This is a genomic window from Streptomyces sp. WM6386, assembly GCF_000972385.1.
GTDB lineage: Bacteria > Actinomycetota > Actinomycetes > Streptomycetales > Streptomycetaceae > Streptomyces.
This window is the reverse complement of the sequence record NZ_JXTE01000016.1, coordinates 1-113,623: the sequence shown is the minus strand read 5'-3', so window position 1 is coordinate 113,623 and position 113,623 is coordinate 1. Positions and strand designations below refer to the sequence as shown.

The window sequence follows — 113,623 nt, the reverse complement described above, 5'->3', positions numbered from 1 at the left end:
GTGAATATCTGACGGCGCCAGGGTAGAAACCCGATCGGTCAGAAAAAAGTATTTTCGGGTGCGCCGACAGTTTTTCCGCCGACTGCCCGCCTATTCTTGCCGTCGATTTCGTCCGTGCTAGGCTGAATATCAGTTGCAGTTGTGGTTGCCATTCTTGCCATTCTTGCCGGTTTTCCGGGGCAGGTGATCATCACAGCGATGAGGGAGCTCGCGAGGTGCGGGTTCCAGCACTGCCTAAGTAGGAGAAAACACATGGCCACCGGCACTGTGAAGTGGTTCAACGCGGAAAAGGGCTTCGGCTTCATCGAGCAGGAGGGTGGAGGCCCCGACGTCTTCGCTCACTACTCGAACATCGCCACTCAGGGCTTCCGCGAGCTTCAGGAAGGCCAGAAGGTGACTTTCGACGTCACGCAGGGCCAGAAGGGCCCGCAGGCGGAGAACATCGTCCCCGCCTGACACACGGCTGAGCAGGGGCCCGCACCTTGGGTGCGGGCCCCTGTCCGTTTCTCCGGCCCCGTTCGCACGCCGGATCCGCCCTGACCCTGGTGAGGCACCATGCGCTGTGTGATCGCCCGTTACCCCTTCGACCTGTCCAAGGCCGAGGTGGAGAAGTCGATGGAGAAGGTCCGGCCCGAACCGGTGACTGACGCCTCCGTCGCCTCGGTCACCATCGGAGGCCGGGCGTACCCCGTCAAGCAGGTGGGAGCGGTGATCACGGGTCAGGACCCCCGCGACTTCACCGCCGCGGAAGTGGTCCGCGCCCTGGTTCGTCTCGGCTTCACCTGCGAGAACGCGCCCCCCAAGGCGGCCCCGGCCGCCGACCTGTCCTACGGCTCGGTCGACCGCCTTCTCGGCTGACCCGCCCCTGCCCCCTCCTTCAGGCGTCCGTGACCGACGGCCGCCAAGGTGTGCGGTCGGTTAATTTTGGTGAAACCTGTGAGCGGCTCCGCTAACATGTTCGAGCTCGCGACGAACACCCCCATCGGGCGCGATACATAGCCACTTCACCTCACACTCACAAAATCGGTCAAAGTTGATAAAAATATCACCACGGGTGCTTTCGCGAGTGAAGGGTCAGTCGCGAGCGGTGCTGTGGGTCGCCGCGGGCGTGGTGACCCTCGCGTTCCTCCTCATGCTGGAGATCGCCGCGCGTCGCTACGATCTGCCGGGACCGCTCACCTCCCAGCTGCGAGAACTGATATCCGCCCCCAAGTCGGGTGGACTGCTGTACGCCGGCCTGGCGTTGACGCTGGTCGTGCTTCCCTGGCGGCAGCGACTCCTCGCGCTCGGCACCGCGATCGGCATCGACGTCACCATCGCGCTCGTCCGATGGGCGGCCGGCATCAAGATGACGGAGGGTCATCCCTTCGGCATCGGCGCACTGTGGGTGATCCTGGGCTGTGCGGTCTTCGCGCTCACCCGTCGCACCGGCCCGGAACGCGTTCTGCTGCTGAAGGGCGCGGGCCTCGGACTGCTGCTGGGAGCCGGCCGCAAGGCCGGAGACACCTGGCTGCTCCTCACCTCCAAGACCCGTCCGACGGTGCTCGACCCGTACGTCGCGACCGCCGACCACGCTCTGGGCGACCCGTCATGGGTGGTGGGCCGGATCGTCGAGGTCACCGGCAAGTTCGGCTTCAACCTCCTCGACTTCGTCTACGGCAACCTCGCGGTCGCCGCGGTCCTCGTCGCCCTGTACCAACTGCGCAACGTGGCCGCCGACCGCCGCTTCCCGCGCCACCATCTGGTGCGCACCTTCCTGGTGATCGGCCTCCTCGGGCCGGGCATCTACATGATCTACCCGGTGGTCGGACCGATCTTCGCCTACGGCAACGGCACCGAGCACTGGGCCGACGTCGCCATCTGGGCGGAGACGCACTCCACCGGGCAGTGGGCGGTGGCCCAGCTCTGGCCGGACACGGTGGCGCCGATCACCACCCCGCACTCCATACCGTTCGACGACATCACGCCCCGCAACTGCATGCCGAGCCTGCACACGGCATGGGCCGTCTCGATCTTCATCCATTCCCGCAAGGGCCCGAGGGCGCTGCGCTGGGCAGGCACGTTCTGGCTGGTGGCCACACTCGCCGCGACGCTGGGCTTCGGCTACCACTACGGCGTCGACCTCGTCGCCGGCGTGGTGTTCGTGCTCACCATCGAGGCGGCCCTGCGCACCTACGACCGCGGCTGGGACCGGTCGGGGCTCCAACTGGTCGCCCACGGCGCCGCGGTCTTCGCCGGGCTCCTGCTGGCGTACCGCTTTCTGCCGGTGGAGATGGCCGGCCAGCCGTGGCTCTACGGTCCGCTGCTCCTGCTGGCGATGGCCTCGGTGATCTACGGCTACGTACGGACCACCCGACAGTGGGAGACGGCACCCGTTCCGGTGGAGCAGCCGGAACGGCAGTCCGAACCCGTCTGACCCCCGCCGCCCGCTGCCCGCCGCCCGCCGGACGCTCAGCCGGGGATGTCCGGCTCGTACTCGTTGCGCCCCCACTCGGAGGCGCCGAGCGGATAGTCGTAGGCGGGTCGTCCCACGTTTCCGCTGGTCCGGAAGGGCTGCCCCTTGTCGTCGATGCGTACGGTGCCCTTCCGGTCGCCGCTGGACCAGTCCAGCTCCAGGTACCAACTGACGTTGTGGGCCCGCGCGTCCGCGAAGAGGTAGAAGACCTCGGGATCGGACTCGCTCACCTTGTACGGGAAATCACGCTGATCGGCCCTGGGGGTGACCGCGGGCCGCCCGGTGTCGAGGTCCACCTCGAAGGCCGTCGTGTCCACGCCGCCACCGCAGCCGACGCCCATCGAGAAGTCGTTCCAGTCGAGCGGCGCGCTCTTCTCCACCACCCGCACATGCAGGTCGTCCAGGACGACGGTGGCCTTCCCGGTGCCCTGCACGGTCAGCGCGAGCATCTGCTGCCCGGCGGAGACCGCGCCGAGCGCGCCGACCCACCCGCGCGCGTCCTGCTCACCCGGCGGCGGAGGCACCTGCTCGGGCTTGCGGTCCACCAGGAAGTGCGGGCCGCACGGGGTTTCCCACTTGTACGGATTGACGGCGACGGCGGGCGCGGTGGCCTTCTCCTCGACACCGCTGTCGCCTCGGGCGGCCCCGGTCCCACCGCTGCCGGAGGCGGAGGCGGAAGCCGTGGGACTGCCACTGGCGGAGCCGGACGGCGAGGCCGACCCGCCCTTGGCGTCGGCCGACCCCGAGACGCGGGGGCTCTCGTCGACGGGCGGGGCGGCAGCCCCCACGGACTGCTTCCCGCCCTGTTCGTCACCGCCGTCGCCGGGCACGAGATTCGCCACGAGCGCGGCCGACACGAGGACGGCGGCCACGGCGGACCCGGCGAGGACGACCGTGCGTCGGCGAGTGGGCCCGGCCGCCGCGGCCGTCCGTGCCTGCGGTTCCTCCTCGGCAGGGGTGTCAGGTGCCTCAGCCGCGTCAGGAGTCTCCGTGGCTACGGGTGCCGTACCCGCCTTCTGCCCCCGGCGGGCATCCGCGAGAAGCCACCGCCGATGCAGTTCCACCAGTTCCTCGGGCGTCGCCCCGCACACCCGCGCGAACCGTTCCGCGGGTGCGTAGTCCGTCGGTACGGCGTCCCCGTTCACGTACCGGTGGAGTGTGGACGTACTGGTGTGCAACCGCTTCCCGAGTACCCCGTAACTGAGCCCGGACCGGTCCTTCAACTGGCCCAACAGCTCCGAGAATTCGTCGCCCGCCACGCTTCCGCTCTCTCCCCACGTCCCGGATCACCATTCCAGGGGGAGGTCATTCCCCCAGGTCAGAGCTGTTCCAGGCGTTCCAGTGTCCCGGATACCCCAGCAATCGTGGCGGTCGGGACGGATCACCGTACAAGCTGTTGCCATCCAAGCACGCCGCTCCCGGCACCCGGTCGAGCGGCCCATGCCAACACCCGTACCGCACAGGGGGATTCACATGTTCACTCGCACCCACCGCACCCGTATGCTCGCCGCCGCCGCACTCGCGGCCGCCACGCTGACACTGACGGCGTGCAACAACGGAGAGGGCGTCAACGACGAGGGTGCGTCGGCGGACACCGCGGCCACGGCGTCGGCCGCCACCCCGTCCCCGTCCTCGCCCGAGGCGAGCGGCGCTTCCAAGGGCTCGACGGGCGGCGCGGCAGGTTCGAGCGGCGGGACGGGTTCGTCGGGCTCCTCGGGTTCGTCGGGTTCCTCCGGCTCGACGGGCGGCTCGGGCTCGACGCCCCCGGCGTCGGACTCCTCGGGCACCACCGTCGCCTGCGCCAACACCTCCACCCGGACGACCGCCACGGAGGTCTCCCGGCCCCTGAACCACCTTCTCCTCACCGTCACCAACACCGGCTCGAAGAACTGCACCCTCATCGACTACCCGGCCGTCCGGCTCGGCGAGGCCCAGACCGTCCCGCCGGTCATCGAGGACTCCATGCCGCAGGCCGTGGTCACGCTGGCCCCGGGCGAGTCGGGCTACGCGAGCGTCCTGCTGTCGGCCGCGGACGGCAGCGGCTCCAACGGCTACACGGCCAAGTCCATCGAGGTCTATTTCAACGAGGCCGCGAAGACCGCGGCCCGACCGTCGCTCCCTGCGAAGGGCGTGTACATCGACTCCTCGATCCAGGTCTCGTACTGGCAGTCGACGATGGCCGACGCCCTGACCTGGTGACCCGGCAGCCCCGTTGTGACGAACCTGTTGAATTAACAACGTGCTGAACCGTTGGCCATCGCCTTAGGCTCCCTCTGATCACCAAAACTTCATGGGGGGACATCCATGCGCGCAACCACGCGCCTCGCCCTGCTCGGCACCAGCCTCGCGCTGGTCGCCGGTGTCACCGGCGCCACCGCCGCACAGGCGGAGGACGGCAGTGCGGGCGACATCACGATCGACAAGGTCGTCATCAACGGCGGCAAGCCGGTCGTGGTCGGCACCACCAACGCGGTGTCCGCCAAGGTCTCCGTGACCGCGACGGACAACTCGGGCATCGCCAAGACCACGTACATCAGCGGGTGGGGTCCGAGTCCGAACTTCGTGGACATCTGGTTCGACGACGGCGACGTCACCTGCACCGAGGTCAGCGACACCACGTCGACCTGCACGGGCACGCTGACGTTCGACCCCCAGTGGGGGAACGGTGTCGTCAACAACGCCGCGGCGGCCACCTGGGACCTCGCCGTCTCGGTCAAGGCCAACGACCTCGACTACATCCACCGGGACGCGGCCACCACCTTCAAGGTGCAGCGCGCCTCGAAGCTGACGGTCAACGCCTCGCCGGAGCCGGTGACGAAGGGCAAGACCGTCACGGTCACCGGCAAGCTCTCCCGCGCCAACTGGGAGACCGACAAGTACGCGGGGTACGCGACCCAGTCGGTGAAGCTGCAGTTCCGCAAGAAGGGCAGCACCACCTACACCACGGTCAAGACCATCAAGACCAACTCGACGGGCAACCTGAGCACCACCGTCAAGGCCTCGGTCGACGGCTACTACCGCTACAGCTTCGCGGGCACCGCCACGACCCCGGCGGTCAGCGCGGCCGGCGACTACGTGGACGTCAAGTAGCCACGTACCAAGAGCGTTTCAGCAGACGTACGACGAGGGCGCCGTCCACACCGGGACGGCGCCCTCGGCGTACCCCGGGGCTGGACGCACGGACGGCGGCCGTCAGCCGAGCTGTTCCCCGCAGCCGTCCGGCACCGGCGCCGGGATGGCCGAGGTGTCGAAGCCGCCCGAGATGATCTGGGTGGCGAGATCCGACAGACGCAGGTGGCGGGCGCGGGCGTACGACCGGACGCGGCGAAGGCGTCGTCGACGGAGGTGTCCCAGCGCTCCGCCGGCACGCCCTTGACCCGCTCTATCAGCACGCGGCTCGTGAGCGCGGTCTGCAGCCGGCTGTTCTCGACGTGCGACCGCTCCAGGGTGCGCTGCTGCAGGATCGCGATGGTGGCCACGTCGGCGAGGGCCCGGGCCAGGGCGATGTCGTCGTCGCCCAGGCGGTGCGGGGTGGGCTGGAAGAGGTCGAGGGCGCCGACGATCCGGTGGCGCAGGCGCAGCGGGATGGCTGGGTGGCCGTGTACCCCGTCTCGCGGGCCCGTGCGGTGAAGTCCGGCCAGCCGGTGGTGGTCTCCGGGCGGGTCAGGTCGATGTCGGTGCGGGGGCTGCCCGTGCGGTGGCACTCGACGCAGGGTCCCTGGTCGTGCTGGAGCGCGAAGAGTTCCAGGAGACGGGTGTGCTCGTCGGAGGCGGCGATGATCTGGAGTTCACCGTGCGCGTCCGCGAGCGGGATCCCGGCGGCCGACACGTCGAGGAGCTCGACGCAGCGGGTGGACAGCCGCTGCAGCAGGTCGATGACGTCGAAATCCTCGACGAGGGAGTCAGCGACTTCCACGAAGATCTCGGCCAGACGTCGTTCGTGGGCCGTGCCGATCATCCGTCTCCACCGTCGGGCGAGTGCGGTCCGCTCTTGTCGTCGTCGAATCGGAGCCGTCGGGCCACCACGTCCTGCGCCACTTCGCCGAGGGGGCGGTCGCCGGCGTAGGCGTGGGCCCGCAGTCGCAGGAGGGCGATCTCCATGGACACGTCCAGCTGGACGCTGACCATGCCGGTGGCCTGGTGCACGGCCGCGCGGTGCAGGAAGGACGTCTGCAGCTCGTTCAGGCCGGGCGCCTCGTCGTTGCGCCGGTCCGGTTGTTCCCCGTCCAGACAGGCCATGGTGAGTGCGGCGGCCAGGGCGGTGGCGTCGGCGTACTGCTGATCGTCGGGCAGCCGGTCCGGGTGGCACAGCATGGTCAGAACGCCGACACGGATGGCCCCGATGCCCAGCGGGAAGCAGCACACACCGTGGACGCCCATCTTCCGTGCGGCCGGCAGCAGCGCGGGCCACCGCTCGGGGCGGACCCGGGCCAGGTCCGGTTCCAGCACGGGTGAGCCGGTGCGGATCGCGTCGTGAGCCGGGCCCTCGCCCAGCGTGAACTGCAGTTCCTCGAACCGCGCGCTCAGCTCCGGATGGCACCACAGCGGTTCGGCCGGCCGGTCCGCGCCCAGCAGCACCGACAGCGCGACGCCCTCGGCACCCAGGGCCCGCGCGGATGCCTGCGCGGCACCGTGCACCCCGCTCAGTCGCAGTGAGCGCAGGACCTCGGCCATGCCCTCGCTGATCACGGTGCCGCCCGGCCACCGCAGTCACGCCGGACCGGGCGGCAGTCCTCGAACAGCTCTGGATGCGGGCTCATAGGGCCCCATCTCTTCCGTCATGGAATGGCTTGCGCCTTGCTCAGGGCCTCTGTTGCGCGGGACGGACCTTCACGGAGAGGGCCGGGGTCACGGGCTGCCGTACGGCCAGCCTACTGCCGTACGGCGTGTCGAGAGGCCCTTGCTCTGTCAGCGGCCGTTTCCCCTGGCGGGGGAGGAACGGCGGCGGTTCTGGCCAGGACGGCCCCCGCGTCGGCTGCGCCGGGCGGCCCCCGTGGGCTCGGGGCGCGTCTCGGTGACCGGCGGAGCGATGACGACGGGTACGCCCGAAGGGGCCTGGGCGCCGGTGATGCGGCTGAGTTCGTCGCCGCCCGAGCGGACCCTGGTGGTCGTCGGGGTGATGCCGGCGTCGGTCATCAGACGGGTCATGTCGCGGCGCTGGTGGGGCAGGACCAGGGTGACGACGGTGCCGGACTCGCCGGCGCGGGCGGTACGGCCGCCGCGGTGCAGATAGTCCTTGTGGTCGACGGGCGGGTCGACGTTGACGACGAGGTCGAGGTCGTCGACGTGGATGCCGCGGGCGGCGACGTTGGTGGCGACCAGGGCCGTGATGTGTCCGTCCTTGAACTGGGCCAGGGCCCGGTTGCGCTGGGACTGCGACTTGCCGCCGTGCAGGGCGGCGGCGCGCACCCCGACGGCCAGGAGCTTCTTGGCCAGCCGGTCCGCGCCGTGCTTGCTGTCGATGAACATGATCACCCGTCCGTCGCGGGCGGCGATCTCGGTCGTGGTGGCGTGCTTGTCGTCGTCCTCGACATGCAGCACGTGGTGGTCCATCGTCACCACGGCGCCCGCGGACGGGTCGACCGAGTGGACGACCGGGTCGTCGAGGTAGTTGCGCACCAGCTTGTCGATGTTGCGGTCCAGGGTGGCCGAGAACAGCAGCCGCTGGCCGCCGGGACGCACCTGGTCGAGCAGCGCGGTCACCTGCGGCATGAAGCCCATGTCGGCCATCTGGTCGGCCTCGTCCAGGACGGTGATCTCGACCCGGTCCAGGCGGCAGTCGTCCCGCTCGATGAGGTCCTTGAGCCGGCCGGGCGTCGCCACGACGACCTCGGCCCCGCCGCGCAGCGCACTCGCCTGCTTGCCGATCGACAGCCCGCCCACCACGGTGGCGAGCCGCAGACGCAGCGCGCGGGCGTAGGGGGTCAGGGCGTCGGTGACCTGCTGGGCGAGTTCCCGGGTGGGTACGAGGACGAGGGCCAGCGGCTGTCGGGGCTCGGCGCGCTGTCCCGCCGTCCGGGCCAGCAGGGCGAGGCCGAAGGCGAGCGTCTTGCCCGATCCGGTGCGGCCACGGCCCAGGACGTCACGGCCGGCCAGCGAGTTCGGAAGGGTCGCGCCCTGGATGGGGAACGGGGTGGTCACCCCTTCCGCGGCGAGGGTGGCCAACATCTGCTTGGGCAGGTCGAGTTCGGTGAACGCCTCGACCGGCGGCAGCGCCGGCGTGACGGTGACCGGCAGCGCGAACTCCCCGCCGGGTGCGGGGGCGCGGCCTCCGCGGCCGGCCTTGGAGGTGCCGTTCTTGGCCGCTGTGTTCTTGGCCGTGCGCGAGGGGGCGCTCTGGCGGCCCGTTCCCTGCGCGCGGGTGCGGGAGGAGGAGCTGGGGTTTCTACGGGCGGGGCGGTTCAATGGGGGACCTTCCTCTATACGGCGGTTCACGCGTACGCGACCAGCGTCAGGCGGGGCGATGTTCTCGGCCTGGGGCCCTTCTGGCCCGGCGTGACCCCACGGGAAGATCTGCAATGCCCCGGAAGGTCCCGAAACGAAAAGAGTGCCCGTCGACGAAGGTCGAAGAGCACTCGAAGCCTCTGGTAACCAAAACTGCCACTTTACATCAAGGTAGCACAGGACCAGGCGGGACGCGGCGACGGCCAGGATCAGCAGGGCGCTGACGGTCAGTGCAGCGCGCTCTTCTGCTGCCACTCGGTCCAGGAGAGGTTCCACGCGCCGAAGCCGTTGCCGGGTGCGACCACGCCCTTGGTCTCCTTGCCGGTGATCTCGAACGGGTCGCCCGGCCGCACCTGGTCGTAGAACCAGGCCGCGTCCGCGTCGCTCATCCCTATGCAGCCGGAACTGTGGTTGGCCCTGCCGAAGTAGGCGGCGTTCCACGGGGCCGCGTGTGCGTACATGCCCGACCAGGTCAGCCGCATCGAGTGCTCGACCATCTTGTCGTAGGCGTCGCCGAGGCCCACCGTCTCGGAGTTCATGTTGATCGTGCCCTCCTTGGCCATGAGCACGGCGGTCCCGCGCCAGGAACGCTTGTCACCGCCGGGTGTGCCGCCGGAGACCGCTATGCGGCGGACCGTCCTGCCGTCGCGGACGAGGGTGAGCCGGTGGCTGTCGAGGTCGACCTGGGCGATCTGCCGGGCGCCGATGGTGAAGGTGGTCGTGTAGTCGCGTACGAACCAGCCGCCGTCCGTGCCCGAGTCGGTGCCGTTCAGCTCGGCGTTCAGTGTGATCTTGGTGCCGGGCTTCCAGTACGACTTGGGCCGCCAGTCCACCCGGTCCCGGCCCGACCAGTCGGTCAGCCAGCCCCAGGAGCCCTCGGTGTCGTTCGAGGTGGTGATCCTGAGCTGCTTCTCGACCTCGGCCCGGTTCTTGACCGGGTTGTCGAAGACCAGGGAGATCGGCTGGGCGACGCCGACGGTGGTGCCGGTGCCCGGCCGCCAGTCGACCTTGTTGACCTTGTCCGCCGGAGCCGTGGTGAAGGAGGACCTGGTGTTCTTGACGGTTCCGGCCGCGGTCCGGGTCGCCGCCGTCACGGTGTACGACGTGCCGGGTACGGCCTTGCGGCCGGAGACCCACGAGCGGCCGTCGTCGGCGACCTGACCGCCGAGCCTGCGGCCTTCGGCGTCGGTGACGGTCACCGAGGTGAGCCTGCCGCCCGAGGCGGTGATCCGCACGGAGTCGCCCGCCCGGACCTGGTCTCCCGTGGGTGTGACAGTGACTTCGACCGGGCGGTCGTCGGCCTTGGGCGCCACCTCGGTGTCCGGGGCGCCGCCGGAGGAGGTCGACGAGCAGGCGGCGAGCGGCGCCAGCAGGGTGGCCACGACGGCGGCGCGGACGCGGGTATGGGCGAGTGCACGAGTGCGCGACAACAGGACCTCCGGAAAGGACGGAAGGGACGGAAAGGGGGTGGACGAGTCGGCGATGTCGTGACTGTAGAGCCGGAAAACCCGAGGTCAGCCGCTATGGGGCAATGTGACGGCGACTGGTGAGGAACGGTCATGGTCCGGTCACATTCGCCGCGCGGAGCGGTCATGGACCGCTGTGAGCATCCTTTGCGTCCCCGCGACCGGGCCGGGGAGAAGGAGAGGCTCAGACTGTGTCAGCGCTGCTCGTTCCGCCCAGCCGCGTGGCCCAAGCACGGAACCAGGGCACGGCCCTGCGGACCATCACCGCGGAGACCTACCGCGCCTTCCTGGCCTCCCCCGACGGCGCCGCTCTCGGCGCCGGTTTCCTCCAGTGCCCGTCCTGGGCCGATGTCAAGGAGGGCTGGCGCGCCCAACTGCTCGGCTGGGGGCCGGATCCGGAGGCAGGCGCGCTGACGGGTGTGGCCCTGGTGCTGCTGCGGCAGTTCCCCGGCACCCGCAAGTACTTCGCCTACCTTCCCGAAGGGCCGGTCGCCGACTGGAACGACCCCGACGTGGACGGCTGGCTAGGCCCGCTCCTCGAACACCTGCGCAGCGCGGGCGCCTTCGCCGTGCGCATCGGTCCCTCGCCCGCCTACCGGCGCTGGGACGCCGCCCGGCTCAAGCCGCTCACCGGCCCGGGCCGGCGCCTCGGCGACGTCCTCGCCAGCGAGGTCGACCCGCTCGGCACCGCCGTCGCCGAGCGGCTGCGTGCCCGCGGCTGGCGCCGCTGCGGCGGTGACGGGACGGGAGGGGAGGGGGCCGGAGGGGACGGGGACGCCCAGCCCCGGCACGTCTTCCACGTACCGCTCGCCGGACGCACCACCGAGGACCTGTGGTCCGGGCTCAACCAGGAGTGGCGCCGCAATGTGCGCCGAGCCCGGAAGGAGGGCGTGGAGGTGGTGGTGGGCACTACGGCCGAACTCCCCGAGTTCTACCGGCTCCTCGGCATCACCGAGCGACGCGACGGGTTCCGGCTCGGCCGCTCGCTCGCCTACTACGAGCGTCAGTACGCGGCGCTCAACGCCGAGGAACCGGGCCGGATGAAGCTGTACCTCGCCCGGCACCGAGGAGAGATCCTGGCCGCCCACACGATGATCACGGTGGGCCGCCGGGCCTGGTACCAGACCGGCGCCTCGGCCGACCACCGTCGCGAGGTCCGGCCCTCCAACGCCCTGCAGTGGCGGATGCTGCAGGACGCCCACGCCCAGGGCGCGGACGTCTACGACATGCGCGGGGTACCCTCCACTCTCGATCCTGAGGAACGTGCGTACGGATTGCTGCGGTGGAAGCTCGGCACCGGGGGACAGGTCGTCGAGACGCTGGGGGAATGGGAGAAACCATTGGGCGGCAGCGCCAACCACGCGCTCTACCGCGCCTTCCAGGCGTATCTGAACCGCCGATGACGCAGACGACGCCGACGACGCCGGCCACCACCGCACCGACGGACACGGCGGCACGCAGCAGTGCCGTCATGGCCGCCGGATCCATCGTGTCCCGAGCCACCGGCTTCGCCCGCTCCGCCGTGGTCGCGGCAGCGCTGGGCACCATCGGGCCGACCGCCGACGGCTACGCGGTCGGCAACGCCCTGCCCACCATCGTCTACATGCTGCTCCTCGGCGGCGCGCTGAACGCCGTCTTCGTCCCCGAACTGGTCAGGGCCGCCAAGGAGCACGACGACGGGGGCACCGCGTACACCGACCGGCTCGTCACCGTGTGCGTCGTCGCCCTGCTGGCGATCACCGCGACCGCCGTATGGGCGGCACCCGCGATCGTCGACGCGTACACCGACTACACCGGCCCACAGGCGGCCATGACCATCGCGCTCGCCCGCTACTGCCTGCCCCAGATCTTCTTCCTGGGACTGTTCACGCTGCTCGGACAAGTCCTCAACGCACGGGGCCGGTTCGGCGCGATGATGTGGGCGCCGGTCCTCAACAACGTCGTCGTCATGACCGTGTTCGGCCTGTACCTGGCGCTGGCCTTGGGCGACGGGGACAGGCTCACCGCGACCGGGACCGCCGTGCTCGGCTGGGGCACGACCGCCGGTATCGCCGTCCAGGCACTCGCCCTCGTCCCCGCCCTGCGCGCCGCCCGCTTCCGCTGGCGGCCCCGCTTCGACTGGCGCGGCAGCGGACTGACCCGCCCCCTGCGCGCGGCCGGCTGGCTGGTGCTGCTGGTCCTGGCCAACCAGGCCGCCTACTGGGTCACCACCCGGCTGGCCACCACCGCGGGCCTCGACGGCGGCCCCGGGTACGGCGCGTACAACAACGCCTATGCCCTGTGGGTCGTACCGCACGGCATCATCACGGTATCCCTGGTGACCGCGCTGATGCCCCGGATGAGCGCGGCCGCCGCCGACGGGGACACCGTGGCCCTGCGGCGTGACGTCTCCCACGCCCTGCGCGTCAGCGCCTCGGCCGTCGTCCCCGCCGCCTGCGCCCTGTTCGCCCTCGCCCAGCCGGTGATGGCCCTCGTCTTCGGGTACGGCAGGACCGGCGCCGACGACACGGCCGCCATGGCCGGGATCCTGATGGCCTTCGCGCCGGGACTGATCGCCCTGTCCGGCCAGTACGTCCTGTCCCGCACCTTCTACGCCCTGTCCGACACACGTACGCCGTTCCTGCTCAACCTGCTGATCGTCGCGCTCAACGCGGGACTGTCCCTGGCCGCCGCCCACCTGCTGCCGGCCCGCTGGGCCGTGACCGGCATGGCGGCGGCCTACTCCCTGGCGCTGTGCGCGGGCTGGGCGGTGACCGGCCTGGTGCTGAGCCGCCGGCTCGCCGTCGCCCGCCCCCTGCGCTCCTCAGCCGTCGGTGCCCACGCGCGCCTGCTGCTCGCCGCCGTCCCCGCCACCGCGCTGGGCCACCTCGCGGTCCTGGGCGCGGCACGGGCGGGCGCCCTGGTCGCCGCAACTGCCGGGGCGGTCGCCGTCGTCCTCATCTTCGCCCTGCTCACCCGTCCGCTGCGACTCGCCGAACTCGACGCACTGCTCTCGCGCGTACGCCTCGGACGGACCCGGACCTGACCATCACCGAGGGAGAACTGCCGATGCCCCGCGTGCTCCTCATCGAGGACGACCCCTCCGTACGCGAGGGGGTCGAACTCGGTCTGCGCCGCCGCGGCCACGAGGTACGGGTGGCGGCGACCGGCGAGTCCGGCCTCGCCGCGCTGGCCGAGTTCCGCCCCGATCTGCTGCTGCTCGACCTGATGCTGCCCGGAATGAACGGCGTACAGGTCTGCCGGCAGGTCCGCGAGCAGAGCCAGCTGCCGATCATCATGCTCACCGCGCGCGGCGACGACTTCGACGTGGTCATCGGCCTGGAGGCCGGTGCCGACGACTACATCGTCAAGCCCGCCCGCCCCGAGGTGATCGAGGCCCGGATCCGTGCCGTACTGCGCCGCCTCGACGACAGCGGCCCGGGCCGCCCGGCCATCGAGGTCTACGGCGACCTCACCGTCGACCGCGGCGGACTGACCGTCACCAAGGCCGGCCGCCCGCTCGCACTCGCTCCCTCGGAGCTCAAGCTCCTGCTGCACCTCTGCGCCGCCCCCGAGCAGGTGTTCAGCAGGCAGCAGTTGCTGGAGCACGTCTGGGACCACAGCTACCACGCCGACGCCCGCCTGGTCGACGCGTGCGTCCGCAGGCTGCGCGGCAAGATCGAGGACGAGGCAGGCAGCCCCCGCTACGTCCAGACACTGCGCGGTTTCGGCTACCGCTTCGGGCCGCTGTGAGCGGCGGCGAGCAGCGCTCGCGGGTCAGGGCGTTCGGGCTGCGCGCGCGGTTGTTGCTCGCCTTCCTGCTGGTCGCCGCCGTCAGCGCCGGTACGACGGCCGCGCTGACCTACCGTGAGGCCCGCAACTCGCTGCTGGAGACCGCCCAGGACACGGCGGTCACATCCTTCCGCGACCACGTCCAGCAGACGGCCTTCGCCCTGCCCGTACAGGACGAGGGCATGGAGGACGTCCTGCGGGACATCGCCCGCAAGGGCAAGCCCCACCCCTGGGTGGTCTTCGCCGAGTACGGCTCGCTCCGCGCCTCCTCGGGCGAGAACCCCGTCTCCACCGTCATCACCCCCGAACTGCGCCGCGCCGCACGGGCCAACCCCCACGGCAGCTTCGAACGGGTCGTCAAGGACGGCGTCCCCTATCTGACCATCGCCATGCCCACCGTCTTCAAGACCGGCCCGGACAGCGTGCTGCCCACCCGGCTTGTTCTGTACGCCGTCATGCGGATGACCGACGAGCAGATCAACGTCGACGCGCTGCTCATAGCCGCCCGGGACGGCGCCCTGCCCGGCCTCGCCATCGCGCTGATACCCGCCCTGATCGCCGCGCGCAGCGTGCTGCGTCCGGTGCGGGAACTGCGCCAGGCGGCCCGGAACATGGGCAGCGGTAGACTCGACACCCGGATCCGGGTCCGCGGCAGCGACGAACTGGCCGACCTGGCCCGCACGTTCAACGAGTCGACGGGCCAACTGGAGCGGTCCGTGCGGGAACTGCGCGAGGCCGAGGAACGCGCCCGCCGCTTCGCCTCCGACGTCTCGCACGAACTGCGCACCCCGCTCGCCGGAATGCTCGCCGTCACCGAGGTCCTCGACGAGGACGCGGCCGGCCTGGACCCCGACACCGCCCGGGCGGTCCGGCTGGTCAGCGCGGAGACCGGAAAGCTGGCCGTGCTCGTCGAGGACCTGATGGAGATCTCCCGCTTCGACGCCCGCGCGGCCGAGCTGAACGCCGACGAGGTCGACGTGGCCGTGGCCATCCGCAAGACCCTGCAGAACCGGCACTGGACCGACGACCGGGTCCGCACCGAGCTCCCCGACGGCATCCGGGCGCGGCTGGACCCGCGCCGCTTCGACGTCGTGATCGCCAACCTCGTGGGCAACGCCCTGCGGCACGGCGGTACGCCCGTCACGGTACGGCTGCGCACCGAGGAACGCCTTCCGGGCCCGCCCGTGCTGATCACCGACGTCGTGGACAGCGGGCCCGGCATCCGCCCGGAATCGCTCCCGCACATCTTCGACCGCTTCTACAAGGCCGACGCGGCCCGTACCCGTTCGGCGGGCAGCGGGCTGGGACTGGCGATCACGCTGGAGAACGTGAAGCTGCACGGCGGCACGATCCACGCCGGGAACCGGCCCGGGGGCGGTGCCGTCTTCGCCGTCGAGATACCGCTTCACTCGGAGGGGGCCGGCGGATGAGGCGACGTGTGTCGGCCGTGGTCTTCGCCGTCGTGGCCGGCGTAGCGCTGCTCGGTGGCTGCGGTATCCAGGAGACCGACGTCATCGAGGCGGGCGGTCCCGCCAGCGTCCAGGCCTTCCTCAATCGCGAAACCGGCATGCTGCTCTTCTTCCGCTCCCCTGACGGAGGGCTGAGCCCCGTGATCCGGTCGGGAGGGTCGGAGACCGGGTTCGGCGACGGATCCGTCCATACGACGACCGCCGGAGACCAGGACACGAATCGGCCCGTGCCGACGGAGAAGGTCGTCTCGGCGCTCCTCGCCGGCCCGGGGGACGAAGACCGAGCCGCGGGCCTGACCACCGCTCTCCCCGCCGCCCGCCCCGGCGGAACCGTCAAGGTCGACACCTCTTTGAGCGGAAGGGTCACGACCCGCCTCCCGCTCGCCCTGGAGGGGCTGGACAGCACCGCCCTACGCCAGCTCACCTGCACGATCGCCTACAGCCAGGACGCCGACGGCCAGATCGTCGTGGAGCTGAGAGGACAGGACGGGGCATCGAGGTCGGGCACCTGCGGACTCGCCCCCGGCATGGGAAACGTACCCACGGTCACCGAGACCCGGGGACGGGGCCCGTCGTCCGGCGCGGGCGGCTGAGGGGACGAGGCGTAAAGGGGGCGGCCAGGCGTCGGCGGAAGCGAGGCCGAGATCATCCGGCAGGGGGTTCACCTCGCGGCGACGGCGAACCGGGTCCGGGACGAGCCACTGCTCTCGCGGACCTTCGAGGGGCCGGGTCGTCACGTGATCAGCTGGAACCGGGGACGGACCCGTTGTGCGCCTCGTGTCCGGCACGGCGGCGGTACTCGGCGTTGATGCGCTGAGCCTCCTCGAGCTGGTCCTCGAGGATGACGATGCGGCAAGCGGCCTCGATCGGGGTGCCCTTGTCGACGAGCTCGCGGGCGCGCGCGGCGATCCGCAGCTGGTAGCGGGAGTACCGGCGGTGTCCGCCCTCCGAACGCAGCGGAGTGATCAGACGAGCCTCGCCGAGGGCTCGCAGGAAGGCCGGGGTGGTGCCGAGCATCTCGGCGGCCCGCCCCATCGTGTATGCGGGGTAGTCGTCGTCGTCCAGACGATTACCGAGGGGGGTATCTGCTGTCATGTCACCTCGTAGTGCAACGCGTCGAGGGGCCCTGGTGCCGTACGGCACCAGGGCCCCGAAGGAAATTCAACACCATCTGTCGGCTCTCGTGCTGTGCCGACCTTCTGTTTCCGCTACCAGCCCTCCAGGAGGGGGCGCGGGGATCGCGGCTGCGTGACCGGGGACCACCTTCCAATCCGGGGTCTTGCGGTACCCGGCCGAATGCTCCTCTGGCCGGGCGATCCTGATGGCGTCCGTCCTCCGTTCTTTCTCCGTACCAACCACTTGGCCTGCGAACTTCAGGTACTGCAATCCCGCCAGTTCGTGTCTGTCGGGCGTCACTGGACTGTGCTCGATGAGAAAAGGCTAACCGTGTCGGAGCTCAATGTCTACTCTGACAAGAACAGATTTCGGCTTCCTGGGGGAACAGATAGCTTCGATCTGTCACTAAGGGTGATGTGTCCCTCCCCAGAGCGGCGGAGAACGGACGGTGAGACAGCAGTGAGGGCCCTGCCGACGTGTGTCGGCAGGGCCCTCACCGGGATCCTGAAGGTGGTGCTAGCCGAGGCGAGCCATGGCCCGGCCGTGCTCCGCGACGACGGAGCGCCGAGGGACGGGCAAGGTGAACGCTCCGCCGAGGATGTCCCGCAGACGGGTCCGGTCCGTGTACGTGGAACTGTCGCGGTGAACGGCGAGTTCGGCCCGGGTGACCGAGCCCGTGCACTGGTCGTCCCCGTCGCACAGGAGGAGGTACTCGACACGGGCACCGGCCATGACGGACAGCGCGACCTCGACGGTCATGTCGTCCCGGACCCGGGGCCCGGACGTGTCCATGGCGTCGACCACGGCCACTGGGGCCAGGTCCGCGTGCTGTCGCTGTGTCCGAACCGGTGTCAAAGGTGCCTCCTCGGAGATGGGGAGCTGCTGGACGATGCTTCGAGCCCCGGGGTCAGGCCGCGGCGTCGAGGGCGGGCCGCTGCGCACGGCGTCGCCCCGCTCCTGCGCCGGCGCGTCCCCGACCGGAGCGGTCCTGACCGGAGCGGTCCTGACGGCCTCGGGACGAGGGGGCCCCGGAGGACCCGGCGCGGCGGGGACGGTCCACGACCGGTGCCTTGATGACGACCGGGACACCGGAAGGGGCCTGGGCGCCGGTGATCCGCGTCAGTTCCGCCTCACCGGACCGTACGGAGGCGATCTGCGGGGTGATGCCGGCCGAGGCCATCAACCGGGTCATGCCACGGCGCTGGCCGGGTGTCACGAGGGTGACGACGCTGCCGGACTCGCCGGCACGGGCGGTACGGCCGCCGCGGTGCAGGTAGTCCTTGGGGTCGGTGGGCGGATCCACGTTGACGACCAGGTCGAGGTTGTCGACGTGGATGCCGCGGGCCGCGACGTTGGTCGCCACCAGTACGGTCACGTGCCCGGTCTTGAACTGGGCGAGGGTCCGGGTGCGCTGGGGCTGGGACTTGCCACCGTGCAGAGCCGCGGCGCGGACACCGCTGTTCAGCAGGTGCTGGGTCAGCCGGTCCACGGCGTGCTTGGTGTCCAGGAACATGAGCACCCGGCCGTCGCGCGCCGCGATCTCGGTGGTCGTGCGGTGCTTGTCCGCTTCGGGCACGTGGAGCACGTGGTGCTCCATCGTGGTGACCGCACCCGCGGACGGGTCGACGGAATGGACCACCGGGTCGGACAGGTACTGGCGGACCAGCCGGTCGACGTTGCGGTCCAGGGTGGCCGAGAAGAGCATCCGCTGCCCCTCGGGGCGCACCTGGTCGAGCAGGGCGGTGACCTGGGGCATGAAGCCCATGTCGGCCATCTGGTCGGCCTCGTCGAGGACGGTGATGTCGACGTCGTCCAGTCGGCAGTCGCCACGGTCGATGAGGTCCTTGAGCCGTCCCGGGGTCGCGACGACGATCTCCACCCCGGCCCGCAGCGCGCGCGTCTGCCTGCTCATCGGCAGGCCGCCGACCACGGTGGTCAGCCGGAGCTTCACGGACCGGGCGTACGGGGTGAGCGCGTCGGTCACCTGCTGGGCGAGCTCGCGGGTGGGGACGAGGACCAGGGCGAGCGGCTGCCGCGGTTCCGCGCGCCGTCCCGTCGTACGGGCCAGCACCGCGAGGCCGAAGGCGAGGGTCTTGCCCGACCCGGTACGGCCGCGGCCGAGCACGTCACGTCCGGCGAGGGAGTTCGGCAGCGTCGCGCCCTGGATGGGGAACGGCACGGTCATGCCCTCGCGTCCGAGCGCGGCCAGCAAGGGCGTCGGCAGGGCGAGGTCGGAGAACGACTCGACCGCGGGCAGCGCGGGCGTGATCGTCACCGGGAGCGCGAACTCGCCCTGGAGTGCTGCCGGTCGGCGCCCGTTGCCGTTGGAACGCCGCGGAGCACCCGAGCGCTGGGCGGCAGAGCTCCAAGAGGTGCGGGTCGGGCGGTCGGTGCGGGAGGTGCGGGCAGTGCGGGCGGTGCGTGCGCGGTTCAAGCGGAACCTTTCCTCGATGTGAGCACGTAGGCACGTAGCAAGGAGTTTCCGCAGCAAAAGGAACGGCGCAGATAATCACGAGAACGGCCCGGTGATGATGAGCGCCGAATCGGATCGACGGGGGAATGCGTCACCGTTCGGTGATGCGATGGAGCCTTCCCGTCACGCGCTCTGAAATGCAGCGAGCTGGGGCCCGCACCCCAAGGTGCGGGCCCCAGCTGCGAAAGATGCGTTGCTGCCGGTGTCAGGCGGGAACGATGTTCTCGGCCGTCGGGCCCTTCTGGCCCTGCGCGATGTCGAACGACACCTTCTGACCTTCCAGCAGCTCGCGGAAGCCCTGGGCGGCAATGTTGGAGTAGTGGGCGAAGACGTCGGCGCCGCCGCCGTCCTGCTCGATGAAGCCGAAGCCCTTTTCCGCGTTGAACCACTTCACGGTGCCAGTAGCCATGTCATTTCTCCTTCGGAGACGATTTCCGGAATTCACCCTGTGTGGATTCCGCGTCGCCCGTGCTGATTAGCCCGTCGGAAAATGAACCCTCTGGCAACCACACCTGCAACTGGCACCGACATTAGCATGCCGCGATCGTCCCTGTGCGGTCCGTAATTCCGCCGAGGTTGACGGTCGAGGAATACTCGCAGTGCACCGCAGTCATTTCTTACTTCACGGATACAGATATTGACCCGCGCGGATGGGCTGTTTTCTGGCGAACGTTTCCGGCCGCAGCGCCATGACCTCCGCCGATGCCCCGTGCACCGCTGCCGACGCCCGCGCCGCACGGGGACACCGGCGAACGTGCCGAGACCCCGGGGACGCAATGAATGTCACATCCGCCCGGGAGTGGCGACGACGGCCGGCGTCCTAGTCGGCGTGTGCCGCGGTCCAGGTGATCCGCGGCGGCTCGACCCGTGCGCACAGCGGCCCGCCCTGCGCGTCGGTCAGCCCGAGCCGCCCGACCAGCAGCCCGTCGCGAGCTGCGGCGGCGAGCGTGTCGGCGGGGATGACGTCCAGCATGAGCTTGGCGCGGCGGAACATCGTGAACATGCCCGACTCGTCGACCGTGCCCCACGACAGATAGATGAACCGCCGCCCCAGACGGTTCTGCACGTAGGGACCCTTGACCTCGGTACCGGCCGGCGAGGCGCTCGTGGCGCACTCCAGGGTCCACGTCGCGGACGGGGCGTCCCCGGGCTGCGGCTCGAGGAGCTCGGCCGGACGGTCGCGGCGTTGCACGGCGACATGGACGTTGTCGTAGGTGGTCACTGTGCCGTCGACCTGGGCGGAGTGAGTGAGACCGGGCAGGTCGACGGCGTCGATGCGGATGCGCATGGCCGTCATCATCCTGCATCATCGGAGATGACCGCCTGCCCCCGTACACCTCGACCGTGAGGTGCCGGCCGTGGGAGGTCAGCCGGTGGCGGGGCGGGTGAAGTCGATCTCCTTCGCCGTGGTGATCAGGGCGCCCATGTTGCGCTCCATCATCTCCAGGGCGGCGGAACTCAGACGGGGGTGGATGGAGGCGACGGCGTCCTTGGGCACCGTGACCCGCAGATGGCGGATGTGCGCGTCGAGAGCGGAGTAGAGGACGCACTGCTCGGTGACCTGGCCGCTCAGCACCACGTTCCCGACGCCCAACCGCTGCAGGAGGTAGGACAGGGGCGTCTCGTAGAAGACGGAGTGGCGGGCCTTCACCACGAAGAGCGATTCGTCGTCGGGCCTGATCGGCTCGATCAGGTCGGCGTGCGGCCGTGCCAGTGCGGTCTCCACGAGTTCTCCGTGGTGGGAGCGCCACAGCCCGAAGTTGTCGTTCGCGTAGATCACCGGCACGTCCGCCCCGCGGGCCCGGCCGATCAGCTCCGCCAGGACGGGCACGACCCTTCGGACGGACGGCACGAGCAGCTCCGCGTCCTCGTGGTCGTAGGTGTTGATCATGTCGATCACGACGAGAGCGACCCCTGTCGTGTCCGCGGGCTGGTCCATGGCTTCCGCCACCCGTCCAGTGCTGTGCCGGCGCTGTCAGTCGCGCACTGCGCGCTTTCGGGTACCCGCGGGCCCAGGTGGCTAACGAGGACGTGAGTGGTCGTGGGGGTGGGGGAGGAGGTACTGGGAGGCGGAGAGCGGGTCGCGCGGCTCGGGCAGCGGCGGGGGCGGAGTCGGAGCTGTTGCTGGGAGCGGGAGCCGGTCATCGGGGTCTCACCGCCCTGTGCGCGGCGAGGCGGGTGGGCGGTGCTCGGGGCAGGGTCGTGGTGGCGGGTCGGCCCGGCGCTGGTCCGGTTCGGCCGACGTGGCGGGGAGCGGCCCCGCCGGGATCACGCGAGGCTGCCCTCTTCACACACCCGGCGGGCGACCTCGCGGAGCTTGATGTTGTTCGCCTGTGAGTAGCGGCGCAGCACGTTGAACGCCTCCTCCTCGGTGAGGCGGTGGCTGCCCATGAGGATGCCCATGGCCTCGCCGATGACGTGCCGGGTGGCGACGGCGTGCTCCATCTGGGCGTGGGTGCGGGCGCTGGAGAAGGCGACCGCCGCGTGGGAGGCCAGCAGCCAGCCGGCCAGTTCGCTGGTCTCGGTGAACGCACCGACCTTGCGCGAGTAGAAGTTCAGCGCGCCGAAGTCCCCCTCTTCGGTGAAGAGCAGGAAGCCCATCATGCTGCCCACGCCGAGGGCCTGGGCCTGTGGGGCGAAGGCGGGCCAGCGCTGGTGTTCGACGGTGAGGTCGGCGACGCGGAAGACCCACTCCTCCCGTGAACTGGGTGCCGCGTCGAAGCACGGTCCCTCCCCCAACTGCTGTTGCAACAGGTCACTCTCGGTGACCAGTGCGTGGGTGGGGGCGAGCGTCTCCACCTTCTTGTCGTGCAGTACGAGAATGCCCGCCGCGTCGCAGCCCTCCACCAGTTCGGTGGCCGATGCGGTGATCCGCTCGAGGGTGGCATCGACCGATTCCTGCGCCAGGAGATCGCGTGCCATGGAAGCCATCTGTTGCGCGAACCGTCCCCAGTCCACTTCGTCCTCCGCCTTCTCAGGTGCGTGGGCACACCTCATACCCAGCTTTCCACGCGAGCCACACAGCGGCGTACCGGGCGAACGCCGGCGGCGAGCTGCGGGTGTACCGGACCATGCGCGGGCACACCTCGCTCGGCAAGGGCTGGAACCAGTACGACATGGTGACCTCGCCGGGTGACGTGTCCGGCGACGGCCGCCCGGACCTGATCGCCCGCAACTCCTCCACGGGAGCCGTCTACCTCTGCAAGGGGACGAGTTCCGGCAAGTTGTCGTCCCGCGTGAAGCTCTACGACAACTGGAAGACGTACAAGAAGATCGTGGGCGTCGGCGACCTCAACGGCGACGGCAAGGCGGCGTCATCTCCCGCGACACCTCCGGCAACGTGTGGCGCAACAACGGCAACGGCAAGGGCTCGTTCGGCTCACGCGCGAAGATCGCCACGGGGTGGCAGGCGTACAAGGGCGTGTGTTCTGAGGCTCCGACGCAACACTCGCGGGAACCTGTCCATACGTTCGTAAAATCTCGTCTCACATCTCGAACGTGGATCGCTCTTCGCGAGATTCGAAGATGTCCGAAGCGTTAAGACGGAGGTTCACAGTATCGGCAGTCAAAAGTCTTCGAAAAAAGTCCGTAAAAGTGGACTATTCGCTGGACGTCGCGATCGGTGTCTGTTGCACCCATGCAATGAATGAAAGATGTAGGATCGGCGTGGCCCATTGTGATCCGATGGGGTAAATGATGCTGATGGGGAGCGCATTATGGCAATCACCGAACAGCAAAGAAAAGAGCTCGCCGCCTTCCTCCGCAACCGACGCGAACGGGTTGCACCGGAAGCTGTCGGTATCAAGAACTCGTACGGGCGTCGCCGTACGCCGGGCCTGCGCAGGGAGGAGCTCGCCCAGCTCGCAGGGGTGAGTGTGACGTGGTACACGTGGCTCGAACAGGCCCGCAGGATCAGGGTGTCGAGCCAGGTGCTCAACGGTCTCGCGCGGGCCTTGCGGCTCGATGCGACGGAGACCGGGCATCTGTTCCGGCTGGCCGGTGAGTTACCGCCGGCGGGGCGGGCGCCCTGCTCTCGGGAGCATATTCCGGAGCAGTATCTGACCTTCCTTGAATTCCAGGATCCGCTGCCTGCGTTCATTGTGAATCACCGCTTCGATGTGCTGGCGTGGAATCAGGGATTCTGTGCACTGTTTCCCTATTTCGAATCCTTGGGGCACAGTCGCCGCAACACCCTCATGATGATGTTCGACGAGCGTGCCCGGGAAATGTACCCGAACTGGGAGCAGGACGCCCTCGAGGCGGCAGCGCTTTTCCGTGCGCAGGCCGCCGACCAGCTCGCCCATCCCGCATATGCGAAGATGATCGAGGACCTGCGCGTCGAACACCCGGAATTCCAGGAACTGTGGGAGCGGCTCGACCTCGCTCCGTCCGTGCCGTCCGTACGCTGCTTCGACCACCCGACGCTGGGGCGGATCGAACTCGGTTATGTGAAGCTGCGGCTCGCGGGCGTGGACGCCACCCTCGTCGTCTACCAGCCCGTTCTGGACAGCCGGTTGGTCGCCCGCTTCCGCGATCTGGTCGAGGAGCGGATCAAGGTGCGGCTCCGCTCGGTCGGAGGATCGGTCGGAAGCTCAATCGGACGCCCGTACCGACAGAGCGTGCCGGAAGACATCCCGCGGATCCCAGACGGCCTTGACCCGCTGGAGTCGGGGGTAATTCCCTTTGAAGTACAGCGTGTGCCAGGGAACGCCTGAGGTGTTCCAGCCCGGATCGGCCAGATCCACGTCCGGATAGTTGATGTACGAGCCGTCGGTACGTGCGTCGGAGACGGGCACTCCGCCTGTCTCCGCGTACAAGTCCCGGTAGAGCTCCCGGAGTCTGCGGAGGTGTCGCTCGTCGTCGGCGGGATCGGTCCAGTACGTGCCGAGATAGCTCTTGAGCACCGAATCCCGTTGGGCGACAGCGGTCGCCGCGGGATCCACCGTGTTGACCTTCCGGCCGTAGGAGAACAGCACCACCGTCGTATGACCGTCGTAGTCCGGGTCGGAGAGGCGCCGGAAGAGCAGCGCGGTCTCCGCGGCGGAATACGGCCGGCGCAGATAGGCGCCCTTGCTCTTGGAGCGGGTCAGCTCTCCCCTGTTCTCCACGTCCCGCTGGGTGGCCCTCAGCCAGGGCATGCCCGTGTAGGTGATCCGGCACGGGGTCCGTACCCCGCTGCCCACGGCGGCGACGTACTCCTCGAGCCGGTTGCGGGCGTCGGGAGCCGAGCCGTCCAGCTGCGCGCTGAGGGTGATCCGGCCGACCGCGTGCTGGTTGAGGTACAACGCGCTGTACAGACTCTCGTACGTCGGGTCCGTGCCGTCCTCCGTGCTGTGCCAGTCGCCATGGTTGCGGACGAGCCTGGCGAAGTCCCGCTCGCTCAGCGACTCCCAGGGCCACTCCGCGGAAGCGAGGAGAACCGTCTTCGGAGGCCGGGGCAGCACATCCCGCGGGGCGTTGGAGTCTGCTTCGGGGGAGCGGAACCAATAGCGCGTGACCACTCCGAAGTTGCCGCCGCCCGCGCCGGTGTGCGCCCACCACAGATCGTGGTGCGGGTCGGAGGGATCCCGGGAGGCGACCACGGTCCGGGCCTCACCCGTGTCGTCGGCGACGACGACCTCCACCGCCTCCAGATGGTCGACGATCAGCCCGTGCCGTCGGCACAGCGCGCCGAAGCCGCCGCCCTGGACATAGCCGCCGAGCCCGACCGAGGGGCAGGTGCCGCCGGGCACGGCCACGCCCCAGTTCAGGTACAGGGAGCGGTAGACGGAGCCGAGCAGCGCGCCCGCGCCGATGCCGAAAGCCGCCCGGCCTTCGTCGTACGTGACGTCGTCGAGTTCGGACAGGTCGACGAGGGTGCGCACCGCCGCGTCGTCCACCAGGCCCTCCAGGCCGTGGCCGCCACCGCGTACCGCCAGCCGCGACCCTTGCTGGACGGCGGCGGTGACAGCCCGGCGTACCTCTTCGGCGGTACGCGGCACATGGACCCGGTCCGGCCGGCCGGTGAAGCGTGTGTTGCGTGACCGCGTGGTGAGGGAGAGGTAGCGGGGGTCGGCGGGGGTGATCGCCGGTACGCCCTGGGCCGGGATGCCGGGCACGGCAAGGACGGGATCGGATATGTCAGTCATCGGTGGCGGCCGTCGCCTTTCGTGAGGTCACTGCGCGGCGCACCGCCGCGTGGCCGAGGAGCAGAAGCAGGCCGCAGGTGCCCGCGGCACAGCCGAGCAGGGCGGTGGCCGGCCAGCCGCCGTGCGCCCAGAGAGGGCCCGTCAGCGCGGAGCCCGCCGCACCGCCGAGGAAGTAGCAGGTCATGTAGACGGTCGTGACGCGGCTGCGCATCTCGTCGCCGACCTGGGCGAAGACCGTCGTCTGGTTGGAGATGTGCGCGGCCTGGACCGCGAAGTCGATCAGGAGAATCGCCGTGCCGAGCATGAGCAGTGAGGACGACAGGACCGACACCACGGCGAACGACACGGCGATGAGGGCGAACGCGGCGGCACTGACCGCCCGTTGGCGTCCCCGGTCGGCGAACCGGCCCGCCAGGTTGGCGCCGAGAGCGCCACCCGCGCCGAGCAGCCCCATCGCGCCGATCGCGGCGGAGCCGTAGTGGTAGGGCCCCTGGATCAGGCGGAGCGGCACGGCGGTCCACAGCACGGTGAAGGCGGCGAACCCCAGGGCGCCGTACAGGCAGCGCTCCACGATCACCGGCCGTGCCCGGACCAGGGAGAACAGCGAGCCGATGAGCCGGGCGTACCCGCGCACGGTCAGGGGCGTTCCGGCGGGTTGCGGGGGCAGGATGCGGCGCAGCATCACGCCCACCCCGAGCATCAGGGCCGACGCGCCCCAGAACACGGCCCGCCAGTCGACGAGTTCGGCCACCACTCCGGCGAAGGTCCGGCACAGCAGCGCGCCGAGGATGACGCCGGTCATCACGGTGCCGACCACCTGCCCGCGCCGCTCGGGCGGTGCCATGCCCGCGGCCTGCGGCACGATCACCATGGCGGCGACGCTCACCAGACCGAGCAGGAAGAACAGGCCGACGAGGAGCCCGCCGTCGGCCCAGGGAATCACCGCGAGCACCGCGGCCGCCGTGGTCACCAGGACGGTGAGCAGCCGTCTGCGGTCGACGGCGTCGCCCAGCGGTACCAGCGCGAACAGGCCGAGGGCGTAACCGAACTGGGTGGCCGAGACGGACGAGGTGAGCGAGCCGGGCGTGCGGTGCAGCGAGGCCGCGAGCTCGGGCAGGATCGGCTGGAGGTAGTACAGGTTGGCCACGCACAGACCGCAGGCGGCCGCGAGCAGCAGCACGGTGATCCGGCCGACCCGCGGCCGCGGCGGCGCGGCGGGCCCCGCCAGGCCCGTCGCGCCGCCGTGCGCCGCCTCGCTCACAGCGTGCCGCCGCCATCGACGTGCAGCACCGCGCCGGTCACGAAGGTGTTCTCCAGCAGGTGGAGCACTGTCGCCGCGACGTCGTCGGGCTGTCCGACGCGGCCCACCGGGGTGCTCTGCGCGGTCTGCTCGAAGAGACCCGCGCGGGCGTCCTCGGGCAGGAAGGACCAGAGCGGGGTGTCGATCAGACCGCCGACGACGACGTTGACGCGCACCGGGGCGAGCTCGACGGCGAGCGAGCGGCCCATGCCGCCGATGCCCGCGTTGGCGGCGGCTGTCGCGCTCATGTCGGCGTACGACTTGAAGCCGGCCGCACCGGCGATCAGCACGATCGAGCCCTGGCCCGAGATCTTCCTGCCGGCGTGCCGGACACTCAGCAGCTGGCCGACGATCTTGGTGTCGAGGGCGGCGCGCACCGAGTCGAGGGACACGTCGTAGACGGAGCCGACGGCCATGTCGCCGGGGCAGACGACGAGGTGGTCGAGGGAGTCGATGCCCGCGAAGAAGGCGGCGACGCTCTCCTCGTCGGTCACGTCCACGACACCGGTGGTGATGCCGTCGATCTCCTTGGCGGTCTGCTCCAGCTTGTCCTGGGAGCGGGAGCCGACGACGACCTGGGCGCCCGCGGCGGCGGCCTGCCGGGCCACCGCCTTGCCGATGCCGGACGAGCCGCCGATCACCACGACACGGGCGCCGGAGAGGGAAGAGGGGGTAGCGGACATGGCTGTCTCCTGGTGACGAGCGAACGGGATGCGGGTCGGCCGGCCCGGAGAGGACCGCCCGGCCGCAATCGACGCTGTCAGCTCGCGCCAGGGGCAGGGAGACGGCGTTTCATGCTAGTTGGAACACCACCTGGTTAGGCCTTGGCGGGCGGGCCACCATGGGTTGTTGTCGGGGGCATCGACCTGTCCGGCGCAATGGCGGTTGTTCCGATATTCCGAGGCGGTTCTCTGTGCGTACGGAAAGTCCCCTCCCACACGATCCGACACCGCACGACCCGGTGCCGACGGCGCGCGGCCCGGTCGCCGCGGCGGACCTGGGTGTCACGCTCGCGCACGAGCATCTCTTCGTGCTGAGTGCCGAATTCCAGTCGAATTTCCCCCACTTGTGGGACCGCGAGGCCGGAGTGCGCGAGGCCGTACGCCAGTTGGAGCAGGCGTACGCGGCCGGAGTGCGGACCCTGGTGGACATGACGGTGCTCGGACAGGGTCGCGACATCGGCCTGGTCCGTGCCGTCGCCGAGCGCACCCCGGTGAACATCGTGCTCGCCACCGGCGTCTACAGCGTCGACGGCATACCGCTCTTCGCCCGCTTCCGGGGCCCCGGCGCCGCCATCGAGGCGGACGACCCGCTGATCGAGCTGCTCCTGCGCGACGTCTCCACCGGCATCGCGGACAGCGGAGTCCGGGCGGGCCTGGTGAAGTTCGCCTGCGAGCGCACCCCGCCGGACGCGGCCGCGCACCGGATGGCCGCTGTCGTCGCCGAGGTGCACCGGCACACCGGCGTACCGGTGGTGGTGCACTGCGACCCGTTCGAGGGCAACGGCGTCCACCTGGTGCGGCTCCTGGAGAAGGAGGGCGTCGCGGCGGGCTCCGTGGTCGTCGCGCACGCCGGGGACTCGGCCGACCTGAACGGCCTGCGCGCCCTCGCGGACACCGGCTGCGTCCTGGGCTACGACCGCTACGGCATGACGCCCTTCGCCCCCGACGAACAGCGCAACGCCACCCTCGCCGCGCTCGTCCGGGCGGGCCACACGGCCCAGTTGCTCGTCTCGCAGGACCACCCGGTGCACATCGACTACCTGACGGCCGAGCAGCGGGAACGCACTTACCCGGGCTGGAGCTACGTCCATCTCTTCGAGCGCGTCCTGCCGCTTCTCCTGAAGGAGCCGGGCGTCGACGAGGAGACGGTGCGCACCCTCCTGGTCGACAACCCCCGGCGGCTGCTGTCCCGGATCGCCGCACCCCGCCCCTCGGGCGAGCGCACGGAGGTGCGGGATGCCGCCTGAGCCCTGGGAGGAGTTGGGGGCCGAGCTGCTCATCGACGAGGACCACGTCAAGTGCTGGGTGGAGACCGTGCCCCCCGGCGAGCATCGGCCCGCCCACACCCACCGCCACCCCTGGGTGACCGTCGTGCTCTCCGGGGCGCACGGTGAATCCCGGGACGAGAACGGCGAGTTGATCAAAGCGGTGTCGCTGGAGACGGGACAGGTCGTGCACAACCGCGGCGAGGCCCTGCCCATGCGGCACTACGTCCACAACCTCTCCGACCGGACTCTTGTCATGGTCGCCATCGAACTCCGCACGCCCGGCGCGCCGGAGGAAGGACCCCACTCATGAGCCGACACGAGCGCCCAGCAGGACAGCAGCCGCCGAGCGCCCCCGCCCTGGTCACCGGAGCCACCTCCGGTCTCGGCCGGAGCCTCGCGCGGGCCCTCGCCGACCGGGGCTGGACCGTCCTGGTGCACGGCAGGGACGGGAACAGGTGCGCCGCCGTCGTCGACGAGCTGCGCGCGGCGGGTGGTACGGCCTACCCGTACGTCGCGGACCTCGCCTCTCTGGAGGAGACCGCCGAGCTGGGCCGGCGGGTGGCCGCGGAGCACCCCTCGCTGGGGCTGCTCGTGAACAACGCGGGAGTGGGCGCGGGGCGTGACGCACGCCGCCGCGAACTGAGCCGGGACGGCTACGAGCTGAGGTTCGCCGTCAACTATTTGGCGCCGGTGCTCCTCACCCGTGTGCTGCGCTCACCTCTGCGTGCGGCGGGTACGGCACAGGTGCTCAACATCGGGTCGATCGGGCAGAGCCCCTTCGACGCGGACGACGTCCAGTTCACCCGGCGCTACGACGGCATGGAGGCGTACACCCGCAGCAAGTTCGCGCTGGCCGCCTTCACGTTCACCATCGCGGAGGAGTACGCCCGCGAGGGCATCGGGGTCAACTGTGTGCACCCCGCGAACTACATGGACACCACGATGGTCATCGAGGCGGGGGTGCGTCCCTGGTCCTCGGTGGCCGAGGGGACGGCCGCCGTGCTGCACGCCCTCGACGAGGGCGCACGAGGCGCGAGCGGCGAGTACTACAACGAGAGCCGCCGGGCCAAGGCGCACCGCCTCGCCTACAGCGCCGACACCCAGCAGCGGCTCACCTCCCTCACCGACCAGCTCATCGCTCCCGCGGAGCGGGCGGGCGGCACGTCCTGGTGACAGCGGACGGACACCGGACGGGCCCGGGTGCGCTCTCAGCGCACCCGGGCCCGTCCGGTTCTCTCAGTCCTCCTGGACCATGGCGAGCAGATGCTCGGGGAAGCGCTCACCCGCGAAGGCACCGGGCGGCGCGATCTCGTCGACCTCCCGCAGCACCTCGGGGGTCGGGGTGACGGCTCCGGCGGAGGCGTTCTCGTTCATGTGCGTACGCTGCTGAGCCCCCGGGATCGGTACGACACCCTGGGCGACCAGCCACGCGAGCGCGAACTGCGCCGGTGAGCAGTCCAGCCGGGACGCCAGCTCGCCGATCCTGGCGACCAGGCGCTGGTTGACGTCGAGGTTGTCCTCGGAGAACCGGGGCAGACCGCGCCGCATGTCGTCAGGGGCCAGCTCGGTCCCGGAGAGCTCGCCGGACAGCAGCCCGCGGCTGAAGGGGCTGTAGGCGACGAAGCCGATGCCGAGTTCCCGCACCGTGGGCAGCACCGAGCGCTCCGGATTGCGGCTGGCGAGGGAGTACTCGGTCTGCACCGCCGTGATGGGGTGCACGGCGTGCGCCGCACGGATCGTCCTCGAACCGGCCTCGGAGAGCCCCAGGTGCCGTACCTTTCCGGCGGCGACGAGCTCCGCCATGGCGCCGACCGACTCCTCGACGGGCACCTGGGGGTCGACCCGGTGCAGGTAGTACAGGTCGATGTGGTCGGTGCCCAGGCGTTCGAGGCTGGCGTCGACGGCCTCGGCGATGTGCCGGGGGCTCCCGTCGACCCGTACGCCGTCCGGGGTCCGGATCAGCCCGCACTTGGTGGCGAGCGTCACCCGGTCGCGGTGTCCGCCGGCCAGCGCGCGGCCGACGATCTCCTCGCTCAGGCCGGCGCCGTACATGTCCGCGGTGTCGAGGAAGTCCATGCCCCGGTCCAGGGCCGCGTGGATGGTGCGGATCGACTCGGCCTCGTCGCGGTCGCCGTAGAACTCGGCCATGCCCATGCAGCCGAGGCCGATCGCGGACACCTCCAGCCGGCCGCCGAGCAGGACGCGGTCCAGGGTGTGCGGTGTGGTGGTGGTCATGCCTTCTCCTCATGGGCTACGGACGGTGGGGCGTGGTGGTCCCGGGGTCGCCCTGGCGGGCGGGCAGGAGCTGTTCGAGACGGCGCAGGGCGGCGGTGTCGGCGAGGGCGGCGGCCGCGGCGACGACGCCGTCGGGACGTACGAGCACGGCTCCCGGGCGACGTACGCCCAGGGCACGCGCGGTCCGCGCGTCCAGGTGCGTGCAGACGGGCACGTCCCGCTCGGCGAAGGGGGTACGACCCGCGAGGACGAGCAGCGCGTGGCGCCCGTCGCGCAGCAGGTCGTGGGTGCGGCCGCCGGACGGAAGGGGGATGTCCGGCAGCCGTGTGCCGGGGCCGAGCGGCCCGAGTGCGGGGCCCTCGGCGGGATAGCGCAGGTCCATCTGCGCGAAGCGGGACGGCAGGACGCGGTCGAGGACACCGCTGCGCTCGGCGGCCGACGCCGCGAGGTCGCGGGCCCGCTCGCGCCAGCCGCCCCAGGTCCACAGCCGGGTCTGCCGGTCGGTGTCGGTGACCACGGCGCGCGCGACATGCATACGTTCCCGCTCCCACGCCCCGAGCGCGGTCTCCGGCAGCCGGCCACGCATCACGTCGGCGAGACGCCAGGCCGCTTCGTGAGCATCCTGGATGCTGGTGTTCAGGCCCTGCCCGCCGGCCGGGCTGTGCACATGCGCGGCGTCGCCCGCGAGCAGCACCCGGCCCTCGCGGAACCGGTCCGCCATCTTGCGGTGAACCCGGAAGTGGCCCGAACCGGTGACGGAGGCCAGCTCAAGGGGAACCGGGCTGCGCTCGGCGGCGATCGCCCGCACGGTCTCCTCGACGTTCTCCTCGGTGGCGCCTTCGGGGGCGCTGCCGAAGACACGTATGAGGCCACCGGGGAGACCGACGACGACCAGCACGCCGGTGGGGCCCATGAAGTAGTGCGCCTCGGCAGGTGCGAGCGGGGTCTCCCACTCCCCGTCGACGAGGACGAACGACTGGGGGTAGGTCGGCCCGGTGAAGGCGACACCGAGCTGCTCGCGGACCGCGCTGTGCGCGCCGTCGCAGCCGAGCAGCCGGCCCGTGCGGTGGACGGCCCCCGACAGGCCGGCCTCCACCCCGTCGGCGTCCTGCGCGAGGGCCGTCAGCCGATGGCCGTACTCGACTTGCCCACCCGCCTCGTGCAGCGCTTCGAGCAGCAGCCCCTCGGTCTCGTTCTGCGGGAGGGAGAGCGGGGTTCCGAAGCGACTGCCCTTCAGACCGCGGAAGTTGATACGGGCGACGCGGCGGCCGCGGGTGTAGTAGTTGGCGGCGACGACCGGCAGGGCCGCGTCACGGATGCGTTCTTCCAGGCCGAGGCGGGCCATGACCTCCAGCGCGCGCGGCTGGAGGATGATCGCCTTTGCATGGGGGTTCCTTCGGGCCGCGCGATCGACGATCCTGGTGTCGATCCCGCGGCGGAGCAGCTCGGTGGCCATCATCAGGCCGGTCGGCCCTGCGCCGACGACCAGTGCTTCGCTGTCCACGGTGAGCGTCACACCTCCTGCGTTCGGGAACGGGCGTGTGTGGGTGAGGGGTGGGGGAGAAGACGGCGCCACGTCGGCTCGTGCGGCCGGTGCGCGCCGGATGACCATCGTGCACGAAGTCAAAGGGCGGGACGTGGTGTGCGTGATACCCCTGAGTCCTGCACCACCCTGAAGGATTCCGGTGGCGGTTCCGCTCGCCGGCAGCCGTCCGGCCCCGCCGCTGAAGCGTCGTCGACAAGACGCGAGGGTCTGTCAACGGGCGTAAAGCAGGGCAGAGCGGGTGTTTGAACCCCGGGTAACTGGTACCGATTTCAAGGGTATGAGGCGCACAGGTGGCAGAAGGCTCTGGCTGACGGCTGTTCGGCGTTCGAAGAATGTGAGCCACGAGCCCGGCCACTGCCCAAGGAGCAGCACACGATGCCCCTCCCTCAGAGCGCCCTCGCCCCGGACGCGGTCACATCCGCGCCGACCCTCTCCTACCAACGTACGGTCGACCGCGGCGACGTCCACCGCTGGGCGGTCAGCGAGGTCTTCCTCACCGACTACGCCGACCTGTCGGCGGACACCTACCTCGCCGCGGCCCAACTGCCGACCGCACACTACTACTTCGGCGACCACACAGGGCCGGCGGCCGACGGCCCCGACAGCATGCTCCTCCTGGAGTGCTGCCGGCAGTTCGCCACCTGCATCGCCCACCGCGGCCTCGGCGTCGCCAGGGACAGCGCCTTCCACGTCACCGAATGGACGCTCGCCCTCACCGGCGACACCCCGCTCCCGCCTCACGACCGGCCCCGCGAGCTGAACATCGAGGCCGCTGTCACCCGCAGCCAGGTCCGCTCCGGGACGGTACGGGCCGCGCGGTACGTCCTGGAACTCTCGCTCGGTGGCGCGGTCCTCGGCCGCTGCGACATCTCCGCCCGCTACTCGCCCGCGGAGGAGGCGGAGATCGTCCGCCGCTACCACCGGAAGTCGGCGCCGCCGCTGTCCGGTTCACTGCCGGCCGTACCACCCGGCACGCCCGTGGCGCCCGCCGACGTGGCCCGGCGCGATCCCGCCAACGTGGCGCTCGCCGACGCCCGCCACGTGGCCGGCGGGGTGTCCGCCGTGGTGGCAGTGGAGCCCGGGCACCGTACACACTTCGACCACCCGCAGGACCATTACACGGCGATGATCCTCATGGAGGCCGCCCGGCAGGCCGCGCTCCTGGCGGTGGGCACCGGCGTGCGGATCACCGGCTACCGGTCGAGGTTCGCCCGGTTCGCCGAACTCGACGCCCCGGTCCGGGTCGCCGCCGTGCGCCGCACCTGCGACGAGGTCGCCGTGCGCTTCCGGCAGGACGGCACCGTCGTCAGCGAGATAGCCGTCGGCGTCGCGGAGGAGCTCTGATGGCGCCCGCGACCGGGCCCGTGCGCGCGGTCTGGACCGACTACGGCGGCGTGCTGACCCCGCCGGTGGCCGAGACGTTGGAGCCCTTCTGCGCCCGGCTCGGGGTGCCCTCGGCCACGCTCCTCGCCGCCATGCGGCAGGTGGCCCGCGACTGCGGGGCCGGTGACGACGCCATGGCACCGCTCGACACCCCGCTGCTCACCCAGGAGACCTGGGAGCGCCGGATGGAGGAGGTCCTCGCGACGCACAGCGGCATCCACGTCGACCTCAGCGACTACCCCGCGCGCTGGTTCGCCGACCGCGCGGTCAACCAGCCCTGGCTGGACACCCTGCACCGGCTGCGCCGACAGGGAGTGTTCGTCGGGCTGCTGTCCAACATGCCGCCCGCCTGGGACCGGCACTGGCGACTGTCCGTGCCGCCCGAGGGACTCTTCGACGCGGTGGTGCTGTCGTACGAGTCCGGCTGCCGCAAGCCCGAGCGGGAGATCTTCCGCATGGCCGCCGAGCGGGCCGGGGTGCCCGGCGAGCAGTGCGTGCTCGTCGACGATCTCGCGGTCAACTGCACGGGCGCCGAGCAAGCCGGCTGGTTCGCAGTGGAATTCACCGACACCGCGGAGGTCACGGGCAGGGTTGAGGCGTTGGTTTCCGCGGAGGCCAGGGGCGGGGTGGAGGCGCGGGTCTCCGCGGATGCCGCGGCTGGGGTGGAGACGCCGGTTTCCGAGGGTGCTTCGGGCGGGGTTGAGGCGTTGGTTTCCGTGGAGGCCAGGGGCGGGGTGGAGGCGCGGGTCTCTGCGGATGCCGCGGCCGAGATGGAGGCGCCGGTCACCGCGGCCGTCCTCGCCAGGGGAGGCCGCGCGTGAGGGCCGCCGTCATCAGTGGCATCGGCGCGTGGCTGCCGCCCGACATGGTCGGCAACGACGACCTCGCCGCCCGCATGGACACCTCGGACGAGTGGATTCGCACCCGCACCGGCATCCGCACCCGGCACTTCGTCTCCGCCGGCATGCCCACCTCCCTCCTCGCCGCCGAGGCCGGGGCGCGGGCCCTGCAGTCGGCGGGCACGGCGGACGTCGACGTGGTGGTGCTCGCCACCACCACACCCGACCGCCCCTGTCCGGCCACCGCCCCCGAGGTGGCCCGCCGCCTCGGCCTCACCGGACGCCCGGCCTTCGACGTCTCCGCCGTCTGCACGGGATTCCTGTACGCGCTCACCACCGCCGCCGGAATGATCGCGTCCGAGGCCGCCGAACAGGTCCTCGTCATCGGCGCCGAGGCCTTCAGCACCCTCATCGACCCGCAGGACCGGTCCAGCGCCGTCGTGTTCGGCGACGGCGCGGGCGCCGTGGTGCTGCGCGCCGGTGAGCCCGGTGAGCCCGGCGCCCTGGGCCGGATCGTGCTCGGCAGCGACGGCTCGCTCGCCGACCTGATCACGGTGCGGGCCGGCGGCTCGGAGCAGCCCCGCCCCCATCCCGACGCCGATCCGGCCGACCGCTACTTCTCCATGCGCGGCCGGGAGGTGTTCGGGCACGCGGTGACCCGTATGACCGAATCGGCACGCGCCGCCCTCGCCCACATCGGATGGCAGCCGGACGACGTCGACCGGCTGGTCGGCCACCAGGCCAACCTGCGCATCCTGCACGCCGTCGCGGAGCAACTGGACGTCCCCGTGGAGCGGCTCGTGATCCACCTGGACCGGGTCGGCAACACGGCGGCGGCCTCCATCCCGCTCGCCCTGGCACACGCACACGGCACGGGGGACCTCGTCCCCGGCGCCCGCGTCGTCCTGGCCGCCTTCGGAGGCGGCGCCACCTGGGGGGCCACGGCGCTGACCTGGCCCGCACTGAAGTCCGTGTAACCACCGGCACGTTGTGCCCAGCGCGACTCAAGTCCGCGTTGCCACAAGCACGTTCACGCCACGCACCCCGGACGCGCCCGCGCCCGGTCCCCACACCCGAAAGGCATCATCGCGATGAGCACCTTCACTCCCCCCACCTTCGAGATCCTCTCCCAGGTCCTGGAAGAGAAGTTCGGCGTTCTGCGCGAGGACATCCAGCCCGACACCGTGCTGGAGGACATCGAACTGGACTCGCTCGCGCTCATCGAGGTCGCGCTGACCCTGCAGAAGCAGCTCGGCGTGGTGATACCCACCGAGGACCTCAACAGCAGCGGCACCGTCTCGGACCTCTTCGAACTGGTGAACACGGCGGCGGGGACCGCCTGATGGCCGAGGACGCGGGACACGACGCACGCGTCGCGATCACGGGCATCGGCCTCGTCACCCCGGCCGGCATCGGGGTGGCGGCGAACTGGGAGCGGCTGCTGTCGGGCCGCCCCACCGCGCAGCGCGACCCGGCCCTCGCCGGGCTCCCGGTGGACATCTCCTGCCGGGTCCCCGGCTTCGACGCCAACGCCCTGCTCGGCCGCTCCACGGCCTGGCGCCTGGACCGGGTCAGCCAACTCGCCCTGGTGGCCGCCAAGGAGGCGCTGTCCGACGCGGGCCTCGACCCGGACCGGTGGGACGGAGCCCGGGTCGGCGTGGTCATGGGCAACGCGCTGGGCGGCACCGCCTCCTACGAGGACGCCCACACCGCGTACCACCAGGAGGGCGCCGACCAGGTCTCACCGCTGGTGATGGTGAACTGGCCGGTCAACATGATCTCCGGATACCTCGCCATGCACTGCCGGGCGCTCGGCCCGAACCTCGTGGTCGCCACGGCCTGCGCCTCCGGTGTCACGGCGATCGGCACCGCACGGCAGATGCTTCAGTCCGGCCTGTGCGACATCGTGCTCGCCGGCGCCTCCGAGGCACCGCTCAGCCCGACCCCGATGGCCGCCTACCACCGCATGGGCGCACTCTCCCGGCGCACCGAGGACCCGGCGGGGGCATCACGCCCCTTCGACGCGGACCGCGGCGGCTTCGTGGCCGCGGAGGCGGCGGCCGTGCTGGTCCTTGAGCGTGAGCGGGACGCGACAGCGCGAGGCGGCGCGGTCCGCGCGCTGGTCGCGGGCTACGGGGCCAGCGCCGACGGGCACCATGCCTCCGCGCCGGACCCGGCGGGCGCGGGCGTGGAACGCGCCCTGCGCGCGGCGCTCACCGACGCGGATGTCGCCCCCGAGGCCGTCGACCACGTCAACGCCCATGGCACATCGACCAAGTTGAACGACCTGATGGAGTCCCGGCTGATCAACCGGGTCCTGGTCGGCCGGCCGTCGGTGACCTCCACCAAGGGCGTCACGGGACACGCGCTCGGCGCCGCGGGTGCCATCGAGGTGGCGTACACGGCCCTGACCGTCGAGCACGGTCTCGTGCCGCCCACCGCCAACCTCGACAAGCTCGACCCCGAGATCGACATCGACGTCGTCAGCGGTGCGCCGCGCGAGCAGCGCGTCGAGACCGCGACCAGCCACTCCTTCGGGTTCGGCGGGCAGAACGCCGTCCTGGTCCTCCAGAAAGCAGGCACACGATGACCGAAGGCCGGTCCGTCTTCGTCACCGGAGCCAACCGCGGCATCGGTCTGGCCATCGCCCGCACCTTCGCCGCACAGGGCGACCGGGTCGCCGTCGGGCACCGGTCGGGGGAGCCTCCCGAGGGCTTCTTCGGCGTACGCTGCGACGTCACCGATCCCGGATCGCTGGACATCGCGTACGAGAAGATCGAGGCCGAGCACGGCCCCGTGCAGGTCCTGGTGGCGAACGCCGGGATCATGCGCGACAAGCTGGCCCTCCAGACCACCGACGAGGACTTCCTGGAACTCCTCGACACCAATCTGGTGGGCGCCTTCCGTTCGGCACGGCGGGCCATCCCCGGCATGCTGGAAGGCCGGTGGGGCCGGCTCGTCTTCATCTCGTCCTTCTCCGGGATGCTCGGCTCGCCGGGGCAGGCCAACTACGCGGCCTCCAAGACGGGCCTCACCGGCCTGGCCCGCTCGCTCGCCCGGGAGCTGGGGCGGCGCGGCATCACGGCCAATGTGGTGGCTCCCGGCTTCATCGACACCGACATGGTGGCCGGCGTCAGCCCGAAGAGGCGTGCCGAGTACCTCTCCATGACGGCGCTCGGCCGCCCCGGCACACCCGAGGAGGTGGCGAACGTGGTGCGCTTCCTCGCCGGTGCGGACGCGTCGTACATCACCGGCGCGTTCGTCCCCGTCAGCGGCGGTCTCGGGATGGGCGTATGAGCACGTCGACACCGGACACCCGGACCGAGGGCACCTCGACCGAGGCCGGCCGGCCGACGGGCGGGCTGCTCGCCGGGAAGCGGCTGCTGATCACCGGAGTGCTCTCCGACACCTCGATCGCCTTCCACGTGGCGCGGATCGCCCAGCAGGAAGGGGCCAGGGTGGTCCTGACCTCCTTCGGGCGGGCCCTGCCCATCACGGAGGCGATGGCGGAGCGCCTGCCGAGGCCCGCACCGGTGCTCCGTCTCGACGTCACCGAGCCCGGCGATCTCGACGCACTGCAGGACGCGGTCGCCGGCCACCTGGGCGGCCTTGACGGAATCGTGCACTCGATCGCGTTCGCCCCCCGGTCCGCGCTCGGCGGCGCCTTCCTCGACACGTCGTGGCAGGACGCGGCGACGGCGCTGGAAGTATCGGCGTACTCCCTCAAGGCCCTGGTCACGGCGTGCCTTCCGCAGATGGCGGAGGGCTCGTCCGTGGTGGGCCTCGACTTCGACGCGGCCCTGGCCTGGCCCGGCTACGACTGGATGGGCGTCTCCAAGGCCGCACTCGAGTCCGTCGCCCGCTATCTGGCGCTGTACCTCGGCGAACGACGCATCCGCGTCAACCTGGTCGCGGCGGGCATGGTCCGTACCCTGGCCGCGCGCTCGATCCCCGGAGTGGACCGCATGGAGCAGATCTGGCGCACCCGCCCGCCGCTCGCCTGGGACGTCCACGACCCGGAGCCGACGGCGAAGGCCTGCGCGGTGCTCCTGTCGGACTGGCTGCCGGCCACCACCGGCGAGATCCTGCATGTCGACGGGGGGCTGCACGCGGTCATGACATGAGGCACCGCCCCATGACGGCGGTACGACACACCTGAGTCGTACCGCCGCCCACACGGACGCGACTCTCACCCGCGACCGACGAGATTTCCGGGCCGTACGCCCGTTGGACCCGCGGCGGTCAAGTGCCCGCTCTCGCAAGGGGCTTGTGCACCGCGCGAGCCGAAGCGCGTGCAGGACGGATAGCGCGATCTGCCCCGTAGGCCGCCAAGCCCGGGCGCTGTCATGGGCGAACGCCCCGTCAGGACACAACCGGCCAGGGACGTTTGCGTCCATCGGATCTCTCTTCCGGCACCCCTGACCTGCGGCGAAAGTAGTTCCTGACACCGGGCGCCACACCCGCGAACAACCCTCACAGCTGCACCTGCAGGGCAGCTGTCCGGGCCAGGGACGTGCGTTCGCCCACTCGACTTCCGTGCCGCAGGAGAGACCATGAAGCTGAGCAACGTCATTCGCCGTACGTCCGCCACCCTCGCCGTCGGGGCGATGTCCCTGGGGCTGGTCACCGTCGCCGGCGGGGCCGCGCAGGCCGTCGCCTCGTGCACCGGTGCCGTGTCGATCTACGGCACGCTGTCGGACGGCCGGCTGACGTACACGCAGATCGAGCCGAACACCGGCGACCGCGTGAAGACGCTCATCGGCCCGGACCTCGGTTTCACACCGAAGGCGATGGCGACGCTCAACTTCAACACGGTGCTGGTCACTTCGACGGCCGGTGACCTCTACCGCGTCGACATCCAGACCAACAACACCGCCCTCGCTCTCGCCGGAGTCACCAAGATCTGGGACGGCGGCTGGACCTTCGACAAGATGGTCTACGACGGCGCCGGCCACCTCTACGGCACGGTCGAAGGACAGCTTCACCAGTACCTGGTGTCGCAGGACAAGCCGTCCGGGTCGGCCCACATAGGCCAGCACGTCGTGATCGACACGGGCTTCGTCCTCAAGACGCTGGCCGCCGCGGGCGACGACCGCATCATCGCCTCCACCTCGGACGGACGCCTGCTCAGCTACAAGATCAACGGCGTGAACGACTGGGACCGCGCGGTGCTGAAGACGAGCGGCTGGTCGGGGGTCGACTCGCTGTCCTCACCCGGCGGGGGCCTCTACTACGGCCGTACCAACGGCGGCATGTACTGGTACCACGACGCCGACCCCACCGACGCGGACGGCTCCGACATCGCGTACCACCCGAGCGACCCGGTGGACGCCTCCGGCTGGACGCAGAGCCTGCTGTCGGCGTACGCGGACAACTGCGCCTACGTGCCCCCGGCCCCGCCGCACTCGGTGCAGGGCGGCACGATCTACCGCAGCGAGGTCATGACCCGGGCCAAGGACTGGTACAACCGCAACATCCAGTACAGCCAGAGTGCTTACGCCACCGACATCGAGGGCGACGACACCTACCGCACCGACTGCTCCGGCTTCGTCTCCATGGCCTGGCACCTCACCTCCTCGCTGACGACGCAGACCCTCGACAACGCCGCCACGCAGATCTCCAAGGCCGACCTCCGGCCCGGCGACGCGCTGAACTCCAGCAGCGAGGGGCACGCGGTCCTCTTCGCGGGCTGGAAGGACCAGGACGCCGGCACCTTCTACTACTACTCCGAGGGCAGCCCGGACTCGGACATGAACTACCGGTCCGCGAACGCCTACAGCGGCACCATCGACAGCCACCCTGCCTCGGCGTACGTGGCCCTGCGCTACAACAGGATCGCCTGACGCCCCAGCCCCGCCCCATCACCCCCGAGGGCCCCGCCGACACCGGCGGGGCCCTTTCGGCATGCGCGCATGCCCGCCCTGAACCGGACGCCCGCCCGCCCGCACGCCCGCACGCCAAAGGGCGGCGTCCCCTCTTCCGAGGGGACGCCGCCCTTGTGCCGTATCCGTAAGCCCGTAACTACCGTCCTAGTACCAGTTGTTCGCCTGCCAGAAGTTCCACGCGTTGCACGGAGAGCCGTAACGGCCGTCGATGTAGCTCAGACCCCATCTGATCTGGGTCAGCGGGTTCTCGTGCCAGTCGTCGCCCGCGGAGTCCATCTTGGAGGCGGGCAGCGCCTGCGGGACGCCATACGCGCCGGAGGACGGGTTCGTGGCGTTCCAGCGCCAGCCGCTCTCGTGATCCCAGAGGTTCTCCAGGCAGGCCCACTGGGTGGCGTTGGCCCAGGCCGCGTCCTTCTGGTTCATCAGCTGCCGCCCCGCCGCCTTGACCTCGGAGATGTTGCCGCGGTCGACGGTGTCCGCGGAGGTCGTGCAGGTGTATGTGCCGGGCTGCGCGGACAGCAGCTTCTGCGTCCAGCCGCTGGTGTTGACCGGGTCGTCGAGGTGGTACGAGATGTCCGCGCCGGACCCGTCGGTCGGGTTGGCGTCCTTGTACCAGTACATGGCCCCGGTGGAGAGCCGTCCGTAGTACAGCCCGCTGCCCGGGGAGACGAGCTGGTTGAAGCCCGACCAGCCGGAGGACTTCAGGGAGTTGCTCTTCCAGGAACCGGCACCCGCGATGGTGTAGTCGAGCAGCCGCCCGCCCTCGGTGGTGGCGCCGAGCCGGTCGTCGCCGGTGGCGGTGAGGGTTTTCAGGACGAACCCGGTGTCGATCTCGGTGCGTACGCCGATGTGCTGGGAGCCGGCCGGCTTGTCCTCGGTGACGTTGTAGCGCAGCAGCAGGCCGGAGGTGGTGGTGCCGTAGAGGTGGCCGTGACCGTCGTAGGTCAGCTTGTCGTGGGTCCAGCCGCTGTCGGCGATCCGCACCGGCGGGTTCAGCAGGGCGAGGCTGGTGTTGTTGGTCCTGATGTCGATGCGGTACAGGGCGCCGGCCGTCGAAGTGACCAGCACTGTGTTGAAGTTGAGGGTCGCCATGGCCTGCGGCTCGAAGCCGAGGTCCGGTCCGACGAGCACCTTGGCGAGGTCGCCGGTGGCCGGGTTGATCTGGCTGAACGTGAGCCTGCCGTCGCTGAGTACGCCGTAGATGTTGACGCCGCCCGAGCAGGTGGTGGCCGCGTCGGCGGTGGGAGCGGTCACCGTGAGGAGTGCGGTGCTCAGGGCGGCGGTGGTCAGCAGACCCGCGGCTCTACGGCCGTTGGTGCGGATGTTCTTCACTTCTGGTTCCCCCGGGGGTGGTTGAGGTCGCGCACAGACGAACACGTCAGGCGAACAGATCAGCCCTGGGATGCGGGCGGCTCACTGCCAGCCGGCGTCCGCGGTGACGGTCTGCCAGCCGGCGTCCGCGGTGATGACGGAGGAGGACTCGGCGGCGTCCGTCCCGTATGCCGAGGTGACGGCCGGGGTGGCGAGGGCCGCGGCGACCACGAGGGAGACGACCGCGACGGCCTTGGCGATACGGGTGCGAGGCATGGCTGTCCGTTCCTTCCGGGACGAGGTGTGAGGTCCGGTCCGCTGTCGCGTCCCGCGGTGACGCGCTTGCCGGCCGGTGATCACCAGGTTCGTCGCCGCCCGGGCCCATGAGAAGGGTTCCTCGGTGGACGGAAAGGGCCTTGGACCGATACGTCCACACGGGCCGCTTCAGTCCACCGGCTGCGCCTCGTATGCCAGAGGTATCAACGGCACCCCGGCCCCCGTCAGTCGCGCCCCCGCCAACTGCGGTACGTCGCTCAGCAGTCGGCCGCAGACGCGGACGGCCCGTTCCTCGGCCTCTGCCAGCCCGTCGGCCAGCAGGTAGAAGCCCAGGGTGAGGCGGGAGGAGGAGCGGGGATGCACGGCGACGTGCTCGACGCGGTCACCGGGGACGATGGACGCGCGCACCAACTCACGGACATCCGGCGGCAGATGGGTGCCGGGGGGGAGTTCCAGATGCGCGTGGACGAGATACATGCGCTCCAGCGTCTCAACGGATGAGGCCGCCAAGTCCGCGTGGCGGGTGGCCGGTTGTGTCCCTGGCCCGTTCCGGCCCGCCCCTGTGACGAAACGTCCCCGCTCTGCGAAGATCGGCGCTGAAGAGGGGTCGTTGTGTGCAGAAACGGGGGGACGCACGTGCTGACCGCACTCGGGCTCGACGCTGTCGCGGAGACGGTGTACCGCGCCATGCTCAGACATCCGGCCGCCGGTGTCGCGGACCTCGGCAGCGCCGTGGGGCTGTCCGAGGAGGAGGTGCGCGACGCCCTCGACACCCTGAGCGAGCTGGCGCTGGCGCGTCCCGCCGCCGGGGACGCGGGGCGGCTGCGGGCGGTCTCGCCGGACATCGGCATGGAGATCCTGATGGCCCGGCAACAGGCCCAGCTGGCGGCGCAGCAGCAGCGCCTGGAGGCCTCGCGGGCGGCCGCGGCCCAGCTCATCTCGGAGTACGCCGAGCTGCGGCCGGCCGCCAGTCACCCCGGCGTGGAGCAACTGGTGGGGCTCGACCAGATCCGGGACCGGCTGGCCGTGCTCACCCGTGAGGTGCGCGAGGAGTTCCTGACGTTCGCGCCGGGCGGGCCGCAGACCGCGGAGAACATGGCCGCGTCCCGGCCGCTCAACGAGGATCTGCTCGGCCGTGGGGTGCGGATGCGCACGATCTACCTGGACAGCGTGCGCGCCAACCGGCCCACTGCCGAGCACGCCAACTGGCTGGCCGGGCTGGGCGGTCAGGTCCGCACGGTGCCGTCGCTTCCCACCCGGATGATCCTCATGGACCGGCAGATCGCCATGATCTCCGTCAGCAGCGACGACACCGCCGCCGGCGCGGTGCTCCTGACCGGACAGGGCACGCTCACCGCACTGTGCGCGCTCTTCGAGACCATCTGGGAATCCGCCCAGCCGCTCGGCCGGCTCGTCCCCACCGACGCGCACGGCCTCACCGGCCAGCAGTCCACCGCCCTGCGCCTGCTCGCCGAGGGCCACACCGACGAGGCCATCGCCAAACGCCTCGGAGTCTCCCACCGCACCGCCCGCCGCATCGCCTCCGAACTCATGGACCGCCTCGGCGCCCGCAGCCGCTTCGAGGCCGGCGCACGCGCCGTCCAGCAGCGCTGGCTCCCGGCACACCCGTGACCCACTGGGTGCAGGCCCGCCAAGGCGTTGTGACAGCCGTGGCATGCGCAACCAGGTGGCGCAGTCTCCGTGAACACGAGCAGGTGTTCGTGGCGACCAGGCGGCAGGGATGCGGAACGCCGCCGCGATGACGGGTGCTCTGGCAGGCTCGCCGACGCTTAGGCTCCTGGTCGCGCGGTGACCGGACCGAAGGGCTCAGACGAGGAAGACGTCACCGATCGGGATCCCCGTACTCCGTCTCGGGCACGCCGATGTCCGCGAAGACGGCCCCTGCCTGTTCCCTCATCAGCTCGGCGGCGGCGACGTCGGTGTTCCGGTGGGCGCGGGCGAGGACCATGAGAGTGCGGGCCTCGCCAAGCCGGTGGCCCGTCTCTCGGTGTACGGCGAGGGCTTCCTGGCCGAGCCCGACGGCCGTGTCGTGTGCTTCCTCGGCCTCCGCCGACTCGCACAGGGCCGTCAGGGCCTGGCCCTCCACCACGCGGAACGAGTGACGGCGGGCCGGCGCCAGTGCCTGTTCGGCGTGGGCGCGAGCCATGTCGTAGCGGCCCGCTTGCCTGTGGACGGCGGAGAGGGCCAGGAGGCTGTCCGTCTCGGCCCGTCGGAACCGCGCCTCGCGGGCCAGGGCGAGCGCCTGCTCGCCGGCCTCCAGTGCCTGGTCCAGCCGTCCCAGGCGCCGGCGGGCTGTGGCGATCGTGTTGAGGATGCCGGACCGGAAGGGGCGTTTTTTTGTGTCCTCAAGCAGGGTGAAAGCTCGCTCGGCGAGCTCCAGCCCTTCGCTGTGGCGGCCGAGTTCCACATTGATCTTCGCGATGGCGTCGAACATCATCGCGTGGCCGTTGCGGGAACCGACTCTCCTGCCGGAGGCCACCTCCGGGCCGAGGAGGTCGAGTCCGTCGGTGAGACGGCCGAGTTCCCAGTACACCCCGCCCAGGATCTGCAGGGCCGAGGTGGCGTCCCACGAACCGACCTCCGCCTCAAGCCCGACGCCGCGTTCCAGGTGGTCCGCGGCCTCGTGCAGCCGGCCCAGATCCCGGCAGGCCATACCGAGGGCGACCAGCCCGAATCCCTCGAAGTAGCGGTTCCCGATCTCCCGGAAGATCCGCAGACCGGCGGTGAAATCGTCGAAAGCCTCGTCGAGGCGCGCCATGCTCCAGTACCCGAAGCCTCGGTGGCCGAGCCCCGCCGCCTCACCCGTCGCCCAACCGACCTCCCGGCTGATGTCCAGTGCGCGAGTGGCGTGCTCCATCGTCTCGCGGACATACCCCCGGTCCCACCACACCGCCGCGAGGCTGCAGTGCATCGCCACCTGGCCGAACACGTCGCCTTCGGCCCCGGCCGCGTCCAGAGCCGTCTGCGCCGTGGCCTGCCAGGTCTTCCGTGGCAGATGGATCCAGAAGTCGCTGAACAGCGCGGAGGTCAGGTGCCAGGCGACGGGGCGGGGCCCGTGGTGGGCGGCATGGTGGATGACGGCGAGCAGATTCGCCCGTTCCGCGTCCAGCCACGGCCTTGCCGTGGTGGCCGAAGGCAGGTCCAGGCGGCCGCGGAGGCGGAGACCGACGGGCAGCTCCGGAAAGTGTCCGGCTCCCGCGGTGGCCCGGGTGGCGTTCAGGTACCAGACGAGGAGCCGTTCCAGGGCGGCTGCCCGGTCCGGTGCCGTCTCCTCCGCCAGCGCGCACTCCTGCGCGAACTCACGGAGGAGATCGTGGAACCGGTACCGTCCCTCCGTCGCCGGCTCCAGCAGATGGGCCGAGGTCAGTGCGCCGACCAGGCGGCGGGCTTGCGACAGCGGCGCGTCCAGGAGGGCCGCCCCGACCTCGGTGGTGAACTCGGCTCCCGGGAACAAGCCCAGCAGGCGGAACAGCCGGCGTGCGCCGGGCGCCAGAACCCGGTACGACACGGAAAAGGCCGTACGCAACGGGGAACCGCTCCCACCGTCCGGTTCCAACGCCTCCAGTCGGCTGCCCTCCGTCATCTCGGCGACCAGGTCGGCCGTCCGGAGCACCGGATCGCCCGCCAGCCTGGCGGCGGCCAAGCGCAGCGCCAGCGGAAGGCTTCCGCACAGCCGGACCAGGTCGTCGATCACGCGTTCATCGGCGGCGACCCGGTCCGCGCCGAGGGCCCGGCTCAGCAGTGCGCGGGCCTCGTCGGGCTGGAGGAGGTCCAGGGGCAGGGCGCGGGCGCCGTCGCGGGCGACGAGGTCGCCGAGCCGGTTGCGACTGGTGACCAGGACACAGCAGGTCGGGCCGGACGGCAGCAGCGGCCGTACCTGTTCGGCCGAGGCCGCGTTGTCCAACAGGACGAGCAGGCGACGGCCCGCGAGCAGGGTCCGGAACAGACGGCCCTGGGCTTCGTGGTCCGGTGGGATGTCCGACGCCGTCAACCCCAGGCTGCGCAACAGCAGTTCGAGAGCCTCGCCGGGTCCGAGGGGCTGCCGGTCGTGGTCGAAGCCGTGCAGGTTGATGTAGAGCTGGCCGTCCGGGAAACGGTCGCGAACCTGGTGCGCCCAGTGCACGGCCAGAGCGGTCTTGCCGATGCCCGCGGCGCCACCGATGGCGGAGATCACCACGGTGTTCGCGCTCTCCGCCCCCTGCGCCCGCGCGGGGGTGAGCATCGAGTGGAGCCGGTCGAGTTCGCCGGTACGGCCAGCGAAACCCGGTGTGGCGTGCGGGAGTTCGGCGGGCCGGGCACTCGCGCGGGGTGCGGAGCGGACCGAGGTGGACGAAGACAGAAGAAGGAAGTCGTCCTGGTTCAGCACCGCTTCGTGCACCCGGCGCAATTCCTCACCGGGATCGGTTCCGAGCTCGTCACGGAGCCGTACGCGCAGGTCCTCGAAGGCTCTGAGCGCCTCGGCCTGCCGCCCGCGGCCGTACAGGGCCCGGATGCGCAAGGCCGTCAGTGACTCGTCGTAGCGGTCGTCCGCCGAAGACGCCGACAGCCCGCTCAGGTCGTCGAGGGCATCGCCGTACCGCCCCAGCAGGACCAGGCACTTGAGCCGCTCCAGACGGTACGTCCGTCGGCGCTCATCCCACCGCTGCCGCTCCTCCCGTGCGAAAGGGCCCGGCAGTCCGGCCAGTGGCTCGCCCCGGAACAGCCCCATGGCGGCGAGGAGTTGGTCCGCGGCGGTGGTCAGGTCGCCCGACGCGGCGGTGCGCAGCGCCTGGGCACCCTGCTCGTCCAGGTCCGCCGTGTCGAGCCGGACCTCCTCGACGGCGAAGCGGTACCAGCCCTTGCCACTGCGGATCACCGACTTCGCGGGCGGGGTGCCTTCCGGATCGAGCGCCCTGCGCAGCGAGTTGACGTGTGTGGGCAGCACTTTGCGTCCGCCCGCCGGAGGCTCCTCACCCCATACCGCGTCGAGCAGCCGCTCATGACTCACCACGGACCCTTGGCGCAACGCCAGGGCGGCCAGCACGGCTTGGCGTTTGACCGGACCCAGCTCCAGCGGCGTCCCGCCCCGCCGGGCCCGTAACGGCCCCAGAACTTCGAGCCCGAGCGGCTCAGGAGATCCGCCGTCCACCCGAGGCCTCCCGCGCTCCACATCATCGTAATTTCATCAGGATTACAGCATCCCAGGCCACGGTGGTGGACACGACCTCGCACAACCCACACAACCGAAGGGGTTCACGTGACCGAAGTGGAGCTGGTGGCCATCGCGTTGGCCACGGGAGCGGCGGCCGGACTCACCGGCACGGAACGAGAACGCGTCACCTCACCAGGAGCCGACACCGCACGAGGAGTCGTCCACGACCTCCATACCGAGCTGACGGAGGCGGTCCGCCGCTGGCTGTCCGGCGGCGACGACGTGCGGCGCGGATACGGCGTACGGGTGCTGCACGCACACGAGGCGGACCCCGACGTGTGGCGCACTCGGCTGCTGCAGGTCCTGACCTCCGGACCGGCGATGGATGAGGAGATCCTCGGTGCAGCCCGCGCCGTGCTCCGCGCGGACCACCGGGCAGGACACGTCATCGTGGACGTGGCCGGCTCATGACATGGTGGGCGACTTTTCCGGCCGTGCTGCAGGGGGCATCCGCTCGGAGCGCCGGAAAGACCCTCCTGGGCGGGCAACTACATGGGCGTCGCAGCCGAACGGGATATGTGTTCACGGATGGGTATGCCGCGCTGAAAGCCGATCGTTACTCGACGTCGACTCCGTGGGCGCGGGCCAGGCCGTCGAGGCCGTCTGCCCAGCCCTGGCCGACGGCGCGGAGTTTCCAGGCGGGGCGGCCGTCGATGATGTGCCGGTACAGCTCGGCGACGACCATGGCCCGGACGTTCGAGTCAGCGGGCGGCTGGAATGTCCAGCCTGTGCCTGTCACGCAGTCCATGTGCAGGGCGGAGTATGTGAGGGAACCGCAGGTCAGCCCTGTGTCGACGTCCATATTCATGGCGATGGCCACCCGCCGGACCTGTTCGGGCAGCGCGGTGGCGGCCGTAGGCGACGAAGCCGAGACGCTGGGTGTCCGGCAGACGGGTTAGCACGGCGAGGTCGATCGCGGTGACGCCAGGGGCTGTGGCGAAGCCTTCCTTGATCGTGGCGACAAGGTTGGAGCCCATGGCGGTGAGCCACCACAGCAGCCGGTCGCGCCTGGTGAGGTTCTTGAGTGTCGGGCGCTCGCTGGGCGTCAGCCCGGCTGTCTGAGTGGGCAGGAAGTCGAGGTCCTGCTGCCGCATCACCACGGACAGAACCGAGCCGTCCATTCCTACGGCGCAGCCCGCGGCGGGGTTGTCGGAGAAGGCCGTGTTCACCGCCTCGCAGACCGTCGCCTCGTCGTTGGAGACGAGGGCCTGCCACCACTCCTGGGCCTCCATGGACACCCGTCGGCACGCCGCCTCCAGGCGTGCCGACTCCGCGGCCAGGTATGCGGGCGCGTCATGTTGCGCGCGCTGCTTCGCTGCGGCCCGCTCTGCCAGGGCTAGTCGGCCCACCCCGCGCAGATGAAACGTCTGCGCCTCGGCGAGCGCCCAGGGCAGGCCCAACGCGGGTACCGCTGGGATCTCCGGCGGGTGCGCTGTGGGAAACGACTGCAGGTGCACGCTCGTCATCTGCTGCCGCAACTCCCGTAGCCGGGTGATGGCCGCATCGCGCTCGGCCTCCTGCTGCGCTCGCTCCGCCTGACGCCGGACCCGGTCCAGCTGAGCAGCGGACGGGACGACAGTGCGGGGACCCGAGGCCCGCCGCGTAGTCGTTCGCCGTCGGTTTCCGCTCAGGGAACTCGACGCCTAGAAGGGGCCGAGCCCCGACGACAGCCGGGCTCCGCCGGTGCCCACGCTGAGTCTTGCCGCACGCGGACCTACCGAGGTCCGTACCCCGCGCGTCGAGACCCGCACACTCATCCCAGGAACCCCGACTCGGAACCCGAACCCCATGGCACACCCCTCTCCCCACGGTCAGTCTGGCACCGTGCGCGACCGAAAGCGGCCGTGATGACCGCACTCACCGCGATGTGCGGTTCCATCGGCAATTCAGTGGCAGGGGCAGCGAGGCCGACGCCCGTGGCGCTTACCGAGGGCGTCGCTTCGGTGGCGTCGGGCCCGGGATGACGTCGAGGTCCATGTGCTTCTTGAACAGGTGGACCAGGTTGGCGCCGTCGAGGAGTTCGAGCCTCCCGTGCTCGTTGGCGAACGCCTCGCTCGCCCGGCCGAACCACGAAGTCGTCACCAGGATGCCCTTGGCCGCACGCTTGTGTTCCACGACGCCGGCGAGAGCGGAGACGGTCTCGAACGGCACCACGTTCTTGGTGCGTTTGGCCTGGATGACGCACAGCCCTTTCATGACCGGGTCTGTGTTCATCGCGACCGCGTCCACACCTTCGTCCTTCGACGGCTGTGTGTTCACGCTGTCCAAGCCGATGGCCTCGAACAGTTGCCGGATGAGGTGCTCGAACTCTGTGGGGGTCAGGTCCATCAGTACAGGGCGGCTGTCCAGGCCGGCCACGACATCCAGGCTGTCCATGAGGCGGAACTTGGACAGGTCGAACGTGACCAACGGCCTTACCGGCTCCAGCTCGTACGGGTTGGGCGAGATCAGTGAACGCAGCCGCTTCAGGCAGGCTCGCGGGTCCACCTGTGTCAGGACCAGCTCGCCGAACTCGGCCCGATCGGCCTGGAGCGTGATCAGGCACGGATGGACGTTGCGCCCCGTGGCGCGGTCGATCGTGGCCACATGCCCGTTCAAGGCGACGGACCGGACTACGCCTTCGGTGTCGGCGGCGAAGAGTTCGTGGACGGTACGCAAGGCCGTCTGGGCCAGGACTGACGCGTAGAGTTCCTTGCGCTCTTTGTCCGGCTTCGGAACGGCTGTGATCTCGTCACGGGTCTTTACGTACTGGATCAGCGGCGGCGGCTCGGAGGACGATGCCCAGCACGGAGAGCGAGAGCCCAGCCCGGTACGCACGGGTGGTGATCAGCGAGAAGGGCCGTTTGACTGCCACGTCTGCATCGGGCGGAGAAGGGCAGCCGGTGATCTATCTGCTCGACACGTCGGGCCTGGTCCGACTGCTCCGTGACCCCAAACTGCAATCGGCCTGGTACGACGCGATCGACGTCGGGGCCATCGCATCCTGCTACGTGCAGCGCGCCGAATTCCTCCACAGTGCCCGGAACGGACGCGAGTACGACGAGATCACGGAGATGTTCACCGACCTGTACGCCGATGTGTCGGTACCGAAGAACGCGGGGCGCTGGATCAGCGCAGTGCAACACCGGATGGCTCGGGCCGGTGAGCATCGCAGCGCTTCAGCAGTGGACCTCGTCATCGCCGCGACCGCAGCCCATCACGGACTGGCCGTTCTGCACGACGCCGCCGACTACCGCACCATTGCCCGGCACGCATCCGACCTGACCGAGCACAACATCCACGACATCGCCTGAGGGGTGGCCGCAGCGCTCGCGTCCACCGTTGCGGACTCGTTGAAGCCCTGTCCACCAGGCAGGAGTTGGGCAATCAACAGTGCTGCGCGGCGTCCGCACGCGCCATCCGTCTCTCCAGTGGGACGGGCAGGCTGAGGGCTCGCAGGTGCGACCGATGTGGTTGATGCGGCGAAACTGCAGGTCACACGAGCCGTTCGCGGTGAGATCCGGTGAGCCTGCCATGACCGCTGAGAACTTGTGCCCTCCGCGTGCCCAATCTTCGTCTGCCCAGTGGCCGGTTCCTGCGGAGAAATCCTCGCCAACAAACAAGCCCCAGGCCGTTGACCTGGGGCTTCGATAAGAGCGGGTGACGAGAATCGAACTCGCACTCTCAGCTTGGGAAGCTGATGTTCTACCACTAAACTACACCCGCGTAAGACGCCGGTTGAGAACGGTGTCGGAACGCTCTGTCACTCTACCTCATGCCAGACCCCCGGCACCGGAGCCGTGGGGTCTGGGTGCGTTTCAGGGGAGCGATGGGGCTGCGGGGCGCCGGAGTTGGGGCGTACGGTGGAGAGGTGGGAGAGGCTCCGGGAGGGGTCGGAGTGCCGCCTGGAGAGTCGTTCCTTCCATCCCGTAATGTGGCTTTTGTCGTTCGGCGAGCAGCAGCCGGACGCGGCTCTTGGGGAAGGGACTCCAGAACTTGATGGAGCGCACTGTCGTCCGTTGTGCCGATGGGCACGTGTTCAGCACCGCTTCGTTCCCGATGCAGCAGGCCGAGCGGCTCGGTCCCGGAAGACTCGTCCGGTGCCCTCGTTGTGCCCGGCTACGCAGCGTCGTTCCGGTGACCTTGGAGAAGCACTAGGGAGTAGTACCCAGGCGCGCGGACCGACCGATGGTGGTCGGTCCGCGCGCCTTGCGTATCCTCGGGGCGTGCTTCTCTCAGACAAGGACATCCGGGCCGAGATCGACGCCGGGCGGGTACGGATCGATCCCTACGACGAATCCATGGTGCAGCCGTCAAGCGTCGACGTGCGCCTCGATCGCTTCTTCCGGGTGTTCGAGAACCACCGCTACCCCCACATCGACCCCTCCGTCGAGCAGGCGGACCTCACGCGCCTCGTGGAGCCGGAGGGCGACGAGCCCTTCATCCTCCACCCCGGCGAGTTCGTCCTCGCCTCGACGTACGAGGTCATCTCGCTCCCCGACGACCTCGCCTCGCGCCTGGAGGGCAAGTCCTCCCTCGGCCGCCTCGGCCTCGTCACCCACTCCACCGCCGGTTTCATCGACCCCGGCTTCTCCGGGCACGTGACGTTGGAGCTCTCCAACCTCGCCACCCTCCCCATCAAGCTCTGGCCCGGCATGAAGATCGGCCAGCTCTGTCTGTTCCGGCTCTCCTCGCCGGCCGAGTTCCCCTACGGCAGCGAGCGCTACGGCTCCCGCTACCAGGGCCAGCGCGGCCCGACGGCCTCCCGTTCCTTCCTCAACTTCCACCGGACGCAGGTATGAGCGACGTACGGGAGAACCTGACGTACGAGCGCTTCGGCCTCGCCGTCCGTGAGCTCGCGCAGACCATCGCCGACGACGGCTACGAGCCGGACATCGTGCTCTCCATCGCCCGCGGCGGAGTGTTCGTCGCGGGCGGCCTGGCGTACGCCCTGGACTGCAAGAACATCCACCTGGTCAACGTCGAGTTCTACACGGGCGTAGGCACCACCCTCGACATGCCCGTCATGCTCGCCCCCGTCCCCAACGCCATCGACTTCTCCTCCAAAAAGGTCCTCATCACCGACGACGTCGCCGACACCGGCAAGACCCTCAAGCTGGTCCGCGACTTCTGCCTCGACACCGTCGCCGAGGTCCGCAGCGCCGTCATCTACGAGAAGACGCAGTCGCTGGTGAAGTGCGAGTACGTGTGGAAGCGGACGGATGAGTGGATCAACTTTCCGTGGAGTGTCTTGCCTCCGGTAGGTAGGTCGGGAGAGGCGCCGAAGGAGAACAGGGAAGCGGTCTGAGCTGCACGTTTCCTGGAGATCACAGAGAGCCCCTCGGCAGGTCCGCGAGGGGCTCTCTTGCTGTTCGAAGGGACGATGACCTTCTGACCCATAGCTCTACAGAGATCGGTCATTGGAGGTCATAGAGGCCGCCGCTGGCTCCCTGAGAGTGGCTGTTGGTCTCAGTGGCTGCTGGGGCTGCTGTACTTCGTTGCTGTACGGCAACTGCTCTCGCTTACTGCCGGTGTCCTACGAACGGCCGGATGCGACAAGCGGCTACACCTTCATCCTGGATCATGGCCGGTCCGCATGGGGACGTTCGATGAAGATCAGGACGAGGTCTCCGATACAGACGTACGCCCATGCTCCTCTGTGGCCATGGAGCCGATATGGACCAGTGTTGTGGCAGTGGCCGGCACGTTGCTGGGCGCCGTTGCCACCTATCCCTTTCAGCGGCTTGCAGCCAAGCAGCAGACGTTGCGCGACGAGCGGATCGCCGCGTACACCGCGTTCGCCTCTGCCATGGAGGACTTCCGGTGGGGGCAGGCCGAGCGCTACTTCAGCAAGAAACGAGATCCCGGCGGGGAGGCGTACCGGATGGCGTACCAGGAGGGTCACCGCCTGCGCACGACCGCGTGGCAGGCGTTCTACCGCCTCAAGCTGGTCACCAACGACGCCAGTCTCGTGGCCGACGCTGAGGCGGCTCTGGAACGGACACGCTCAGTTTCGGGCGCTGCGAACGACAGGCAGCGGAACCAGTTGGACGACTTCGCGAAGGCAGCCATCAGAGACTTCGTCGACAACGCGTCGAAGCGTGTCCAGTAGCCGAACTCGACGTACGTCTCGGCGGAACCTGCTTGCTGGATCCGGCCCGGCCCACTCCCCACATGCTTTCCAACTGTGTGTAGGTCATGGCCGTGTTCTATCAGCCGCCCGAGCGTGCCGGCGCTGACCTGCGAGGCATCAACGCGTGACGGACAAGGGGCTCCCCGGTGTGGGGAGCCCCTCGGCGTACTCGAGAACCGGTGTCTAGAAGGTGCCCAGCTTCACGATCGAGAGCAGGGCGATCAGTTGGATCGACGCCGCGCCCAGGGCCTTCGGCCAGGGGAGGTCGTGGGACTTGGAGACCATCAGGGTGAGGAGGGCGCCCGCTGCCACCCAGGTCGCCCAGCCGACGCCCTGGACGAAGGTGGCGTCGCCGCCGAAGAACATGGCGAGGACGAGACGGGGGGCGTCCGTCAGGGACATGATCAGCATGGAGAGGCCGACCGTGGGCTGCCAGGCGCCGTCGCCGCCGAGCTGGCGGGCCAGGGTGTGGGTGACCACGCCCAGGACGAAGGAGGACAGGACCATCGCGACCGCCGTCGTCAGGACGATCGGGACCGCGTTGGAGAGGGTGGCGTTTATCGCGTCCTCGCGGGCGCCGTCGAAGCCGAAGACGGCGAGCAGGCCGTAGAGGAACGTCACGATCAGGGCCGGGACCCACATCGTGTAGTCGCGCATCTGGAGGAAGGTCTGGTTGGGGGCCGTGACGATGCCCCTCAGGAGGTCCTTCCAGTGGAGGCGGGGGCCCACCGGGCCGGCCGGCGGGGTCGAGCCCGCGCGGTAGGTGCCGCCCTGGTTGTAGGGGTCCTCGCCGACCGAGAAGGCCTGGGTGTGACCCGGGTTGTTCGCCGCGTACGGGTCGTGGCCGCCGTCGCCGAAGTACTCCGGCTCGTCGTAGCCGCCGCCCTGGGGGCCGCCGTACTGCTGCTGCCCCGGGTGTGGGCGCGAAGGCGGCGCGGGGTAGCCGCCGTACGACGGTCCCTGCGGGGCCTGCTGCCCGTACGGAGGTTGTTGCGGTCGCGTGTGAGGAGCGCCGTTGTCCCGGCCGCGTCCGATCCTGAATCCAGCCACGCCTTCGAACGTACCTGGTCCCGGAGAGCCGCGTGCCGGGCCCGTGGGTTCGGGCCCGGCTTTGCGGCCGAGCTGTGACATCCCCTAAGGGGTTGTCACGGCTGTCCCTGACATGTCGTGAGGGTCAGCCCGTGATCGGCGTACCGAGCTCCGGCTGGGGGTGTGCGCCCAGACCGATCGAGCCCGCACCGAAGCTCACCACGCCCTTCGTCGTCAGCCGGGTCGAGGTGCCCTTGAGGAACCACACGGCGCCGTCACCGGCGTTCTCACCGGGGGCGCCGACGGACAGGTCGGCCTTGCCGTCACGGTTGGTGTCGGCCAGCTGGACGGCGGTGCCGAACTGGTCGAACCTCTCGGAGGCGCCGGGGACGCCGGCGGTGTCCTGCTGGTAGCTGTACGACGTGCCGGGCGACAGGCCCTTCGTACCGGCCGGGACGACCGTGACCGAACCGGCGTACTCCTTGCTGCCGATCGTCTCGTGGCGGGCTCCGATCGCGAGGTCGGCGCGGCCGTCGCCGTTGATGTCGCCGAGCGCCACCGACCAGCCGAACCAGTCGCCCCTCTCGCCCGTGCCGGGCACGCCGGCCGTGTCCTGGCCGATGGTGACGGCCGCGCGGGAGGTGTCGGGGCCCTTCGCGGAGCCGTACGTCACGGTGACGCTGCCGCCGACCGTGCCGTCCCCGTAGTCGCCGCTGACGATGTCGTCGTAGCCGTCGCCGTCGATGTCGCCGACAGCGGTGGCGTAGCCCGGCGTGGCCTCACCGGCGAACGTCCTGGCGGAGCCGCCCGGCGACAGGTACACCGCCTGGCGGGCGACCGTTCCCAGATCGCCGCCGCCGATCACCAGGTCGTCCGTGCCGTCGCCGTTGATGTCGCCGGCGGTGAGGCTGTCGAGGCCCACCGCGTTGCGGCCGCCCGGTGCGAAGCCGGTGCGGCCGGACAGGGTGCTGCCCTTGCCGGTGCCGCCGAGGTAGAGGGAGACGCCGTTGTAGTTGCCCGCGCCCACGGCCAGGTCGTCGCGGCCGTCGCCGTTGAAGTCGCCCGCGGCGAGGTGGTCGCCGAAGTACTTGGGCTTGTCCGCGGTGGGGGCGGCGAGCGCGGTGCCGCCGGACAGGCCGGACTTGGAGCCCCACAGGACGGTGACGGAGCCGGAGAGGGCACCGGCGGTGGTGCCCTCGTACGGGGTGCCGACGGCGAGGTCCGCGTAGCCGTCGCTGTTGAAGTCGCCGGTGGCCGTGGCGGCGCCGAAGCCGTCGTTGTCCTCCGAGGTGCCGGGGACGCCGGCCGAATTCTGGGACATCACCTTGGAGTTGGCGGCCTTCGGTCCGGTGGACGAGCCGTAGGTGATGACCACGGCGCCGGTGTGCTCGGCGGAGCCGATGGTGGCCAGTGCGGCCGAGACGGCCAGGTCCCGGTAGCCGTCGCCGTTGAAGTCGCCGGGCAGGCCCGAGGGGGCCGCCGCGGCCGGGGCGGCCAGGGTCAGCGGGGCGAGGGCCGCGGCCAGCAGGGCCGCGAGCGTTGTGGTACGGATGCGCATGGGTCAGCCTTCCAGAACGTCGCCGAAGTACGCGTCGCCGGAGGGCCCGCCCAGGGTCGGGCCGCTGAAGGACTTCGAACCGGTGGCGGTGATGCCGGAGGTGGTGGACTTGAGGAACCAGACGGCGCCGTCGCTGCTGTTCTCGCCGGAGGCCGAGGTCACCAGTTCCGTACGGCCGTTGTTGTCGATGTCCGTGAGGTGGACCGCGTAGCCGAAGTGGTCGTAGGACTCGGCCGTGCCGGGGACGTTCGCCGTGTTCTGGGAGTAGGACTTCGAGCCGGTACCGGTCAGGCCGGAGGCCGAGCCGCGCAGGATCGTGACGGTGCCCGCGTGCTTCGCCGAGCCGATGGTCTCCTGCTCGGAGCCGACCGCGATGTCGGCGTAGCCGTCGCCGTTGACGTCGCCGGCCGACAGGCTCCAGCCGAAGAAGTCGAACTTCTCGGCCGTGCCGGGGACGCTCGCCGAGTCCTGGGTGAACTTCACCGGCGTGCGGGTGGACAGACCCGTGGACGCGCCGTACGTCACCGTCACCGCGCCGCCGAGGCCGCCGTTCGGCTCGGACGTCGACTTCTCCATGAAGTTGCCGGTGACGATGTCGCCGTAGCCGTCCTTGTTCACGTCGGCGATGACACCGGCGTAGCCGCCCGCGAGCTTCTTGCCGACCTTGAGGGTGCTGGTGGCGTTGCCCGTGTAGAGGACGCTGCGGGTGCGGTAGTCGCCGGTGCTGGTCTCCTCCTGGCCCATGACCAGGAGGTCGGTGCGGCCGTCGGCGTTGACCTCGCCCGCGATGAGACCGTCGGGGTAGATCGTGGTCTGGTCGACCGTGTCGACGCCGACGAGCGAAGCGGCCTTGCCGGTACGGGAGACGGGGCCGCGGAAGATGTTCAGGGACGGCGTGGAGTTGTTGCCCGCGGCCAGGTCGGTGTGGCCGTCGCCGTCGAAGTCGCCGGCCGCGAGGGACCAGCCCAGCTCGTTGCGGTACTCCGGCAGCGGGGAGGAGATGTCGGTGCCGGACTTGATGCCGGTCGCGCCGCCCCACAGCACGGTCAGGGCGCCGTAGGAGTCGGTGGAGCCGATCTTCTCGCCGTGCACGCCGACCACGATGTCCGTGTAGCCGTCGCCGTCCATGTCGCCGGTGGTGAGACGGTCGCCGAAGTAGTCGCCGGCCTCCGGGGTGCCGGGGATGCCGTCCGTGGCCTGGCTGATGATCTGGCGCTTGCTGGTGTCGAGGCCGCTCTTGGTGCCGTAGACGACGGCGACATAGCCCGCGCCGGTCTTGCCGGAGATCTTGGCGATGGGGGCGGCGATCGCGACATCGCGGTAGCCGTCGCCGTTGAAGTCGCCGGCCAGGCCGGAGGGGGCGGCGGTCGCGGTCGTCGCGGCCGAGAGGGTGAGCAGACCGCCGGTGAGGGTGGCCGCGACGGCGGTCGCGAGGGTGGTTCTCAGGTGACGCATCGGGTTCTCCTGGAAGAAAGCGAGGAAAGCGCAGAAAGAGCAGAAAGCGCAGAGGAAAAGATCAGTCGAGGAAGCCGCCGCCGTACTCCGGCAGGTGGACGGCGCCCGTCGCGGTCGGTGTGGTGCTCGTGCCGCGCATGAGCAGGGCGTCGCCGTTCGCGCCCACCGTGAGGTCGGCCTTGCCGTCGCGGTCGAGGTCGCGCAGGCGGACCGGGGAGCCGAAGGAGGCGTAGGAGTCGGCCGGGCCGAGCACCGTCTGCGGGATCCAGGTGGAGCGGGTGCCGGTCAGGCCGCCGGAGCCGCCGCGGAACACGGTGACGCCGCCTTGGTCCTCCTTGCCGTCCACGTCCTCCTGCGGCACGCCGACCGCGAGGTCCGCGTAGCCGTCGCCGTTGGTGTCGCCGGCCGAGACGGCGTAGCCGAAGTTGTCGCCCGCCTCGGGGCTGCCGGAGACACCGGAGGAGGCCTGGTTGTACGTCATCGAGCCGCTCGGCCCCAAGGACGTCCCGCGCCAGACGCTGACGATGCCCTTGCCGTCGTTGTTGTCGGGCAGGCCGACGGCGATGTCGCCGTACCCGTTCTTGTCGAAGTCGCCGATCGTGGCACCCCACGGCTCACTGGCGTACGTCTTGGAGGCGCCCGAAGTCAGGCCCGACGAGGCGCCCTTGAGGTACCAGATGCGGTTCGCGGGCTTGTTGTCGACGAACTGCGTGCCGAGGACGACCAGGTCCGTTCTGCCGTCGCCGTTGACCTTGCCGGCGGCGAGGCCGTGCGAGTACCAGCCCGCGCCCTCCTTGTCGATCTTGCTGACGCTGCCCGTCGCACCGGACTTGGTGAACGGGCCGCGGTACAGCCACGCCTCACCGCCGCCGATGACGGCGAGGTCGGGTGAGCCGTCGCCGTTGAAGTCGCCGGTGGCGAGCTCGCTGCCGAAGTGGGACTGGGAGCCGCCCGCGCCGGACTTCGGGGCGAGGCTGGTGCCGCCGGACAGGCCCGTCCTGGAGCCCCAGACGATGGTGACCGTCCCGCGGTACTTCGCGCTGCCCACGTGCTCCGTGCCGTTGCCGGCGATCAGGTCCGCGTAGCCGTCCTTGTTGAGGTCGGCGCTGCTGATCGACTCGCCGAAGTAGTCGTCCTCCTCGCCGGTCCCGGGGATGCCGGGGCTGTCCTGGTGGACGACCTGGGTGCGCGTCGTGTCGAGGCCGCTCGCGCTGCCGTAGACGATGTTGACGGCGCCGCCGGTCCAGCCGTCGTCGCCGGAGATGCCCGAGTAGTAGTGGCTGTACGCCAGGTCCCGGTAGCCGTCGCCGTTGAAGTCGTCGTAGTGCTTGGCGACCGCCGCCGACGCGGGGGCGGCGAGGAAGAGCGGGGTGAGGCCTGTCGCCACGAGGGTGACGGTCAGGGCGGCTGCGGTGCTTGTGCGCATGGTGTCGCTCCTGTGGGTCAGCCGATGAGGCCGGCGCCGAACGCGCCGTAGCCGCTGGACATGCCGAGGGAACCGGGGCCGAAGGAACGGACGTCGGCGGTGGTGGTGCCGCGGAACGACCAGATGGCGCCGGTGCCCTCGTTCTCGAAGCCGGCGGCCGCCGTGTAGTCGGCGTCGCCGTCGCCGTTGACGTCGGAGAGCAGGACGTCCGAGCCGAAGTAGTCGGTGTTCTCCGGGACACCGGGAACGTCGTAGGTGCTCTGGGACAGCTCGCGGCCGCCGGAGAGGCGCGGGCCGGTCAGGACCACGGAGGAGCCGGAGTCCTCGGACTGGGTGGTGTCCTTGAAGGGGATGCCGATCGCGAGGTCGTCGTAGCCGTCGTTGTTGTGGTCGCCGATGGAGACCGCGGCGCCGAAGCCATCGCCTGCCTTCTCCGTGCCCGGAACTCCCTCGCTGTCCTGGGTGAGTTGGGCCATCGGGGCGTCTCCGTTGACGGGCCCGCCCGCCGAGCCTCGGATGACGACGACCTTGCCGCCGCGGCTGCCGGACTGGTCGTCCTCCTCGGTGAAGACGTTGCCGAGGGCGATCTCGTCGTATCCGTCGCCGTCGATGTCGCCGAGCGCGATCGACGTACCGCCGTTCAGGGGGCGCGGCGAGGTGGTGTCCGGGCCGGAGGCGGAGCCGAGGTAGGCGACGCCCCTGGACCAACTGCCCGAGGCGTGCGAGGTGTTGTGGGTGCGGTAGGTGAGGACCAGGTCGGACTTCTTGTCGCCGTTGGTGTCACCGGCCTTCATGGCGTCGACGGAGTACGCCGTCTCCGCGAGACCGATCTTCTTCACCGTGCCCGTGGTGCCGGACTTGGTGAAGCCGCCGCGGATCACATACGACTTGGTGCCGCCCGTGCCGACGGCGAGGTCGCTCTTGGCGTCGCCGTTGAAGTCGCCGGCGGTCAGGAGCCGGCCCCAGTTGTCGTGGGAGGAGACCGCCGGGTCCTTGACCGTGGTGCCGCCCTTGACGCCGCTCGCGGAGCCCCACAGCACGGTGACGGAGCCGCCGTCGACGTCGGTGCCGACGTCCTCGCCGGGGGCGCCGACGGCGAGGTCGGTGTAGCCGTCCTTGTTGAGGTCGGCGATCGCGAGGGCCTCGCCGAAGGTGTCCTCGGCCTCGGCGGTGCCGGGTACGCCGGTGGTGTTCTGGCTGAGGACGGTGCGCTTGGCGGGGTCGAGGCCGTTCTTGGTGCCGTACAGGACGGCGACGTAGCCGGCCATGCCCTTGCCGCCGACCTTCGCGTAGGGCGCGGCGAACGCGACGTCGCCGTAGCCGTCGCCGTTGAAGTCCGCGGTGTACTGCTTCGTCGTGGCCGCCGTCACGGCCGGGGCCGCGAGGGTGAGCAGGCCGCCGGTGAGCGCCACCGCGGTGGCGATGCGCAGAAGTCGCATGGGGTTCTTCCGTTTCGGGGGTACGTCGAGGTCGTACGGCGCCGGGCCACCGGGCCGCGGACGGGCCCGGTGGCAGAGTGACCGAGTGGTTCAGCCGCTCAGCCGCTCAGTGACCGAGTGGTTCAGCCGCTCAGCCGCTCAGTGGGCGAGTGGCTCGGCCAGTCAGCCGCTCAGTCGGCGAAGTTGGCGCTGAAGGCCGGGCTGCCCGTCGTCGAGACGCCCGACGTGCTCGGGGAGACCGTGCGGGAGCCGGTCGTGGTGATCTTCGTGCCGTTGGAGGGCAGGTAGAGGACCGCGCCGTTGCCGTCGTTCTCGTAGGAGCCCGCGATCAGGTCGGCGCGGCCGTCGCCGGTGACGTCGTCGAGCTTGACGTCGGCGCCGAGCGCGTCGTTCTTCTCGTCCTCGCCGGGCACGCCCGCGGTGGACTGGGCGAAGGACTGGGCGCCGGAGGAGGTGTTCAGACCGGAGGCCGAGCCGTACAGGACGGTGACCATGCCGGTGTCCGTGACGCCGTCGATGTTCTCGCCGGCGACGCCGACCACGAGGTCCTGGAAGCCGTCGCCGTTGATGTCGCCGAGGTCCAGCTCGTAGCCGAACCAGTCGTTCTTCTCGGAGGTACCGGGGACGTTTCCGGTGTTCTGGGTGATGCCGGTGACCGAGCCGGCGCCGCTCGCGGAGCCGTAGGTGATCCACACCTTGCCGCCGTCGGCGCCGCCCGGGTAGGTGACGCTGCCGTCGTCGGTGGTCTTGTTCCAGTACATGCCGGAGACGATGTCGCCGAAGCCGTCGGCGTTGATGTCGCCGATCGCGGTGATGGCACCGGGCTTGAGGGTCTGCGCGGACGCGACGGACAGGCCGCTCGCGGTGCCGGGAACCAGGTAGTTGGTGTTCCAGCCGTAGTCCGTCTCGGTCTCGAAGCCGTCGACCACCAGGTCGGTGCGGCCGTCGCCGTTGACGTCGCCCGCGGTGAGGTTGAGCGGGCCGCGGGCGTTGCCGCCGGACTGGATCGGGGGCTTGATGGTGGAGCGGCCGCCGACCGCGGTGCCGGAGGCGCTGATGCCGCCCTTGTAGACGTAGATCGTGCTGGAGGTGTTGCCCACCGCGAGGTCGTCCGTGCCGTCGCCGTCGTAGTCGCCGGCGGCGAGGTTCTTGCCCCAGGTGTCGTGCGAGGAGGGGGCCGGGTCGGCGACGGTCACGCCGGTGCCGGTGATGCCCTTCACGGAGCCCCACAGCACGGCGAGACCGCCGCCGTCGGTGTCGCTGCCGACGTCCTCCCAGGGGGCGGAGACGGCGATGTCGTCGTAGCCGTCGTTGTTGAAGTCGCCGTAGGCGGTCTCCGCGCCGAAGAAGTCGGTCGTCTCGGCGGTGCCGGGCACGCCCGTGGTGTTCTGGCTGATCACGGAGCGCTTCGCGGACGACACTCCGGTGCCGGTGCCGTACAGGACGACGAGCTGACCGGCGCCCTGCTTGCCGTTGACGTACGCACCGGCGGCCGAGAAGGCCACGTCGCCGATGCCGTCACCGTTGAAGTCGGCCTTCGGTACGACCGTCGAGTCCGCGGCCGTCGCCGTCGCGGCCGAGAAGGTGAGCAGACCGCCCGTCAGCGCGGCCGCGGTGGCCGTCGCGAGGGCGAGTCGCAGATGGTGCTGGTGCATGCGGGTTCTCCTGCGGCATGCGGGGACGCCTGGCGGGGCGTCCACAGTCGATGGGGGCGGACCGGCCGTGTTCGCCGGGAGTACTCCTCGGCCACACAGGTCGGTCGGCGCACAGGAGACCTCTGTCGGCACATAAGGGTTGTACGTGTGTTCGGTAAATTTTTGTGCCCCCCGTGACCACTGGGGTTTCTCAGTCGGCTTCCAGGAACTCCGAGGTGGAGAAGGTGACCGTCGGCTCGGCACTCACGAGCCCCTTCTTCGCCCCGGGGAAGACCGCGACGGTGTCCTTGGTCTCGCCCCGGTATGTCCGCACCGCGAGGTCCGCCCGCCCGTCCCCGTCGAAGTCACCCACGGCCAGGACCCGGGTGGTGCCCACGGCGCCCGGTTCGACGGTGACCATGCCGGACGCCGAGAGTCCGGCCGTACGGCCTCGGAACACCTTGATCCGCGACCCGCTGGAGACGAGTTCGCTCAGCCCGTCGCCGTCGAAGTCGGCCGCGTCGAGCATGGAGCCGGGGGAGGAGAGGGTGGCGCGGCCGGCGGTGGGCAGGTCGTAGCGCAGGGCGGTGCCGCCCATCGCGCCGATCGCCGCGTCCAGGGCCTTGCCCTTGCCGAAGCGGCCGAGGGCGACGTCGATGCCGGCCGGCAGGAGGGTGCCGGTGCGGGTCGGCCCGGTGGGGCCGCCGAGGACGAGGGCGGAGGTGGCGGTGCCGTCCCCCGTACGGACGACCAGGTCGTCGTATCCGTCGCGGTTCACGTCGCCGGCCGGGCCCGTGGGGAACTCGCCGGGCGCGGGGACGGGGGCGGTGGCCGCCTTCGGGGCGCCCTTCTTGGTGAACGGGCCCCGCAGATAGGTGAGTCGGGAGCCCGAGGCGTGCAGGACGAGGTCCTGGGCGTCGTCCCCGTCGAAGTCGCCGCACACCGGCTGGTCCGGCCAGTCGTTGCCGGCCCGGGCGCGTGCCGGGACGACGAGCTTGACCGCCTTGCCGGTCAGGCCGGACGGGGAGCCGAAGAGGACCTGGAGGGGGACCGGCGGCTGTCCCTGGCCGTCGTAGGGCGGATCGGTCGACACGACGAGGTCCGTGAAGCCGTCCCCGTCGAGGTCACAGGTGGCCTCCGCCTCGAACACGGCGGGCAGTTGCCCCTTGGTGGCGACGGCCTGCTTCGCCGGACTCAGCAACTGTCTCGCTCCCGGCGTCAGCCCGCGTGCGCTCCCGTACACGACCCCGATGCCCGCGTCGTCCGCGTGCTCCTGCGCCTTGACCAGGTCGTCGAGTACGAGGTCCCGGTGGCCGTCGCCGTTGAAGTCGTCGGCGGTCGCACTGCCCTTGCCGCGCGGGACGGGCAGCTTCGCGGGAGCGTTCACGGCGCGCACGGGCGGCGTGCTGTGGTCGGCGCTCCCGGTGCGCTGGGTGGGTCCGCAGGAGACGAGCAGGAGGGCACCGCAGAGCACCGCCGTACTCGCCCCGGCCATTCGCACGCGCACCGCACACCTCGTCAGCATCATCGACAACGAACCCCGGCAATGATGCACGCGTTCGAGCCCGGGGTTAAGGGGGAGTTCAGCCGGGGTTTGCGGGCGAGGGCCCGGGTGATGGCCGGGTACGTGCCGCGAGACATGATCGATGCATGACCGAGATCGTGCTGATGTCAGATCCCCGGATCGCGGCGGGCCTGGTCAACTACCCCACCGAGTGGTGGCACTGGTCCTACGGCGACCGCTACTGGGCGCTCGCCACCGGAGCCGGACCGGCACTTCACGGCCCTCAGGAACTCCCCGTCGTACGGCTCGCGCGGTACACCAAGGCCGACCTCGACGAGATCACCGGCGCCGTCGAGGACCCCTTCGAGGTCGCCGCGTACGGGGTGACGGCCCGGGACAAGGACGTGCACTTCGGGGTCCGCAGCGAGGGCCGGCTGGTCGCGCACGCCGGGCTGGTGGAGGCGGACGTCGAGGTGGGGAGCGGCGGCTGCGGGTGGCGGGGCTCGGCGGTGTGGTCGTCGCACCCGGCATGCGCGGACACGGCCTGGCGCGGCTCGTCGTTGGGTGTCGGCGGTGGGGTGCCGCCCCGGGCGCCGGTTGAGCCGCGGGCCACCCGGACGGGGCAGCCGGATCAGGCCACCCGGCGAGGGGTGCGTGTCACGGCGTGTCCCGCACCTCGCGGTGGACCGCCCAGGCGTCCGCCACCGGGCCCAGGTGCTGGAGTTTGTCGGGGTTGATGACGTTGCGGATCGTCCGGATCCGCCCGTCGTGGACGTCGAGGACCATGGTGTGGAGCACCTTGCCGTCCCGGTCCCGGAAGACCGCCCCCGGCTCGCCGTTGACCTCGTGCGGCTCGAACGTCACCGCGGCCCGGGCCATCCGGGGGAAGACGCTTGCCAGCAGCCGGGCCACGTGCTGCGCGCCGACGACGGCCCTGGCCAGCTGCGGGGCCTTGCCGCCGCCGTCGCCGACCAGCGTCACCTCGGCGGCGAGCAGTTCCTGGAGGCTGTCCACATCGCCCTCGCGCAGCGCCTGGAAAAACCGCGACGCCAGTTCCGTCCGCTCCTTGCGGCTCGCCTCGAACCGGGGCCGGCCCTCGGCCATGTGGCGCCGCGCCCGCACCACCAGCTGGCGGCACGCCGCCTCCGAGCGCCCCACCGCCGACGCGACCTCGGGAAAGCCGAAGTCGAACACCTCCCGCAGCACGAAGACCGCCCGCTCCAGCGGACTGAGCCGCTCCAGCAGCAACAGGGCCGCCATCGACACCGAGTCCGCCAGCTCCGCAGACCGCTCCGGGTCCTGGTAGGGGTCGGCGAGCAGCGGTTCGGGGAACCACGGACCGACGTAGGCCTCGCGCCGGACGCGGGCCGAACGGAGCACGTTGATCGAGACCCGGGTCACCGCGGCCGAGAGATAGGCCTTGACCGAGCGGGGCTCGGTCGGCGAGGCCTCGTAGCGCAGCCAGGTCTCCTGGACGGCGTCCTCGGCCTCGCTGACGCTGCCCAGGATCCGGTAGGCGATCGAGAAGAGCAGCGGCCGCAGTTCCTGGAACTCCTCGGTTCTGGTCCGGCTCATGCCGCTCCCCCTGGCCGACGGTGTTCCCGATTCTCGCGCCCTGTCAGCCGGCGAAGGACTCGGGTCCGAAACGGCCCCAGGCGATGAACACCGCGAGCACGAGATAGACCGAGTTCAGCGCCACGAACCTCGCCTCGCCGAGCCGGCCGTGGGTGATCATCGCACCGACCATCAGCAGGATCCAGCAGACGGCGGTCACCGGCACCAGGGCCGGGGCGATGTCGACCACGGCGGGCAGGATCAGGCCGACGGCGGCCAGCAGTTCGAGGACGCCGAGACTCTTCAGGAAACCGACGCTCACCTGTGCCGTCCAGCCCCCGCCGGGGGCCGCGGCCAGCTTCTCCCGGGGCACGAAGGTCTTGGTGACGCCACCGGCCAGGGCGACCGCGGCGAGCAGTGCGGCACCGATCCACAGGGCGAGGTTCATCGTCCACTCCTTGAGTCCTTGAGCGAGGTTGTCGTCGCCCCCTACGACAAGACGGCGGCCTCGCCAGTGACATCGCCGAGCACCTGGACCGGATCCGGAGCCTTGTGACCGTTGAACCGCGACGCCCCTCACACCCAGGTGGGTGTGAGGGGCGTCGGAGTGCGGTACGGGCTACTTCACCGGCTCCGGTTCCGGGGCGGGCTCCGTCTCCGTCGCGTCCTGCGGGTCCACCGGGGTCTTCACGGACTCCAGCAGGAGCTGGGCCACGTCGACGACCGTGATGGACTCCTTGGCCTTGCCCTCGTTCTTCTTGCCGTTGACCGAGTCGGTCAGCATGACGAGGCAGAACGGGCAGGCCGTGGAGACGATGTCGGGGTTCAGGGAGAGAGCTTCGTCGACGCGCTCGTTGTTGATGCGCTTGCCGATCCGCTCCTCCATCCACATCCGCGCACCACCGGCGCCACAGCAGAAGCCGCGCTCCTTGTGGCGGTGCATCTCCTGCTGACGCAGGCCCGGGACGGCCGACATGATCTCGCGCGGAGGCGTGTAGATCTTGTTGTGACGGCCCAGGTAGCAGGGGTCGTGGTAGGTGATGAGACCGTCGACCGGGGTCACCGGGAGCAGCTTGCCCTCGTCGATGAGGTGCTGGAGCAGCTGGGTGTGGTGGATGGTCTCGTAGTCGCCGCCGAGCTGCGGGTACTCGTTGCCGATCGTGTTCAGGCAGTGCGGGCAGGTGGCGACGATCTTCTTCGCCGACCGCGGCTTCTTCGTCGACTCGTCGTCGTCGTCCTCGCCGAATGCCATGTTCAGCGCGGCGACGTTCTCCATGCCGAGCTCCTGGAACAACGGCTCGTTGCCCAGCCGGCGCGCCGAGTCACCCGTGCACTTCTCGTCGCCGCCCATGATCGCGAACTTGACGCCCGCGATGTGGAGGAGTTCCGCGAAGGCCTTCGTGGTCTTCTTGGCGCGGTCCTCCAGGGAGCCCGCGCAGCCGACCCAGTACAGGTACTCGACCTCGGTGAGGTCCTCGATGTCCTTGCCGACGACCGGCACCTCGAAGTCGAGCTCCTTGAGCCACTCCAGGCGCTGCTTCTTCGCCAGGCCCCAGGGGTTGCCCTTCTTCTCCAGGTTCTTGAGCATCGTGCCCGCCTCGGACGGGAACGCGGACTCGATCATCACCTGGTAGCGGCGCATGTCGACGATGTGGTCGACGTGCTCGATGTCGACGGGGCACTGCTCGACACAGGCGCCGCAGGTGGTGCAGGACCACAGGACGTCCGGGTCGATGACGCCGTTTTCCTCGGCGGTGCCGATCAGCGGGCGCTCGGCCTCCGCCAGAGCCGCGGCGGGCACGCCGGCCAGCTGCTCCTCGGACGCCTTCTCCTCGCCCTCCATCGTCTTGCCGCCGCCCGCCAGCAGGTAGGGCGCCTTGGCGTGCGAGTGGTCCCGCAGCGACATGATCAGCAGCTTCGGGGAGAGCGGCTTGCCGGTGTTCCAGGCCGGGCACTGCGACTGGCAGCGACCGCACTCGGTGCAGGTCGAGAAGTCGAGGAGGCCCTTCCAGGAGAACTGCTCGACCTGGGAGACGCCGAAGACGTCGTCCTCGCCCGGGTCGGTGAAGTCGATCGGCTTGCCGCCGGACGTCATGGGCTGGAGGCCGCCGAGCGCGGTGGAGCCGTCCGCGTTGCGCTTGAACCAGATGTTCGGGAACGCGAGGAAACGGTGCCAGGCGACGCTCATGTTGGCGTTCAGCGAGACGACGATCATCCAGATGAACGAGACGCTGACCTTGATGCCGGCGAAGAGGTAGACCAGCGTCTGCAGCGTGGCGACGTCGAGCGTGCGGAAGGCGGCGACCAGCGGGTACGAGGCGAAGAACGCGGCCTCGTAGTGGTCCACGTGGTGCATCGCGCCCTCGAGGCCGCGCAGCACGTAGATCACGATGCCGATGGTGAGGATGACGTACTCGACGAAGTACGCCTGCCAGGCCTTGGAGCCCGTGAAGCGGGACTTGCGGCCGGGGCGCGAGGGCAGGTTCAGCAGGCGGATCGCGATGAGCACGGCGATGCCGAGGCCGGTCATCACGGTGATGAACTCGACGTACATCTCCCAGGGCAGCCAGCCGCCGATGACAGGGAGGACGAAGTCGGCCTGGAAGAGCTGGCCCAGGGCCTGGCCCAGGATCGGGATCAGCGTCAGGAAGCCCATCGCCACGAACCAGTGGGCGAAGCCCACGATCCCCCAGCGGTTCATCCGCGTGTGGCCGAGGAACTCCTTCACCAACGTCACACTGCGCTGGTAGGGGTTGTCGATCCGGGTGCCGGCGGGCAGAGGCTGGCCGAGCATGAAAAACCGGACGAACTGCGCGATGACGCGTGCGAACAATGCCGCGCCGACCACGGTCAGGACCAGCGACACGATGATCGCGGCGAGTTGCATGTCGGGGCTCCTCGGGCCTGCGATGGGGTTCTTTCGAGCGGGGTGGAGCGAGATTACTAAGCGGTAACTTATGCAGTTCTAAGAGACTACCCGCATCGTCTCCCGCACTGTAGCCAGGCGTGCGGTGATCTATGTCGCTGAGGGTTGCCTTAAGAACTGACCGTGTTATTCGTACCAAATTGATACATTCGCCCCTAATTTAGACCTGTGCTCTACGGGATCGCAGCCGCCACGACCGCCCTCCTCCTCGCCACCGTCCTCACCGCACTGCTCCGCACGGCCGCCCTGCGGCTCGGGGTCGTCGACCGGCGGTGGCAGCACCGCAAGGTGCCGCTGTTCGGGGGTGTGGCGGTGGTGCTCGCGACCTGCCTGGTGGCGGTCGTGGGGGACCGGAGCGGCGTCGCGCCCCTCGGCTCCGGCGTCGGCGAACTGCTCGCCGCCGGGGCCGTGGTCGCCGGGCTGGGGCTGTTCGCGGACGTACGGCGGGTCAAGGCGCGGGCGCTGGTCGCCGGTACGGCGGTGGCGGCGGCCTGTGTCGTGCCGTACGGGGAGACCGGCGTCGCCGGGGGACTCCTCGCCGTCTGCTGGATCGTCACCGTCACCGTCGGTTTCCGCGCTCTGGACCATGCCGACGGTCTCGCGGGGGCCGTCGGGGTCGTCACCGCCTTCGGGGTCGGCGCCTGTGCCGCGGTCGAGGTGATGGACGGGCTCGCGGTGCTGCTGAGCGTGCTGGCCGCCGCGCTGACCGGGTTCCTCATGCACAATTGGCCGCCCGCGCGCGTGGGGCTCGGTTCGTGCGGGTCGCTGTTCGCCGGGTTCGTGCTCGCCTCGGCCGCGGTGGTGACCCGGGCCGGCTACGGGCTGGGTTCCAGCGCGGCGGTGCTGTTCGCGCTGACGGCCCTGGTCGCCGCCGAGTTCCTCCTCGTCGCCCTGACCCGCCGCGGCACCGGCGCCGGCCACCTCGCCCACCGGCTGCGGCGGCTCGGGCTCACCCCGCAGGGAGTGATCGTCGTCCTCGGTGCGGGAGCCTTCTGCGGGGTACTCGTCGGGGTCCTCGTGCACCTCGGGTGGCTCGCGGAGTCGGGGGCCCTCTGGGTGGTCGCGGGCGCCCTGATCGTCGTACTCGCACTCCTCCGTGCGAAGCCGTCCGCGCAGGTCAGGTCCCGGTTGCGTGTAAGGAACGGATAAGAGTTGAGCCCCCATGACTCAGGTCTGTTGACCGAGCGGCGGGCGTCATGCACACTTGAGTCCGTTCCACTCAAGTCAGCTGGAGGAAATCACCATGGCACGTGCGGTCGGCATCGACCTGGGCACGACGAACTCGGTCGTCAGCGTTCTGGAGGGCGGCGAGCCCACCGTCATCACCAACGCCGAGGGTGCCAGGACCACGCCGTCCGTCGTCGCCTTCGCGAAGAACGGTGAGGTGCTGGTCGGCGAGGTCGCCAAGCGCCAGGCGGTCACGAACGTGGACCGGACCATCCGCTCCGTCAAGCGCCACATGGGCACGGACTGGAAGGTCGAGCTCGACGGGAAGCCCTTCAACCCGCAGCAGATGTCCGCGTTCATCCTGCAGAAGCTGAAGCGCGACGCCGAGTCCTACCTGGGCGAGAAGGTGACCGACGCGGTCATCACCGTCCCGGCGTACTTCAACGACTCCGAGCGTCAGGCGACGAAGGAAGCCGGCGAGATCGCCGGTCTCAACGTCCTTCGTATCGTCAACGAGCCCACCGCGGCCGCGCTCGCGTACGGCCTCGACAAGGACGACCAGACGATCCTCGTCTTCGACCTCGGTGGCGGCACCTTCGACGTGTCCCTCCTGGAGATCGGCGACGGCGTCGTCGAGGTGAAGGCCACCAACGGCGACAACCACCTCGGTGGTGACGACTGGGACCAGCGTGTCGTCGACTACCTGGTGCAGCAGTTCCGCTCCGGCCACGGTGTGGACCTCGCCAAGGACAAGATGGCCCTCCAGCGCCTCCGTGAGGCCGCCGAGAAGGCCAAGATCGAGCTGTCCTCCTCCACCGAGACCTCGATCAACCTGCCCTACATCACCGCCTCCGCCGAGGGCCCGCTGCACCTGGACGAGAAGCTCACCCGGGCTCAGTTCCAGCAGCTGACCGCGGACCTCCTGGAGCGCTGCAAGACCCCGTTCTTCAACGTCATGAAGGACGCCGGCGTCTCCATCAACGAGATCGACCACGTCGTCCTCGTAGGTGGCTCCACCCGTATGCCCGCCGTGGCCGAGCTCGTGCGCGAGCTCACCGGCGGCAAGGACGCCAACAAGGGTGTCAACCCGGACGAGGTCGTCGCCATCGGCGCCGCCCTGCAGGCCGGTGTCCTCAAGGGTGAGGTCAAGGACGTCCTGCTCCTCGACGTGACCCCGCTGTCCCTCGGTATCGAGACCAAGGGCGGCATCATGACCAAGCTCATCGAGCGGAACACGACGATCCCGACCAAGCGGTCCGAGATCTTCACCACCGCCGAGGACAACCAGCCCTCCGTGCAGATCCAGGTCTACCAGGGCGAGCGCGAGATCGCGGCGTACAACAAGAAGCTCGGGATGTTCGAGCTGACCGGTCTGCCGCCGGCCCCGCGCGGTGTCCCGCAGATCGAGGTCGCCTTCGACATCGACGCCAACGGCATCATGCACGTGACCGCGAAGGACCTCGGCACGGGCAAGGAGCAGAAGATGACCGTCACCGGTGGCTCCTCGCTGCCGAAGGACGAGGTCAACCGGATGCGCGAAGAGGCCGAGAAGTACGCGGAGGAGGACCACGCCCGCCGCGAGGCCGCCGAGTCCCGCAACCAGGGCGAGCAGCTCGTCTACCAGACGGAGAAGTTCCTCAAGGACAACGAGGACAAGGTCCCCGCCGAGGTCAAGACCGAGGTCGAGGCCGCCGTCGAGGAGCTGAAGACCGCGCTCAAGGGCGAGGACACCGCCGAGATCCGCACCGCCACCGAGAAGGTCGCGGCCGTCTCCCAGAAGGTCGGCCAGGCCATGTACGCCGACGCCCAGGCCGCGCAGGCCGCGGGTGGCGCCGACGCCGGTGCCGAGGCTCCCAAGGCCGACGACGACGTCGTGGACGCCGAGATCGTGGACGACGAGCGCAAGGACGGTGCCGCGTGACCGAGGAGACCCCGGGCTTCGAGGAGAAGCCCGACGTCCCCTCCGGCGCGACCCCCGACGACGCCGAGCCGAAGGCCGCCCCCCAGGAGGGGGCGGCCCCGGCCGGGGACGCAACAGCACAGATCGCCGGTCTGACGGCCCAGCTGGACCAGGCCCGCAAGGCGCTCGAAGAGCGCACCGCGGACCTCCAGCGGCTCCAGGCCGAGTTCCAGAACTACCGCCGCCGCGTGGAGCGGGACCGGATCACGGTCAAGGAGATCGCCGTCGCGAACCTCCTGACCGAACTCCTGCCCGTGCTCGACGACATCGGCCGCGCGCGGGACCACGGCGAGTTCGTCGGCGGATTCAAGTCCGTCGGGGAGTCGCTGGAGACCGTCGCGGCGAAGATGGGTCTGCAGCAGTTCGGCAAGGAGGGCGAGCCCTTCGACCCGACCATCCACGAGGCCCTGATGCACAGCTACGCGCCGGACGTCACCGAGACGACGTGCGTGGCGATCCTGCAGCCCGGGTATCGCATCGGCGAGCGCACCATCCGCCCCGCGCGGGTGGCCGTCGCCGAACCGCAGCCGGGCGCGCAGACGGTCAAGGCCGAGGAGGACCCCACGGCCGACGACGACAAGGACAACGGCCCTGAGGAGGGCTGAGGTCACCACTGAGCGGGACACCAGGAAGGGGGCGCGTCGAGGATGAGCACCAAGGACTTCATCGAGAAGGACTTCTACAAGGTCCTCGGCGTCCCCAAGGACGCCACCGAGGCCGAGATCAAGAAGGCGTACCGGAAGCTCGCCCGCGAGTTCCACCCGGACGCCAACAAGGGCAACGTCAAGGCCGAGGAGCGCTTCAAGGAGATCTCCGAGGCGAACGACGTCCTCGGTGACCCCAAGAAGCGCAAGGAGTACGACGAGGCCCGCGCCCTCTTCGGCAACGGCGGCTTCCGCCCGGGGCCGGGCGCGGGCGGCGGCTCCTTCAACTTCGACCTGGGCGACCTCTTCGGAGGCGGCGCCCAGGGCGGTGGCGCCGGGGGTTCCGGTGGCTTCGGCGGCGGGATCGGCGATGTCTTCGGGGGCCTGTTCAACCGGGGCGGTACGGGCACGACGCGTACCCAGCCCCGGCGCGGCCAGGACATCGACACCGAGGTCACCCTGAGCTTCACCGAGGCCATCGAGGGTGCCACGGTGCCGCTGCGGATGTCCTCGCAGTCCCCGTGCAAGGCCTGCTCCGGCACCGGCGACAAGAACGGCACGCCGCGCGTGTGCCCGACCTGCGTCGGCACCGGCCAGGTGGCGCGGGGCTCCGGCGGCGGCTTCTCCCTCACCGACCCCTGCCCGGACTGCAAGGGCCGCGGACTGATGGCCGAGCACCCCTGCCTGGAGTGCAAGGGAAGCGGCCGCGCCAAGTCCTCCCGGACCATGCAGGTCCGCATCCCGGCCGGGGTGACGGACAGTCAGCGGATCCGGCTGCGCGGCAAGGGCGCACCGGGCGAGCGGGGCGGCCCGGCCGGCGACCTGTACGTCACCGTGCACGTCGACACACACCCGGTCTTCGGCCGCAAGGAGGACAACCTCACGGTCACGGTCCCGGTCACGTTCACCGAGGCGGCCCTCGGCGGCGAGGTCAGGGTCCCCACCCTGGGCGGCCCCGCCGTCACGCTGAAGCTGCCGCCGGGCACGCCCAACGGCCGCACCATGCGCGCCCGCGGCAAGGGCGCGGTCCGCAAGGACGGCACCCGCGGCGACCTCCTGGTCACCGTCGAGGTGAGTGTCCCGACGGACCTGACGGGGAAGGCTCGTGACGCACTCGAGGCGTATCGCGAGGCGACCGCGGGCGATGACCCGCGGGCGGAGCTGTTCCAGGCCGCGAAGGGAGCTTGATCGAGATGGACGGCCGTCGACGCAACCCGTATGAACTGACCGAGGAGACCCCGGTCTACGTCATCTCGGTGGCGGCCCAGCTCTCGGGCCTGCACCCGCAGACCCTGCGCCAGTACGACCGGCTCGGCCTGGTCTCCCCGGACCGCACCGCCGGCCGGGGCCGGCGCTACTCGGCCCGCGACATCGAACTGCTCCGCGCGGTGCAGGCGTTGTCGCAGGACGAGGGCATCAACCTCGCCGGCATCAAGCGCATCATCGAGCTGGAGAACCAGGTCGCCGCGCTGCAGTCCCGCGTCGCCGAGATGGAGGCCGCCCTCGACGGCGCCGCCGCGGCGATGCGGCAGCGGGAGGCGGCGGTGCACGCGTCGTACCGCCGTGACCTGGTGCCGTATCAGGAAGTGCAGCAGACCAGCGCGTTGGTGGTGTGGCGGCCCAAGGGGCGGCAGGACTGAGGTAGGCATGTGCAAGGGGCCCGGAGGTTCGTCCTCCGGGCCCCTTCACATGTGCGGGCTCAGAGCCAGGAGTCCCAGATGCCGTACGCCATCTGTGTGGACGCGGCCTCCGCGCCGGCGGCGTCCAGGCGGACGACGCGGTAGTAGTACAGGCCCAGCGTGTCCTCGTGGACCGTCCTGTCCATGTGGAACACGGCGTCGTACATCGTGCCCTCGGTGAGGGTGACATAGGCGGCCGAGGCCGGGTCCCAGCGCTCCACGCGGTAGCTCGCGAACCGGTCGCAGTCGCCGAGGCCGGAGCTCTCGGAGCAGCCGACGTACAGCTCCGGGTACTGGTCCTCACGGATCTCGGTCCCCGTCCAACCCGGCGGCCGCGTGTCGGGCAGGGCGACGGAGAGCTCGGCGGGGTGGAAGGCCTCGGGGCCGGCGTACCAGTCGATCAGGGGGGAGCCGTCCGTGGCGGCCACCTTGTAGGTGTGCGCGGCGCCGTCGGGGACCGTCGGGCAGAGGATCTCGGTCGCGGCAAGGGAGTCGCCCGTCCAGCAGTTCTGGTCCCATACCGTCTCGCCGGTCTCCGGGTCCGCGACGCCCTGCCACACCTTGTAGCCCGTGACGTCGTCGTCGGCCGGTGGCGTCCAGGTCAGGCGCACACCGAGCGGGATCTGCTCGGCGGCCAGGTTCTGCACGGCGGCCGGGCGCACGGTGTCCGGCGTGGTCCCGGTGGCGGCGGGGCCGGGCTGCGACTCATGACCGTACGGGTCGATCGTCACGACCGTGTAGTCGTACGTCGTCTCGGAGGCACCGGAGACATCCCAGCAGACACCGTTGATCTGCCGGGCACCGGCGTAGCCGGGGGCGTCACCGGTGTTCCAGGTCCAGTACGTCTCCGGGTCGGTCAGCGGCAGGTCCTGCGAGTTGTTGGGCTTGCAGGCGCTCACCACGCTGCTCTCGCCGGTCGCCTGGTCGGTGCGGACGATCCGATAGGTGAGCAGCGGCTTGTCCTCGCCGAAGGTCCACGGGTCGGCGCCGCTCCACTCGATCATCACCCCCTCGTCGAACCTGTTCGCGGTGGTCCGGAACGGCGCGATCGCCCCGGGCCGGGCCGCCATCGTCAGCGTGACCTCCACCGGGGCGGCCGCATTGCCCTTCGCGTCCACCGAGCGCACCGCGTACCGGTAGCTGTCGGCGACCGCGAGCAGCTGGCGCGGCACGGTGTCGGTCCCCGTGGTGGTGGTCGGGGTGTTGCCCGTGGCGCCGGGCAGCGCGTCGAACCAGCCGCCGGTCGCCGCGTCGTACTGCAGGACCTGGTACGAGGCGGCCCCGTCGACGGCCGACCACAGCAGGTGCGGAACGCCCGACCGGTACTCGACGCGCGCGTCGGCGGCGGTCGCCGGCGGCGTCAGGTCCGCGGTGGTGAAGGTGGCGGCGGGCGAGTACGCGGACCAGTTCCCGACGGCGTCCCGGGCCCGGCCCCGGTAGGTGACCTTGCTGCCGTCGGCGGCGTAACCGGTGTCGCAGATCGCGCCCTTGGTGCCGGTGTACACGGTGGCCCAGGTGTGGGTGGCGGAGTCGAGCCGCTGCATCTCGTACAGGGCGATGTCGGCCTTGTTCTCCGCGGTCGTGATGAGCTCCGGGGCCGCGTAGGGCTGGTCCACCGGGCACGCGTCCATCTCGACGAACGGCGCGGCGGGCGGGGTGGTGTCCACGCTGGTGACCGCCTGGTCGGCGGTGCCGGTCGAGACGTTGCCCGCCTTGTCGTAGGCGCGGACCTCGTAGTGGTAGGTCGCACCGGTGGGCGGAGGGGTGTCCGTGTACGAGGTGGAGGTGGTCGTGGCGAGCGCCTTGCTGCCGAAGGAGGCGCCCTTGAGCCGCCGGTAGACCTTGTACCCGGCGAGGTCCATCTCCTTGTTCTTCGCCCAGGTCAGCTTGGCCTTGCCGGTGGTCTTGTCGTACGAGACGGAAGTCCCGGTCGGGGCAAGCGGTGTGACCTTGTCGACGGTGGCGGAGGTGCGGGGTGTGTAGCCGAACTTGACCTTGGCGGAGCCGGTCCAGTTGACGTAGTCGACGCGGAGGGTGTGCTTGCCGGAGGGGATGGTCACGTTGACGGTCTTGCTCACCGTGGTCGAGACGTTCTTCCAGAGGTCGATCCTGCGGACGCCGTCGACGTAGACCCGTATGCCGTCGAGTCCGGAGGCGGCGAGGGCGAAGGGGCCGCCGGAGCCGAAGTCGCGGGTCACGGTCCAGCGGACGCCGAAGTTGTTGCTCGGCAGCCCGGATGCGGGGGCCCCGCTCCAGCTCTGGTCGACGGCGCTGTCGCAGTCGGTCTTCTTCGGGGTGCCGGAGAAGCTCGTGTTCGCGAAGAACTGCCGCTTGAAGACCGGGGAGGTGCAGGTGGTCGCGGCGGAGGCGGGCGTGAGCGTGAGCAGGGTGCCCGCGGTGGCGAGTACGACGGCGGTCGCGGTGGCCGCGGTCGTACGTCTGGCTGGGTTCATGCGGTCCTTCGGTCCTGTCCGACGACGGGAGAGATCACCGTCGTCGAATCAGGACCGGCAAGGGCACCGATTGGTTGTACGGCGTTTCTCAGGGAAACGCGTCGAAGACCAGGTCGGCGGCCGACGACCACATCGGCTCCGCGCCCGTGCCGAACGCGGCGGCCAGCGCGTAGCCGACGGCCGCGTCCAGGGCCGCCGGCTTGGCGTCCGACCGCCAGTCGGCGGCCTTCACCTCGCCGTCGCCCTTCGAGTGGAAGCCGCCGAGCCGCCGCCCGTCGCGCAGGAGGCGGCTGTCGAGCATGGAGTCGGGCACCAGCCGCCAGTGCCGGCCCGCATGCCGGACGTCGACCCGGTACGAACGCCTGATCAGCCTTCCCCGGCCGGGGGCCAGCGCGGCCGCCTCGCCGCCGACGGTGAGGATGAGCAGACCGGCGTCCCGGGTACCGATCGGGATGTCCCCGTCGGCCTTGGTGCCGGTCGCCCGGCTCAGCACGACCCGCGGTATCGCCTCACCCTCGACGACGACTTCACCCCGCCAGGTGTTCAGGCGGACGGTGAGCGGGCCGAAGAGGGTGTCCGTGACGGAGCTTTCGCTGATGGTCATACCGTCCCCGTGGAGTCGTCATGAGTTCGGTGCTCTGACTGTCCAGTCGCTCGCCGGCAGGGCTTCGGTTCCCTCCCCGACGGGCTCGGTGACCGTGACGTAGGAGAAGTCCTCGCCGCTGGCAAGGCGGGCCGTCGTACGTCTGGCTGGGTTCATTCGATCCTCCGATCGGGACTGGGACAGCGGAGAGAGTCCGCTGTGATCACGACTCGTGAGGATCGGCGTCGGTTGTACAGGTTTCACTGCGCGATGTACGGCCTCAGGAGGCGCGTATCTACACGGAAGCTACACGCGTTAACGTTGCTATCTCATTTGACGGTTGCTTCTTGACTGATACGTGAAGGCCGCGTTGGCTTCCTTCACCTGGGTGCGCAATATGCGCCCGAGTCCGGAAGGCACCAGATAGTGAGCTCCCCAATGCGTCGTACCGCCATATGCGTGGCCGTGTCATCGATGGCCCTCTCGCTCTCCGCCTGCGGGGCGCTGGGAGTCTCCGGGGGAAGTGCCGACGCGAGTCCCACCAAGGGCGACGACGTCACGGTGGGCGTGCTGATGCCGGAGCGGACCAACTCGCGGTACGAGGAGTTCGACTACCCGATCATCCAGAAGAAAGTCGCCGAGCTCACCGACAAGAAGGGCAGCACGGTCTACGCCAACGGCGAGGCCGACGCGGACAAGCAGGCGTCCCAGATGCAGAAGATGATCGACGACCAGGTCGACGTCATCCTGCTGGACGCCGTGGACTCCAAGAAGATCGCGTCGACGGTGAAGAAGGCGAAGGACGCGGGCATCCCCGTCATCGCCTACGACCGTCTCGCCGAGGGCCCCATCGACGCGTACGTCTCCTTCGACAACGAACTTGTCGGCGAGGTGCAGGGCCGCACCCTCGTCGAGTCGCTGGGCTCGGACATCGACACCTCCGACAAGATCGTGATGATCAACGGTTCGCCCTCCGACCCGAACGCGGGCCAGTTCAAGGCGGGCGCGGTTTCCGAGATCAACGGCAAGGTGACGATCGCCAAGAAGTACGACGTCGACGGCTGGAAGCCGGAGATCGCCAAGAAGGACATGACCGAGGCGATCAAGGCGATCGGCAAGGACAACATCGCCGCCGTCTACTCCGCCAACGACGCCATGGCCGGCACCGCCATCGAGGCCATGGAGGAGGCGGGCATCACCGACCTGCCGCCGATCACCGGCCAGGACGCGGAACTGAGCGCCGTGCAGCGGATCGTCGCCGGCACGCAGTACATGAGCGTGTACAAGTCCTACCCGCTGGAGGCCGAGGCCGCCGCGGAGATGGCCGTGGCCAAGGTCCAGGGCAAGGACATCCTGTTCGACTCCCTCACCCAGGACTCCGTGGACAGCCCCACCGACAAGGGCATCCCGGCGCAGCTGGTGACGGTGTCCGCGCTGACGCGGGCGAACATCAAGAGCACGGTCGTCGCCGACGGCATCTACACGGTGGACCAGATCTGCACCGCCAAGTACGCGGCGGACTGCGCGGCGATCAAGCTCAAGTAGGTCAGCCGCTCAATTGGCGGCCAGCGGCTTCATCGGCACCAGCACCCCGTTCGGCGCCCGTCCGATCGGCTTGGTGCTGGTGAAGCTGGACGGGTCGTTGTCCCCCGAGACGCGCAGGCCGGTGGCCTTCGCGTTCTTGGGGACGTCGTACCAGAGCTCGACCTCCATGAGGGTGTGGCCGCCGAGCTTCACCGTGTCCGACTGACGCCGTACCGCCATCGCGAAGGAGTCGGGCCGGGCCCGGTCGCCGGTGACGCCCGCGAGGTGCTGCCGGGCCGACTCGTAGACGTGGTAGTTCGGGTCCCTGTTCTCCACCCGCAGCCGGGCGGCACAGAACTGCCCCTGCGGCGGCGCGTCGGCGTGCGACCCGGTCACCCCGGTGATGCCGCAGCGCAACGACAGGACGGTGAAGGTGAGATGGCCGTCCTTGTACGCCCGTGAGGGGCTCTGGGAGGGGGACACAGAGGACGGCGGCGACCCGCCGGAGTCCCCGCCCCCGCAGCCCGTGAGGAGCAGCAGGGCGAGCACGGGGGCCGTACGACGGAGCAGGCGTGCGGTCGGCATAGGGGCGATTGTGCGCCCCGGGTGGGCAGAAGTGAACGTTGCGGACCCTTCGAGCGGCGACGACGGCACCGAGCCGGGGCGCGGGGCCGGGATCCACCGCCCGGCCCTGCCCCCGTCCACGCCCCGTTCACGCCACCCGCGTGAACTCCACCGTCACCTCCGGCGGCCCGCCCGGCACGCCCCGGTAGATGCCCTTGTGGGGCGTCACGTCGTCGTAGTCCCGGCCGCGCCCCACGACCACGTGCGTCTCGTCGGCCCGCGTCCGGTTGGTGGGGTCGTAGCCGCACCAGTCGCCCGCCCAGTACTCGATCCAGGCGTGGCTCTCCCCGGCGACCGGCCGGTGGAGCTCCGCGTCCCGTTCGGGGTGGAGGTAGCCGGAGACGTACCGGGACGGCAGCCCCACGCCCCGCAGCAGGGCGACGGTGAGGTGGGTGATGTCCTGGCAGACGCCCGCGCCCTGCTCCCAGGCCTCGGCGGCGGAGGTGTTCACGCTGGTGGCGCCGGGGAGGTAGGAGACCCGGTCGGCGACCAGGGCGGAGACGGCGACGGCGGCCTCGTGCGGGTCGAGGCCCACCGCGGCCTTCCGCGCCTTCTTCAGCAGCTTGGGCGGGACCGTCGTACGGACCGTGGGGCCGGCGAACTCCAACAGGCGCGAGCTCCTGGCCCGTTCGGCCACCTCCGGCCAGCCGGGAGCGGGCGGCAGCGGTTCCGGCGGGGACGTCTCGACCAGGCTGGAGGCCGTGATGGTGAGATCCGCGTGGGGGTCCATCAGGTCGAAGCCGGTGACCTGGGTGCCCCAGTAGTCCCAGTACGACCAGGTCGAGGCGGCCGGGGTGACGGTGACCCGGGAGTCCAGCGTGGTCTGCCCCGGCAGCGTCAGCGGCGTCATCCGGACCTCGTTGTGCGAGGAGACGGCGGCCTGGGCGTACGCGACGCGGGTGATGTGCTTGATGCGGAGACGACGGGTCATGTCAGGCTCCTTCCTGGGCCCACACCACGGGCCCCTGGTACGGGAAGAACCGCTCCGCGACCCCCTCCGCCGAGGTCATGCAGGCCTGCTGCAAGTCCTGGAGCAAGACGGGGAGTTGATCCTGGAGGGCGTGCGAGTCGAGGTATTCCAGGCGGGTGCGCAGCCGGCCGATCGGGCGGCGCGCCGGGTCCTGGCGGGGGCGGCCGAGGGCGCTGAGGCACTCCTCCGCGGTGGTCAGCGCGTGCAGTGCGGAGCGCGGGAAGCCCCGGTCCAGGAGCAGGAACTCGGCCACCCGCGCGCTGTCGCCGAAGCCGCTGTGCACGCGCGCGTACGCCTCGTCGGCACCGGACGCGCTCAGCAGCGTCGTCCAGTCGGGCGCGTGCGCGGCGTCCAGCACCCGCACGGACAGCAGCCGTACGGTCATGTCCACCCGCTCCAGGCTGCGCCCCAGCACCACGAACCGCCAGCTGTCGTCCCGGCTCATCGTGGAGTCGGCGAGCCCGAAGAACAGCGCGGCACGCGCGCGTACCAGTTCCAGATAGCCGTACGGGCCCGTACGGCGGGCCGCGCGCCGCTGGTCGGCGAGCGCGTGCCAGGTGGAGTTGAGGCACTCCCACATCTCGGAGGAGACGGCCTCACGGGCGCTGCGGGCGTTCAGCCGCGCCGCGCCCAGCGCGCCCTCGATCGAGCAGGTCGAACGGGCGTCGAAGGCGAGCTGGTCGAGGACCTGCTGCATGTCGACGCGCTCGTCGCCCGCGTCGACGCCGAGGATCGCGTACAGCGACCGGCAGGCCGCGTCCTCGTCGCGCCAGGGGTCCTCCAGCATGCGGTGCAGATACGCGTCGAGGATGCGCCCGGTGGCGTCCGCCCGCTCGACATACCGCCCGGTCCAGGTCAGCGCCTCGGCTATCCGGGAGAGGATCACGTCGCTCATTGCTGCTGCGCTCCTTCCTGTACGACGGTGGGGGTGCCGTCGGGACCCAGCTGACGGGGTGCGACGCCCGGAGGGGCCGTCCCGGCGCTCGGCTCCTCGGGATGCTCGGCGGGCCCCTCGGCGAGCACCCAGGTGTCCTTGGAGCCGCCGCCCTGGCTGGAGTTGACGATCAGATTGCCCTCCTGGAGGGCGACCCGGGTGAGGCCGCCGGGCAGCACCCAGATGTCGTCGCCGTCGTTGACGGCGAAGGGCCTGAGGTCGATGTGGCGGGGTGCCATGCGCTCACCGGCGAGGGTGGGGGAGGTGGACAGGGCGACGGGCCGCTGCGCGATGTAGCCGCGCGGGTCGGCGATGACGGCCTTCCTGGTCCTCTCCAGGGTCGCCTTGTCCGCCTTGGGCCCGATGACGATGCCCTGGCCGCCGGCGCCGTCGACGGGCTTGATGACGAGCTGGTCGATCTGGTCGAGGACGGCGTCCAGCTGCCCCGGCTCGTCGGGCCGGAAGGACTCCACGTTGGGGAGGACCGGCTCCTCCGCGAGGTAGTACCGGATCAGGTCCGGTACGTACGTGTAGAGCAGCTTGTCGTCCGCGATGCCGTTGCCGACGGCGTTGGCGAGGGTGACGTTGCCCGCCATGGCCGCGTTCATGATCCCCGGGCAGCCGATCACCGAGTCGGGCCGGAAGTGCAGCGGATCGAGGAAGTCGTCGTCGAGGCGCCGGTATACGACGTGGACGGGCATCTCGCCGCGGGTGGTCCGCATCCACACCCGGTTGTTCCGGCACACCAGGTCGTGCCCCTCGACGAGCTGCACGCCCATCAGCCGGGCCAGCAGGGCGTGTTCGAAGTAGGCCGCGTTGCTGGGCCCGGGGGTGAGCACGACGACCCGGGGATCCGCCGTACCGCCGGGAGCGGCGGCACGCAGGGCGGCCAGCAGCTTCTGCCCGTACCCGTCGACGGGCAGGACGTGCTGCTCGGCGAAGAGGGAGGGGAAGACCCGGGTCATGGCTCTGCGGTTCTCGATGACGTACGAAACCCCGCTGGGCACCCGCACGTTGTCCTCGAGCACCCGGAAGTCCCCGGCCTCGTCCCGTACGAGATCGATCCCCGCCACGTGGATCCGTACCCCGCCGGGTGGCTCGACCCCGTGGGCCGCCCGGTGGAAGTGGGGTGAGTTGAGCAGCAGCCGCCAGGGCACGACGCCGTCCTCGAAGGCCCGGCAGTGCCCGTAGGCGTCGGCGAGATAGGCCTCCAGGGCCCGCACCCGCTGGCTCACCCCGCGTTGTACGAGATCCCATTCGAGGCCGTCGAGGATCCTGGGCACGAGGTCCAGCGGCCAGGGCCGCTCCTCGCCCGCGAAGGCGTACGTCACGCCCCTGTCGGTGAACGCCCGGGCCATCTGGTCGGCCCGGAAGCGCAGTTCGCTCGGCTCGATCGGCTGAAGGGCCGCCAGCACCGGCTCATAGGCGGTCCTGACCTCACCCGGCCGCACAAACATCTCGTCCCACGCGTCGGCCAACGCGTACGCGTCAAATATGTCCGCCATGAGGGGACGTTAGAGGCGATACGTAACGGGGTGATCACCCGCGGATTTCGGGCAGCGTGCGCGGAGAGCCGGATTCCCTTTGCGGAGGCCTTCTGTGGGTCGGGCCCACCAGCATCAGCTTGTTGCAACTCGACGGGCGGAGGCGCGGATAATCGGGGGCATACAGGTGGTTTCCCTCGGTCACAGGGGACGGAGCCGTGTTGCGGAGCAGGACCGGTCCGCGCATAGTTGCGGACCCGTAGGGGTGTGTCGGTGCCACGAGCGCGCGCACGCCGGGCACGAGAGGCTGGATACGGGGGTGGGCTGGGCGATGGCCGGGCACGGGACGGACGAGCACCCACACGGTGCTGACCGACTGTGCGAGGCCGGGGATCGCGTGTATTCCCGGGCCGTACGGCGCGGACGCGTGCCGCGCGAGGACGCCGAACCGGTGCCCTGCCTGCTGGAGCTGGCGCTGCTGCACCCGGACCCCGACGACATGGACTGGCTCGTGCCGACCTCCCCGCAGGAGGTCATGACACGGCTGCTGCGCGGGGTCCACGAGGAGGTGAGCGCGAGCCAGCGGCGGATGGGGTCGGCGGTGGCCGCCTTCGAGTGGTACGCCGGACTGGCGCCGCAGCAGCGCTCCTCGGCCGCGGAGGGCTCCTCGATCCGGGTCCTGGACGGCCTCTCCCGGATCCAGGCCGCGATGGACGCGGCGACGGAGGCGTGCACGACGGAGGTCCTGACCGTGCAGCCGGGCGGCATCCGCCCCGAACACGAGCTGACGGAGGGCCTGCACCGGGCGCTGGCGCTGCGGGGGCGGGGAGTGCGGATGCGGGACCTGTACACGCATGTGGCGCGGCACGGTCAGGGGTTGCTGAACTACATGGAGTTGATGGGCGGCGCGGTGGAGGCCAGGACCCTCGACGAGGTCATCGACCGCCTCATCCTCTTCGACCGTACGGTCGCCTTCATCCCGGCGAACCAGGACCGCACCCTCGCCCTGGAACTGCGCCACCCGGCCCTGGTCGGCTTTCTCGCGACGGTCTTCGAACGTCTGTGGCGCCTGGCGATCCCCCTCACGGCCCCGCTCCCCGACACGGGCATCGAGGGCATCTCCCACCGCGAGCAGTCCATCGCGGCGCTACTGGCGGAGGGCCACCAGGACGCGGTCATCGCGGAGCGCCTCGGAATAAGTGTGCGCACCTGTCGCGCCCACATCGCCCGTCTGTCGGAGACCCTCGGTGCGGCCAGCCGCGCCCAACTGGGCGTCCGCATCGCCCAGGTGGGCCTCGACGGCCCGGCCCGCGCCGCCGAGGTCGCCGGCCTCACGATTCCTGATCAAGGATCCCCGACCGTCCGATGAGATAGCCGAGCTGGGCCCGGCTCTCGCTGCCGAGGGTGGCGGCGAGTTTGGCGATGTGGACGCGGGCGGTGCGGACGTTCAGGCCCAGGCGGTCGGCTATGACGGCGTCGGTATGGCCGTCGATGAGGAGGGCGGCGATGGCTCGTTGGCGCGGGGTGACGCCGTTGAGGGTGGGCTGCTGGACGGCCTGGGGGTACATGGGGGTGGCCAGGCGCCAGAGGTGGTCGAAGAAGGCGGCGAAGTGGTCGACGAGGGTGGGGTGGCGGACGGCCAGGGCCACTTGACGGTCCTTGCTGGCGGGGAGGAAGGCGACCGCGCGGTCGACGACCAGGAGCCGTCCGGTGACCTCGTCCAGGGTGCGGGCCTCCGCATCGCCGCGCAGGAGTTCGTAGCGGGCCTGGACGGCCGGCGCGTGGCGCATGGTGTGCTGGTACAGGGTGCGGATACGGCCGCCGCGGTCGAGCAGGGCCTGGTCGCGGGCCTGGGCCTGGGCCTGGTGCTCGGGCGTGGCCCGGGTGTAGCTGTCGTGGGGCTGGATGGCGAGGAGCTCCCCGGACACCTCGGTCATCGCTTCGTCGATGGCCCGGTTGATCCGGGTGTTGCCGCTGAGGACGCTGATCGCGGGCGAGTGCGCCGTCGCGTCCTTGACCTCCATGGTCAGCAGGGGCTCGAAGACGGCTGTCAGCCGCTCCTCGCGCCGGCGTTCCTCGGCGATCCGCTCGGCTGCGGCGCGCAGCAGCCGGTGCAGGGCCGCGGCCGGGGCGACGGGCTCCAGCCGGCTCAGATCCTCGATGCTGGGATGCAGCAGCCCGAGGTCGACGAGACAGGGTGCCGCGGCGGCGTCGGCACTGCTCACCCGGCTCTCGCGCAGGGCGCGTTCATAGAGCTCGATTCCTGCGGTGCACAACTCGTCCACACTGTGTTCGATGTGCGGCGCCGGGCTCACTCCTCGGCTCCCTCCTGCTTGAGGATGCCTGACTCCGCGATGAGGTAGCCGAGTTGCGCCCGGCTGCCGCTGCCCAGCGCCGTGGCCAGCTTGGCGATATGGGCCCGGCAGGTGCGGACGTTCATGCCGAGGCGGCGGGCGATCGCCTCGTCGACATGGCCCTCGACGAGCAGTTTGGCGATGGAGTGCTGGATCTCCGTGATGCCGTCCGGAGCCGTCTCGTAGGGGGCGCCGGCACTCAGCGGCACCGCGCGTCCCCACATGAACTCGAAGACCTTGATCAGGTAGCGGACGAGTCCGGGGTGGCGCAGTTCGAGGGCGACCTCCCCGTCGTCGCGGGTGGGGATGAAGGCCACGGTCTCATCGCAGACGATCAGCCGCTCGACGAGTTCGTCGATGGTGCGGTACTCGACCTTGCCGTCGGTGAACTGGGCGACGTAGGCCAGTGTCTCGGGGCTGTAGCGCGCCGGGTGCTGGTAGAGGGTGCGGATACGGCAGCCGCGTTCGATCAGCGGGCGGTCGCGCTCCAACGCCTTGGTGAGGGTGTGTTCGAGGCGACGCCGGCTCGGCTGCACGGTGAGCATCTCGTTCTGGCACTGGGCGGTGGCCAGATCGAGAGCCGCGTTGATCCGGTCGAGGCCCTCCAGCACGGTGATCGAGTGCGTGGTCGCCGTGGACTGGGCGCTGAGGGTCATGAACGGCTCGAAAGCATCGGCAAGTTCGATGGAATGCCGTCTGCGCTGGGTGATCTCGTGCTCGATCGGGTTGAGCCGCTGGGCCAGAGCGATGGAAGGCGGCACGGGGCGCAGCCAGTTGGGGTCGTCAGGGTCCGGATGAAGTAGGGCAAACTCCATCAGACAGGGAGCAGGCTCGACATCCGCACGGGAGATGCGTCCCGTGCGGAGAGCATTCCCATAAAGACGCCGACCCTCCTCGCACAGCTCAGTCAGCGCATGAGGATGTGTCCGTTTAGTCTCATGTATTGGCAAATCTCCACCCCCCAGGGTCCTGAACGTGCAGGAACATGATGCATCGATTGTGTGGCCATGACGTGCCCGAATGGGCCATCGTCGTATCCAGCGGGGGAGAGGTGACCTTCAAATGAGGACGAAGCCGACTATGCATAAGAGAATGCTTCGCTCGGTGCTTGCCGCCGCCTTCTCCACCGTCGTGGCCGTCGGAGCACTGAGCGGTTTCGCGGGAACGAAGGCCGACAGCGCGCAGGACAGTAGCTGGCGTACGACAACGGTGGCGGCGGCGCCCAAGGACAGCAGCTGGGTGATTGTGGCCGGAGACACTCCGGCGGACAGTTCCTGGTCCACCGATGACAGCAGCTGGGCCATCGAGTCATGACCACTCCCCCCGACGACCGCTCCTTCCGTCGCGAAATGGCCACGGCCTACCGCTCCGGCTGGCACTTCATCGACCTGGTCACCGCGATCCCCCACGCCGGTGACTCGTTGATGGTGACCGTGTTCGGTGAGCCGGTGGTCGTCACGCGGGACGAGGACGAGGACCTGCGGGCGTACCGGTGTCTGCGGCGGCCTCGGGGGGCGCCGCAGCCAGTGCGGTGTGCCATTCGGTACGGAATGATCTTTGTGAATCTTGACCAACGAGACCATCGGCTGGTGGAACCGGAATCCCCCACCTCACGGGCCATCCCAGCCACCCCCCGCAGTGCCTGACGCGATTCCCCCGTCGTAACAGATCGCGCAGGTGCTTCCCCCCGCAGCGGCGTCACCGTGACCTGAACACGGTGACGCCGCTGCAGTTTCTGGAGACATTTCCGGGTATCCACCCAATCGATCACTGGCCGGAAAAGATCGCTCACACGTCCTCACCCGTGACCGAGCGCCCGCGTCACCTCGATCTCGATCACCACCCGCGCGGGATTCGGCCGCGGCACCCGCTCGTAGCGCTCGGCGTACCGCCGCACCGCCTCCGCGACCCGCTCCGGGTCCGTGCGGACGTACGCCCGCCCCTCCAGCGTCGCCCACCGCCGGCCCGCCGTCTGGCACACCGCCACCCGCGCCCCCTCCGGCCCGGCCGCCAGCACGTTCCGCGCCTTCTTGCTGGACCCGCTCGTGATCACCCGAGCAAGTCCGGCCTCCACGTCGTATGTCACTCCGACCGGCACGACATGCGGGCTGCCGTCCGGGCGCAGGGTCGTCAGCGTGCACAGGTGCCGCTCCCGCCAGAAGCTGAGATACGGCTCGTCGAGGGCCGGGAGGTTTTGGGAGGGCGGCGTCATGGGAGTCGGCACGGGTGTCGTCATAGCCCGGAAGTTAGTCCCTCCAGGGCTCCCGAGCGCCACCTTGAGTGGAATAGACTCAACTTTGTGTACGTTGACTGAGTCAGTCCAGGGAGAGCCGACATCGAGGAGGAGTACGGACACGTGGACGCCGAGCTGACCAACCGGAGCCGGGACGCGATCAACGCGGCCGAGAAGCGGGCCGCCACCGAGGGGCACCCGGATCTCACCCCCGCTCACCTGCTCCTTGCTCTGCTCCAGGGGCAGGATAACGAGAACATCGTCGATCTTCTCGCCGCCGTCGAGGCCGACCAGGCCGCCGTGCGGGTCGGCGCGGAGAAGATCATCGCCGGACTCCCCAGCGTGACCGGATCCACCGTCGCGCCCCCGCAGCCCAGCCGCGACCTGCTCGCCGTGGTCGCCGACGCCGGCGCCCGCGCCAAGGACCTCGGTGACGAGTACCTCTCCACCGAACACCTCCTCATGGGCATCGCCGCGAAGGGCGGCCAGGCCGCGGACGTACTCTCCTCGCAGGGCGCGAACGCCAGGAAGTTGCAGGAGGCGTTCCAGAAGGCCAGGGGAGGACGCCGGGTGACCACACCCGATCCGGAGGGTCAGTACAAGGCCCTGGAGAAGTTCGGCACCGATTTCACCGCCGCTGCCCGCGAGGGCAAGCTCGACCCCGTCATCGGGCGCGACCAGGAGATCCGGCGGGTCGTCCAGGTCCTGTCCCGGCGTACCAAGAACAACCCGGTCCTCATCGGTGAGCCCGGCGTCGGCAAGACCGCCGTCGTCGAGGGACTCGCCCAGCGGATCGTGAAGGGGGACGTGCCCGAGTCCCTCAAGAACAAGCGGCTCGTCGCCCTCGACCTGGGCGCCATGGTCGCCGGCGCCAAGTACCGCGGTGAGTTCGAGGAGCGGCTCAAGACCGTCCTCGCCGAGATCAAGGCCTCCGACGGACAGATCGTCACCTTCATCGACGAACTGCACACGGTCGTGGGCGCCGGGGCCGGCGGCGACTCCGCCATGGACGCCGGCAACATGCTCAAGCCCATGCTCGCCCGCGGTGAGCTGCGCATGGTCGGCGCGACGACGCTGGACGAGTACCGGGAACGGATCGAGAAGGACCCGGCGCTGGAGCGCCGCTTCCAGCAGGTGCTGGTCGCCGAGCCGACGGTCGAGGACACGATCGCGATCCTGCGCGGACTCAAGGGCCGCTACGAGGCCCACCACAAGGTCCAGATCGCCGACGCCGCCCTCGTCGCCGCCGCCACCCTCTCCGACCGGTACATCACCTCCCGCTTCCTCCCCGACAAGGCCATCGACCTCGTCGACGAGTCCGCCTCCCGCCTCCGTATGGAGATCGACTCCTCACCGCTGGAGATCGACGAACTCCAGCGCGCCGTCGACCGGTTGAAGATGGAGGAGCTCGCCCTGGAGAAGGAGACCGACCCGGCCTCCCGCGAGCGCCTGGAGCGGCTGCGCCGCGATCTCGCCGACAAGGAGGAGGAGCTGCGGGGTCTGACCGCCCGCTGGGAGAAGGAGAAGCAGTCCCTCAACCGCGTCGGTGAGCTGAAGGAACGCCTCGACGATCTGCGCGGCCAGGCCGAACGCGCCCAGCGCGACGGCGACTTCGACACCGCCAGCAAGCTGCTCTACGGCGAGATCCCCACCCTGGAACGGGACTTGGCGGAAGCCTCCCAGGCCGAGGAGGAGGTCTCCAAGGACACCATGGTCAAGGAGGAGGTCGGTCCGGACGACATCGCCGACGTCGTCGCCGCCTGGACCGGCATCCCCGCCGGCCGCCTCATGGAGGGCGAGACCCAGAAACTCCTGCGCATGGAGGAGGAGTTGGGGCGCCGGCTGATCGGCCAGGCAGAGGCCGTGCAGGCGGTCTCCGACGCGGTACGCCGCACCCGGGCCGGCATCGCCGACCCGGACCGCCCCACCGGCTCCTTCCTCTTCCTCGGCCCGACGGGCGTCGGCAAGACCGAACTCGCCAAGGCGCTCGCCGACTTCCTCTTCGACGACGAGCGGGCGATGATCCGCATCGACATGAGCGAGTACGGCGAGAAGCACAGCGTCGCCCGTCTCGTCGGCGCGCCTCCCGGCTATATCGGCTACGAGGAGGGCGGCCAGTTGACGGAAGCCGTCCGCAGGCGGCCGTACAGCGTGGTGCTCCTTGACGAGGTGGAGAAGGCGCACCCCGAGGTCTTCGACATCCTGCTCCAGGTGCTCGACGACGGGCGTCTGACGGACGGCCAGGGCCGCACCGTCGACTTCCGCAACACCATCCTGGTGCTGACGTCGAACCTCGGCAGCCAGTTCCTGGTCGACCCGATGACGAGTGAGTCGGAGAAGAAGGAACAGGTCCTTGAGGTGGTGCGGACCAGCTTCAAGCCGGAGTTCCTGAACCGCCTCGACGACCTGGTCGTCTTCTCGGCCCTGAACAAGGACGAGCTGGGCCGGATCGCCCGCCTCCAGATCGACCGGCTGGCCAAACGCCTCGCGGAACGCCGCCTCACCCTGGTGGTCACCGACGAGGCCCTGGCCTGGCTCGCCGACGAGGGCAACGACCCGGCGTACGGTGCCCGGCCCCTGCGCCGCCTCGTCCAGACCGCCATCGGCGACCGCCTCGCCAAGGAGATCCTCTCCGGCGAGGTCAAGGACGGCGACACGGTCCGGGTGGACGCCTTCGGGGACGGTCTGATCGTCGGACCGGCGACCGGCAAGACGTTGTAGCGATGGGTGCCGTGTTGAGAGTGAGTGTCGAGTCGACTCCCGAGGACGGCGCGCGTCAGTTCTTCCTGGAACTTCGACGAGGCGAGGGGCTGGATCCCGGATTCCGGCGCTCCGGTCGCTGAGCGGTCACGCAGGGCAGGCTCGTGGACGGAGGAGGTTGCCGGTCGTGGGTCAAGAGAGAGAGGGTGGGTGTATACGTCTGGTCTCCACCCTGGCCGGACGAGCCAGACGACCGCAGGAGTCTTCGAGTATGACCATCGATCCGTCCTCGATTCCGAACTTCGGGGGCCAGCAGCCCGAGCCGCAGCCCCAAGGACCGGCGGGTCCCGTCGTCCCGGATCAGGACCTCGTGAAGCAGCTCCTCGAACAGATGGAGCTGAAGTACGTCGTCGACGAAGAGGGTGACCTCGCAGCACCGTGGGAGCAGTTCCGTACGTACTTCATGTTCCGTGGCGAGGGTGACCAGCAGGTCTTCTCGGTGCGGACGTTCTACGACCGGCCCCACCAGATCGACGAGAAGCCGCAGCTGCTGGAGTCCATCGACGACTGGAACCGCCGCACCCTGTGGCCCAAGGTCTACACGCACACCCATGACGACGGCACCGTCCGTCTGATCGGCGAGGCGCAGATGCTGATCGGCACCGGCGTCAGCCTGGAGCACTTCGTCTCCTCGACGGTCAGCTGGGTGCGCGCCGCCATCGAGTTCGACAAGTGGCTTGTCGAGCAGCTCGGCCTCGAGCAGGAGGTCAATGACGCGGAGAAGCCCGAGGACGAGGAGTAGGTTCCTCAGCCTCCCTCAGCCACCCTCGGCACCTGACTACAGGGGCGTATCGGCGAGTACGACCAGATACGCGCCGTAGCCGAACGAGAGCCCGGCCAGGGCGCCGGCCATCACGGCCGCGTGCCAGGGCCGGGCTCTCGCCGTCCGCACCAGCGCTCGCGCGAGCGGCAGCAGGAGCGGGAAGGCGGGGAGCAGGAAACGGGGCTTCGACGCGAAGAAGCCCGAGCCGCCCAGCGTGATCAGCAGGAGTACGCCGCTGTAGACCAGCAGGGGCAGCGGGGCGCGGTCGGCCAGCAGCAGCGCGTACAGCACGACCGCCGCCGCGACGATCAGCAGCGCCATGGGGAAGACCAGCCGGTCGCCCTGGAGCAGCAGCCGGCGCACGAGGCGCAGGGAGCCCCGGCCGAAGTCGAAGCGTGAGCCCCACCGGCGCTGTACCTCGAAGTAGCCGCCGAGCAGGTCGCCCTTGCGGTGCCCGACCCACAGCACGTACGCGCACCAGCCGAGCGGGGCGAGCGCGGCGCCCGTCCACAGCCTGTGGGTAACTTTTCCGCGCCGCCTCCCGATCTCGCAGGCCGCGGTCACCAGCACCGCCGCCGCGACCGCGAACCCGTTCGGCCGAGCCAGCCCCGCCAGCGTGGCGAGCGTGCCCGCCCACAGCCAGCGGCCGGTGAGCACGGCGTACAGCGACCAGGCGGCGAACGCGGTCAGCAGGGGTTCGGTGTACGCCATCGACAGCACGACGGAGTGCGGCAGCAGGCCCCAGAGCAGTACGAGGGTGGCGGCGACGGCCCGGCCGTGGAGGTGTGCGCCGAGTGCGTAGAGGCCGGCGGCGGCGACGGCCGCGGCGGTCCAGGAGACCAGCAGGCCCGCCGCGCCGCCGCTCAGCGGGCTCAGCGCGGTCACCACCCGGACCAGCGCCGGGTACAGCGGGAAGAAGGCCAGGTCGCTGAAGACCAGGTCCGGGGGGACGTGCAGGGCGCGGCCGTAGCCGTGCTCGGCGATGCCCAGGTACCACCGGGAGTCCCAGGACCGCCCGAGCAGGATCAGCGGCCGGTTCCCGGTGGCCCAGGCGGTCGCCGCGAGCACGGCGACGCCGGTGAGCCGGGCGAGCGCGAACAGGCCGAGCGCCGTACCGAGCGTCGCCGCGAGAGGGGCGCGAGGGGCGGCCCGCCGGGCGGCAGTGTGTGTGACGGCGGGCGGTGCGAGGGTACTGGCGTGAGTCACACCCGAACATTGCAGGGGAAAACGGGCATAAGCGAGCATTGAACGCCCGGGCGGGTGTGGATTCACCGCGCCCGGCGTGGCGGCGTGACGTGGCCCGCCGCCGACGTCACCGGGCTCCGGGATCCGGCCCTTCCAGGACGTCGCAGCTCAGGCCCGGCATCGTCGGGGACGCGCCCCGGATGTGGCCGTCGCCGGTCAGGACGTACTTGGTGGTGGTCAGCGCGGTCAGGCCCATCGGGCCGCGGGCATGCAGTTTCTGGGTGGAGATGCCGAGCTCGGTGCCGAGGCCCAGCTCCGCGCCGTCGGCCAGCCGGGTCGAGGCGTTGACCGCCACCACCGCGGTGTCCAGCGCGGCGACGAAGCGGCGGGCCGCCGCCTGGGAGTCGGTGACGATCGCCTCGGTGTGGCCGCTGCCGTGCAGCCGGATGTGGTTCACGGCGGCCTCCATCGAGTCCACGACCGCGGCCGCGATGTCCAGGGACAGATACTCCCGCCCCCAGTCCTCGTCCGTGGCGGCCACCACCGCCGGGTCGTAGGCCCGCACCCGCCTGTCGCCGTGCACGGTCACGTTCCGCTCGGCCAGCGCCGCCAGCGCGCGCGGCAGGAACGCGGGGGCGACGGCGGCGTGCACCAGCAGCGACTCGGCGGCGTTGCAGACCGACGGGCGCTGGGTCTTGGCGTTCAGCAGGATGCTCAGCGCCATGTCCACGTCGGCGTGCTCGTCCACGTAGACGTGGCAGTTGCCCACGCCCGTCTCGATCACCGGCACGGCGGACTCGCGCACCGTGGTCCGGATCAGCTCGCGGCCGCCCCGCGGGATCAGCACGTCCACCAGGCCGGTGAGGGACATCAGCTCGTGCACCGAGGCGTGGGTGGTGCCCGGCACCGCCTGGAGGGCGTCCGGCGGCAGTGCCGCGTCGGCGATCCCCTCGCGCATGGCGTCGATCAGCGCGGCGTTGGTGTGGCGGGCGGTCGAGGAGCCCCGCAGCAGGGCCGCGTTGCCGCTCTTGAGGCAGAGCACGCCCGCGTCGACGGTGACATTGGGGCGTCCCTCGTAGATCATGCCGACCACCCCGATGGGGGTACGGATCTGCCGTACCTCCAGGCCGCTGGGCATCACCGCCCCGTGGGTGACCTCGCCGAGCGGGTCCGGCCGGTCCGCGAGATCGCGCACCATGGCCGCCAGCGCCTCGATCTGCGCCGCGCCCAGCGTCAGCCGGTCCAGCACCGCGTCCGGCAGTCCGCCCGCGCGGGCGGCGGCCAGGTCCTTCCCGTTCGCCGCCAGGACGTCCGGGACCCGGGCGGTGAGCCGGGCGGCGATATCGGTGAGGGCCGCGTCGCGCTGGGCTCCGGTGGTGGTGGCGAGACGGTCGGCGGCGGACCGGGCCGCCAGGGCGGCCTCGCGGACCGTGCCGGCTGCCAGCGATGTGCAGGGCTCGTTCATCGTCCGGTGCCTCCGTACACCACGGCCTCGATCTGTTCGCTGTCGAGACCGAACGCGGTGTGCGCGGCGCCGACCGCGGCCTCCAGGTCGTCGACGTGCACGACGACCGAGATACGGATCTCCGAGGTGGAGATCATCTGGATGTTGACGCCGGTCTCGGCCAGGGCCGAGAAGAGCGTGGCCGACACTCCCGGGTGGGAGCGCATTCCGGCGCCCACCACGGAGAGCTTTCCGACACGGTCGTCGTGGCGCAGTCCGAGGAAGCCGATGTTCGCCTCGACGCCCTGGAGGGCCTCCAGCGCGGCCGGGGTCGCCGACGCCGGGAGGGTGAAGGAGATGTCGGTGCAGCTCGTGGCCTCCGCGGAGACGTTCTGCACGATCATGTCGATGTCGCAGCCGGCGCCGGCGAGCGCGGTGAACACGGTGGCGGCGGCCCCCGGTTTGTCGGGGATGCCGAGGACGGTGATCTTCGACTGGCTCCGGTCGTGAGCGATCCCGGAGATCAGGGGGTCTTCCATGGCGTGGTCCGTTGTGCCTTCCGTGAGGTCCGGGCCGGCGGACGTGATGTGGGTGCCCGCGTGCGCGGAGGTGAGGTCGTAGGACCCGATGTCGTCGGCGAACGAGGAGCGCACCCGCAGCGGTACCTGGTAGCGCTTGGCGAACTCCACACAGCGCGAGTGCAGGATCTTGGCCCCGTGGGCGGCGAGTTCGAGCATCTCGTCGTAGCTGAGCGCGGGCAGGAGACGGGCGGTGGGCACGATCCTCGGGTCGGCGGAGAAGACGCCGTCGACGTCCGTGTAGATCTCGCACAGGTCGGCGTCGAGGGCCGCCGCCAGGGCGACCGCGGTGGTGTCGGAGCCGCCGCGGCCCAGGGTCGTCACGTCCTGGGTGTCCTGGGCGATGCCCTGGAAGCCCGCCACGATGACGACGGACCCGGCCGCGAGGGCGGTGCGGATCCGGTCGGGTGCCACGTCGACGATCCGTGCCCTGCCGTGCGCGGCGTCGGTGTTGACACCCGCCTGGGAACCGGTGAACGAGGTGGCGTGGTGGCCGAGTTCGGTGACGGCCATGGCGAGCAGCGCCATGGAGATGCGCTCGCCCGCGGTGAGCAGCATGTCCAGTTCACGGCCCGCCGGGCCGGTGCTGATCCGGTCCGCCAGGTCGAGGAGCTCGTCCGTGGTGTCGCCCATGGCGGACACCACCACGACGACGTCGTGGCCGGCCTCCCGGGCCGCCGCCACACGCCGTGCGACGCGCTGGACGCACTCGGCGTCGGCGACCGAGGAGCCGCCGTACTTCTGCACGACGAGCGTCATGCGTGGTCCTGCCTTTCCGTTACGGGTTGGTGTGCCGTCGGGGCTTGCGCGCCCTGCGACCGCAGGAGTTCCTCGACGTCGGAGGTGCAGCCGCCGCAGCCCGTGGTGGCCTTGGTCCGGTGGGCGACGGCGGCGAGGTCGCGCGCGCCCTCCGCCCGGCAGCGCAGCAGCGCGCCCCTGGTGACGCCGTTGCACTGGCAGACGACCGCGTCGTCCGGGAGGGCGGCCGGGCCGCCGCAGGCGGTGTCGGCGAGTTCGGGGAAGAGCAGCAGCCTGCGGTCGCGGGGTGCCGCCTCCTGGCGGTCGAAGAGCCGGGTGACGACGCCGGCGGTGGAGGTGTCGCCGAGCAGGACCGCGCCGGTGACCCGGTCGTCGCGGAGCACGATCCGCTGGTAGACCCCGCGCCGGGTGTCGGTGTACGTGACGACCTCGCGCTCCGGGTCCGGGTCCTCCCCGGCGTCCGGGTCGCCCAGGGCGGCGAGCTCGATTCCCGCCGCCTTGAGCCGGGCGACCGGCGGGGCGGGGCGGTAGGGGAGGCCGTCCGGGTCGCCGGTCAGTGCGGCGGCCGCGGTCCTGGCCTGCTCCCAGGCCGAGGCGACCAGACCCGACACGGTGTTCGCGTACTCGGCGCAGTCGCCGACGGCGTACACGCGACTGTCGCCGGTCCGCATCCACTCGTCCACCAGCACCCCACGGCCCGTGGCGAGCCCCGCGGACTGTGCCAGGGCGATGTCGGGCCGGGTGCCGCACGCCACGACCAGGAGGTCACCCGGGACGCTCCGGCCGTCGGCGAGCTCGACGCCGGTGAACGTGTCGCCGTCGCCGCGCCGTCCGCCGACCACGTCGATCCCGGTCAGGACCCTGATGCCGAGCCCCCCCAGGGAGCCGGCCAGCATCCGGCCGGCCGGCACGTCCAGCTGACGCTCCATCAAGTGCGAGGCCGCGTGCAGCACTTGCACGTCCAGACCGCGCTGTGCGAGACCGCGTGCCGCCTCGACGCCGAGCAGACCGCCGCCCAGGACGAGGGCGCGGGTCCCCGGACCGGCGAGCCGCATGATGTGCCGGCAGTCCTCCAGGGTGCGGAAGGGCACGACGCCCGGCACGAGGCCGCCGTCGTCGCGGACGATCCGCTTCAGCGGCGGCACGAAGGGGGTGCTGCCGGTGGCCAGCACCAGCCGGTCGTACGGCAGGACGTCCCCGCCGTCGAGGGTCACGGTCCGCCGGGCGGTGTCCAGCGCGAGTGCCGTCCGGCCGGTGAGCACGCGGACGTCCGAGGAGAGCGCGGGCAGTCCGATGCTCTCCTCGGTGGCCCGGCCGGCCAGCAGGTTGGTGAGCAGGACCCGGTTGTAGGCGTGCCGGGGTTCACCGCCGACGACGGTGGTCCGCAGGAGCGGGTCGCGGCGGTGCGTCTCCTGCGCCACGCGGTGGCCCGCCATGCCGTTCCCGACGATCACTACGCGCTTCGGCGTCATCCCACGCGCTCCAGCCGCACCGCGGAGACCTTGAACTCCGGCATCCGGGACACCGGGTCGAGGGCGTCGCCCACCACGGAGTTGACCCGTTGTGCGCCACCCCAGTGGAACGGCATGAACAGGGTGTCCGGCGGCACCGCCGTGGTGATCCTGGCGTCCGCCTCGGTCGCCCCGCGCCGGCTCACCACCCGCACCCGGTCCCCCGCGGCGATGCCGTGCCGGGCGGCGAGATCGGGGTGGATCTCCACCTGCGGTCCACCGGCCGCGGCGGCCAGTTCGGGGACACGGCGGGTCTGGGCACCGCTCTGGTAGTGCTGCATGATCCGTCCGGTGGTCAGGTTCAGGGGGTAGCGCTCGTCGGGCTCCTCCGCCGGCGGAGTGTGGTGCACGGCGACGAAGCGGGCCCTGCCGTCGGGGTGGGCGAAGGCGTCGAGGAACATGCGGGGGGTGCCGGCGCCGGGGGCGGAGCGCTGGGGGGTGCTCGACCGGGGCCCGGAGTCCCGGGAGGTGTCCGAGTGGGGCTGGGAGCCCGGCGAGGTGTCTGCGCCGGTCCGGGAGTCCCGGGAGGTGTCCGCCTCGGTGCCGGCGCGATCCTCGCCCTCGGCCCCGGCCCTGAGGGCCGTCCCGTCGGTGGCCGGGCTCGGCCAGAACACCCCGCCCTCGGCGTCGATACGGTCGTAGGTGATCCCCGAGTAGTCCGCGGGCCCCCCGGCGGCGGCCCGCCGCAGCTCCTCGAAGACTTCCTCCGGAGTGTCGGCGCGGCCCACGTCGGCGAGCGGGAAGGGCAGGCCCCGGTCCAGACCGAAGGCGCGCAGTCCGGCCGCCGCGGCCGAGGACATGCAGAACCGGCCGTTGTAGTCGATGCTCGCCGTGCGCAGCGTGACCCGGGCGAACTTGCCCAGCAGATAGGCCTTCTCGTTGGTCAGACCGCCGCCGCCGAAGACGGCCACGGCATCGCGGCCCGCACGGTCCTGGATCCGCCGGACGCCGCTGACCACCCGCTCCAGCGCCTCGTCCCAGTCGGCCTCCTCCAAGGGGCCGCCGGGGGTGCGCCGGACCAGCGGGGTGGTGAGCCTGCGCTCCGGCCGGAGCAGTTCGGCCGCGGTCCAGCCCTTGCGGCACAGGCCGCCCTGGTTGGTGGGGAAGTCACGGGGGGCGACGGTGGTGCGGCCCGTGTCGTCGGTGCGCAGCCACATGCCGCACTGAAGGGCGCAGTAGGGGCAGTGGGTGGCCGTGCCCTGCTGTCCGGGGCCGGTCACCGCTACGGGCTCACTCATCGTCGGCCCGTTCCCGTTCCCCGCCGCGCAGTTGCCGCCAGCAGGCCCAGGTCAGGGCGGTGCACAGCAGGTAGTAGGCGGTGAAGGCCAGCAGCGCGGACCCGGAGTCACCGGTCGCGCCGATCGACGTACCCAGTGCCCGGTTGACGAGGAAGCCGCCCAGCGCGCCGACGGCGGAGACCAGCCCGAGCGCGGCGGCCGCCGTCCGGCGCCCCTGGGCGCGGCGCTCCCCGGCGTCCCCGGGGCCGGTGGCACGCAGGGCGCGGGCGATGAAGAGGGACGGGATCAGCCGGTACGTGGATCCGTTGCCGATGCCCGCGGTGAGGAACAGCAGCAGGAAGGAGAGCAGGAACCCGCTGTAGGAGTGCGTGCGCAGGGCGGCCCAGGCCAGCAGGGAACTCCCCGCCATGCACAGGAAGTTCACCAGCGTGATGACGGCCCCGCCGCACCGGTCGGCGAGCATGCCGCCCAGCGGCCGGGCGCACGAGCCGATGAGCGCGCCCAGGAAGGCGTAGTGGACGGCGGCCGTGTGCGGGAACTCCACGGTCAGTAGCAGCGGCAGCGCGGTCGAGAAGCCGACGAACGAACCGAACGTACCGATGTAGAGGACGGCGACCAGCCAGGTCTGGCCCGCCTTGGCCGCCGCGAACCGCCGTTCCGGTGCCGCGCCCGCCGTCCGCAGGTTGTCCATGCCCAGCAGGGCGCCGAGCGCGGCGAGGAGCACCAGCGGGATCCAGACGAGACCGGCGGCGGTGAGCCCGAAGGTCGCGATGACGAACGGGATCACCAACTGCACCGAGCTGACACCCACGTTGCCGCCCGCGGCGTTGAGGCCGAGGGCCGCGCCCTGCCGGGAGTCGGGGTAGAAGTGCGTGATGTTGGCCATGCTGGAGGCGAAGTTGCCGCCGCCCGCACCCGCGCTCGCCGCGCACACCAGGAAGAACCAGTAAGGCGTCGCCGGATCGGAGAGGGCGAGGGCCAGCAGGATCGCCGGGACCAGCAGCAACAGGGTGCTGACGACGGTCCAGTTGCGGCCCCCGTACCGGGCGGGCGCGAAGGTGTACGGGATCCGCAGCACCGCGCCGACCAGGCTCGGCAGCGCGACCAGCCAGAAGAGCTGGTCGGCGGTGAAGTGCCGGTCCGAGAGCTCCACGGTGACGACGCTCCACAGCGTCCAGACGGTGAAGCCCAGGTGTTCGCAGAGAACCGACCAGATCAGATTGCGCCGGGCCACCCGTCGCCCGGTGTCCCGCCAGAACGCGGCGTCGCCCGGTTCCCAGTGCTCGATCCAGCGGCCCCGGCTCCCGACGGCGACCTCGGTCTCGGGTGCGGAGGGGGCCGGAGCACGCAGTTCGGTGCTCAACTCGCGGGCCCCTTCCGGGAGTCCAGGAGACGGATGCTGCGGATGACACCCCGCGTGGAGGGGTGTCTGCGGAGCCGGGCGAGCACCTCGGTGACGGCGGCGTCGGTGGCCCGGTGGGTGACGAGCGCCAGCTCGGCCTCGGCGCCCAGACCCTCCTGCCGTACGGTCTCCAGCGACACCCCGTGCTCGGCGAAGACCGCGCTGACCTGCGAGAGAACGCCGGGCTCGTCGGTGACGAACATGCTGACGTGGTAGCGGGCGGCCACCTGTGCCACCGGTCTGACGGGCAGCACCTGGGAGAAGTCGGCCGGTGCCGTGCCCGTCCCCGCGACCCGGTCGCGGCACAGCTCCACGAGGTCGCCGAGTACGGCGCTGGAGGTGGCGAGGCCGCCCGCCCCCGCCCCGTGGAACATCAGCTCGCCGGCCGCCTCGGCCTCGACGAGGATGCCGTTGTTCGCGTCCCGGACCCCGGCCAGCGGGTGGTCCCGCGGGATCAGCATGGGGTGGACACGGGCGTTGACGCCGTCCGGTGTGCGGTCGCAGATCCCGACGAGTTTGATCACACAGCCGTTGGCCTCGGCATGGGCGATGTCGCCCGGGCCGATGTGGGTGATGCCCTCGAAGTGCACGTCGTCGAAGGGCAGTTCGGTGTCGAAGGCGAGGCGTGCGACGATCGCCATCTTCGCCGCGGCGTCCGCGCCGCAGACGTCGGCCGTGGGATCGGCCTCCGCGTAGCCGAGGCGCTGGGCCTCGTGCAGGGCGCCCTGGAACGTGCCGCCCGACCCGGTCATCCGGTCCAGGATGAAGTTGGTCGTGCCGTTGACGATGCCGGTCACCCGCCGCAGCCGGTCGCCGGCCAGCGACTGGCGCAGCGGGCGCAGCACCGGCACCGCGCCCGCGACGGCCGCCTCGTAGGCGAGGCCGACGCCCTGCTTGCGGGCGATGCGGTGCAGGTCGACGCCCTCGCTCGCGATCAGCGCCTTGTTCGCGGTGACCACGGACGCCCCGGCCTCCATGGCCGCGACGACCAGTGAGCGGGCCGGCTCGACGCCGCCGATCAGCTCGACGACCACGTCGATGTCCCCCCGCGACACGAGGGCCTGGGCGTCGGTGGTGATCAGGGAGCTGTCGATGCCGGGCAGGGTCCGTGGCCGGCGCAGGGCGATCCCGGCGAGTTCGACGGGTGTGCCGATCCGGGCGGCCAGTTCGGCGGTGCGCCCGGTCAGGGCGCGGGCCGTCTCGGCGCCCACGGTGCCGTGCCCCAGCAGGGCGACGCGGAGCGCCCCCGTGGTGCGTTTCATGTGTGTTCCCCCAGTGGTCGTGGATGTTCCGCCGGACGGGCCGGCCGCTCGGGCGCGGCCCGTGTGGTTCAGCCGGCGACCGGTTCCGAGGACGGGCGGCTCTCCTCGGCGGCCTCGGCCGCGTCCACGGCGTCCGGCCCGGCCGCGGGCCCGCCCTCGCCCGTGAAGTGCTGGAAGACCTTCGCGCCGATGACGAGGCCCACGGGCAGCAGCAGGTACCAGCCGAAGAAGCAGAAGACGACCAGGACCGCGACGAGCGAGACGACCGCGCCCAGCCGTCCGAAGGTGCTGCCGCGCAGCAGCTTGACCGCGGCCGAGAGCCCGGCGACGTACACCGCGACGAAGCACGCCGAGGCCGCGGTCATGATCGGGTCGAGCCGGATGTCCAGGACGGCGGCGCAGATCAGCAGGACGGCCGTGAGCGAGGCGAGGACGACGAGGCTGCGCTTGGGGATCTCGCCCGCGCGGTTGCCCTTGCCGAGTGCGCGGGGCAGGTCGCCGTCCCGGCCGAGGGCCGCGCCGAGCCGGGAGCCGCCCGCGATGTAGGCGTTGACGGTGGCGAAGGTGAGCAGGGCGGCCGCCACGGCGGTGACGGCGCGGGCGGAGTCGCCGATGCCCCGCTCCAGGAGCAGGGTCAGCGGCACCGAGCCGCGCTCCGGGTCCGAGCCGAGCACGGCCATCGACGTGGTGGCCACGCCCAGGTACAGGACGGCGACGACGACGACGGTCAGGCCGGTGACGATGGGCAGCTGGCGGCGCGGGTTGGAGAACTCGCCGGACAGGTGGGAGACCGCTTCCCAGCCGGAGAAGGCGAAGAAGAGCAGGGTCGCGGCGTGGCCGACGGCGAGCCATCCGTGCGGGGCGAACGGGGTGAAGTTCTCGCTGTGCGAGTCCGGTGCGGCGACGGCGATGGCCACCACCATGAGGGCGGCGAGCATCCCGACGAGCAGCAGTTGCAGCCCGCCGGAGAGCTTCAGGCCCAGCCAGTTGCTGACGTAGGCGCCGAACAGCAGGGTGGCCGCCACGGCGAGCGACATCAGGTAGCCGCCGCCGAGGGCGTCGGCGACGTAGGAGCCGCCGACGATGGCGGCGCTCGCCGTGCCCACGGGGACGGCGAAGTAGAAGAGCCAGCCCACGGGGGCGGAGGTGCGGGGGCCGAACGCCTTGGCGGCGTAGGTGGCGACCCCGCCGCCGTCGGGGTAGCGCATGCCGAGGGAGGCGAACGCGCTGGCGATCGGGACGCAGAAGGCGACCATCAGGGCCCAGGCCACCAGGGAGGCCGGACCCGCCTCACGGGCCGTCAGGGCGGGCAGTGCGAGCACGCCCCCGCCGAGGACCGCGCCGACGTACAGCGCCGTTCCCTGTGCCACGCCGATGCGATGGCTGGAACTCATGTCTTCTTCTTTCGTGTGGTCGGTCAGGGGGCGGGGTCAGCTGGTGACGAGGTCGTCGCGGCGGGCGCAGGAGCGCAGGTCCAGGTCCTTCAGGAACCGGTCCGCGGTGGCGAGGAAGCCGGGCACGTCCAGCAGGAACGCGTCGTTCCCGATGTCGCTCGTCTCGTCCCGCTCGTGCCGGGCGGCCAGGCCGCGCGCCGCGAGTTCGGCCTTGATGTGGTCGCTGTGCTCGGGGCCGAAGAGCCGGTCGGACGCGAAGCTGTAGAGCAGGACGGCGGGCGCCGCGGCGGCGGAGTTCAGCCGGTCGGGCACCGCGAAGGCGTCGAAGTGGTCCATGGCGCCGATGAGTTGGAGATAGCTGCGGGGGTCGAAGCGGCGCAGGAACTTGTCCGCCTGGTGCTCCAGATAGCTCTCGACCGCGAAGTCGCCCTGGACCAGGGAGGACGGATGGGTGCGCGTGCCCCCTTTGCGCGGCGCGCGCCCGAACTTGCGGTGCAGCGACTGCTCCGAGAGATACGTGAGATGGGCGATCATCCGCGCCGTGCCGAGCCCGGCCCGCAGCCCGGCCTCCCGTACGGGCCCCGCGGCGACGGCCGCGCTGCTGCGGATGGCGTGCCGGGCGACCGCGTTCCAGGCGAGGTTGTCGGCGCTCTGCCGTGCGGTGGCCGCGACGACCGCGAACCCCTCCGCGTCCTGGGGGTGGCGCAGCAGCCACTCCAGGGTCTGCATGCCGCCGAGCGAGCCGCCGACGACGGCGCGCAGCCGGCGGACCCCCAGCCCGGCGAGCAGCGCGCGATGGACGCCGACCATGTCGGCGACCGTGACCTCGGGGAACGCCTCCCCGTACGGCGCTCCGTCGGGCCCGGTGGCCCACGGTCCTGTGGTGCCCGCGCAGCCGCCCACGACGTTCGCGCAGATCACGAAGTACCGGTGGGTGTCCACCGGTCTGCCGGGGCCGACCATCGTCTCCCACCAGCCCGGCGTGTCGTCGGTGTGGTGCCGTGCCGGGTGCGAGTCGCCGGTCAGGGCGTGACAGACGAACACCGCGTTGTCGCGGGCGTCGTTGAGCCGGCCGTAGGTCTCGTACGCCACCTGCACCGGGCCGAGCCGGGCCCCCGAGGACAGCTGTAACGGACGGTCGCCCGGGAAGGGCATCGCGAGTGACAGATGTTTTCCGGTCGGCGCGGGCCAGCCCGTGAACACCACAGTTTCCCCCTGAAGTCGTGTGCGGTGCGGCGGAGTCAGACGGCGGCCAGAGCCTGGTCGAGGTCGTGGATCAGGTCGTCGGCGTGCTCCAGGCCGACCGCGAGACGAACCGAGCCCTGGGTGATGCCGGCGCCGAGCAGGTCCTTCTCGGGCAGGTGGGCGTGGGTGGTGGAGGCGGGGTGGGTGGCCAGGGAGCGGACGTCGCCGACGTTGGTGACGTGCGAGAACAGCTTGAGCCCCTCGATGAACCGGGCTCCGGCGGTGCGCCCGCCCTCCAGCTCGACCATCACCATCGGTCCGAACTCGCCGCCCAGGTACCGCTTGACCTGGTCGAGCTCGGTTCCCTCGGCGAGGCTCGGGTGGCGCACCAGGGAGACCTTGGGGTGGCCCACGAGGAACTCGGCGACCCTGAGGGCGTTGGCCGAGTGGGCGGGCATGCGCAGCGGCAGTGTCTCGATGCCCTGGAGGATGAGGAAGGCGTTGAAGGGGCTCATGCACAGACCGAGGTCGCGCAGCAGGGTCTCGCGGGCCTTGAAGAGGTAGCTGCTGCGGCCCCGGGTGTCGGGGAGCTTGCGGCACTCCTCGCCCCAGACGACGTTGCCGTACGCGGGGTCGGGCTGGGTCATCTGCGGGTGGCGGGGGGAGTTGTTCCAGTCGAAGTTGCCGCTGTCGACGATGATGCCGCCGATCGCCGAGCCGTGGCCGCCCAGGTATTTGGTGCCCGAGTAGACGGTGACAGCGGCGCCGAACTCGAAGGGGCGGCAGGTGAACGGCTGCAGGGTGTTGTCCATGATCAGCGGGATGCCGTAGCGCTGACCGATCTCGGCGACCTCGCCGATGGGGAAGATCCGCAGCCGCGGGTTGGGCAGGGTCTCGCCGAAGTAGAGCCGGGTGCGGTCGTCGGTGGCCTCCTCGAAGTTCTTCGGGTCGGCGGGGCTGACGAACCGGGTCTCGATGCCGAGCCGTTTCAGGGTGGCGCCCAGCAGGCTCCAGATGCCGCCGAAGAGTTCGTTGGAGGAGACGATGTTGTCCCCGGCCTCCACGAGGTTGAGGATCGCGAGCGTCACCGCCGCGTGTCCCGAGGCCGTGGCCAGGCCCGCGACACCGCCGTCGATCTGGGCCATGCGCTCTTCGAGGACGTTCAGGGTGGGGTTGCCGAGCCGGGTGTAGGCGTGCCCGTTGCCCTCCAGGCCGAAGAGGCCGGCCGCCATGTCGGCGTTGGGGAACTCGTAGGCGGCCGTCATGTAGATCGGCGTGATGAGCGGCGGGTTGACGCCCATGCGGACGTGCCGGCCGCCCTGGATGGTCGCCGATTCGCGGCGGGCGTAGCCGCGGTTCTCGAACAGTGCCGCTTCGTCGGTGGACAGCATGAAGAGAGCCCCTTTCGGGCTGTGGGGATGGTGTGGGTGACAGCGAGAGAACTTAAGGATCGTTCAACGATCCTTCAATCCAACGACCACATGCTGGGACGCCAATCCCCCATAAGCGGTCGCAAGACAGCAGAACAAGCCGATAGGAGAGATGTCCTGACGAGCCATCAAATCCCCTACGGGAAAGCGGTTTCGGGCCTCAGAAGCGGAATCCGGGCGTCGAGGTCAGAGGTACGTCATGGACTGGTACAGCTCCTCCAGTCGCCGGTTGACGCGCCGCAGCCAGAGCCCGGCCCTGGTCAGCAGCCGGCGCGGAGCCGTGAACCCGCTCATGCCTGTACCGACCTCTCGTGCAGCAGCGACACCGCGCGCCGGGCGGAACCGATGGCTCCGGCCTGCCAGCTGATGTAGTGGGTGAGCCAGTCACCGGCGAAGTACACCCGCCCCGCAGGCTCGTTCAGCAGGTCGTAGGCGGCTCCGGAGTTCTCCGGCCACTCGATCCAGCCGCCCTCGATGTGCGGGATCAGGTGCCAGGCGACGGCGAAGCCCGAGGCCAGCTCCTCGCGATGGGCCGGACCGTGGATGCGCTCGCCGAGCGCGACGGCCCGCGCGATGCGCTCACGCGGCGCCAACTTCCCGAAGTCCAGGGCGTCCTGGCGGTAGTGGTAGTACCCCACCAGCACCCCGCGCTCGGAGTGGAAACCGTGCGAGGGGTACCAGACATGCGTCAACGGCAGATCCGTCTCCGTGATCCCGCCGTAGATCCGGTGGTCCTCCTCCCACCAGCGCCGCCGGTACTCCAGACCCAGCTTGCCGACCGCCAGGGGCGCGGGCGTCCGCAGCGCCGACCGCACGGCGGATCCGAGGTTGTGCGCGGTACGTGCCAGGACGTGGGGCGGCAGCGCCGCCACGCAGAAGTCGGCCCGCTCGACCCGCTCCCGGCCGCGCGCGTCCGTGTACCGCACCTCGACCCCGGCGGCGCGGTCGCGGATCTCCCGGACCACGGACCCGTAGGAGATCCGGCTTTCGCCGACCCGGTCCACGAAGGCCCGCACGATCCGGTCCATGCCGCCGACCGGCTGGAACATCATCATCGCCTGGTCGTAGTCGACCTCGAAGGAGAGATAGCGGCCGGTGCCCCGGGCGAAGTACTCCGACAGCGACGGCAGCGGACCGTACGGCTCACCCGTCACACCGGCGGCGCCCGGCGGGACACGGTAGCCGCGGCGGGGGCCGCCCCGGTACGCCCGGTCGTCCGCACGTTTGCCGATGGCGCCGAAGTCACCGAGGAACGCCAGCAGCCGCTCGCGGTCCTCGGCGGTCAGCTCCTTGTCCAGCGCGCCTCGGTCGACCGCCTTGGCCAGCAGTTCCGACACATAGCCGTGCGCGTCGGCCTTCGCCGTGCGGTGCCGCAGCGGGGCGCCGATCTGGTCCAGATGGACGTAGGCGTCACCGTTCTGGTTCGCGAACGGCTCGATGGGGACGCCCAGTTCGCGGCAGTAGTCGAGCGTGACCATGTGCTGCGCGATCCGGGCGGGGCCCGCGTTCAGATACTGCCCCGCGGAGAACTCCGCCCGCTGGGTCCCGCCGTCCAGCTCGCGCTCCTCGGTGCCCGAGCGCACCGTCCAGTTGCGGCCGCCCGGACGGGGCTTGGCCTCCAGGATGCGGCACTCGTAACCGGCCTTGGCCAGCTCGTACGCCGTGGTCAGACCCGCGATGCCGGCGCCCAGGACGACCACCCGCGGCGCCTTGCGGCCACCGGTGAAGTCGCCCGCGCGCGGCGGGACATACGCCGGTCCCGGCTGCGCCGCCCGTGCGTCGGGGGCGAGCCCGAGCGCCCCCATGGTCGCCCAGAGCATCCCGGCCCCGCCCGCGACACCCACCGTCCGCAGGAACTCCCGTCTGCTGCCGTACGCACCCGTCACCGTCGCCTCCGCCTCATGTGCCGTTCCTGACAGCGAAGAGCTTCCGTACGAGGACCCCTCGGCGGGAATGCCAGCCCGATCGCCCGGCCGGGCTGCCCGAACGGGCAGTAGCCGATCGGCTACCCCGACCGCCCGACCGAGCGGCCCTCCCGGACACGGGCCCGGAGCGGCGAACCTGTGACCAACCGGTCGGCCGGCCGGTCGGACCCACCCCTCCGGTCCCCGGCCGGCCCCGCGCCGGGACCGGCGTGACCGACCGGCAGATCCGTCCCCACCCGACAACCGGCCACCTGCGCTTTTGCCGGCACAGCCGGGACAGATCCGCCAGTCCCCCGGGACAGATCCGCCAGTCCCCGGCGCCCCTGACCGAAACCCACCACCGAAGAGACGACGAGGAGTTGGCGATGAGCGAGGTGTACTCCATGGACCCGCGTACGGGGCTGACGATGGAGATGGTGGCGGCGGACTCCGACGCCCACGAGGTCGCCCGGGTGTGCGTGGCCGCGGCCGGTGCCGCCGTGGCCCTGGACCGTATGGGAGCGGCGGGCCGGGCGGCGCTGCTGGAGGCCATCGCGTCCGAACTGGAGGCCGACGGACCTGTCCTCGTCCGCACCGCCGACCGGGAGACCGCGCTCGGCGAGGAACGGCTGACCGGTGAACTGGCCCGCACCTGCGGTCAGTTGCGCTTCTTCGCCGAGGTGCTGCGCGAGGGGTCCTACGCCGACGCGGTGATCGACCGGGCGAGGCCCGCGGACGACGCCGGGCCGGGGCGGCCCGACATGCGGCGGATGCTGATGCCGCTCGGCCCCGTCGCCGTCTTCGGCTCCAGCAACTTCCCGCTCGCCTTCTCCGTCGCGGGCGGCGACACCGCCTCGGCCCTCGCCGCGGGCTGCCCCGTCGTGGTCAAGGCCCACCCCTCCCACCCGGCCACCAGCCTGGTGGCGTTCCGCGCGGTGACCCGGGCCGTGGCCGCCACCGGCGCCCCTGTCGGCACAGTCGGAATCGTCTGGGGATTCGAGGCCGGCCGCGCTCTGGTCCTCGACCCCCGGATCAAGGCCGTCGGCTTCACCGGCTCGCTCTCCGGCGGCCGTCAGCTGCACCAACTGGCCGGATCACGCCCCGAACCGGTCCCCTTCCACGGCGAACTCAGCAGCCTCAACCCGGTCTTCGTCACCCCCGGCGCCGCGCGGGAGCGGGCCGCGTCCGTGGCCCGGGGCTTTGTGCAGTCCTTCGCCTTCGGGCACGGCCAGGTGTGCACCAAGCCCGGCCTGCTGCTCGTCCCGGCCGGCCCCGACGGCGCCGCGCTGCGCGAGGGGGTGGCGCGGGCCGTGGCCGAACTGGCTCCCGCGTGGCTGCTCAACGACGGTATCCGCACCGTGTTCCGGCAGGGCGTCGAGCGGCTCTCCGCGCTGCCCGGTGTGCGCCCGGCCGCCGTGGGCCTTTCCACCGGCGACGACGAACGACGCGTCGGCGCGCTCGTGCTGAGCGTCGACGCCAAGGAACTGCTCCAGGGCGAGGCGCCCCTGATGGCGGAGTGCTTCGGACCCTTCGCCGTGCTCGCCGAGTACCAGGACACCGCCGAACTCGAAGAGGTGGCCGGGGCGTTGGAGGGCCAGCTGTCCTGCGCGGTGCACGCCACCGACGAGGAGCCGGAGCTGGCGGGACGGCTGCTCGACCGGCTGGCACGGGTGTGCGGACGGATCGTCTGGAACGGGTTCACCACCGGCGTGGCCATCGGCTGGGCCACCCATCACGGCGGCCCCTACCCGGCGACGACTTCACCCGAGCACACCTCGGTCGGCGCCGCGTCCCTCGCCCGGTTCCAGCGCCCCGTCTGCTACCAGTCGGTGCCCGACACCCTGCTGCCGACCCCGCTTCGCGACGCCAATCCGCTGGCGCTGCCCCGTCGTACGGACGGGGTGCGCGGCTGATTTCAGGCCAACTGGCCCTTGATAGAAAGGGCTTGCTAAAGACCTTTCTCGACGTCAGACTGTTCTGCGGTTTGTTACGCGGTGACCGACGTACGAGGGGGACGGTCCATGTCCGCAACGGCCCAGCACGTGGCTGTCCTGACCAGAAGCGAAGTGCTGCGCGTGGGGGTGCGGACCCTGCTGGCCCGCGTCCCGGGCGTGGCATCCGTCCGCGATCACGCGTACGAGCCGCAGTCCGCCGCCGCCATCGACTTCGCGGACGTGGACATTCTGCTGCTCTCCTGCCCCCGTGAGGAGTGGGTCCGCGAAACCGCGGCCCGCGCGGGGGCGGCCGGCACCAAGGTGCTGCTCCTCCTGGACGAACGCATGGTCGACGACCCCGACTCGATCCGCGGGGTCGTCACCCACGGCGTACTGCTGAAACACGAGCTGACGTCCGACGCCCTCACCCTCGCCTTCGCCCAGACGCGCAACGGCGGCTTCCCCATGCCCTCCGCGTTCTCGCACGCCCTCATCAGGCGTTCCCCCGGCCCCTCCCTCGCCCAGCGCGAGCGCATCGCCACGCTCACCCCGCGCGAGCGGGAGACGCTGGACCTCCTGGTGGAGGGGCTGAGCAACAAGCTGATCGCACGCCGGCTCAGGATCTCCGAACACGGCGCGAAACGGCTGGTCGCCAACATCCTCGCCAAGATGAACTGCCCCAACCGCACCCAGGCGGCGGCCATCGCGGTGCGCGAGCACGCGGTGCTCAGCGGGGCCTGACCGCCGCGCAGGCGGTCTACCGCAGGAGGCGGGCGGCGGCGTCGCGCAGCACCTCGTCCCGCTTGCAGAACGCGAACCGCACCTGGCTGCGGCCGGCCTCCTTGTCGTCGTAGAAGACCGAGTTGGGGACGGCGACCACACCGGAGCGCTCCGGCAGACCGCGGCAGAAGGCCAGGGCGTCCTTCTCGCCCAGGGCGGCGATGTCGGTGGTGATGAAGTACGTGCCCTGCGGCAAAAAGACCTCGAAGCCCGCCGCGGTGAGCCCGTCGGCGAGGATGTCGCGCTTGCCGCGCAACTCCTCGCGGAAGCCGGTGAAGTAGCTGTCCGGCAGCCGCAGCGCCTCCGCGATGGCGTACTGGAACGGCCCGGACGACACATACGTCAGGAACTGCTTCGCCGTACGGACGGCGGCGATCAGCGGCGCGGCCGCGGTGATCCAGCCGACCTTCCAGCCGGTGAAGGAGAAGGTCTTGCCCGCGGAGGAGATGGAGACCGTACGGTCGCGCATCCCCGGCAGCGAGATGAGCGGGGTGTGCTCGGCGTCGTCGTAGGTCAGGTGCTCGTACACCTCGTCGGTCACCACGAGCAGGTCGCGCTCGACCGCCAGCTCGGCGATCACGGCCAGTTCCGCACGCGTCAGCACCATCCCGGTCGGGTTGTGCGGGGAGTTGAGCAGCAGCAGCCGGGTGCGGTCGGTCACCGCGTCCCGGAGCGCGTCGAGGTCCGGGCGGAAGTCGGGGGCGCGCAGGGTCAGCGGGACGCGGGTGGCGCCGGCCATGCTGATGCAGGCCGCGTAGGAGTCGTAGTACGGCTCGAAGGCGATGACCTCGTCGCCCGGCTCCAGCAGCGCGAGCATCGTGGCCGCGATGGCCTCCGTCGCGCCCGCGGTGACCAGGACCTCCGTGTCGGGGTCGAAGGTCAGGCCGTAGAAGCGGTGCTGGTGGTCGGTGACGGCCGTGCGCAGCTCGGGGACGCCGGGCCCGGGCGGGTACTGGTTGCCCCGCCCCTCGCGCAGCGCCCGCACCGCCGCCTCCCGTACGGCCTCGGGGCCGTCGGTGTCCGGGAAGCCCTGCCCGAGATTGATCGCGCCGGTCTGTACGGCCAGTGCCGACATCTCCGCGAAGATCGTCGTGCCGAATCCGTCCAGCCTGCGGTTCAGCAGCGCCCTGTCGCCCATGTCCTCGCCATCTCCTCGCCGTCTCGCCGGCCGTCCACACCCGGCCCGCCCTCTCACCGGTGCCGGAGAAGGCCGTCGCGGTCATCCTGCGCCCAAGCTCTGGATTCGCTCAACTCTGCTTTGGCTGGTGAGACACGGGGGCATCTCCCTCGCACGCACAACGCGAGGCGCCCACGGGGGGTCGTCTCGGGGAAACGGAAGGAGGGTGACGCCATGGTTATCGGCATCATCCTGGCGATTGCCGCAGTACTCGTCTTCGTGGTCGTACGTCTCAGCCTCCGGGAGGACAAGAAGGCCGCGAAGAGCCGGGCCGGGGCGCGGGGGCGTCGCCGGAGCGGTGACAGCAGTGGCAGCTGGTGGGCCGGCGGCGGGGCGAGCGGCGGCGTCGGCTCGTCGTGCGGCTCGTCCAGCTCCTCCTGCGGCAGCAGCTCGTCCTGCGGAGGCGGGTCCTCCTGCGGTGGCGGGGGCGGCTGCGGCGGCGGCAGCTGAGCCGCGGAAGAGGGGGACGGGGACGCCATGCCCATGGCTCTCGGGATCATCGTGCTGGTTGTGTTCATGGCCCTGCTCCTGATGGCGATCGCAGGGTCCAACCGCCGACAGCGCGGCCACCGGTCGTCCGGCGGCGGCGGCAACAACGGCAGCGGCAGCAGCGACAGCCGGGCCGACGGGGGAGACAGCGGCGGTTCGTCCTGCGGAGGCGGGTCGTCCTGCGGAGGGGGCGGTGGGGGCGGATGCGGCGGGGGCAGCTGACACGGGGCAGCTGAGCTCCTCGCATCCGGAACACGAGAGCCGGGCCCGCACGGGGGTGGGGCCCGGCTCTTCGTGTGCCGCGAGCGCCTGTCCGCTCCGGCGCACGCCCTGGCGGGCCTGGCGTGCGCCGTAGTTGAACAGTTGAACTGTGGAGCCCTCTGAGGGATGGAAACCCCACGAAGTTGGGTAAAAACGCTGTGACGGCGCCACAGTTCATGATTCTCTCTAAATCACCTACGCAGCGGCCCTGCGGACGTCCAGAGCCACCCTGCCGACGTTCCGACCGGGCCGATCGGGCCGTATCCCCGCTGGTGTCGACCCGAGTGCGCCGGACCCACACCTCCCTTTTTTCTTCCTTTGCGTGCCTAGCGGAGCCGACCCATGCTCACGACCCTGAAAACCTCGTACACCGACACGCGCGCGGCCGACCTCGCCTGGGCCCTGGGGCGCGAGCCGCTCCCCGCACTGGCGACCCTCGACCTCGTGTTCGACGGAACGAAGCTGGAGCTGAGACTCCTCGGAGCGTCCCATCAGGTGCTCCTGGAAGAGGAGCGGGGCACCTGTTCGGAGACGGTGGCGTGCATCCCGGGCAGCAGCACCCCGCTGCCGCTGGGCGTCGCCAAGCGGGTCGGCGACTGGGAGTACGAGTTCGCGGCCCGGGTGGAGGTCCTCTCGCCGGGCCAGTTCGCGGGCCGCGCCCAGGAGTTGCTGGCCCTCGTCTCCGACCACCCGCACGGCCTCGCCGGCGTCTTCCCCGGCAGCCCGCACGCCTTCACCGCGCTGCTGGCCCAGCGCCACGAGGGGCAGGTGCTGTGGCGGACCTGGCACGCGTACCCGCAGGACGGACAGCTGGTGGCGACCAGGACCCGGGTGGGGGTGAGAGTCCCGGCGGGCCGGCTCAGCCCGAGCGGCGTCTGACGGCACACCCGGGATCCCGTGCGAGATCACCCTTCACGGCGCACAAACGCCACGCGCCCGATCGACCCGCGGTTCCACACGTGTGGGTGACGAAGCGTGCACCGGGCGTGACGTACCGTCGCAACGTGATCGAACCGCACGCGCCCGCCCCACCAGGCACCACGCCGCCCTGGGCCGGGCCCGCGCGGCTTCCCGTCCGGCCCGGGATCGGCAGGTTCCTGGTCCTCGCGGGCGTCTTCGTCTGCGCCGCGTGCGGACTGGTGTACGAACTCGAACTGGTCGCCCTCGCCTCGTACTTGATCGGCGACTCGGTCACCCAGGCCTCCGTCGTGCTGTCCGTCATGGTCTTCGCGATGGGCATCGGCTCGCTCCTCGCCAAGCGGCTGCGCTGGCACGCGGCCGCCGCCTTCGGCGCGATCGAGGCCGCCCTCGCCCTCGTGGGCGGCCTCAGCGCGATGGCCCTGTACGCCGCCTTCGCCTGGACCGGCGACTGGGGCGGCATCTGGGCGAACGGCTCCCGCTGCCTCCTCGTCGCCTTCTCCCTCGCCATCGGCCTGCTGATCGGCGCCGAGGTCCCACTGCTGATGGAGCTGATCCAGCGCATCCGCCGCCAGGACCCGGGCGGCGCGGTGGCGGACCTGTTCGCGGCGGACTACGTGGGCGCGCTGGTCGGGGGCCTGGCCTTTCCGTTCCTGTTGCTGCCACTGCTGGGCCAGCTGACGGGCGCCCTGATCACCGGCACGGTGAACGTGATCGTGGGCGGCGCGCTGGTGCTGGGCCTCTTCCGCCGGGACCTGTCCTGCCGGGCCCGCTGTCTGCTGCTGATCACCAACCTCGCCGTGCTCGGCACCCTGGCCGCGGCCGCCGTCCTGGTCGACGACTTCGAACGGGCGGCCCGTCAGGCGGTGTACGGCGACGACGTCCGCGTGGCCCTCCAGACCGACGTCCAGGAGGTCGTCCTCACCGGCGGCACGCGAGGCCGCCCGCTCGACCTCTTCCTCGACGGCCGGCTGCGGGTCAGCGGCCGCGACGAACACCGCTACCACGAGGCACTGGTCCACCCCGCGATGTACGGCGAGCACGCGCGCGTGCTCATCCTGGGCGGCGGTGACGGCCTGGCGGCCCGCGAGGTGCTGCGCCATCCGGATGTGCACCGGGTGGACGTGGTGGAACTCGACGCGGGGGTGGTGCGGCTGGCCCGCGAGGACCCGGCGCTGTCCGCGCTGAACGGCCACGCGTACGACGACAGGCGCGTCCAGGTCACCACCGGCGACGCCTTCAGCTGGCTGCGGGGCGCGCCGCGGGGCGTGTACGACGTGGTCATCGCGGACCTGCCCGACCCCGGGATCACGGCCAGCACGAAGCTGTACTCCCAGGAGTTCTACGGCCTGGCGAGGCGGGCGCTGGCTCCGGGAGGGCGCCTGGTGGTGCACGCCGGTCCGGTGTCGAGCCGCCCCCGCGTCTTCTGGACGGTGGACAGGACGATCCGCGCGGCGGGGCTCAGGACGGTGCCGTACTGCGTCGGCGGCCGCGACTCCGGCTTCGCGGCGGGCCCGGACCGTACGACGGGGGCGAGCCGGGCGCCGCGGGACTGGGGGTTCGTCCTGGCCTCCGCCCGCCGCCCGGTCCTGCGGCTCGACGCCCACGAGTCGGAGCGGACGCTGACCCAGGCGGGGCTGGAGGCGGACGGCAGGGCGGCGGAGGAGACGCGGGTCAGGGGGTCGGAAGTGTCGACGCTGGTGCATCCGCGCTATTGAGGCCCGCGCGCCGACGCGCGGTCACTTTCGACCAACCAAGGTGCGCGGCGGCGCCCACTGGGTAGGCTCGCCCACCATGGAGCATGAGGTGTTCGTTCCGGTTCCGGCCGAGCGGCTCAGGGAGGCGCTGGCCGATCCCGTTCGGTTCGCCCGGGCCGTTCCCGGGCTCCAGCAGGACGCCGGCGCCGAGCCCATCACCGGGCGGCTGAAAGTGCGCGTCGGCGGCCACACCATCACCTACCGCGGCTCGGCCCGCCTCTCCGCCCAGGACGACGGTTCCTACGCCGTCGAGGGCGACGCCGCCGAGGCCCGTGGCACCGGCGTGGTGAAACTCGCTCTCACGCTGAGGGTGGACGAGGCCGACAGCGGCTCCAAGCTCACCTTCAACGGCACCGCCTCCGCCGACGGCCGCATCAAGGAGCTTCCGCCGGAGGCCGTCACCTCGGCCGTCGCCCGACTGCTGAACCGTTTCGCGGAGCACCTGGGGTCGACGGCGGAACCCAAGCGGGGCACGCAGCCCACCCGCGCCACCGACACGGACGAGCCTCCGGCGACCAAGGCCCCCGAGCCGCGGACGCCAAAGGGCACCGAGTCCCGGGTCGCCGAGACGACCGAGCGCGCCGAGCAGGACGAGCCTCCGGCCGCCGAACGCGCCGAGCCTCCGGCCGCCGAGCCGCGGACGGCAAAGGGCACCGAGTCCCCGGCCGCCGAGACCACCGAGCGTGGCAAACCTTCGCACGCCGAGGGCGCCGAGCGGGATGAACCTTCGGCAGCCAAGGGCACCGACGTTCCCGACCCCGCCGAAGCCTTCCCGTCGCCGACTCAGGGCGCCGACACCACCGAGCCCGCCGCCCCCCTCGCGCCCGAAGCCACCGAGGACTCCGTACCGTCCGCGACGGGCGACGCCGAGGCCGGTCCCGATGCCGACGACACACCGGGGCCCACGGACGAACACACCACCCCCGAAACCCCGCACACCCCGGACG

103 protein-coding genes, 1 tRNA gene and 3 pseudogenes (1 of these 107 cut by a window edge) are annotated in these 113,623 nt (G+C 70.8%); 50 read left to right on the top strand and 57 right to left on the bottom strand.

The features are described from left to right. The 4 genes from TN53_RS12970 to TN53_RS12955 form a co-directional block, all read left to right on the top strand. On the top strand, positions 1 to 4 hold the 3' portion of the coding sequence (locus tag TN53_RS12970) for a MerR family transcriptional regulator (protein ID WP_046247662.1). The gene continues 317 nt to the left of window position 1, outside the view; 4 of the gene's 321 nt are visible here — the last part of the coding sequence; the start codon falls outside the window, past its left edge; it ends in the stop codon at positions 2 to 4. Between the two features lie 248 nt (positions 5 to 252). After that, positions 253 to 456 (top strand): cold-shock protein, encoded by a 204-nt coding sequence (locus TN53_RS12965; protein WP_046247661.1) that lies wholly within the window; start codon positions 253 to 255, stop codon positions 454 to 456. A 99-nt stretch (positions 457 to 555) separates the two neighbouring features. Next, complete coding sequence (locus TN53_RS12960) at positions 556 to 858, top strand: SCO5918 family protein (RefSeq protein WP_046247660.1); 303 nt, start codon at positions 556 to 558, stop codon at positions 856 to 858. Between the two features lie 208 nt (positions 859 to 1,066). Next, positions 1,067 to 2,416 carry a phosphatase PAP2 family protein gene (locus TN53_RS12955; protein ID WP_267886537.1) on the top strand — a complete coding sequence of 450 codons (1,350 nt, stop codon included), beginning with the start codon at positions 1,067 to 1,069 and terminating at the stop codon, positions 2,414 to 2,416. 35 nt (positions 2,417 to 2,451) lie between these two features. Here the strand turns inward: TN53_RS12955 and TN53_RS12950 are convergent, their stop codons facing one another. After that, the gene (locus TN53_RS12950; RefSeq protein WP_046247658.1) at positions 2,452 to 3,714 is read right to left on the bottom strand and encodes a helix-turn-helix domain-containing protein; all 1,263 of its coding nucleotides are present in this window, start codon (positions 3,712 to 3,714) and stop codon (positions 2,452 to 2,454) included. Between the two features lie 214 nt (positions 3,715 to 3,928). Between TN53_RS12950 and TN53_RS12945 the strand changes: the two genes are divergently transcribed. Both TN53_RS12945 and TN53_RS12940 read left to right on the top strand, forming a co-directional pair. Next, entirely contained in the window at positions 3,929 to 4,654 is a 726-nt protein-coding gene (locus tag TN53_RS12945) for a DUF4232 domain-containing protein (RefSeq protein ID WP_046247657.1), read from the top strand. 105 nt (positions 4,655 to 4,759) lie between these two features. After that, complete coding sequence (locus tag TN53_RS12940; protein ID WP_046247656.1) at positions 4,760 to 5,545, top strand: hypothetical protein; 786 nt, start codon at positions 4,760 to 4,762, stop codon at positions 5,543 to 5,545. On the opposite strand, the gene TN53_RS49530 is transcribed toward TN53_RS12940, so the two are convergent. The 4 genes from TN53_RS49530 to TN53_RS12920 form a co-directional block, all read right to left on the bottom strand. Beyond that, on the bottom strand, positions 5,527 to 6,159 hold the full coding sequence (locus TN53_RS49530) for a GAF domain-containing protein (protein ID WP_420716011.1): 633 nt from the start codon (positions 6,157 to 6,159) through the stop codon (positions 5,527 to 5,529). The two genes, TN53_RS12940 and TN53_RS49530, sit on opposite strands and share 19 nt — an antisense overlap. Positions 6,160 to 6,409: 250 nt before the next feature. Beyond that, positions 6,410 to 7,144 (bottom strand): ANTAR domain-containing protein, encoded by a 735-nt coding sequence (locus TN53_RS12930; protein WP_046247655.1) that lies wholly within the window; start codon positions 7,142 to 7,144, stop codon positions 6,410 to 6,412. Between the two features lie 219 nt (positions 7,145 to 7,363). Continuing rightward, complete coding sequence (locus TN53_RS12925; protein ID WP_046247654.1) at positions 7,364 to 8,860, bottom strand: DEAD/DEAH box helicase; 1,497 nt, start codon at positions 8,858 to 8,860, stop codon at positions 7,364 to 7,366. Between the two features lie 266 nt (positions 8,861 to 9,126). Then, on the bottom strand, positions 9,127 to 10,329 hold the full coding sequence (locus tag TN53_RS12920; protein WP_046247653.1) for a L,D-transpeptidase: 1,203 nt from the start codon (positions 10,327 to 10,329) through the stop codon (positions 9,127 to 9,129). A gap of 227 nt (positions 10,330 to 10,556) precedes the next feature. Between TN53_RS12920 and TN53_RS12915 the strand changes: the two genes are divergently transcribed. From TN53_RS12915 to TN53_RS49525, 6 genes and pseudogenes are all read left to right on the top strand, one after another. Continuing rightward, the gene (locus TN53_RS12915; protein WP_046247652.1) at positions 10,557 to 11,768 is read left to right on the top strand and encodes a lipid II:glycine glycyltransferase FemX; all 1,212 of its coding nucleotides are present in this window, start codon (positions 10,557 to 10,559) and stop codon (positions 11,766 to 11,768) included. After that, complete coding sequence (murJ, locus tag TN53_RS12910) at positions 11,765 to 13,390, top strand: murein biosynthesis integral membrane protein MurJ (protein ID WP_046247651.1); 1,626 nt, start codon at positions 11,765 to 11,767, stop codon at positions 13,388 to 13,390. Before TN53_RS12915 ends, murJ begins: the two co-directional genes overlap by 4 nt. 23 nt (positions 13,391 to 13,413) lie before the next feature. Beyond that, positions 13,414 to 14,097, top strand: coding sequence for a response regulator transcription factor (locus tag TN53_RS12905; protein WP_046247650.1), 684 nt, complete (start codon positions 13,414 to 13,416; stop codon positions 14,095 to 14,097). Beyond that, positions 14,094 to 15,566, top strand: coding sequence for a sensor histidine kinase (locus TN53_RS12900; protein ID WP_046247649.1), 1,473 nt, complete (start codon positions 14,094 to 14,096; stop codon positions 15,564 to 15,566). The genes TN53_RS12905 and TN53_RS12900 overlap by 4 nt, the downstream gene beginning before the upstream one ends. After that, on the top strand, positions 15,563 to 16,198 hold the full coding sequence (locus TN53_RS12895; RefSeq protein WP_234308131.1) for a hypothetical protein: 636 nt from the start codon (positions 15,563 to 15,565) through the stop codon (positions 16,196 to 16,198). The genes TN53_RS12900 and TN53_RS12895 overlap by 4 nt, the downstream gene beginning before the upstream one ends. A gap of 33 nt (positions 16,199 to 16,231) precedes the next feature. After that, positions 16,232 to 16,414, top strand: a pseudogene (locus TN53_RS49525) (hypothetical protein); the annotation flags it as partial. Here TN53_RS49525 and TN53_RS12890 read toward each other — a convergent pair. The 7 genes from TN53_RS12890 to TN53_RS12860 form a co-directional block, all read right to left on the bottom strand. Then, positions 16,347 to 16,700 carry a helix-turn-helix domain-containing protein gene (locus TN53_RS12890; protein ID WP_046247648.1) on the bottom strand — a complete coding sequence of 118 codons (354 nt, stop codon included), beginning with the start codon at positions 16,698 to 16,700 and terminating at the stop codon, positions 16,347 to 16,349. The pseudogene TN53_RS49525 and the gene TN53_RS12890 sit on opposite strands and share 68 nt — an antisense overlap. Positions 16,701 to 17,237: 537 nt before the next feature. Further along, positions 17,238 to 17,576, bottom strand: coding sequence for a CBS domain-containing protein (locus TN53_RS12885; RefSeq protein WP_046247686.1), 339 nt, complete (start codon positions 17,574 to 17,576; stop codon positions 17,238 to 17,240). A gap of 52 nt (positions 17,577 to 17,628) precedes the next feature. Continuing rightward, a complete protein-coding gene (locus TN53_RS12880; RefSeq protein ID WP_046258591.1) occupies positions 17,629 to 19,155 on the bottom strand; it encodes a DEAD/DEAH box helicase in 1,527 nt (508 codons plus the stop codon). Positions 19,156 to 19,399: 244 nt separating this feature from the next. Further along, positions 19,400 to 19,603, bottom strand: a complete 204-nt coding sequence (locus tag TN53_RS12875) for a cold-shock protein (RefSeq protein WP_004986771.1) — start codon at positions 19,601 to 19,603, stop codon at positions 19,400 to 19,402. Between the two features lie 411 nt (positions 19,604 to 20,014). Next, positions 20,015 to 20,482 (bottom strand): DUF5990 family protein, encoded by a 468-nt coding sequence (locus TN53_RS12870; RefSeq protein ID WP_234308130.1) that lies wholly within the window; start codon positions 20,480 to 20,482, stop codon positions 20,015 to 20,017. A gap of 78 nt (positions 20,483 to 20,560) precedes the next feature. Next, positions 20,561 to 21,133 (bottom strand): cysteine hydrolase family protein, encoded by a 573-nt coding sequence (locus TN53_RS12865; protein WP_046247646.1) that lies wholly within the window; start codon positions 21,131 to 21,133, stop codon positions 20,561 to 20,563. Between the two features lie 329 nt (positions 21,134 to 21,462). After that, on the bottom strand, positions 21,463 to 22,125 hold the full coding sequence (locus tag TN53_RS12860) for a GAF and ANTAR domain-containing protein (protein ID WP_095046181.1): 663 nt from the start codon (positions 22,123 to 22,125) through the stop codon (positions 21,463 to 21,465). A gap of 140 nt (positions 22,126 to 22,265) precedes the next feature. On the opposite strand from TN53_RS12860, the gene TN53_RS44995 reads away from it, so the two are divergent. After that, on the top strand, positions 22,266 to 22,670 hold the full coding sequence (locus TN53_RS44995) for a VCBS repeat-containing protein (RefSeq protein ID WP_324609611.1): 405 nt from the start codon (positions 22,266 to 22,268) through the stop codon (positions 22,668 to 22,670). Positions 22,671 to 22,910: 240 nt separating this feature from the next. Continuing rightward, positions 22,911 to 23,684: pseudogene (locus TN53_RS44990) on the top strand (helix-turn-helix transcriptional regulator); the annotation flags it as partial. Positions 23,685 to 23,786: 102 nt separating this feature from the next. Here the strand turns inward: TN53_RS44990 and TN53_RS48305 are convergent. The 3 genes from TN53_RS48305 to TN53_RS12840 are packed head-to-tail and all read right to left on the bottom strand — an operon-like array spanning position 23,787 to position 27,305. Further along, positions 23,787 to 25,322, bottom strand: coding sequence for an FAD-binding oxidoreductase (locus TN53_RS48305; RefSeq protein ID WP_095046171.1), 1,536 nt, complete (start codon positions 25,320 to 25,322; stop codon positions 23,787 to 23,789). Then, entirely contained in the window at positions 25,315 to 26,583 is a 1,269-nt protein-coding gene (locus tag TN53_RS12845) for an MFS transporter (protein ID WP_052742246.1), read from the bottom strand. Before TN53_RS12845 ends, TN53_RS48305 begins: the two co-directional genes overlap by 8 nt. Then, positions 26,580 to 27,305, bottom strand: coding sequence for an SDR family oxidoreductase (locus tag TN53_RS12840; RefSeq protein WP_046247643.1), 726 nt, complete (start codon positions 27,303 to 27,305; stop codon positions 26,580 to 26,582). The genes TN53_RS12845 and TN53_RS12840 overlap by 4 nt, the downstream gene beginning before the upstream one ends. Before the next feature lie 278 nt (positions 27,306 to 27,583). Here TN53_RS12840 and TN53_RS12835 point away from each other — a divergent pair, with 278 nt between their 5' ends. Genes TN53_RS12835 through TN53_RS12825 form a run of 3 tightly spaced genes read left to right on the top strand, consistent with a single transcriptional unit; the run spans position 27,584 to position 29,785 of the window. Next, complete coding sequence (locus TN53_RS12835) at positions 27,584 to 28,591, top strand: phosphotriesterase family protein (RefSeq protein WP_046247642.1); 1,008 nt, start codon at positions 27,584 to 27,586, stop codon at positions 28,589 to 28,591. Next, positions 28,581 to 28,922, top strand: coding sequence for a cupin domain-containing protein (locus TN53_RS12830; RefSeq protein ID WP_046247641.1), 342 nt, complete (start codon positions 28,581 to 28,583; stop codon positions 28,920 to 28,922). Before TN53_RS12835 ends, TN53_RS12830 begins: the two co-directional genes overlap by 11 nt. After that, positions 28,919 to 29,785: an SDR family NAD(P)-dependent oxidoreductase gene (locus TN53_RS12825; protein ID WP_046247640.1), complete on the top strand. Its 867-nt coding sequence runs from the start codon at positions 28,919 to 28,921 to the stop codon at positions 29,783 to 29,785. The genes TN53_RS12830 and TN53_RS12825 overlap by 4 nt, the downstream gene beginning before the upstream one ends. 63 nt (positions 29,786 to 29,848) lie before the next feature. On the opposite strand, the gene TN53_RS12820 is transcribed toward TN53_RS12825, so the two are convergent. Then, positions 29,849 to 30,847, bottom strand: a complete 999-nt coding sequence (locus tag TN53_RS12820; RefSeq protein WP_199820393.1) for an aldo/keto reductase — start codon at positions 30,845 to 30,847, stop codon at positions 29,849 to 29,851. Positions 30,848 to 30,863: 16 nt separating this feature from the next. Then, on the bottom strand, positions 30,864 to 32,351 hold the full coding sequence (locus TN53_RS12815) for an FAD-dependent monooxygenase (RefSeq protein ID WP_159025372.1): 1,488 nt from the start codon (positions 32,349 to 32,351) through the stop codon (positions 30,864 to 30,866). A gap of 417 nt (positions 32,352 to 32,768) precedes the next feature. On the opposite strand from TN53_RS12815, the gene TN53_RS12810 reads away from it, so the two are divergent. The 8 genes from TN53_RS12810 to TN53_RS12775 all read left to right on the top strand — a co-directional run bounded on the left by TN53_RS12810 (position 32,769) and on the right by TN53_RS12775 (position 40,458). Next, on the top strand, positions 32,769 to 33,737 hold the full coding sequence (locus tag TN53_RS12810; RefSeq protein ID WP_052742244.1) for an AfsA-related hotdog domain-containing protein: 969 nt from the start codon (positions 32,769 to 32,771) through the stop codon (positions 33,735 to 33,737). Beyond that, the gene (locus tag TN53_RS12805) at positions 33,737 to 34,597 is read left to right on the top strand and encodes an HAD-IA family hydrolase (RefSeq protein WP_063774674.1); all 861 of its coding nucleotides are present in this window, start codon (positions 33,737 to 33,739) and stop codon (positions 34,595 to 34,597) included. The genes TN53_RS12810 and TN53_RS12805 overlap by 1 nt, the downstream gene beginning before the upstream one ends. After that, positions 34,594 to 35,592: a beta-ketoacyl-ACP synthase III gene (locus tag TN53_RS12800; protein WP_046247639.1), complete on the top strand. Its 999-nt coding sequence runs from the start codon at positions 34,594 to 34,596 to the stop codon at positions 35,590 to 35,592. Before TN53_RS12805 ends, TN53_RS12800 begins: the two co-directional genes overlap by 4 nt. 114 nt (positions 35,593 to 35,706) lie before the next feature. After that, entirely contained in the window at positions 35,707 to 35,958 is a 252-nt protein-coding gene (locus TN53_RS12795; protein WP_046247638.1) for an acyl carrier protein, read from the top strand. Beyond that, positions 35,958 to 37,205 (top strand): beta-ketoacyl-[acyl-carrier-protein] synthase family protein, encoded by a 1,248-nt coding sequence (locus TN53_RS12790; RefSeq protein ID WP_199820392.1) that lies wholly within the window; start codon positions 35,958 to 35,960, stop codon positions 37,203 to 37,205. Before TN53_RS12795 ends, TN53_RS12790 begins: the two co-directional genes overlap by 1 nt. Continuing rightward, positions 37,202 to 37,912: an SDR family oxidoreductase gene (locus TN53_RS12785; protein ID WP_046247637.1), complete on the top strand. Its 711-nt coding sequence runs from the start codon at positions 37,202 to 37,204 to the stop codon at positions 37,910 to 37,912. Before TN53_RS12790 ends, TN53_RS12785 begins: the two co-directional genes overlap by 4 nt. After that, a complete protein-coding gene (gene fabI, locus TN53_RS12780) occupies positions 37,909 to 38,739 on the top strand; it encodes an enoyl-ACP reductase FabI (RefSeq protein ID WP_095046168.1) in 831 nt (276 codons plus the stop codon). Before TN53_RS12785 ends, fabI begins: the two co-directional genes overlap by 4 nt. A gap of 429 nt (positions 38,740 to 39,168) precedes the next feature. Then, positions 39,169 to 40,458: a tachylectin-related carbohydrate-binding protein gene (locus tag TN53_RS12775; RefSeq protein WP_046247636.1), complete on the top strand. Its 1,290-nt coding sequence runs from the start codon at positions 39,169 to 39,171 to the stop codon at positions 40,456 to 40,458. A gap of 186 nt (positions 40,459 to 40,644) precedes the next feature. On the opposite strand, the gene TN53_RS12770 is transcribed toward TN53_RS12775, so the two are convergent. The 3 genes from TN53_RS12770 to TN53_RS12765 all read right to left on the bottom strand — a co-directional run bounded on the left by TN53_RS12770 (position 40,645) and on the right by TN53_RS12765 (position 42,564). Continuing rightward, positions 40,645 to 41,832: a tachylectin-related carbohydrate-binding protein gene (locus TN53_RS12770; protein ID WP_046247635.1), complete on the bottom strand. Its 1,188-nt coding sequence runs from the start codon at positions 41,830 to 41,832 to the stop codon at positions 40,645 to 40,647. Positions 41,833 to 41,913: 81 nt separating this feature from the next. Next, entirely contained in the window at positions 41,914 to 42,087 is a 174-nt protein-coding gene (locus TN53_RS47810; RefSeq protein WP_199820391.1) for a hypothetical protein, read from the bottom strand. Between the two features lie 168 nt (positions 42,088 to 42,255). Next, positions 42,256 to 42,564 carry a hypothetical protein gene (locus TN53_RS12765; RefSeq protein ID WP_046247634.1) on the bottom strand — a complete coding sequence of 103 codons (309 nt, stop codon included), beginning with the start codon at positions 42,562 to 42,564 and terminating at the stop codon, positions 42,256 to 42,258. A 159-nt stretch (positions 42,565 to 42,723) separates the two neighbouring features. Between TN53_RS12765 and TN53_RS12760 the strand changes: the two genes are divergently transcribed. Continuing rightward, positions 42,724 to 43,719 (top strand): helix-turn-helix domain-containing protein, encoded by a 996-nt coding sequence (locus tag TN53_RS12760; protein ID WP_046247633.1) that lies wholly within the window; start codon positions 42,724 to 42,726, stop codon positions 43,717 to 43,719. Positions 43,720 to 43,930: 211 nt separating this feature from the next. On the opposite strand, the gene TN53_RS12755 is transcribed toward TN53_RS12760, so the two are convergent. Next, a complete protein-coding gene (locus TN53_RS12755; protein ID WP_234441585.1) occupies positions 43,931 to 47,236 on the bottom strand; it encodes an AfsR/SARP family transcriptional regulator in 3,306 nt (1,101 codons plus the stop codon). 108 nt (positions 47,237 to 47,344) lie between these two features. On the opposite strand from TN53_RS12755, the gene TN53_RS12750 reads away from it, so the two are divergent. Further along, entirely contained in the window at positions 47,345 to 47,710 is a 366-nt protein-coding gene (locus tag TN53_RS12750; protein WP_046247632.1) for a hypothetical protein, read from the top strand. Positions 47,711 to 47,855: 145 nt separating this feature from the next. On the opposite strand, the gene TN53_RS48300 is transcribed toward TN53_RS12750, so the two are convergent. The 3 genes from TN53_RS48300 to TN53_RS44980 form a co-directional block, all read right to left on the bottom strand. Then, entirely contained in the window at positions 47,856 to 48,101 is a 246-nt protein-coding gene (locus tag TN53_RS48300; RefSeq protein WP_234308127.1) for a TerD family protein, read from the bottom strand. Continuing rightward, a complete protein-coding gene (locus TN53_RS48295; protein WP_052742243.1) occupies positions 48,001 to 48,765 on the bottom strand; it encodes a hypothetical protein in 765 nt (254 codons plus the stop codon). Before TN53_RS48295 ends, TN53_RS48300 begins: the two co-directional genes overlap by 101 nt. A 457-nt stretch (positions 48,766 to 49,222) precedes the next feature. Then, the gene (locus tag TN53_RS44980) at positions 49,223 to 49,885 is read right to left on the bottom strand and encodes a restriction endonuclease (protein ID WP_234441584.1); all 663 of its coding nucleotides are present in this window, start codon (positions 49,883 to 49,885) and stop codon (positions 49,223 to 49,225) included. A gap of 296 nt (positions 49,886 to 50,181) precedes the next feature. On the opposite strand from TN53_RS44980, the gene TN53_RS12735 reads away from it, so the two are divergent. Next, entirely contained in the window at positions 50,182 to 50,592 is a 411-nt protein-coding gene (locus TN53_RS12735) for a PIN domain-containing protein (RefSeq protein ID WP_046247631.1), read from the top strand. A 341-nt stretch (positions 50,593 to 50,933) separates the two neighbouring features. Here the strand turns inward: TN53_RS12735 and TN53_RS12730 are convergent. Beyond that, a tRNA-Gly gene (locus tag TN53_RS12730) sits at positions 50,934 to 51,004 on the bottom strand. A 500-nt stretch (positions 51,005 to 51,504) separates the two neighbouring features. Between TN53_RS12730 and dcd the strand changes: the two genes are divergently transcribed. The 3 genes from dcd (at position 51,505) to TN53_RS12715 (ending at position 53,390) form a co-directional block, all read left to right on the top strand. Further along, the gene (gene dcd / locus TN53_RS12725) at positions 51,505 to 52,080 is read left to right on the top strand and encodes a dCTP deaminase (protein WP_037702868.1); all 576 of its coding nucleotides are present in this window, start codon (positions 51,505 to 51,507) and stop codon (positions 52,078 to 52,080) included. Further along, positions 52,077 to 52,586 (top strand): phosphoribosyltransferase, encoded by a 510-nt coding sequence (locus TN53_RS12720; protein ID WP_046247630.1) that lies wholly within the window; start codon positions 52,077 to 52,079, stop codon positions 52,584 to 52,586. The genes dcd and TN53_RS12720 overlap by 4 nt, the downstream gene beginning before the upstream one ends. Before the next feature lie 387 nt (positions 52,587 to 52,973). After that, positions 52,974 to 53,390, top strand: coding sequence for a hypothetical protein (locus TN53_RS12715; protein ID WP_234308126.1), 417 nt, complete (start codon positions 52,974 to 52,976; stop codon positions 53,388 to 53,390). A gap of 204 nt (positions 53,391 to 53,594) precedes the next feature. Here TN53_RS12715 and TN53_RS12710 read toward each other — a convergent pair whose 3' ends face one another. The 7 genes from TN53_RS12710 to TN53_RS12680 all read right to left on the bottom strand — a co-directional run bounded on the left by TN53_RS12710 (position 53,595) and on the right by TN53_RS12680 (position 63,459). Further along, a complete protein-coding gene (locus tag TN53_RS12710; protein WP_046247629.1) occupies positions 53,595 to 54,542 on the bottom strand; it encodes a Yip1 family protein in 948 nt (315 codons plus the stop codon). A gap of 43 nt (positions 54,543 to 54,585) precedes the next feature. Next, the gene (locus TN53_RS12705; protein ID WP_046247628.1) at positions 54,586 to 55,998 is read right to left on the bottom strand and encodes an FG-GAP-like repeat-containing protein; all 1,413 of its coding nucleotides are present in this window, start codon (positions 55,996 to 55,998) and stop codon (positions 54,586 to 54,588) included. Positions 55,999 to 56,001: 3 nt separating this feature from the next. Next, positions 56,002 to 57,453: an FG-GAP-like repeat-containing protein gene (locus TN53_RS12700; RefSeq protein ID WP_046247627.1), complete on the bottom strand. Its 1,452-nt coding sequence runs from the start codon at positions 57,451 to 57,453 to the stop codon at positions 56,002 to 56,004. 61 nt (positions 57,454 to 57,514) lie between these two features. Then, positions 57,515 to 58,879, bottom strand: coding sequence for an FG-GAP-like repeat-containing protein (locus TN53_RS12695; RefSeq protein ID WP_046247626.1), 1,365 nt, complete (start codon positions 58,877 to 58,879; stop codon positions 57,515 to 57,517). Between the two features lie 17 nt (positions 58,880 to 58,896). Further along, the gene (locus TN53_RS12690; RefSeq protein WP_046247625.1) at positions 58,897 to 60,318 is read right to left on the bottom strand and encodes an FG-GAP repeat protein; all 1,422 of its coding nucleotides are present in this window, start codon (positions 60,316 to 60,318) and stop codon (positions 58,897 to 58,899) included. A 170-nt stretch (positions 60,319 to 60,488) separates the two neighbouring features. Beyond that, positions 60,489 to 61,973: an FG-GAP-like repeat-containing protein gene (locus TN53_RS12685; protein ID WP_046247624.1), complete on the bottom strand. Its 1,485-nt coding sequence runs from the start codon at positions 61,971 to 61,973 to the stop codon at positions 60,489 to 60,491. A gap of 190 nt (positions 61,974 to 62,163) precedes the next feature. Continuing rightward, on the bottom strand, positions 62,164 to 63,459 hold the full coding sequence (locus TN53_RS12680) for an FG-GAP repeat domain-containing protein (protein WP_420716010.1): 1,296 nt from the start codon (positions 63,457 to 63,459) through the stop codon (positions 62,164 to 62,166). Between the two features lie 176 nt (positions 63,460 to 63,635). Here TN53_RS12680 and TN53_RS48290 point away from each other — a divergent pair. Further along, positions 63,636 to 63,749, top strand: a pseudogene (locus TN53_RS48290) (dipeptidase); the annotation flags it as partial. On the opposite strand, the gene TN53_RS47805 reads toward TN53_RS48290, so the two are convergent. The 4 genes from TN53_RS47805 to TN53_RS12660 form a co-directional block, all read right to left on the bottom strand. Next, complete coding sequence (locus TN53_RS47805) at positions 63,740 to 64,069, bottom strand: hypothetical protein (protein WP_199924564.1); 330 nt, start codon at positions 64,067 to 64,069, stop codon at positions 63,740 to 63,742. The pseudogene TN53_RS48290 and the gene TN53_RS47805 overlap by 10 nt on opposite strands. A gap of 44 nt (positions 64,070 to 64,113) precedes the next feature. Further along, the gene (locus TN53_RS12670; RefSeq protein WP_046247621.1) at positions 64,114 to 65,031 is read right to left on the bottom strand and encodes an RNA polymerase sigma-70 factor; all 918 of its coding nucleotides are present in this window, start codon (positions 65,029 to 65,031) and stop codon (positions 64,114 to 64,116) included. Positions 65,032 to 65,074: 43 nt separating this feature from the next. Beyond that, positions 65,075 to 65,458, bottom strand: coding sequence for a DoxX family protein (locus tag TN53_RS12665; protein WP_046247620.1), 384 nt, complete (start codon positions 65,456 to 65,458; stop codon positions 65,075 to 65,077). Between the two features lie 171 nt (positions 65,459 to 65,629). After that, positions 65,630 to 67,897: a (Fe-S)-binding protein gene (locus tag TN53_RS12660; protein WP_046247619.1), complete on the bottom strand. Its 2,268-nt coding sequence runs from the start codon at positions 67,895 to 67,897 to the stop codon at positions 65,630 to 65,632. A 207-nt stretch (positions 67,898 to 68,104) separates the two neighbouring features. Here TN53_RS12660 and TN53_RS12655 point away from each other — a divergent pair, with 207 nt between their 5' ends. The 5 genes from TN53_RS12655 to TN53_RS12635 all read left to right on the top strand — a co-directional run bounded on the left by TN53_RS12655 (position 68,105) and on the right by TN53_RS12635 (position 73,347). Continuing rightward, the gene (locus TN53_RS12655; RefSeq protein WP_046247618.1) at positions 68,105 to 69,085 is read left to right on the top strand and encodes an MraY family glycosyltransferase; all 981 of its coding nucleotides are present in this window, start codon (positions 68,105 to 68,107) and stop codon (positions 69,083 to 69,085) included. Between the two features lie 94 nt (positions 69,086 to 69,179). Next, positions 69,180 to 71,024: a molecular chaperone DnaK gene (dnaK, locus tag TN53_RS12650; RefSeq protein WP_046247617.1), complete on the top strand. Its 1,845-nt coding sequence runs from the start codon at positions 69,180 to 69,182 to the stop codon at positions 71,022 to 71,024. Then, complete coding sequence (grpE, locus tag TN53_RS12645; RefSeq protein ID WP_046247616.1) at positions 71,021 to 71,668, top strand: nucleotide exchange factor GrpE; 648 nt, start codon at positions 71,021 to 71,023, stop codon at positions 71,666 to 71,668. Before dnaK ends, grpE begins: the two co-directional genes overlap by 4 nt. 42 nt (positions 71,669 to 71,710) lie before the next feature. Next, positions 71,711 to 72,895 carry a molecular chaperone DnaJ gene (dnaJ, locus tag TN53_RS12640; protein ID WP_046247615.1) on the top strand — a complete coding sequence of 395 codons (1,185 nt, stop codon included), beginning with the start codon at positions 71,711 to 71,713 and terminating at the stop codon, positions 72,893 to 72,895. A gap of 5 nt (positions 72,896 to 72,900) precedes the next feature. Beyond that, positions 72,901 to 73,347, top strand: coding sequence for a heat shock protein transcriptional repressor HspR (locus tag TN53_RS12635; protein ID WP_046247614.1), 447 nt, complete (start codon positions 72,901 to 72,903; stop codon positions 73,345 to 73,347). A 59-nt stretch (positions 73,348 to 73,406) separates the two neighbouring features. Here TN53_RS12635 and TN53_RS12630 read toward each other — a convergent pair whose 3' ends face one another. Then, positions 73,407 to 75,839: a PA14 domain-containing protein gene (locus tag TN53_RS12630; RefSeq protein WP_046247613.1), complete on the bottom strand. Its 2,433-nt coding sequence runs from the start codon at positions 75,837 to 75,839 to the stop codon at positions 73,407 to 73,409. An 88-nt stretch (positions 75,840 to 75,927) separates the two neighbouring features. Then, a complete protein-coding gene (locus tag TN53_RS12625; protein ID WP_046247612.1) occupies positions 75,928 to 76,443 on the bottom strand; it encodes a hypothetical protein in 516 nt (171 codons plus the stop codon). Between the two features lie 417 nt (positions 76,444 to 76,860). On the opposite strand from TN53_RS12625, the gene TN53_RS12620 reads away from it, so the two are divergent. Continuing rightward, a complete protein-coding gene (locus tag TN53_RS12620; protein WP_046247611.1) occupies positions 76,861 to 77,967 on the top strand; it encodes a sugar ABC transporter substrate-binding protein in 1,107 nt (368 codons plus the stop codon). Positions 77,968 to 77,976: 9 nt separating this feature from the next. Here the strand turns inward: TN53_RS12620 and TN53_RS12615 are convergent, their stop codons facing one another. From TN53_RS12615 to TN53_RS12600, 4 genes are all read right to left on the bottom strand, one after another. Further along, positions 77,977 to 78,531, bottom strand: coding sequence for a DUF4352 domain-containing protein (locus TN53_RS12615; RefSeq protein WP_052742242.1), 555 nt, complete (start codon positions 78,529 to 78,531; stop codon positions 77,977 to 77,979). A 127-nt stretch (positions 78,532 to 78,658) separates the two neighbouring features. Next, on the bottom strand, positions 78,659 to 79,501 hold the full coding sequence (locus TN53_RS12610) for a transglutaminase family protein (RefSeq protein ID WP_046247610.1): 843 nt from the start codon (positions 79,499 to 79,501) through the stop codon (positions 78,659 to 78,661). A gap of 1 nt (position 79,502) precedes the next feature. Then, entirely contained in the window at positions 79,503 to 80,435 is a 933-nt protein-coding gene (locus TN53_RS12605; protein ID WP_046247609.1) for an alpha-E domain-containing protein, read from the bottom strand. Further along, a complete protein-coding gene (locus TN53_RS12600; RefSeq protein ID WP_046247608.1) occupies positions 80,432 to 81,979 on the bottom strand; it encodes a circularly permuted type 2 ATP-grasp protein in 1,548 nt (515 codons plus the stop codon). Before TN53_RS12600 ends, TN53_RS12605 begins: the two co-directional genes overlap by 4 nt. Before the next feature lie 310 nt (positions 81,980 to 82,289). On the opposite strand from TN53_RS12600, the gene TN53_RS12595 reads away from it, so the two are divergent. After that, a complete protein-coding gene (locus TN53_RS12595) occupies positions 82,290 to 83,327 on the top strand; it encodes a helix-turn-helix transcriptional regulator (protein WP_095046178.1) in 1,038 nt (345 codons plus the stop codon). Here TN53_RS12595 and TN53_RS12590 read toward each other — a convergent pair. Both TN53_RS12590 and TN53_RS12585 read right to left on the bottom strand, forming a co-directional pair. Continuing rightward, positions 83,290 to 84,273: a helix-turn-helix transcriptional regulator gene (locus TN53_RS12590; protein ID WP_046247606.1), complete on the bottom strand. Its 984-nt coding sequence runs from the start codon at positions 84,271 to 84,273 to the stop codon at positions 83,290 to 83,292. The genes TN53_RS12595 and TN53_RS12590 overlap by 38 nt on opposite strands. After that, positions 84,270 to 85,223, bottom strand: a complete 954-nt coding sequence (locus TN53_RS12585) for a helix-turn-helix transcriptional regulator (protein ID WP_095046460.1) — start codon at positions 85,221 to 85,223, stop codon at positions 84,270 to 84,272. The genes TN53_RS12590 and TN53_RS12585 overlap by 4 nt, the downstream gene beginning before the upstream one ends. A gap of 181 nt (positions 85,224 to 85,404) precedes the next feature. On the opposite strand from TN53_RS12585, the gene TN53_RS44970 reads away from it, so the two are divergent. After that, positions 85,405 to 85,626 carry a hypothetical protein gene (locus tag TN53_RS44970; RefSeq protein ID WP_095046165.1) on the top strand — a complete coding sequence of 74 codons (222 nt, stop codon included), beginning with the start codon at positions 85,405 to 85,407 and terminating at the stop codon, positions 85,624 to 85,626. Continuing rightward, positions 85,623 to 85,958 (top strand): hypothetical protein, encoded by a 336-nt coding sequence (locus TN53_RS12575; RefSeq protein ID WP_046247603.1) that lies wholly within the window; start codon positions 85,623 to 85,625, stop codon positions 85,956 to 85,958. Before TN53_RS44970 ends, TN53_RS12575 begins: the two co-directional genes overlap by 4 nt. 152 nt (positions 85,959 to 86,110) lie before the next feature. Here TN53_RS12575 and TN53_RS12570 read toward each other — a convergent pair whose 3' ends face one another. Beyond that, positions 86,111 to 86,548 (bottom strand): pyridoxamine 5'-phosphate oxidase family protein, encoded by a 438-nt coding sequence (locus tag TN53_RS12570; protein WP_095046164.1) that lies wholly within the window; start codon positions 86,546 to 86,548, stop codon positions 86,111 to 86,113. Positions 86,549 to 86,668: 120 nt separating this feature from the next. On the opposite strand from TN53_RS12570, the gene clpB reads away from it, so the two are divergent. Beyond that, positions 86,669 to 89,266, top strand: coding sequence for an ATP-dependent chaperone ClpB (gene clpB / locus TN53_RS12565; protein ID WP_046247601.1), 2,598 nt, complete (start codon positions 86,669 to 86,671; stop codon positions 89,264 to 89,266). 250 nt (positions 89,267 to 89,516) lie between these two features. Further along, positions 89,517 to 90,047, top strand: a complete 531-nt coding sequence (locus TN53_RS12560) for a YbjN domain-containing protein (protein ID WP_046247600.1) — start codon at positions 89,517 to 89,519, stop codon at positions 90,045 to 90,047. A gap of 36 nt (positions 90,048 to 90,083) precedes the next feature. On the opposite strand, the gene TN53_RS12555 is transcribed toward TN53_RS12560, so the two are convergent. The 11 genes from TN53_RS12555 to TN53_RS12505 all read right to left on the bottom strand — a co-directional run bounded on the left by TN53_RS12555 (position 90,084) and on the right by TN53_RS12505 (position 105,276). Further along, a complete protein-coding gene (locus tag TN53_RS12555) occupies positions 90,084 to 91,274 on the bottom strand; it encodes a mannosyltransferase family protein (protein WP_234308125.1) in 1,191 nt (396 codons plus the stop codon). A gap of 106 nt (positions 91,275 to 91,380) precedes the next feature. After that, entirely contained in the window at positions 91,381 to 92,718 is a 1,338-nt protein-coding gene (locus tag TN53_RS12550; protein ID WP_046247599.1) for a glutamate-5-semialdehyde dehydrogenase, read from the bottom strand. Next, positions 92,715 to 94,034 carry an aspartate kinase gene (locus TN53_RS12545; protein WP_046247598.1) on the bottom strand — a complete coding sequence of 440 codons (1,320 nt, stop codon included), beginning with the start codon at positions 94,032 to 94,034 and terminating at the stop codon, positions 92,715 to 92,717. Before TN53_RS12545 ends, TN53_RS12550 begins: the two co-directional genes overlap by 4 nt. Then, positions 94,031 to 95,506 carry an FAD-dependent oxidoreductase gene (locus TN53_RS12540; RefSeq protein ID WP_052742241.1) on the bottom strand — a complete coding sequence of 492 codons (1,476 nt, stop codon included), beginning with the start codon at positions 95,504 to 95,506 and terminating at the stop codon, positions 94,031 to 94,033. Before TN53_RS12540 ends, TN53_RS12545 begins: the two co-directional genes overlap by 4 nt. Continuing rightward, positions 95,503 to 96,783 carry a molybdopterin oxidoreductase family protein gene (locus tag TN53_RS12535; RefSeq protein ID WP_095046163.1) on the bottom strand — a complete coding sequence of 427 codons (1,281 nt, stop codon included), beginning with the start codon at positions 96,781 to 96,783 and terminating at the stop codon, positions 95,503 to 95,505. Before TN53_RS12535 ends, TN53_RS12540 begins: the two co-directional genes overlap by 4 nt. After that, positions 96,776 to 98,146: an MFS transporter gene (locus TN53_RS12530; RefSeq protein ID WP_234308124.1), complete on the bottom strand. Its 1,371-nt coding sequence runs from the start codon at positions 98,144 to 98,146 to the stop codon at positions 96,776 to 96,778. The genes TN53_RS12535 and TN53_RS12530 overlap by 8 nt, the downstream gene beginning before the upstream one ends. Continuing rightward, entirely contained in the window at positions 98,143 to 99,447 is a 1,305-nt protein-coding gene (locus tag TN53_RS12525; RefSeq protein WP_046247596.1) for a homoserine dehydrogenase, read from the bottom strand. Before TN53_RS12525 ends, TN53_RS12530 begins: the two co-directional genes overlap by 4 nt. A 68-nt stretch (positions 99,448 to 99,515) precedes the next feature. Then, positions 99,516 to 100,841, bottom strand: coding sequence for an APC family permease (locus TN53_RS12520; protein WP_063774673.1), 1,326 nt, complete (start codon positions 100,839 to 100,841; stop codon positions 99,516 to 99,518). A gap of 36 nt (positions 100,842 to 100,877) precedes the next feature. Continuing rightward, positions 100,878 to 102,044 carry a homoserine O-acetyltransferase MetX gene (metX, locus tag TN53_RS12515; protein WP_052742240.1) on the bottom strand — a complete coding sequence of 389 codons (1,167 nt, stop codon included), beginning with the start codon at positions 102,042 to 102,044 and terminating at the stop codon, positions 100,878 to 100,880. Positions 102,045 to 102,082: 38 nt separating this feature from the next. Then, positions 102,083 to 103,417 (bottom strand): O-acetylhomoserine aminocarboxypropyltransferase/cysteine synthase family protein, encoded by a 1,335-nt coding sequence (locus TN53_RS12510; RefSeq protein WP_046247595.1) that lies wholly within the window; start codon positions 103,415 to 103,417, stop codon positions 102,083 to 102,085. Between the two features lie 329 nt (positions 103,418 to 103,746). Beyond that, positions 103,747 to 105,276, bottom strand: a complete 1,530-nt coding sequence (locus tag TN53_RS12505; RefSeq protein WP_095046177.1) for a flavin monoamine oxidase family protein — start codon at positions 105,274 to 105,276, stop codon at positions 103,747 to 103,749. 470 nt (positions 105,277 to 105,746) lie between these two features. On the opposite strand from TN53_RS12505, the gene TN53_RS12500 reads away from it, so the two are divergent. Together TN53_RS12500 and TN53_RS48285 are read left to right on the top strand one after the other, a co-directional pair. Next, positions 105,747 to 107,273 (top strand): aldehyde dehydrogenase (NADP(+)), encoded by a 1,527-nt coding sequence (locus tag TN53_RS12500; RefSeq protein ID WP_046247593.1) that lies wholly within the window; start codon positions 105,747 to 105,749, stop codon positions 107,271 to 107,273. A gap of 108 nt (positions 107,274 to 107,381) precedes the next feature. Next, on the top strand, positions 107,382 to 108,035 hold the full coding sequence (locus TN53_RS48285) for a helix-turn-helix transcriptional regulator (RefSeq protein WP_052745191.1): 654 nt from the start codon (positions 107,382 to 107,384) through the stop codon (positions 108,033 to 108,035). 16 nt (positions 108,036 to 108,051) lie between these two features. On the opposite strand, the gene TN53_RS12490 is transcribed toward TN53_RS48285, so the two are convergent. After that, positions 108,052 to 109,212 carry a pyridoxal phosphate-dependent aminotransferase gene (locus tag TN53_RS12490; protein WP_046247591.1) on the bottom strand — a complete coding sequence of 387 codons (1,161 nt, stop codon included), beginning with the start codon at positions 109,210 to 109,212 and terminating at the stop codon, positions 108,052 to 108,054. A gap of 213 nt (positions 109,213 to 109,425) precedes the next feature. Here TN53_RS12490 and TN53_RS12485 point away from each other — a divergent pair, with 213 nt between their 5' ends. From TN53_RS12485 to TN53_RS12470, 5 genes are all read left to right on the top strand, one after another. Further along, the gene (locus tag TN53_RS12485; protein ID WP_046247590.1) at positions 109,426 to 109,701 is read left to right on the top strand and encodes a hypothetical protein; all 276 of its coding nucleotides are present in this window, start codon (positions 109,426 to 109,428) and stop codon (positions 109,699 to 109,701) included. Positions 109,702 to 109,734: 33 nt separating this feature from the next. After that, positions 109,735 to 109,962: a hypothetical protein gene (locus tag TN53_RS44960; RefSeq protein WP_095046176.1), complete on the top strand. Its 228-nt coding sequence runs from the start codon at positions 109,735 to 109,737 to the stop codon at positions 109,960 to 109,962. Between the two features lie 381 nt (positions 109,963 to 110,343). After that, the gene (locus TN53_RS12480) at positions 110,344 to 110,880 is read left to right on the top strand and encodes a DUF2617 family protein (protein ID WP_046247589.1); all 537 of its coding nucleotides are present in this window, start codon (positions 110,344 to 110,346) and stop codon (positions 110,878 to 110,880) included. Positions 110,881 to 111,005: 125 nt separating this feature from the next. Further along, complete coding sequence (locus tag TN53_RS12475) at positions 111,006 to 112,637, top strand: polyamine aminopropyltransferase (protein ID WP_046247667.1); 1,632 nt, start codon at positions 111,006 to 111,008, stop codon at positions 112,635 to 112,637. Positions 112,638 to 112,713: 76 nt separating this feature from the next. Beyond that, on the top strand, positions 112,714 to 113,623 hold a 910-nt coding region (locus TN53_RS12470), incomplete at its 3' end, for an SRPBCC domain-containing protein (RefSeq protein ID WP_199820387.1).

Bases quoted from the DNA above. Each gene is read 5' to 3' on its own strand.
- TN53_RS12965 (WP_046247661.1), top strand. From the start codon at position 253: ATGGCCACCGGCACTGTGAAGTGGTTCAACGCGGAAAAGGGCTTCGGC.
- TN53_RS12960 (WP_046247660.1), top strand. From the start codon at position 556: ATGCGCTGTGTGATCGCCCGTTACCCCTTCGACCTGTCCAAGGCCGAG.
- TN53_RS12945 (WP_046247657.1), top strand. From the start codon at position 3,929: ATGTTCACTCGCACCCACCGCACCCGTATGCTCGCCGCCGCCGCACTC.
- TN53_RS12940 (WP_046247656.1), top strand. From the start codon at position 4,760: ATGCGCGCAACCACGCGCCTCGCCCTGCTCGGCACCAGCCTCGCGCTG.
- murJ (WP_046247651.1), top strand. From the start codon at position 11,765: ATGACGCAGACGACGCCGACGACGCCGGCCACCACCGCACCGACGGAC.
- TN53_RS12905 (WP_046247650.1), top strand. From the start codon at position 13,414: ATGCCCCGCGTGCTCCTCATCGAGGACGACCCCTCCGTACGCGAGGGG.
- TN53_RS12895 (WP_234308131.1), top strand. From the start codon at position 15,563: ATGAGGCGACGTGTGTCGGCCGTGGTCTTCGCCGTCGTGGCCGGCGTA.
- TN53_RS12890 (WP_046247648.1), bottom strand. From the start codon at position 16,700: ATGACAGCAGATACCCCCCTCGGTAATCGTCTGGACGACGACGACTAC.
- TN53_RS12875 (WP_004986771.1), bottom strand. From the start codon at position 19,603: ATGGCTACTGGCACCGTGAAGTGGTTCAACGCGGAAAAGGGCTTCGGC.
- TN53_RS12870 (WP_234308130.1), bottom strand. From the start codon at position 20,482: ATGCGCATCCGCATCGACGCCGTCGACCTGCCCGGTCTCACTCACTCC.
- TN53_RS12865 (WP_046247646.1), bottom strand. From the start codon at position 21,133: ATGGACCAGCCCGCGGACACGACAGGGGTCGCTCTCGTCGTGATCGAC.
- TN53_RS12860 (WP_095046181.1), bottom strand. From the start codon at position 22,125: ATGGCTTCCATGGCACGCGATCTCCTGGCGCAGGAATCGGTCGATGCC.
- TN53_RS44995 (WP_324609611.1), top strand. From the start codon at position 22,266: ATGCGCGGGCACACCTCGCTCGGCAAGGGCTGGAACCAGTACGACATG.
- TN53_RS48305 (WP_095046171.1), bottom strand. From the start codon at position 25,322: ATGACTGACATATCCGATCCCGTCCTTGCCGTGCCCGGCATCCCGGCC.
- TN53_RS12840 (WP_046247643.1), bottom strand. From the start codon at position 27,305: ATGTCCGCTACCCCCTCTTCCCTCTCCGGCGCCCGTGTCGTGGTGATC.
- TN53_RS12830 (WP_046247641.1), top strand. From the start codon at position 28,581: ATGCCGCCTGAGCCCTGGGAGGAGTTGGGGGCCGAGCTGCTCATCGAC.
- TN53_RS12825 (WP_046247640.1), top strand. From the start codon at position 28,919: ATGAGCCGACACGAGCGCCCAGCAGGACAGCAGCCGCCGAGCGCCCCC.
- TN53_RS12820 (WP_199820393.1), bottom strand. From the start codon at position 30,847: ATGACCACCACCACACCGCACACCCTGGACCGCGTCCTGCTCGGCGGC.
- TN53_RS12810 (WP_052742244.1), top strand. From the start codon at position 32,769: ATGCCCCTCCCTCAGAGCGCCCTCGCCCCGGACGCGGTCACATCCGCG.
- TN53_RS12805 (WP_063774674.1), top strand. From the start codon at position 33,737: ATGGCGCCCGCGACCGGGCCCGTGCGCGCGGTCTGGACCGACTACGGC.
- TN53_RS12795 (WP_046247638.1), top strand. From the start codon at position 35,707: ATGAGCACCTTCACTCCCCCCACCTTCGAGATCCTCTCCCAGGTCCTG.
- TN53_RS12790 (WP_199820392.1), top strand. From the start codon at position 35,958: ATGGCCGAGGACGCGGGACACGACGCACGCGTCGCGATCACGGGCATC.
- TN53_RS12785 (WP_046247637.1), top strand. From the start codon at position 37,202: ATGACCGAAGGCCGGTCCGTCTTCGTCACCGGAGCCAACCGCGGCATC.
- fabI (WP_095046168.1), top strand. From the start codon at position 37,909: ATGAGCACGTCGACACCGGACACCCGGACCGAGGGCACCTCGACCGAG.
- TN53_RS12775 (WP_046247636.1), top strand. From the start codon at position 39,169: ATGAAGCTGAGCAACGTCATTCGCCGTACGTCCGCCACCCTCGCCGTC.
- TN53_RS47810 (WP_199820391.1), bottom strand. From the start codon at position 42,087: ATGCCTCGCACCCGTATCGCCAAGGCCGTCGCGGTCGTCTCCCTCGTG.
- TN53_RS12765 (WP_046247634.1), bottom strand. From the start codon at position 42,564: ATGTATCTCGTCCACGCGCATCTGGAACTCCCCCCCGGCACCCATCTG.
- TN53_RS48300 (WP_234308127.1), bottom strand. From the start codon at position 48,101: ATGGACGTCGACACAGGGCTGACCTGCGGTTCCCTCACATACTCCGCC.
- TN53_RS48295 (WP_052742243.1), bottom strand. From the start codon at position 48,765: ATGACGAGCGTGCACCTGCAGTCGTTTCCCACAGCGCACCCGCCGGAG.
- TN53_RS12720 (WP_046247630.1), top strand. From the start codon at position 52,077: ATGAGCGACGTACGGGAGAACCTGACGTACGAGCGCTTCGGCCTCGCC.
- TN53_RS12710 (WP_046247629.1), bottom strand. From the start codon at position 54,542: ATGTCACAGCTCGGCCGCAAAGCCGGGCCCGAACCCACGGGCCCGGCA.
- TN53_RS12705 (WP_046247628.1), bottom strand. From the start codon at position 55,998: ATGCGCATCCGTACCACAACGCTCGCGGCCCTGCTGGCCGCGGCCCTC.
- TN53_RS12700 (WP_046247627.1), bottom strand. From the start codon at position 57,453: ATGCGTCACCTGAGAACCACCCTCGCGACCGCCGTCGCGGCCACCCTC.
- TN53_RS12695 (WP_046247626.1), bottom strand. From the start codon at position 58,879: ATGCGCACAAGCACCGCAGCCGCCCTGACCGTCACCCTCGTGGCGACA.
- TN53_RS12690 (WP_046247625.1), bottom strand. From the start codon at position 60,318: ATGCGACTTCTGCGCATCGCCACCGCGGTGGCGCTCACCGGCGGCCTG.
- TN53_RS12685 (WP_046247624.1), bottom strand. From the start codon at position 61,973: ATGCACCAGCACCATCTGCGACTCGCCCTCGCGACGGCCACCGCGGCC.
- TN53_RS12670 (WP_046247621.1), bottom strand. From the start codon at position 65,031: ATGAGCCGGACCAGAACCGAGGAGTTCCAGGAACTGCGGCCGCTGCTC.
- TN53_RS12665 (WP_046247620.1), bottom strand. From the start codon at position 65,458: ATGAACCTCGCCCTGTGGATCGGTGCCGCACTGCTCGCCGCGGTCGCC.
- TN53_RS12660 (WP_046247619.1), bottom strand. From the start codon at position 67,897: ATGCAACTCGCCGCGATCATCGTGTCGCTGGTCCTGACCGTGGTCGGC.
- dnaK (WP_046247617.1), top strand. From the start codon at position 69,180: ATGGCACGTGCGGTCGGCATCGACCTGGGCACGACGAACTCGGTCGTC.
- dnaJ (WP_046247615.1), top strand. From the start codon at position 71,711: ATGAGCACCAAGGACTTCATCGAGAAGGACTTCTACAAGGTCCTCGGC.
- TN53_RS12635 (WP_046247614.1), top strand. From the start codon at position 72,901: ATGGACGGCCGTCGACGCAACCCGTATGAACTGACCGAGGAGACCCCG.
- TN53_RS12630 (WP_046247613.1), bottom strand. From the start codon at position 75,839: ATGAACCCAGCCAGACGTACGACCGCGGCCACCGCGACCGCCGTCGTA.
- TN53_RS12625 (WP_046247612.1), bottom strand. From the start codon at position 76,443: ATGACCATCAGCGAAAGCTCCGTCACGGACACCCTCTTCGGCCCGCTC.
- TN53_RS12620 (WP_046247611.1), top strand. From the start codon at position 76,861: ATGCGTCGTACCGCCATATGCGTGGCCGTGTCATCGATGGCCCTCTCG.
- TN53_RS12615 (WP_052742242.1), bottom strand. From the start codon at position 78,531: ATGCCGACCGCACGCCTGCTCCGTCGTACGGCCCCCGTGCTCGCCCTG.
- TN53_RS12610 (WP_046247610.1), bottom strand. From the start codon at position 79,501: ATGACCCGTCGTCTCCGCATCAAGCACATCACCCGCGTCGCGTACGCC.
- TN53_RS12605 (WP_046247609.1), bottom strand. From the start codon at position 80,435: ATGAGCGACGTGATCCTCTCCCGGATAGCCGAGGCGCTGACCTGGACC.
- TN53_RS12600 (WP_046247608.1), bottom strand. From the start codon at position 81,979: ATGGCGGACATATTTGACGCGTACGCGTTGGCCGACGCGTGGGACGAG.
- TN53_RS12595 (WP_095046178.1), top strand. From the start codon at position 82,290: ATGGCCGGGCACGGGACGGACGAGCACCCACACGGTGCTGACCGACTG.
- TN53_RS44970 (WP_095046165.1), top strand. From the start codon at position 85,405: ATGCTTCGCTCGGTGCTTGCCGCCGCCTTCTCCACCGTCGTGGCCGTC.
- TN53_RS12575 (WP_046247603.1), top strand. From the start codon at position 85,623: ATGACCACTCCCCCCGACGACCGCTCCTTCCGTCGCGAAATGGCCACG.
- TN53_RS12570 (WP_095046164.1), bottom strand. From the start codon at position 86,548: ATGACGACACCCGTGCCGACTCCCATGACGCCGCCCTCCCAAAACCTC.
- TN53_RS12560 (WP_046247600.1), top strand. From the start codon at position 89,517: ATGACCATCGATCCGTCCTCGATTCCGAACTTCGGGGGCCAGCAGCCC.
- TN53_RS12550 (WP_046247599.1), bottom strand. From the start codon at position 92,718: ATGAACGAGCCCTGCACATCGCTGGCAGCCGGCACGGTCCGCGAGGCC.
- TN53_RS12545 (WP_046247598.1), bottom strand. From the start codon at position 94,034: ATGACGCTCGTCGTGCAGAAGTACGGCGGCTCCTCGGTCGCCGACGCC.
- TN53_RS12540 (WP_052742241.1), bottom strand. From the start codon at position 95,506: ATGACGCCGAAGCGCGTAGTGATCGTCGGGAACGGCATGGCGGGCCAC.
- TN53_RS12535 (WP_095046163.1), bottom strand. From the start codon at position 96,783: ATGAGTGAGCCCGTAGCGGTGACCGGCCCCGGACAGCAGGGCACGGCC.
- TN53_RS12525 (WP_046247596.1), bottom strand. From the start codon at position 99,447: ATGAAACGCACCACGGGGGCGCTCCGCGTCGCCCTGCTGGGGCACGGC.
- TN53_RS12520 (WP_063774673.1), bottom strand. From the start codon at position 100,841: ATGAGTTCCAGCCATCGCATCGGCGTGGCACAGGGAACGGCGCTGTAC.
- TN53_RS12510 (WP_046247595.1), bottom strand. From the start codon at position 103,417: ATGCTGTCCACCGACGAAGCGGCACTGTTCGAGAACCGCGGCTACGCC.
- TN53_RS12505 (WP_095046177.1), bottom strand. From the start codon at position 105,276: ATGCTCTGGGCGACCATGGGGGCGCTCGGGCTCGCCCCCGACGCACGG.
- TN53_RS12500 (WP_046247593.1), top strand. From the start codon at position 105,747: ATGAGCGAGGTGTACTCCATGGACCCGCGTACGGGGCTGACGATGGAG.
- TN53_RS48285 (WP_052745191.1), top strand. From the start codon at position 107,382: ATGTCCGCAACGGCCCAGCACGTGGCTGTCCTGACCAGAAGCGAAGTG.
- TN53_RS12490 (WP_046247591.1), bottom strand. From the start codon at position 109,212: ATGGGCGACAGGGCGCTGCTGAACCGCAGGCTGGACGGATTCGGCACG.
- TN53_RS12485 (WP_046247590.1), top strand. From the start codon at position 109,426: ATGGTTATCGGCATCATCCTGGCGATTGCCGCAGTACTCGTCTTCGTG.
- TN53_RS44960 (WP_095046176.1), top strand. From the start codon at position 109,735: ATGGCTCTCGGGATCATCGTGCTGGTTGTGTTCATGGCCCTGCTCCTG.
- TN53_RS12480 (WP_046247589.1), top strand. From the start codon at position 110,344: ATGCTCACGACCCTGAAAACCTCGTACACCGACACGCGCGCGGCCGAC.